This window comes from Pseudarthrobacter sp. Y6 (genome assembly GCF_050156205.1).
Lineage (GTDB): Bacteria > Actinomycetota > Actinomycetes > Actinomycetales > Micrococcaceae > Arthrobacter.
In genome coordinates this window covers 3,798,584-3,912,292 of the sequence record NZ_CP189574.1, presented here as the reverse complement: position 1 = coordinate 3,912,292, position 113,709 = coordinate 3,798,584, and the positions used below count along the sequence as shown (strand labels likewise).

The 113,709-nt window shown below is 64.8% G+C and carries 106 protein-coding genes and 5 pseudogenes (2 of these 111 only partly in view); 55 read left to right on the top strand and 56 right to left on the bottom strand.

The features are described 5' to 3' along the window. Positions 1–237 carry the 3' end of an amino acid permease gene (locus ACQCSW_RS18835; protein ID WP_426988348.1) on the top strand. The gene continues 1,185 nt to the left of window position 1, outside the view, so only the last 237 of its 1,422 coding nucleotides appear in the window; its start codon lies off the left edge, out of view; its stop codon occupies positions 235–237. A 372-nt stretch (positions 238–609) separates the two neighbouring features. Continuing rightward, a complete protein-coding gene (locus ACQCSW_RS18830) occupies positions 610–699 on the top strand; it encodes a hypothetical protein (protein WP_426988346.1) in 90 nt (29 codons plus the stop codon). Between the two features lie 73 nt (positions 700–772). Here ACQCSW_RS18830 and ACQCSW_RS18825 read toward each other — a convergent pair whose 3' ends face one another. The 3 genes from ACQCSW_RS18825 to ACQCSW_RS18815 form a co-directional block, all read right to left on the bottom strand. Continuing rightward, positions 773–2,647: a Na+/H+ antiporter gene (locus ACQCSW_RS18825; protein WP_426988344.1), complete on the bottom strand. Its 1,875-nt coding sequence runs from the start codon at positions 2,645–2,647 to the stop codon at positions 773–775. A gap of 76 nt (positions 2,648–2,723) precedes the next feature. Continuing rightward, positions 2,724–3,425 (bottom strand): SCO1664 family protein, encoded by a 702-nt coding sequence (locus ACQCSW_RS18820; RefSeq protein ID WP_426988342.1) that lies wholly within the window; start codon positions 3,423–3,425, stop codon positions 2,724–2,726. A 13-nt stretch (positions 3,426–3,438) separates the two neighbouring features. Further along, positions 3,439–4,122, bottom strand: coding sequence for a histidine phosphatase family protein (locus ACQCSW_RS18815; protein ID WP_426988340.1), 684 nt, complete (start codon positions 4,120–4,122; stop codon positions 3,439–3,441). 89 nt (positions 4,123–4,211) lie between these two features. On the opposite strand from ACQCSW_RS18815, the gene ACQCSW_RS18810 reads away from it, so the two are divergent. Then, positions 4,212–5,600 carry a sigma 54-interacting transcriptional regulator gene (locus tag ACQCSW_RS18810; protein WP_426988338.1) on the top strand — a complete coding sequence of 463 codons (1,389 nt, stop codon included), beginning with the start codon at positions 4,212–4,214 and terminating at the stop codon, positions 5,598–5,600. A 14-nt stretch (positions 5,601–5,614) separates the two neighbouring features. After that, complete coding sequence (locus ACQCSW_RS18805) at positions 5,615–7,618, top strand: vWA domain-containing protein (RefSeq protein ID WP_426988336.1); 2,004 nt, start codon at positions 5,615–5,617, stop codon at positions 7,616–7,618. Positions 7,619–7,862: 244 nt separating this feature from the next. On the opposite strand, the gene ACQCSW_RS18800 is transcribed toward ACQCSW_RS18805, so the two are convergent. Further along, a complete protein-coding gene (locus ACQCSW_RS18800) occupies positions 7,863–8,186 on the bottom strand; it encodes a hypothetical protein (RefSeq protein WP_426988334.1) in 324 nt (107 codons plus the stop codon). A 113-nt stretch (positions 8,187–8,299) separates the two neighbouring features. Between ACQCSW_RS18800 and ACQCSW_RS18795 the strand changes: the two genes are divergently transcribed. The 5 genes from ACQCSW_RS18795 (at position 8,300) to ACQCSW_RS18775 (ending at position 13,171) form a co-directional block, all read left to right on the top strand. Then, entirely contained in the window at positions 8,300–8,443 is a 144-nt protein-coding gene (locus ACQCSW_RS18795) for a hypothetical protein (protein WP_426988332.1), read from the top strand. A 504-nt stretch (positions 8,444–8,947) separates the two neighbouring features. Continuing rightward, positions 8,948–10,462, top strand: coding sequence for a purine-cytosine permease family protein (locus tag ACQCSW_RS18790; RefSeq protein WP_426988330.1), 1,515 nt, complete (start codon positions 8,948–8,950; stop codon positions 10,460–10,462). After that, on the top strand, positions 10,455–11,066 hold the full coding sequence (locus ACQCSW_RS18785) for a TetR/AcrR family transcriptional regulator (RefSeq protein WP_426988328.1): 612 nt from the start codon (positions 10,455–10,457) through the stop codon (positions 11,064–11,066). Before ACQCSW_RS18790 ends, ACQCSW_RS18785 begins: the two co-directional genes overlap by 8 nt. 99 nt (positions 11,067–11,165) lie before the next feature. Next, the gene (locus ACQCSW_RS18780) at positions 11,166–12,155 is read left to right on the top strand and encodes a nitrilase-related carbon-nitrogen hydrolase (RefSeq protein WP_426988326.1); all 990 of its coding nucleotides are present in this window, start codon (positions 11,166–11,168) and stop codon (positions 12,153–12,155) included. After that, complete coding sequence (locus tag ACQCSW_RS18775) at positions 12,152–13,171, top strand: agmatine deiminase family protein (protein WP_426988324.1); 1,020 nt, start codon at positions 12,152–12,154, stop codon at positions 13,169–13,171. Before ACQCSW_RS18780 ends, ACQCSW_RS18775 begins: the two co-directional genes overlap by 4 nt. Before the next feature lie 1,116 nt (positions 13,172–14,287). Here the strand turns inward: ACQCSW_RS18775 and ACQCSW_RS18770 are convergent. From ACQCSW_RS18770 to eat, 5 genes are all read right to left on the bottom strand, one after another. Continuing rightward, a complete protein-coding gene (locus tag ACQCSW_RS18770) occupies positions 14,288–15,067 on the bottom strand; it encodes a 3-oxoacyl-ACP reductase (RefSeq protein ID WP_058931121.1) in 780 nt (259 codons plus the stop codon). A gap of 27 nt (positions 15,068–15,094) precedes the next feature. Further along, positions 15,095–16,462 carry an aldehyde dehydrogenase family protein gene (locus ACQCSW_RS18765; protein WP_111909164.1) on the bottom strand — a complete coding sequence of 456 codons (1,368 nt, stop codon included), beginning with the start codon at positions 16,460–16,462 and terminating at the stop codon, positions 15,095–15,097. Further along, positions 16,443–17,204 carry a gamma-glutamyl-gamma-aminobutyrate hydrolase family protein gene (locus ACQCSW_RS18760; RefSeq protein ID WP_426988321.1) on the bottom strand — a complete coding sequence of 254 codons (762 nt, stop codon included), beginning with the start codon at positions 17,202–17,204 and terminating at the stop codon, positions 16,443–16,445. Before ACQCSW_RS18760 ends, ACQCSW_RS18765 begins: the two co-directional genes overlap by 20 nt. Continuing rightward, positions 17,185–18,567: a glutamine synthetase family protein gene (locus ACQCSW_RS18755; RefSeq protein WP_111909165.1), complete on the bottom strand. Its 1,383-nt coding sequence runs from the start codon at positions 18,565–18,567 to the stop codon at positions 17,185–17,187. The genes ACQCSW_RS18760 and ACQCSW_RS18755 overlap by 20 nt, the downstream gene beginning before the upstream one ends. A gap of 64 nt (positions 18,568–18,631) precedes the next feature. After that, positions 18,632–20,068, bottom strand: coding sequence for an ethanolamine permease (eat, locus tag ACQCSW_RS18750; protein WP_426988318.1), 1,437 nt, complete (start codon positions 20,066–20,068; stop codon positions 18,632–18,634). Between the two features lie 205 nt (positions 20,069–20,273). On the opposite strand from eat, the gene ACQCSW_RS18745 reads away from it, so the two are divergent. The 10 genes from ACQCSW_RS18745 (at position 20,274) to ACQCSW_RS18700 (ending at position 30,352) form a co-directional block, all read left to right on the top strand. Continuing rightward, positions 20,274–21,035 carry a FadR/GntR family transcriptional regulator gene (locus tag ACQCSW_RS18745; RefSeq protein ID WP_426988316.1) on the top strand — a complete coding sequence of 254 codons (762 nt, stop codon included), beginning with the start codon at positions 20,274–20,276 and terminating at the stop codon, positions 21,033–21,035. 141 nt (positions 21,036–21,176) lie between these two features. Next, positions 21,177–21,467 carry a hypothetical protein gene (locus ACQCSW_RS18740; protein WP_426988314.1) on the top strand — a complete coding sequence of 97 codons (291 nt, stop codon included), beginning with the start codon at positions 21,177–21,179 and terminating at the stop codon, positions 21,465–21,467. A gap of 351 nt (positions 21,468–21,818) precedes the next feature. After that, a complete protein-coding gene (locus ACQCSW_RS18735) occupies positions 21,819–22,973 on the top strand; it encodes an ROK family protein (RefSeq protein WP_426988312.1) in 1,155 nt (384 codons plus the stop codon). A gap of 59 nt (positions 22,974–23,032) precedes the next feature. Next, entirely contained in the window at positions 23,033–24,109 is a 1,077-nt protein-coding gene (locus tag ACQCSW_RS18730; RefSeq protein WP_426988310.1) for an extracellular solute-binding protein, read from the top strand. 84 nt (positions 24,110–24,193) lie between these two features. Beyond that, positions 24,194–25,279, top strand: a complete 1,086-nt coding sequence (locus ACQCSW_RS18725) for an ABC transporter ATP-binding protein (RefSeq protein WP_426988308.1) — start codon at positions 24,194–24,196, stop codon at positions 25,277–25,279. Beyond that, positions 25,276–27,027, top strand: coding sequence for an ABC transporter permease (locus ACQCSW_RS18720; RefSeq protein ID WP_426988306.1), 1,752 nt, complete (start codon positions 25,276–25,278; stop codon positions 27,025–27,027). Before ACQCSW_RS18725 ends, ACQCSW_RS18720 begins: the two co-directional genes overlap by 4 nt. Positions 27,028–27,048: 21 nt before the next feature. Beyond that, on the top strand, positions 27,049–28,563 hold the full coding sequence (locus tag ACQCSW_RS18715; RefSeq protein ID WP_426988304.1) for a lyase family protein: 1,515 nt from the start codon (positions 27,049–27,051) through the stop codon (positions 28,561–28,563). Further along, positions 28,560–29,165 (top strand): carbohydrate kinase family protein, encoded by a 606-nt coding sequence (locus ACQCSW_RS18710; protein ID WP_426988302.1) that lies wholly within the window; start codon positions 28,560–28,562, stop codon positions 29,163–29,165. Before ACQCSW_RS18715 ends, ACQCSW_RS18710 begins: the two co-directional genes overlap by 4 nt. 111 nt (positions 29,166–29,276) lie before the next feature. Then, positions 29,277–30,104: a hypothetical protein gene (locus ACQCSW_RS18705; RefSeq protein ID WP_426988300.1), complete on the top strand. Its 828-nt coding sequence runs from the start codon at positions 29,277–29,279 to the stop codon at positions 30,102–30,104. Next, entirely contained in the window at positions 30,089–30,352 is a 264-nt protein-coding gene (locus ACQCSW_RS18700; RefSeq protein WP_426988298.1) for an amidohydrolase family protein, read from the top strand. The genes ACQCSW_RS18705 and ACQCSW_RS18700 overlap by 16 nt, the downstream gene beginning before the upstream one ends. Before the next feature lie 43 nt (positions 30,353–30,395). Here the strand turns inward: ACQCSW_RS18700 and ACQCSW_RS18695 are convergent, their stop codons facing one another. From ACQCSW_RS18695 to ACQCSW_RS18675, 5 genes and pseudogenes are all read right to left on the bottom strand, one after another. Continuing rightward, the gene (locus ACQCSW_RS18695; protein WP_426988296.1) at positions 30,396–31,631 is read right to left on the bottom strand and encodes an NYN domain-containing protein; all 1,236 of its coding nucleotides are present in this window, start codon (positions 31,629–31,631) and stop codon (positions 30,396–30,398) included. A gap of 151 nt (positions 31,632–31,782) precedes the next feature. Beyond that, positions 31,783–33,201, bottom strand: coding sequence for an MFS transporter (locus ACQCSW_RS18690; RefSeq protein ID WP_426988294.1), 1,419 nt, complete (start codon positions 33,199–33,201; stop codon positions 31,783–31,785). Between the two features lie 323 nt (positions 33,202–33,524). Then, a complete protein-coding gene (locus ACQCSW_RS18685; protein ID WP_426988292.1) occupies positions 33,525–34,631 on the bottom strand; it encodes a type I restriction endonuclease in 1,107 nt (368 codons plus the stop codon). 232 nt (positions 34,632–34,863) lie between these two features. Continuing rightward, positions 34,864–35,364 carry a hypothetical protein gene (locus ACQCSW_RS18680; protein ID WP_426988290.1) on the bottom strand — a complete coding sequence of 167 codons (501 nt, stop codon included), beginning with the start codon at positions 35,362–35,364 and terminating at the stop codon, positions 34,864–34,866. A 715-nt stretch (positions 35,365–36,079) separates the two neighbouring features. Further along, positions 36,080–36,244 (bottom strand): annotated as a pseudogene (locus ACQCSW_RS18675) (zinc-binding dehydrogenase); the annotation flags it as partial. Positions 36,245–36,365: 121 nt separating this feature from the next. Here ACQCSW_RS18675 and ACQCSW_RS18670 point away from each other — a divergent pair. The 3 genes from ACQCSW_RS18670 to ACQCSW_RS18660 all read left to right on the top strand — a co-directional run bounded on the left by ACQCSW_RS18670 (position 36,366) and on the right by ACQCSW_RS18660 (position 37,393). Then, positions 36,366–36,596, top strand: coding sequence for a hypothetical protein (locus ACQCSW_RS18670; protein WP_426988288.1), 231 nt, complete (start codon positions 36,366–36,368; stop codon positions 36,594–36,596). A gap of 80 nt (positions 36,597–36,676) precedes the next feature. Beyond that, on the top strand, positions 36,677–36,982 hold the full coding sequence (locus ACQCSW_RS18665) for an acylphosphatase (RefSeq protein ID WP_426988286.1): 306 nt from the start codon (positions 36,677–36,679) through the stop codon (positions 36,980–36,982). Between the two features lie 75 nt (positions 36,983–37,057). Beyond that, a complete protein-coding gene (locus tag ACQCSW_RS18660; protein WP_426988284.1) occupies positions 37,058–37,393 on the top strand; it encodes a cupin domain-containing protein in 336 nt (111 codons plus the stop codon). Between the two features lie 46 nt (positions 37,394–37,439). On the opposite strand, the gene ACQCSW_RS18655 is transcribed toward ACQCSW_RS18660, so the two are convergent. Further along, positions 37,440–39,071 carry a PucR family transcriptional regulator gene (locus ACQCSW_RS18655; protein ID WP_426988282.1) on the bottom strand — a complete coding sequence of 544 codons (1,632 nt, stop codon included), beginning with the start codon at positions 39,069–39,071 and terminating at the stop codon, positions 37,440–37,442. A 134-nt stretch (positions 39,072–39,205) separates the two neighbouring features. On the opposite strand from ACQCSW_RS18655, the gene ACQCSW_RS18650 reads away from it, so the two are divergent. The 4 genes from ACQCSW_RS18650 (at position 39,206) to ACQCSW_RS18635 (ending at position 43,337) form a co-directional block, all read left to right on the top strand. After that, positions 39,206–40,477 (top strand): alpha-hydroxy acid oxidase, encoded by a 1,272-nt coding sequence (locus ACQCSW_RS18650; RefSeq protein WP_426988280.1) that lies wholly within the window; start codon positions 39,206–39,208, stop codon positions 40,475–40,477. 95 nt (positions 40,478–40,572) lie between these two features. Next, on the top strand, positions 40,573–41,484 hold the full coding sequence (locus ACQCSW_RS18645; protein WP_426988278.1) for an ABC transporter substrate-binding protein: 912 nt from the start codon (positions 40,573–40,575) through the stop codon (positions 41,482–41,484). A gap of 6 nt (positions 41,485–41,490) precedes the next feature. Next, on the top strand, positions 41,491–42,573 hold the full coding sequence (locus ACQCSW_RS18640) for an amino acid ABC transporter permease (protein ID WP_426988276.1): 1,083 nt from the start codon (positions 41,491–41,493) through the stop codon (positions 42,571–42,573). Further along, positions 42,570–43,337, top strand: a complete 768-nt coding sequence (locus ACQCSW_RS18635; protein WP_426988274.1) for an amino acid ABC transporter ATP-binding protein — start codon at positions 42,570–42,572, stop codon at positions 43,335–43,337. The genes ACQCSW_RS18640 and ACQCSW_RS18635 overlap by 4 nt, the downstream gene beginning before the upstream one ends. 179 nt (positions 43,338–43,516) lie before the next feature. Here ACQCSW_RS18635 and ACQCSW_RS18630 read toward each other — a convergent pair whose 3' ends face one another. Both ACQCSW_RS18630 and ACQCSW_RS18625 read right to left on the bottom strand, forming a co-directional pair. Beyond that, entirely contained in the window at positions 43,517–44,089 is a 573-nt protein-coding gene (locus ACQCSW_RS18630) for an MOSC domain-containing protein (protein ID WP_426988272.1), read from the bottom strand. Between the two features lie 109 nt (positions 44,090–44,198). Then, on the bottom strand, positions 44,199–44,423 hold the full coding sequence (locus ACQCSW_RS18625) for a hypothetical protein (RefSeq protein ID WP_354252006.1): 225 nt from the start codon (positions 44,421–44,423) through the stop codon (positions 44,199–44,201). Positions 44,424–44,725: 302 nt separating this feature from the next. Here ACQCSW_RS18625 and ACQCSW_RS18620 point away from each other — a divergent pair, with 302 nt between their 5' ends. Continuing rightward, complete coding sequence (locus ACQCSW_RS18620) at positions 44,726–45,211, top strand: helix-turn-helix domain-containing protein (protein WP_426990735.1); 486 nt, start codon at positions 44,726–44,728, stop codon at positions 45,209–45,211. Here the strand turns inward: ACQCSW_RS18620 and ACQCSW_RS18615 are convergent. Next, positions 45,208–45,462 (bottom strand): hypothetical protein, encoded by a 255-nt coding sequence (locus tag ACQCSW_RS18615; protein ID WP_426988270.1) that lies wholly within the window; start codon positions 45,460–45,462, stop codon positions 45,208–45,210. The genes ACQCSW_RS18620 and ACQCSW_RS18615 overlap by 4 nt on opposite strands. A gap of 88 nt (positions 45,463–45,550) precedes the next feature. Here ACQCSW_RS18615 and ACQCSW_RS18610 point away from each other — a divergent pair, with 88 nt between their 5' ends. Both ACQCSW_RS18610 and ACQCSW_RS18605 read left to right on the top strand, forming a co-directional pair. After that, a complete protein-coding gene (locus ACQCSW_RS18610; protein ID WP_426988268.1) occupies positions 45,551–46,063 on the top strand; it encodes a hypothetical protein in 513 nt (170 codons plus the stop codon). Positions 46,064–46,426: 363 nt separating this feature from the next. Further along, the gene (locus ACQCSW_RS18605; protein ID WP_426988266.1) at positions 46,427–46,693 is read left to right on the top strand and encodes a hypothetical protein; all 267 of its coding nucleotides are present in this window, start codon (positions 46,427–46,429) and stop codon (positions 46,691–46,693) included. An 84-nt stretch (positions 46,694–46,777) separates the two neighbouring features. On the opposite strand, the gene ACQCSW_RS18600 is transcribed toward ACQCSW_RS18605, so the two are convergent. Next, positions 46,778–47,701 carry an AraC family transcriptional regulator gene (locus ACQCSW_RS18600; protein WP_426988264.1) on the bottom strand — a complete coding sequence of 308 codons (924 nt, stop codon included), beginning with the start codon at positions 47,699–47,701 and terminating at the stop codon, positions 46,778–46,780. A 276-nt stretch (positions 47,702–47,977) separates the two neighbouring features. On the opposite strand from ACQCSW_RS18600, the gene ACQCSW_RS18595 reads away from it, so the two are divergent. The 6 genes from ACQCSW_RS18595 (at position 47,978) to ACQCSW_RS18570 (ending at position 54,882) form a co-directional block, all read left to right on the top strand. Continuing rightward, positions 47,978–49,327 (top strand): ABC transporter substrate-binding protein, encoded by a 1,350-nt coding sequence (locus tag ACQCSW_RS18595; protein ID WP_426988262.1) that lies wholly within the window; start codon positions 47,978–47,980, stop codon positions 49,325–49,327. A 62-nt stretch (positions 49,328–49,389) separates the two neighbouring features. Beyond that, positions 49,390–50,358: a carbohydrate ABC transporter permease gene (locus tag ACQCSW_RS18590; RefSeq protein ID WP_426988260.1), complete on the top strand. Its 969-nt coding sequence runs from the start codon at positions 49,390–49,392 to the stop codon at positions 50,356–50,358. Next, on the top strand, positions 50,355–51,272 hold the full coding sequence (locus tag ACQCSW_RS18585; RefSeq protein WP_426988258.1) for a carbohydrate ABC transporter permease: 918 nt from the start codon (positions 50,355–50,357) through the stop codon (positions 51,270–51,272). Before ACQCSW_RS18590 ends, ACQCSW_RS18585 begins: the two co-directional genes overlap by 4 nt. 52 nt (positions 51,273–51,324) lie before the next feature. Continuing rightward, positions 51,325–52,386 carry an NAD(P)-dependent alcohol dehydrogenase gene (locus ACQCSW_RS18580; RefSeq protein ID WP_426988256.1) on the top strand — a complete coding sequence of 354 codons (1,062 nt, stop codon included), beginning with the start codon at positions 51,325–51,327 and terminating at the stop codon, positions 52,384–52,386. A gap of 2 nt (positions 52,387–52,388) precedes the next feature. Beyond that, complete coding sequence (locus ACQCSW_RS18575) at positions 52,389–53,333, top strand: carbohydrate kinase family protein (RefSeq protein ID WP_426988254.1); 945 nt, start codon at positions 52,389–52,391, stop codon at positions 53,331–53,333. Between the two features lie 451 nt (positions 53,334–53,784). Beyond that, positions 53,785–54,882, top strand: coding sequence for a D-TA family PLP-dependent enzyme (locus ACQCSW_RS18570; protein ID WP_426988252.1), 1,098 nt, complete (start codon positions 53,785–53,787; stop codon positions 54,880–54,882). A gap of 21 nt (positions 54,883–54,903) precedes the next feature. Here ACQCSW_RS18570 and bcp read toward each other — a convergent pair whose 3' ends face one another. The 7 genes from bcp to ACQCSW_RS18535 form a co-directional block, all read right to left on the bottom strand. After that, a complete protein-coding gene (gene bcp, locus ACQCSW_RS18565) occupies positions 54,904–55,371 on the bottom strand; it encodes a thioredoxin-dependent thiol peroxidase (RefSeq protein ID WP_426988250.1) in 468 nt (155 codons plus the stop codon). Between the two features lie 67 nt (positions 55,372–55,438). After that, a complete protein-coding gene (locus ACQCSW_RS18560; protein ID WP_426988248.1) occupies positions 55,439–56,125 on the bottom strand; it encodes a winged helix-turn-helix domain-containing protein in 687 nt (228 codons plus the stop codon). An 11-nt stretch (positions 56,126–56,136) separates the two neighbouring features. After that, complete coding sequence (gene allB / locus ACQCSW_RS18555; protein ID WP_426988246.1) at positions 56,137–57,498, bottom strand: allantoinase AllB; 1,362 nt, start codon at positions 57,496–57,498, stop codon at positions 56,137–56,139. Beyond that, a complete protein-coding gene (locus tag ACQCSW_RS18550; RefSeq protein WP_426988244.1) occupies positions 57,491–58,678 on the bottom strand; it encodes a glycerate kinase in 1,188 nt (395 codons plus the stop codon). Before ACQCSW_RS18550 ends, allB begins: the two co-directional genes overlap by 8 nt. A gap of 25 nt (positions 58,679–58,703) precedes the next feature. Then, the gene (gene gcl, locus ACQCSW_RS18545) at positions 58,704–60,482 is read right to left on the bottom strand and encodes a glyoxylate carboligase (protein ID WP_426988242.1); all 1,779 of its coding nucleotides are present in this window, start codon (positions 60,480–60,482) and stop codon (positions 58,704–58,706) included. A gap of 122 nt (positions 60,483–60,604) precedes the next feature. Continuing rightward, a complete protein-coding gene (locus ACQCSW_RS18540) occupies positions 60,605–61,483 on the bottom strand; it encodes a 2-hydroxy-3-oxopropionate reductase (RefSeq protein ID WP_426988240.1) in 879 nt (292 codons plus the stop codon). A 41-nt stretch (positions 61,484–61,524) separates the two neighbouring features. Further along, positions 61,525–62,325 (bottom strand): hydroxypyruvate isomerase family protein, encoded by an 801-nt coding sequence (locus ACQCSW_RS18535; RefSeq protein ID WP_426988238.1) that lies wholly within the window; start codon positions 62,323–62,325, stop codon positions 61,525–61,527. A 672-nt stretch (positions 62,326–62,997) separates the two neighbouring features. Between ACQCSW_RS18535 and ACQCSW_RS18530 the strand changes: the two are divergent. Beyond that, positions 62,998–64,259: pseudogene (locus tag ACQCSW_RS18530) on the top strand (IS701 family transposase). Positions 64,260–64,344: 85 nt separating this feature from the next. On the opposite strand, the gene ACQCSW_RS18525 reads toward ACQCSW_RS18530, so the two are convergent. Then, the gene (locus ACQCSW_RS18525) at positions 64,345–64,881 is read right to left on the bottom strand and encodes a hypothetical protein (RefSeq protein ID WP_426988236.1); all 537 of its coding nucleotides are present in this window, start codon (positions 64,879–64,881) and stop codon (positions 64,345–64,347) included. A 187-nt stretch (positions 64,882–65,068) separates the two neighbouring features. Beyond that, a complete protein-coding gene (locus tag ACQCSW_RS18520; protein ID WP_426988234.1) occupies positions 65,069–65,245 on the bottom strand; it encodes a transposase in 177 nt (58 codons plus the stop codon). A 1,033-nt stretch (positions 65,246–66,278) separates the two neighbouring features. Here ACQCSW_RS18520 and ACQCSW_RS18515 point away from each other — a divergent pair. The 3 genes and pseudogenes from ACQCSW_RS18515 to ACQCSW_RS18505 form a co-directional block, all read left to right on the top strand. Then, positions 66,279–67,655 carry a sensor histidine kinase gene (locus ACQCSW_RS18515; RefSeq protein ID WP_426988232.1) on the top strand — a complete coding sequence of 459 codons (1,377 nt, stop codon included), beginning with the start codon at positions 66,279–66,281 and terminating at the stop codon, positions 67,653–67,655. Further along, positions 67,648–68,331 carry a response regulator gene (locus ACQCSW_RS18510; protein WP_426988230.1) on the top strand — a complete coding sequence of 228 codons (684 nt, stop codon included), beginning with the start codon at positions 67,648–67,650 and terminating at the stop codon, positions 68,329–68,331. Before ACQCSW_RS18515 ends, ACQCSW_RS18510 begins: the two co-directional genes overlap by 8 nt. A 304-nt stretch (positions 68,332–68,635) precedes the next feature. Then, a pseudogene (locus ACQCSW_RS18505) lies at positions 68,636–69,433 on the top strand (IS110 family transposase); the annotation flags it as partial. Between the two features lie 252 nt (positions 69,434–69,685). Here the strand turns inward: ACQCSW_RS18505 and ACQCSW_RS18500 are convergent. The 4 genes from ACQCSW_RS18500 to ACQCSW_RS18485 form a co-directional block, all read right to left on the bottom strand. Next, on the bottom strand, positions 69,686–70,189 hold the full coding sequence (locus tag ACQCSW_RS18500) for a GNAT family N-acetyltransferase (RefSeq protein WP_426988228.1): 504 nt from the start codon (positions 70,187–70,189) through the stop codon (positions 69,686–69,688). A gap of 96 nt (positions 70,190–70,285) precedes the next feature. After that, the gene (locus ACQCSW_RS18495; RefSeq protein WP_426988226.1) at positions 70,286–70,759 is read right to left on the bottom strand and encodes an NUDIX hydrolase; all 474 of its coding nucleotides are present in this window, start codon (positions 70,757–70,759) and stop codon (positions 70,286–70,288) included. Then, complete coding sequence (locus ACQCSW_RS18490) at positions 70,756–71,223, bottom strand: AAA family ATPase (protein WP_426988224.1); 468 nt, start codon at positions 71,221–71,223, stop codon at positions 70,756–70,758. The genes ACQCSW_RS18495 and ACQCSW_RS18490 overlap by 4 nt, the downstream gene beginning before the upstream one ends. A gap of 314 nt (positions 71,224–71,537) precedes the next feature. Beyond that, a complete protein-coding gene (locus ACQCSW_RS18485; RefSeq protein ID WP_426988222.1) occupies positions 71,538–72,161 on the bottom strand; it encodes a DinB family protein in 624 nt (207 codons plus the stop codon). A 201-nt stretch (positions 72,162–72,362) separates the two neighbouring features. On the opposite strand from ACQCSW_RS18485, the gene ACQCSW_RS18480 reads away from it, so the two are divergent. Next, positions 72,363–72,566: a tautomerase family protein gene (locus ACQCSW_RS18480; RefSeq protein WP_426988220.1), complete on the top strand. Its 204-nt coding sequence runs from the start codon at positions 72,363–72,365 to the stop codon at positions 72,564–72,566. A gap of 388 nt (positions 72,567–72,954) precedes the next feature. Here ACQCSW_RS18480 and ACQCSW_RS18475 read toward each other — a convergent pair whose 3' ends face one another. From ACQCSW_RS18475 to ACQCSW_RS18445, 7 genes and pseudogenes are all read right to left on the bottom strand, one after another. Next, positions 72,955–73,878, bottom strand: coding sequence for a transposase (locus ACQCSW_RS18475; protein WP_426988218.1), 924 nt, complete (start codon positions 73,876–73,878; stop codon positions 72,955–72,957). A gap of 77 nt (positions 73,879–73,955) precedes the next feature. After that, positions 73,956–74,273 (bottom strand): annotated as a pseudogene (locus tag ACQCSW_RS18470) (IS110 family transposase); the annotation flags it as partial. A gap of 436 nt (positions 74,274–74,709) precedes the next feature. Continuing rightward, entirely contained in the window at positions 74,710–75,183 is a 474-nt protein-coding gene (locus tag ACQCSW_RS18465; RefSeq protein ID WP_426990734.1) for a GrpB family protein, read from the bottom strand. 223 nt (positions 75,184–75,406) lie between these two features. Beyond that, entirely contained in the window at positions 75,407–75,796 is a 390-nt protein-coding gene (locus ACQCSW_RS18460) for an STAS/SEC14 domain-containing protein (RefSeq protein ID WP_426988216.1), read from the bottom strand. Positions 75,797–75,989: 193 nt separating this feature from the next. Beyond that, positions 75,990–76,172 carry a hypothetical protein gene (locus ACQCSW_RS18455; protein WP_426988214.1) on the bottom strand — a complete coding sequence of 61 codons (183 nt, stop codon included), beginning with the start codon at positions 76,170–76,172 and terminating at the stop codon, positions 75,990–75,992. A 1,086-nt stretch (positions 76,173–77,258) separates the two neighbouring features. Continuing rightward, complete coding sequence (locus tag ACQCSW_RS18450) at positions 77,259–78,338, bottom strand: flavin monoamine oxidase family protein (RefSeq protein ID WP_426988212.1); 1,080 nt, start codon at positions 78,336–78,338, stop codon at positions 77,259–77,261. Beyond that, complete coding sequence (locus tag ACQCSW_RS18445; protein WP_426988210.1) at positions 78,335–79,360, bottom strand: alcohol dehydrogenase catalytic domain-containing protein; 1,026 nt, start codon at positions 79,358–79,360, stop codon at positions 78,335–78,337. Before ACQCSW_RS18445 ends, ACQCSW_RS18450 begins: the two co-directional genes overlap by 4 nt. Positions 79,361–79,492: 132 nt before the next feature. Here ACQCSW_RS18445 and ACQCSW_RS18440 point away from each other — a divergent pair, with 132 nt between their 5' ends. The 3 genes from ACQCSW_RS18440 (at position 79,493) to ACQCSW_RS18430 (ending at position 81,786) form a co-directional block, all read left to right on the top strand. Further along, positions 79,493–80,383 carry a LysR family transcriptional regulator gene (locus ACQCSW_RS18440; RefSeq protein ID WP_426988208.1) on the top strand — a complete coding sequence of 297 codons (891 nt, stop codon included), beginning with the start codon at positions 79,493–79,495 and terminating at the stop codon, positions 80,381–80,383. Positions 80,384–80,500: 117 nt separating this feature from the next. After that, positions 80,501–81,301, top strand: a complete 801-nt coding sequence (locus ACQCSW_RS18435; RefSeq protein ID WP_426988206.1) for an SDR family NAD(P)-dependent oxidoreductase — start codon at positions 80,501–80,503, stop codon at positions 81,299–81,301. Between the two features lie 134 nt (positions 81,302–81,435). Further along, positions 81,436–81,786, top strand: a complete 351-nt coding sequence (locus ACQCSW_RS18430; RefSeq protein ID WP_426988204.1) for a carboxymuconolactone decarboxylase family protein — start codon at positions 81,436–81,438, stop codon at positions 81,784–81,786. Positions 81,787–81,952: 166 nt separating this feature from the next. Here ACQCSW_RS18430 and ACQCSW_RS18425 read toward each other — a convergent pair whose 3' ends face one another. The 4 genes from ACQCSW_RS18425 to ACQCSW_RS18410 form a co-directional block, all read right to left on the bottom strand. Then, positions 81,953–82,567, bottom strand: coding sequence for a recombinase family protein (locus tag ACQCSW_RS18425; RefSeq protein ID WP_426988202.1), 615 nt, complete (start codon positions 82,565–82,567; stop codon positions 81,953–81,955). A gap of 101 nt (positions 82,568–82,668) precedes the next feature. Continuing rightward, the gene (locus ACQCSW_RS18420) at positions 82,669–83,871 is read right to left on the bottom strand and encodes a TniQ family protein (protein ID WP_426988200.1); all 1,203 of its coding nucleotides are present in this window, start codon (positions 83,869–83,871) and stop codon (positions 82,669–82,671) included. Continuing rightward, positions 83,868–84,782: a TniB family NTP-binding protein gene (locus tag ACQCSW_RS18415; protein WP_426988198.1), complete on the bottom strand. Its 915-nt coding sequence runs from the start codon at positions 84,780–84,782 to the stop codon at positions 83,868–83,870. The genes ACQCSW_RS18420 and ACQCSW_RS18415 overlap by 4 nt, the downstream gene beginning before the upstream one ends. Then, a complete protein-coding gene (locus ACQCSW_RS18410; RefSeq protein ID WP_426988196.1) occupies positions 84,779–86,452 on the bottom strand; it encodes a Mu transposase C-terminal domain-containing protein in 1,674 nt (557 codons plus the stop codon). Before ACQCSW_RS18410 ends, ACQCSW_RS18415 begins: the two co-directional genes overlap by 4 nt. 444 nt (positions 86,453–86,896) lie before the next feature. Here ACQCSW_RS18410 and ACQCSW_RS18405 point away from each other — a divergent pair, with 444 nt between their 5' ends. Genes ACQCSW_RS18405 through ACQCSW_RS18395 form a run of 3 tightly spaced genes read left to right on the top strand, consistent with a single transcriptional unit; the run spans position 86,897 to position 89,528 of the window. Then, positions 86,897–87,973 (top strand): tyrosine-type recombinase/integrase, encoded by a 1,077-nt coding sequence (locus ACQCSW_RS18405; protein WP_137324329.1) that lies wholly within the window; start codon positions 86,897–86,899, stop codon positions 87,971–87,973. Beyond that, positions 87,970–88,293, top strand: a complete 324-nt coding sequence (locus tag ACQCSW_RS18400; protein ID WP_426988193.1) for a helix-turn-helix domain-containing protein — start codon at positions 87,970–87,972, stop codon at positions 88,291–88,293. Before ACQCSW_RS18405 ends, ACQCSW_RS18400 begins: the two co-directional genes overlap by 4 nt. Then, positions 88,290–89,528: a hypothetical protein gene (locus ACQCSW_RS18395; protein WP_426988191.1), complete on the top strand. Its 1,239-nt coding sequence runs from the start codon at positions 88,290–88,292 to the stop codon at positions 89,526–89,528. The genes ACQCSW_RS18400 and ACQCSW_RS18395 overlap by 4 nt, the downstream gene beginning before the upstream one ends. 328 nt (positions 89,529–89,856) lie before the next feature. Here the strand turns inward: ACQCSW_RS18395 and ACQCSW_RS18390 are convergent, their stop codons facing one another. Then, positions 89,857–91,338, bottom strand: coding sequence for an IS30 family transposase (locus ACQCSW_RS18390; protein ID WP_426988189.1), 1,482 nt, complete (start codon positions 91,336–91,338; stop codon positions 89,857–89,859). Positions 91,339–91,617: 279 nt separating this feature from the next. On the opposite strand from ACQCSW_RS18390, the pseudogene ACQCSW_RS18385 reads away from it, so the two are divergent. After that, positions 91,618–92,198 (top strand): annotated as a pseudogene (locus ACQCSW_RS18385) (recombinase family protein). 605 nt (positions 92,199–92,803) lie between these two features. On the opposite strand, the gene ACQCSW_RS18380 reads toward ACQCSW_RS18385, so the two are convergent. Together ACQCSW_RS18380 and ACQCSW_RS18375 are read right to left on the bottom strand one after the other, a co-directional pair. After that, positions 92,804–92,980 carry a CsbD family protein gene (locus tag ACQCSW_RS18380; RefSeq protein WP_056340807.1) on the bottom strand — a complete coding sequence of 59 codons (177 nt, stop codon included), beginning with the start codon at positions 92,978–92,980 and terminating at the stop codon, positions 92,804–92,806. A gap of 167 nt (positions 92,981–93,147) precedes the next feature. Continuing rightward, positions 93,148–93,789 carry an NADPH-dependent F420 reductase gene (locus ACQCSW_RS18375; RefSeq protein WP_426988187.1) on the bottom strand — a complete coding sequence of 214 codons (642 nt, stop codon included), beginning with the start codon at positions 93,787–93,789 and terminating at the stop codon, positions 93,148–93,150. A 201-nt stretch (positions 93,790–93,990) separates the two neighbouring features. Here ACQCSW_RS18375 and ACQCSW_RS18370 point away from each other — a divergent pair, with 201 nt between their 5' ends. Then, positions 93,991–94,923: a threonine/serine dehydratase gene (locus tag ACQCSW_RS18370; RefSeq protein WP_426988185.1), complete on the top strand. Its 933-nt coding sequence runs from the start codon at positions 93,991–93,993 to the stop codon at positions 94,921–94,923. A gap of 31 nt (positions 94,924–94,954) precedes the next feature. Here the strand turns inward: ACQCSW_RS18370 and ACQCSW_RS18365 are convergent, their stop codons facing one another. From ACQCSW_RS18365 to ACQCSW_RS18340, 6 genes are all read right to left on the bottom strand, one after another. Continuing rightward, entirely contained in the window at positions 94,955–95,731 is a 777-nt protein-coding gene (locus ACQCSW_RS18365; protein ID WP_426988183.1) for a carbonic anhydrase, read from the bottom strand. Between the two features lie 198 nt (positions 95,732–95,929). Continuing rightward, positions 95,930–96,097, bottom strand: coding sequence for a hypothetical protein (locus ACQCSW_RS18360; RefSeq protein WP_426988181.1), 168 nt, complete (start codon positions 96,095–96,097; stop codon positions 95,930–95,932). A 322-nt stretch (positions 96,098–96,419) separates the two neighbouring features. Then, positions 96,420–97,232 (bottom strand): bifunctional allantoicase/(S)-ureidoglycine aminohydrolase, encoded by an 813-nt coding sequence (locus tag ACQCSW_RS18355; RefSeq protein WP_426990733.1) that lies wholly within the window; start codon positions 97,230–97,232, stop codon positions 96,420–96,422. A 10-nt stretch (positions 97,233–97,242) separates the two neighbouring features. Continuing rightward, positions 97,243–98,535 (bottom strand): DUF6986 family protein, encoded by a 1,293-nt coding sequence (locus ACQCSW_RS18350; RefSeq protein WP_426988179.1) that lies wholly within the window; start codon positions 98,533–98,535, stop codon positions 97,243–97,245. Between the two features lie 3 nt (positions 98,536–98,538). After that, positions 98,539–100,137, bottom strand: a complete 1,599-nt coding sequence (gene aceB / locus ACQCSW_RS18345) for a malate synthase A (protein WP_426988177.1) — start codon at positions 100,135–100,137, stop codon at positions 98,539–98,541. Between the two features lie 16 nt (positions 100,138–100,153). Next, positions 100,154–101,548: an NAD-dependent malic enzyme gene (locus ACQCSW_RS18340; RefSeq protein WP_426988175.1), complete on the bottom strand. Its 1,395-nt coding sequence runs from the start codon at positions 101,546–101,548 to the stop codon at positions 100,154–100,156. 219 nt (positions 101,549–101,767) lie between these two features. Here ACQCSW_RS18340 and ACQCSW_RS18335 point away from each other — a divergent pair, with 219 nt between their 5' ends. Continuing rightward, a complete protein-coding gene (locus ACQCSW_RS18335) occupies positions 101,768–102,523 on the top strand; it encodes an IclR family transcriptional regulator (protein ID WP_426988173.1) in 756 nt (251 codons plus the stop codon). A 148-nt stretch (positions 102,524–102,671) separates the two neighbouring features. Here ACQCSW_RS18335 and ACQCSW_RS18330 read toward each other — a convergent pair whose 3' ends face one another. Continuing rightward, positions 102,672–104,177, bottom strand: coding sequence for a nucleobase:cation symporter-2 family protein (locus tag ACQCSW_RS18330; protein WP_426988171.1), 1,506 nt, complete (start codon positions 104,175–104,177; stop codon positions 102,672–102,674). A 142-nt stretch (positions 104,178–104,319) separates the two neighbouring features. Continuing rightward, complete coding sequence (pucL, locus tag ACQCSW_RS18325; protein WP_426988169.1) at positions 104,320–105,228, bottom strand: factor-independent urate hydroxylase; 909 nt, start codon at positions 105,226–105,228, stop codon at positions 104,320–104,322. Between the two features lie 361 nt (positions 105,229–105,589). Between pucL and ACQCSW_RS18320 the strand changes: the two genes are divergently transcribed. Beyond that, positions 105,590–105,787 (top strand): hypothetical protein, encoded by a 198-nt coding sequence (locus ACQCSW_RS18320; protein WP_426988167.1) that lies wholly within the window; start codon positions 105,590–105,592, stop codon positions 105,785–105,787. 105 nt (positions 105,788–105,892) lie between these two features. On the opposite strand, the gene ligD is transcribed toward ACQCSW_RS18320, so the two are convergent. Both ligD and ACQCSW_RS18310 read right to left on the bottom strand, forming a co-directional pair. Continuing rightward, a complete protein-coding gene (ligD, locus tag ACQCSW_RS18315) occupies positions 105,893–107,137 on the bottom strand; it encodes a non-homologous end-joining DNA ligase (RefSeq protein WP_426988165.1) in 1,245 nt (414 codons plus the stop codon). Positions 107,138–107,267: 130 nt separating this feature from the next. After that, a complete protein-coding gene (locus tag ACQCSW_RS18310) occupies positions 107,268–108,632 on the bottom strand; it encodes an 8-oxoguanine deaminase (protein ID WP_426988163.1) in 1,365 nt (454 codons plus the stop codon). A gap of 364 nt (positions 108,633–108,996) precedes the next feature. Between ACQCSW_RS18310 and ACQCSW_RS18305 the strand changes: the two genes are divergently transcribed. The 5 genes from ACQCSW_RS18305 to ACQCSW_RS18285 form a co-directional block, all read left to right on the top strand. Then, positions 108,997–109,491 carry a nucleoside deaminase gene (locus tag ACQCSW_RS18305; RefSeq protein ID WP_426988161.1) on the top strand — a complete coding sequence of 165 codons (495 nt, stop codon included), beginning with the start codon at positions 108,997–108,999 and terminating at the stop codon, positions 109,489–109,491. Positions 109,492–109,505: 14 nt separating this feature from the next. Continuing rightward, the gene (locus ACQCSW_RS18300) at positions 109,506–111,032 is read left to right on the top strand and encodes an NCS2 family permease (protein ID WP_426988159.1); all 1,527 of its coding nucleotides are present in this window, start codon (positions 109,506–109,508) and stop codon (positions 111,030–111,032) included. Between the two features lie 296 nt (positions 111,033–111,328). Then, a complete protein-coding gene (locus tag ACQCSW_RS18295; protein WP_426988157.1) occupies positions 111,329–112,570 on the top strand; it encodes an XdhC family protein in 1,242 nt (413 codons plus the stop codon). Continuing rightward, positions 112,561–113,511 (top strand): FAD binding domain-containing protein, encoded by a 951-nt coding sequence (locus ACQCSW_RS18290; protein WP_426988155.1) that lies wholly within the window; start codon positions 112,561–112,563, stop codon positions 113,509–113,511. Before ACQCSW_RS18295 ends, ACQCSW_RS18290 begins: the two co-directional genes overlap by 10 nt. 2 nt (positions 113,512–113,513) lie before the next feature. Further along, positions 113,514–113,709, top strand: partial view of a molybdopterin-dependent oxidoreductase gene (locus ACQCSW_RS18285; protein WP_426988153.1) — the 5' portion only. 2,654 nt of this gene lie beyond the right edge of the window; 196 of the gene's 2,850 nt are visible here — the first part of the coding sequence; its start codon is at positions 113,514–113,516; its stop codon lies off the right edge, out of view.

Below are 113,709 nucleotides of genomic sequence, written 5' to 3'. Positions count from 1 at the left end.
ATGTGGTTTTTCCCGTACCTGACGTGGGTGGCGATCATCAGCATCGTCGCGCTGCTGATCGGGATGCTGATCCTGGAATCCACCCGCGAATCGCTGCTGCTCTCACTGGCCCTCGCTGCGGTCGTGGTGGGCATCGGGCTCTGGCGCTACCGCATGCACGGCGCGAAGGCCCTGGTTCCCGCCGACGAGGAAGCCAGCGCAGAGGAAGCAGGCGTCGGCGCCCGCCGGACGTCGTAGAAACCAGCCGGCTGAGCCGTCTCCCCCGGCGCAGGGCACAGCGGGTTGACAGGGGACGGGGGCTTGAGGACATATTCTCGGGGAAGTCGCGCTAAGCCGATCTCCGGTGGTAACGATGGTGGCCTTGTTCCTGAAGGGTGAAGGCGTGAGGTCCTCCAGCTTGGTTGTCTGGGCGAGGCGTGCCTGCCGGGTCTTGGGCCCGAAGAAAGCGAGCACCAGAGCGCCGAACAGCCAAGTGCCCGCGATGAAGAAGAAGACACTCTGATATCCGGACCCGTTATACAGTGCTGCAATGATCAGCGGTTCCGCGGCGTTGGATAGCCGGCCCAGGCCATAGTTTCCCTCCCGCAGCACCTGGCCATCATCGACGCCGTGTGCCGGCACGACCCGGACGGAGCAGCCGAGGCGATGCGGCTGCACCTGGAAAGCGTGGCAGACGCTATCCGGGCCACGAATAGCTGATTCCGGGCGTTGACTGGGGAGTCTTTTTCCTAGCTGACGGCCTGTTCAACGCGGCCCGATGCACCTCCCGCCGTCAGCCCAGCAGGTCGTCCTGGTAGCACCAGCGCCAGTCTTCCCCCGGCTCGATGCTCCGCATGACCGGGTGCCCGGTCGCTTCGAAGTGCTTGGAAGCGTGGGTTTCGGGGGAGGAATCACAGCAGCCCACGGTGCCGCAGGCCAGGCACATCCTGAGGTGAACCGTCGTCGTGCCTTCCCGGAGGCAGCCCGCGCAGTAGGCGCCGCGGGGCACCTCCCGGTACCGGGCCGACTCGAGGTGGCCACATACACCGCCGGGCCTCGCGATCCCTTCCCCGCCGCCCTCGCCGGATGTATCCACCTCGTCCAGCGCCAGGTCCAGCATGGATTCCTCAACATCCAGCCGGTCCAGGACATCAGTGAGGACTTCCTGGGCGTACGCCCCGCCGCGCCGCAGCTCCAGTACCGTGGCCCTTTCTGCTTCCAGCATGGCAAGCCGCAGCCGTGCGTAGCGCTCGCTGGGTGTGGCGGTTTCCGCCGACGGCCGGCCGAGCCGTTCCCAGGCAGCCAACCCGCGCTCTTGGGTGCGCCGTTTCAGCATGGCCACGACCTCCGGCGGATCGTCGTCCGTGCGCAGTTCCTGCAGGCGGGCCACGCCGGCAGCGGTGGCGAGCTGCATCAGCGACGCCTGGTTCAGCGCGTCCTCGCGCTGGTCCGGGCCCTGGACGCGCAGGATCCGGACCAGAGCCGGAAGAGTGAACCCCTGCAGCGTCAGCGTGCCGCCCACCACCACCAGCGCGGCCAGAATCAGCACCGAGCGGTGTTCCAGGTCCGCGGGCAGCACCAGCACCGCGGCCAGGGTGACCACGCCTCGCATTCCGGCCCAGGAGACAATTGCCGCGAACTGCCACGGCGGCGCCGGGTCGTTCCGCTGCACTGCCGGAATTAGGCGGGGCAGGTAGGTGGCCGGGAACACCCACACCGGCCGGAGCACCAGCACCGCCAGCAGGATCACGGCGCAGCCGGCCCAGATCCGGCCGGCGCCAAGGGAATCGTCCTGGACGCCTTCAATGATGGTCCGGACCTGCAGCCCGATCAGCAGGAATACCGCATTTTCCAGCAGGAACTGCACCGTGTTCCAGTTGCTGCGCTGGCTCAGCCGGGCGGCACCGTTGGGCATGGAGGGAGCCTTGGTGCCCATCACCAGCCCGGTAACGACGACGGCGAGGACACCGGAGGCGTGGATCGCTTCCGCCGGAAGGTACGCGACGAAGGGGGCCATAAGCGACGTCGAGGTGTTGATCGCGACGTTCCGGATGCGTTTGCGGAGCAGGGTCAGCACGTAGGCAGCGGCCATGCCGACTACCACCCCGCCCCCGGCCGCGAGCAGGAATCCACCGGCGATCTCCGTTGCGGACACTGACCCCGAGATAGCGGCAATGGCAGCGCGGAGGCAGATCAGTGCCGTTGCGTCGTTGACGAGGGATTCACCCTCAAGGATAGTGACGATCCTGCGCGGCATCCCCACCTTCCGCGCGATGGCGGTGGCTGCCACCGCATCCGGCGGCGCCAGGACTGCGCCGAGCGCGATCGCGGCAGCGAGCGGGATCTCCGGGAACAGCCACCAGACCATGAAGCCCACAGCGATGGTCCCGAAGATGACATAGCCCACCGAGAGCAGCCCGATGGCGCGGCGGTTGGAGCCGAAATCGAAGAGGGAAGTCCGCAGCGCCGCGGCGTAAAGCAGCGGCGGTAACAGGCCCACGAGGACCAGTTCCGGGTTCAGTTCAATGTGCGGAACGAAGGGGAGGAAAGAACCGGCGACGCCGGCCAGCACCAGCAGCAGCGGAACCGAAATGTTGAGCTTCCGGCCCAGGGCACTCCCGGCGCAGACCACCCCGACGAGAACCAGAAGTCCCAGTGCGATCTCCATTGGGCCATTGTCTCAGGCCGCAAGAAAAGGTGTCCGGGAGGCCAGGTATTTTTCGGTGCCGAGGCTCGAGGGGTGCCTAAACCAGCGGCCACGGGTAACGCATGCCCGTGAGGTCAACCGGCAGCGTCCCCTCCTGCAGCATGCGCCGCACCCGCCGCTTCAGGGCGGCAGTTTCGTCGTCGTCGAGCAGCTCGGCCACCTCGGCAGGCACGGCATAGGCGAGGGGTGCGATGTCCGCCAGCAGGGCCGCGGGGATTGCCTCACCGGCGAAGTCCCAGATCACCGTGCGCAGCTTGAAGACCGCGGAAAAGCACAGCCCGTGATCAATGCCCCAGATCCGCCCGTCGCCACCGCGCAGCACGTGCCCGCTCTTGCGGTCGGTGTTGTTGGAGATGTAGTCGAACAGGGCCATCCGGGCCATGTCGGGGTGGGTGGCCGGGTCTTCGGCAGCCAGCGTGAAGTAGTGCTCGCGGAAGTCGCAGTCGATGAACCACTGAAGCGACCCGACCCCCAGCGGCGCGTCGTCGCGGATCACCGTGGACGGCACCATACCCCACCCCAGGAACTCACTGAGCAGGTACGCCGCACGTTCCCGCCGGTACAGCCCGGGTTCAAAGTCGGACAGCGGCCGCTCACCGGCCTCCGGTTTGTAGACCGCATGCGCAGTGTCGTCCCCGTGGCTGAGCTGCACCAGGAACGTCTCGTTGCTGCTGCGCGCAATCTGCCCCACCAGCTCCACGCTGCCCTCGGTGAGCAGGGTCAGCTCCCGGCCGGACACCGTATGTCCCAACTCACTGCGGCCGCAGTTCGCTCAACGGCTCCGAGTGCGAATTCACCATCAGCACCGCGGCCGCCTGCCCATCCACAATCGAAACAGCGGACACTGAGCCCGGGCTGATCATGATGCGCTGGAAAAGATCCAGCGTGGTGCCCAGGGAGTGGGCCACCGCGGCCTTGATGGGATCGGCATGGGAGAAGCAGACGACGACGCCGCCTGCGTGGGCAGCGCACAGCGCCGCCAGCGCACCAACAATCCGTTGCTGCATCTCCGGAAAGCTCTCACCGTTGGGAAAACGGAAGGTGGACGGGCTGTTCTGCACGGTCCGCCACTCCGGCAGGACGGCGAGGTCCGCGATCGCGGATCCGGTCCAGTCACCGAAGTCGCACTCCAGCAGTCCGGCGTCCCGGTGCACCTCAAGCCCGGTCCGTGCCGCCGTCGGCCCCGCCGTCTCGCAGGCGCGCTCCAGCGGCGAGGAATAGAGGGCACTGACCGGAAGCCCCGCGAGCCGTTCCGCCACCCGCTCGGCCTGGGCGCGGCCCCGCTCGGACAGGTGCAGGCCCGGGGCGCGGCCCGGCAGCACCATGCCCGTGGTGGGTGTTTCGCCGTGGCGCACCAGGAGCAGGAGCGTGCTCGCAGGCGCCATCGCGGACTCTGCTGGAGATACCGGCGGTGCCGGCTCGGCTGCTGCAGTCATCAGCACCAGCGTACGGCCCGCAGTCTCTTCACTTGCACGAATATTTGAGATTGCCCAATTCCAGCCCGAAACAGGTCTACCTTGGAGGAGTGAACGAACGCCCTGAAATCTTCACTGTTGGTGAACTGCGTGCCTCCGGCCACGTTCGCAAGGACCTGCGCCGGGAAATCCGCGACAACCTCCTCGCCGCACTGGCGGCGGGCCGCGATCCGTGGCCCGGCTTGTTCGGCTTCAGCCGTACCGTGCTGCCGCAGCTCGAGCGGGCCCTGATCGCCGGGCATGACGTCGTCCTGCTGGGCGAGCGCGGACAGGGCAAGACCCGCATCCTGCGAACCCTGGCCGGGCTGCTGGACGAATGGTCGCCGGTGATCGAGGACTCGGAACTAAACGAACACCCCTACGAACCCATCACAGCGCACTCCCGCGCCCGGGCCCTCACCGAGGGGGACCGGCTGCGCGTGGCCTGGCGCCACCGCTCGGAACGTTATGTGGAAAAACTCGCGACGCCGGACACCTCCGTCGCGGACCTGATCGGCGACGTCGACCCCATGCGGGTAGCCGAGGGCCGCCGCCTGGGCGATCCGGAAACCATCCACTACGGTCTGATCCCGCGCTCCAACCGCGGCATCGTGGCCATCAACGAACTCCCGGACCTCGCCGAGCGCATCCAGGTCTCCATGCTGAACGTCATGGAGGAACGCGACATCCAGATCCGCGGTTACGTGCTGCGGCTGCCGCTGGACGTCCTGGTGGTGGCCTCCGCCAACCCGGAGGACTACACCAACCGCGGCCGGATCATCACACCCCTGAAGGACCGCTTCGGCGCCGAAATCCGCACGCACTACCCCATCGAGCTGGACGACGAAGTGGCCGTCATCCAGCAGGAGGGCCACCTGGTGGCCAGCGTTCCGCCCGTCATCCTGGAAATCCTGGCCCGCTACACCCGGGCCTTGCGCCAGTCGCCGGCCATCAACCAGACCTCCGGCGTGTCCGCACGCTTCGCCATTGCAGGCGCCGAAACCGTGGCCGCAGCTGCCCTGCGGCGGGCCAGCGTGCGCGGCGAGGACGAAGCCGTGGCCCGGATCATCGACCTGGAGGCCGCCGTGGAAGTCCTCACGGGCAAGATCGAATTCGAATCGGGCGAGGAGGGCCGTGAGCAGGACATCCTGGACCACCTCCTGCGCACCGCCACCGCCGAAGCCGTGCGGGAGCACTTCCAGGGCCTGGACATGGGTCCGCTGGTGGCCGCGCTGGACGGGCACTCGACCGTGACCACCGGCGAACTGGTCACCGCGAAGGAATTCCTGGCCAACCTCCCGTCCCTCAACGGATCAGGCCTCTACGACGACATCAGCGAACGCCTGGGTGCGGAAAACGACGGCCAGCGTGCCGCCGCCGTCGAACTGGCGCTCGAAGGGCTTTACCTCGGCCGCCGGATTTCCAAGGAGTCCGACGACGGGGCCACCATCTACGGCTAGGGACAGGAAGTGCCATGAGCCTTCACAACCGGTCCAGGTACGGCCGCTACACCGGCGGACCTGACCCGCTGGCGCCGCCGGTGGACTTGGCGGAGGTGCTGGACGCCGTGGCCGAGGACGTCATGGCCGGCTACTCGCCCCGGCGAGCGCTCCAGGAGTTCCTGCGGCGCGGCGGCCGCAGCCAGGAAGGTCTGGACGACCTCGCCGGCCGGATCCGGCAGCGCCGCAAGGACCTCCTGGGCCGGCATAACCTGGACGGCACCCTCAACGAGGTCAAGAAGCTGCTGGACGCCGCGGTGCTGGAGGAACGCAAACAACTGGCCCGCGACGCCATGATGGACAACACCGACCGCGCGTTCCGCGAGATGCAGCTGCAGAACCTGCCCAAGTCCACAGCCGCCGCCGTCAACGAGCTCGCCTCGTATGACTGGCAGTCCAGCACCGCACGGGAAACCTACGAACGGATCAAGGACCTGCTGGGCCGCGAAGTCCTGGACCAGCGGTTCGCCGGCATGAAACAGGCGCTGGAAAGTGCCACGGAGGAGGACCGGGCGGCCGTCAGCGAAATGCTGCGCGACCTCAACGCTCTCCTGGACAAACACCGGCGCGGCGTGGACACGGAGGAGGACTTCCAGGAGTTCATGGCCCGCCACGGCCAGCACTTTCCGGAAAACCCGCAGTCCGTGGAGGAGCTGGTGGACGCGCTGGCCAAGCGGGCGGCCGCAGCCCAGCGGCTCCTGCAGTCCATGTCCCCGGAACAGCGCGCAGAACTGATGCAGCTCTCCGCACAGGCGTTCGGCTCGCCCGAGCTTATGGCACAGCTGGGCCAGCTGGACGAGACCCTCCAGGCCCTGCGCCCCGGCGAGGACTGGACCGGTTCCGAACGCTTCGAAGGCCAGGAAGGGATGGGACTGGGCGACGGCACCGGCGTACTCCAGGACCTCGCCGAACTGGACGACCTCGCCGAGCAGCTCTCCCAGGACTACGACGGCTCACACCTGGATGACGTTGATCTCGACGCCCTGGCCCGCCAGCTCGGACAGGACGCCGCCGTTACTGCCCGCACCCTTGCGGAGATCGAAAAGGCAATGCACGACGGCGGCTACCTCCGGCGCGGGGACGACGGGGACCTGCGGCTGTCACCGCAGGCCATGCGGCGCCTCGGCAGGTCACTGCTGCGTGACGCCGCCAAGCAGCTGTCCGGCCGGCAGGGCCGCCGGGAGACCCGGCTTGCCGGCGCGGCGGGGGAGCAGACCGGTTCCAGCCGTCCGTGGGAGTTCGGGGATGCCGCGCCGTGGGACGTGACCCGGACCATCACCAACTCGATCCGCCGGACCATTGCCGACGGCGGCGACCCGGGCCGTGGCGTCCGCCTGGCCATGGAAGACATTGAAGTGACGGAGACGGAGGAGCGCACGCAGGCCGCCGTCGCCCTGCTGGTGGACGTGTCCTTCTCGATGGCGGCGGAGGGGCGCTGGGTTCCCATGAAACGCACCGCGCTCGCGCTGCACCACCTGGTCTCCACCAGGTTCCGCGGCGACCGGCTGCAGCTCATCACGTTCGGCCGCTACGCCCAGACCATGGACATCGGCGAGCTCACCGCCTTGCCGGCCTTCCGTGAGCAGGGCACCAATCTGCACCACGGCCTGCTGCTGGCCAGCCGATTCTTCCGCAAGCACCCGACCATGCAGCCGGTCCTCCTGGTGGTGACTGACGGCGAACCCACCGCCCACCTGCTGCCCGACGGGGAGTCGGCATTCTCCTGGCCGCCGCACCCGGAGACCATCCGCAGGACCGTTGAGGAACTGGACCGTGTGGGACGGGCCGGTGCGCAGTCCACGTTCTTCCGCCTCGGCGACGATCCGGGCCTGGAACGCTTCGTCCAGCGGATGGCCCGCCGGATCGACGGCCGGGTGGTGGCGCCGGAAGCGGGGGAACTCGGAGCTGCCGTGGTGGGGGAATACCTCCGCGCTCACTTCCGCGGCCGCCCTTACGGCGACTCCGACTGGGCTGAATAGAACGTTCAACGCCTCGGCCCGCTGATTCAGGCTACCGTTCCCAAGCCCGCCACCGGGGCGCAGCTCGCCGCGTCCATCACCTCCCTCCTCAGTGACGACGGCATTAATGTCAACGGTGCCATCCGGGCGTCCGACGGCGGGAGGTCCCTCCGTCGTCCGCTCAGCCAGGTTCTGGCCCTGAGGACGCCGCCGATGGCGTTTGCCAACGGCAGGAGGACGTTAGGCCTGACCGTAATCGTCTCGCCTAGGTGCTGAGTTTCCAGTGGATTCGGATGGCCTCGGCAATTGGGCCAGCGGTGACGTCGACCCGGAAAGCGACGGGCGCGGTCGCTGTCTCTTCGATGACCGAGTCACTGTACACGCGGCCGCATGAGGGACACAGGGTGTAGAGATCCTCATCCTCAGGCCATTCCGCCAGTTCCGCGGGGACCGGGGTGTTCTCGCCGACATAGACGGGCACGCCTTCTGAGTTGGCCTGAATCAAGCCGTCCTTGCTGACGGTGTTCCCGCACACGCAGGTGATGGTGGTTACATCGTGACCGATCACAGCGGCGGTTTCAGAGTCCATGATGACCTTCCCGGTGCTGGAAGAGACGTTCTGCTATTTAGCCTATGCCTGTTGATCCGTACGGTCGCACTGGAATTAGATTACGTCGCTCAGGCCCGGCGGGAGGACGCTCCATGGGGGAACACAACACATCCGGAGAACCCAAGACACCGAAGCCAGCCCGATTCTCTGCCGCCGTCCTGCCCGTGGTGGGCCCCGTCGCGGTGCTGGTAGGGTGCCTCGTCGCGTGGAGCAACGCGAAGGCCAGCTTCGCTTGAAAGGGGAGCGGACGCCCGGCCGGAACGGAGCGCCTGCGATGCGTCGCTCTTGGACGATGCGATTGCCCATCGCCAGGAAACACGGCAGCACTTGAGCTGGGAGCGCAGTTTCCAGAGTCCGCACAGCCTCGGGACCCAAATTCTTTGCCCTCCTTTTTGCCCAATAGGATGCAAGCTATTCGGTGTTAGGCGTGGTTCCTGGGTAACCCATTTGCGGTCGTGCTGGCCTTCTTGACGCACAGCAGGATTGCGGTCACCGGTAGCGCTGTGCACATGATGCCGCTGACCAGGACAATATTGGATCCGTCTTGGCTGTCGGGACCAGAAGGCCGACGAGTGCCATGAGCGCCGGCTCATCAATACCCGGCCGGACGCCTCGGTGACCGGCTCTAGGCCGCCCCAGATTAGCTCGCCATGGCATGAAGATCGTACTTGACTGAAAATTCAGTCAGGATTATGGTTATTGCAATACATCAACGTGATGTACCTCATGAAAGGCTTGCCATGATCAGCACGCGCTTCCGCAAAGACGCGGATTCCGCCGGTGCCGCATCCGCGCACAAGGACCGCTTCGGCCGCATTGAATCGGCCGGCATTGAGTTCATTCCCGACGAACAACGCACGTCCCGCCCCCGGAACCTGTTCACGGTGTTCTTCGGCGGCAACTTCGCTTTCTCTGTCATCGTTTTTGGCTGGCTTCCCATAACCTTCGGCTTGAACTTCATCGGGGCCGCCACGGCCAGCCTCGCCGGCCTCGTGGTCGGTACGGCCCTGATCGCCCCGATGGCTCTCCTGGGGCCACGGACCGGCACCAACAACACCGTTTCCAGTGCCGCACATTTCGGCACCCGCGGGAGGTTGATCGGTTCCGCCCTGACCCTATTGTTCGCCCTCGCCTACGCCGCCATCGCGGTCTGGACTTCGGGCGACGCGCTGGTTGCCGCCGCCGAGCGGCTGCTGGGCGTACCCGTTGACGGCACCACGCTGGCCATCGGTTACGCCGTAATCTCCGTGGAAATCGTATTGGTGGCGCTTTTTGGCCACGGCACAGTGGTGGCGATGCAGAAATTTGTTGCCCCGGTGGTCGGCATTCTGCTGCTCATCGGCGTCGTTGCTTTCGCCCCCACGTTCAGCCCCACCTCCGTGCACGCCGACTACCTGCTGGGCGACTTCTGGCCCACCTGGATCTTGTCCGCCGTCATTTCCGTCGGGGGACCGCTGTCCTACGCGCCCACGCTGGGCGACTACAGCCGGCGCATCTCCCGGAAGCAGCACTCGGACCGTTCCGTCGTCGGCGCCACCTGCCTCGGGGTGTTCCTGGGCCTGTTTGTCACGGCTCTCTTCGGCGCTTTCACGGCCTCGGCCATTCCGGAGCTCGGCGGCTCCTACGTTGCAGACCTGGTGCGTTCGGCGCCGGCCTGGTATTTGCTGCCGATCCTCATCATCGCGTTGGCGGGCGGGCTCGGCCAGGGCGTGCTCAACCTCTACGCCAGCGGGCTGGACCTCGAAGCCCTCTTCCCGCGGCTGCGCCGCATCCACACCACCCTCATAACGTCGGTGATCGCCGTCGGACTCCTCTACCTGGGTGTCTTCGTGTTCAACGCGGTGGACTCCATCACCGCCATGACGCTGGTACTCAACGGACTCGCCGGCCCGTGGGTGGCCATCAACGTTCTGGGCTTCCTGATCGCCCGCCGCGGCCAATACCACGCCGGTGATCTCCAGCTGTTCCGCGCGAACGGACCCCGCGGCCGGTACTGGTTCAGTAACGGCTGGAATCTGCGGGCCGTCATTCCCTGGGCCATCGGATCGGTCTTTGGTCTGCTGGCAACCGACACTTCCCTGTACACCGGACCGCTCTCGCAGCTCGCCGGGGGAGTCGACCTCAGCTTCATCGGGTCCACGCTCGTCGGGGCGGCAGGCTACCTGCTCGCCCTGCGGGTTTGGCCCGAACCCGCCGCTACGCCGGAGTCCGCACGGGAGGAAGGTGAGCACGTATTACTGTCAAAGCATGAGTGAAAAACTAACCAGGATCCTCAACGCCGCCACCACCTGCATCGCCAGGAGCGGCGTCCGGGGAATGCGTGTCAATGATGTGGCTGCAGAGGCCGGAGTTTCGCCGGGCCTCCTGTACTACCACTTCACCGACCGGGCCGGCCTGCTTGCCGCAACGCTGGAACACATCAACAAGCAGGTCAGCAAGGACGACGCCGTCCTCTCCTCCCTTAATGCCGAAGACCGCTCCCGCCACGTCAGGCATCTGCTCCTTGACGAAATCAAGGACGACGCTGACGTTCGCCGGAATTCGGTGGCCTGGAATGAGCTCCGGGCCTGCTCCATCTTTGAACAGGAACTGGCGGAACCACTTTCCCGGACAACGGCGGAATGGAACCGCGAGATCGCCCAGGCCATCGTGGCCGCCAGCGAAGGCACCAGCGAGGACGAAGCCTCAGTCACGGCTGAGATCCTCACCAGCTTGGTGGAAGGGATCTCCGGCCGCTGGCTCAGCGGTTTCATCACCACAGACCACGCGCGTTACCTGTTGACGACGGCCATCGACTCACTCACCACAGGGCGCCCGACGGCGTCGCAGGAACCTGCCGCACAGGGTCTTGCCAAATGAACTTCATTCCCAACTTTCAATCACTTTTTGATCGACGCGATTTCGACGGAATCCCGCGATCATGCACGGACCCCTAAGGTCCCGTTAGGAAGCACCACCATGGATATCTTCGCCAACACCGAGGCACCCGCCTCCTTCGCCCGGAGCCAGGAAAGCACCCGCCGGCCCCTCCGTGTGGCCTTGGTCCAGCACCGCTGGCGGGAAAACGCAGCCGAGCTGGCGTCGGTGCTGACCGGGGCCATCGGCAAAGCCGCCGACGCCGGAGCCAAGGCCGTGTTCCTGCCGGAACTGACGTTGTCCAAATATCCGGCCAGCGTCCGGGCCGGCAGTAATCCCGCCCGGAATGCCGAGGACCTGCTCAACGGCCCCACCTTCGAGTTCGCTGCCGGCGCGGCCCGGCAGCACAACGTCACCGTCCACGCCTCGCTCTACGAGCGCTCAGACGGAAGCGACGGACTGGGCTTCAACACCGCCATCCTCGTCTCGCCCCAGGGCGAGCTGCTGGCACGCACCCGCAAGACCCACATTCCCGTCAGCGCCGGCTACTACGAGGACACGTACTTCCGTGCCGGACCGGCCGGCGACGCCTACCCCGTGCACCGCCCCGCGGAACTGAACGGGGCCGCCGTCGGACTCCCCACCTGCTGGGACGAATGGTTCCCGGAGGTCGCCCGGCTGTATTCGCTGGCCGGCGCGGAAATCCTGGTCTACCCCACGGCCATCGGCTCAGAGCCGACCTTCCCGGAGTTCGACCACCAGCCGCTGTGGCAGCACGTGATCACAGGCCACGGCATCACGAACGGCACGTTCATGGTGGTCCCCAACCGGACCGGCGACGAAGGCGACATCAACTTCTACGGTTCCTCGTTCATCTCCGATCCCTACGGCCGCGTCCTGGTCCAGGCGCCGCGGGACCGGGAAGCCGTCCTGGTGGCCGACCTCGACCTGGACCAGCGCAAGGACTGGCTGGACCTCTTCCCGTTCCTGACCACGCGCCGCCCCGACACCTACGCTGAGCTCACCCGGGACGTCGATTTCGACCGCCCGTACGGCGCGGTATCCGCCCCGCAGACCGCGGCCCAGCCATGAGCTGGATGATGCCGAGCGAAACGGCCCGCCAGGAAAGGGTCTGGATGGCATTTCCGCCGGAGCGTTCCTCGATAGGGCACACCGCGGAGGAAACCCGTGAGGCACGCACCGCGTGGGCAGCCGTGGCGCATGCTGTGGCGGAATTCGAGCCGGTCACCATGGTCGTGGACCCGCCGGATATGGCTGCCGCGCGGACGTATCTTTCGGCTGGCATTGACCTGGTGGAGGCGCCCCTCGACGATGCGTGGATGCGGGACATTGGGCCCACATTCGTGACCGGCGACGACGGCAGGCTGGGCGGGGTGGACTGGGTCTTCAACGGCTGGGGGCAGCAGGACTGGGCCAGCTGGGGCAAGGATTCTGATGTAGGTGCGGAAGTGGTGAGGCAGGCCGGGGCGGAGCTGCTGGACAGCCCGCTGGTCAATGAAGGCGGCGGGATCCAGGTGGACGGTCTGGGCACCGTGCTGGTCACCGAGACGGTGCAGTTGGATAAGTTCCGGAACCCACACCTGACCAAGGCGGACGTCGAAGCCGAGCTGGCCCGCACCATCGGTGCCACGCATGTGATCTGGCTGCCGCGCGGGCTGACCCGCGATACGCAGGAACTCGGAACCCGCGGACACGTGGACATCGTGGCCGCGATCCCGTCACCCGGTGTGTTGCTGGTCCACTCCCAGCGCAACCCATCGCACCCGGACTTCCAGATCACCGCCGACATCATCGCCATGCTCGCCGGGACCCGGGACGCGCAGGGCCGTGCCTGGGACATCGTGGAGGTACCCGCCCCGGACACCCTGCACGACGAGTTCGGCTGGGTCGACTACAGCTACATCAACCATCTGGTGGTGAACGGCGGCGTCATTGCCTGCAGTTTCGACGACCCCGCGGACGCTGGAGCCCGCCGGATCCTGGAGCAGGCCTATCCGGGCCGCGAAGTAGTGACGGTCGATGCCCGCCCCATCTTCGCCCGGGGCGGCGGCATCCATTGCATCACCCAACAACAGCCGGCTGTCTGACCGCGGCAGCCCTGCAGCCCGCTGCTGTGTAGCCCCCTGCTGTCGGGTCCCGGACTGCCACCCTTCCTGGTTCCGCAGCGGCCGGGCATGCTCCCTGAAGGGGGGAGTATGGGGCGACTCAGGCGCCGTCGCCCGAATCCTCGCTACGGCCGCAATGGAGGGGGACTCGTTGAGGACCTCGGGCACGCGGGGGCCCGCAGGCCGCCGCGCTGCGGGGCAGTTCGCCGGGCCGGGCAAGCCATGGACCCGGGAACCCTCCGCGATCTGCTGCAGAAATCGGTATCCCGGCCCAGTCCGGCAGAACCGCAGCGATCCGACAACTCGTCCTCCAGATGCCGCCGCTGCTGGCCCAGGCACTCGGTTACCAGCACAACAGCACCACCAGGATCGCAGCAGAAGCCGGATCACCCTGGAGCGGATACGCTCCCGGCGACCACAGCCGATAACAACTCCCGCAACACCGAGCCATTCCCAGCCGCGACAAAGTCAGCCACTCCCATCGACAGACTACTTAGAAAATCCGAAGAATACCGACTACGCAATCAACGGTCATTACCAGTCCCGACCCCCTGATCCACAGCCCCGCACCGCCCTGTTGGCCTGAATCAAGCCGTCCTGGCTGACGGTGTTGCCGCACACACAGGTGATGGTGATGACATCGTGACCGACCACATTTGTCGACGGCGACGCTTGTAAATCCTCGTGGTGGTGGCTGCCCAACGGCAAACCTGAAGTGCCGGTGTTTGCAGTCAGGACCACTGTGGCAGGGTCAATACTGGCCGAGCTGGACCTGCTCGGCAAGCTCTTCCCGGCCGCAGACAAAATCCGGGCACGTGAGCTGGCGAAGGACTAGTGGCCGGCCCGTGCGGTGAAGGACGAACTTCGTATGATCAGGCTGCCGGAGGAGGAAGCCGCAACCTTGTGATGCTGCCTAACCGTGGGCGGTCGCCACTGCAGGGAGCGGCACCAAACGCAAGCGGACGACGGCGGGAAGTCCCGCCGTCGTCCGTTCAAGTTACGGCGCTGCAACGGTCTGCTCGACCGCCCTGGAACCGGAACCGGCTAGTCCTCGGTGGTCACGCCGCGGCCGGCAGCTGTCATCCAAAGACCTGACCGTCACTCAGGGGTTACGTAGGCGCCTGAGATGCCGCCGTCAACCAGGAAGGTCGAGGCGGTGATGAAGGAAGAATCATCGCTGGCGAGGAAGGCGACTGCTGCTGCCAGTTCTTCCGGTTCGGCGAACCGGCCCAAGGGAACGTGAACGAGGCGGCGCGCTGCCTTCTCGGGATCCTTGGCGAAAAGTTCCTTCAGCAGGGGCGTGTTGACGGGTCCCGGGCAGAGAGCGTTGACCCGGATTCCCTGTCGGGCGAATTCGACGCCGAGTTCCCGGCTCATGGCCAGCACTCCGCCCTTGGATGCGCTGTAGGAGATCTGAGAAGTGGCAGCACCCATGACCGCAACGAACGACGCAGTGTTGATGATTGAGCCCTTCCCTTGCGCCTGCATGTACGGGAGGGCGTATTTGCAGCAGTAGAAAACGGAGGTCAGGTTCACTTCCTGGACCCTGCGCCACGCATCGATTCCTGTATCGATGATTGAGGCATCGTCTGCCGGCGAGATTCCGGCATTGTTAAAGGTGATGTCAACGCTTCCATAGGTTTCGTGGGTCACGGCGTAGAGGTTCTTCACTTCCTCTTCGCTGGTGACATCGACCTTCACATAGAGGCCGCCGACCTCGTCGGCAGCCCGCTGCCCGGCGGTTGGGTCCAGATCTGCGATGACCACATGGGCCCCTTCTGCGGCGAAGCGGCGAGCTGTGGCGAGCCCGATCCCGCTGGCGCCGCCCGTGATGACAGCGCTGCGTCCCTTGAGGCGGTTGGAAATTACTTCAATCATTTTTTCTTCCTTTTGTGGTGGGGACGTTTATGGGTTGGTGGAGATGAAGACGTTTTTTGTTTCGGTGAACGCGTTCAGGGCGTCCGGGCCGAGTTCCCGTCCGAGTCCTGACTGCTTGAATCCTCCAAAGGGAGTGGAGTAACGCACCGAGGAATGGGAGTTGACGGAAAGGTTTCCCGACTCGAGTCCTCGGGCCATCCTCAGCGCCTGACCGATGTCCCGTGTCCAGATGGATCCGGAGAGTCCGTAGATCGAGTCATTCGCCAGGCGGAGTGCGTCGGCTTCGTCCTTGAAGGGAACGACTGCCACGACGGGGCCGAAGATCTCCTCGTGCATTACCCTGTCCTCGCGGGAGGGCGTAAGAACAGTGGGGGGAAACCAGAACCCCTTGCCGTCCGGCGCGGATCCCTGGAAAGCCACAGATGAGCCGTCCGGGACGAAGCCGGATACTGTGCGGTGCTGGGCTGCGGAAATCAGCGGGCCCATGAACGAAGCCTCGTCGCTGGGGTCGCCGACCCGCAGGGCTTTCACTACGGGTTCCAGGAGCTCGAGGAATTTTTCATAGACGCTGTCCTGGACCAGGATTCTGGAGCGGGAGCAGCAGTCCTGCCCGGCGTTATCAAAAGCGCCTCCGGGTGCTGCTGCTGCAGCGGCGTTAAGGTCCGCATCGGCGAAGATGATGTTGGCGCTCTTGCCGCCCAGCTCCAGGGTCACGGGCTTGACCTGCTCAGCGCAGCCGGCCATGATCCGCTTACCGACGCCGGTTGAACCGGTGAAGACAACCTTCCGCACTGCAGGATGGGTCACGAATCGTTCCCCGACGACTGAGCCCTTGCCCGGGATGATCTGCAGGACTCCTTCGGGCAGGCCTGCATCCCTGGCCAGCCGTCCGAGCCGAATGGCAGTCATGGGAGTCAGTTCCGCCGGTTTCAGAACGACAGTGTTGCCAGCGGCAAGGGCGGGGGCGAAGCCCCAAGCGGCAATGGGCATGGGGAAGTTCCACGGGACGATTACCCCAACGACCCCGAGGGGTTCGTTGAAGGTGACGTTGACCCCTCCAGCTACTGGAATCTGCTGGCCAAGGTGCCGCTCGGGGGCTGCGGAGTAGTACGTCAGGACATCGCGGACATTCCCTGCTTCCCATCGGGCATTACCGATGGTGTGCCCGGCGTTGCGTACCTCCAGCTGGGCAAGATTTTCCAGGTCGGCGTCTACTGCCGCAGCAAACCTGCGTAGCAGGAGAGCCCGGTCTGCAGGGGCAACATGGCGCCAGGTCTCAAAGGCCTGGGCGGCCTTTTCGATTGCCCTGTCAGTGTCCTCAAGTGTTGCAAGGGTTATGGTCTCGATTACCTCTTCCGTTGCCGGATTCAGTACGTCAAACGTGCTGGTGGACATTGCCGGAGCTCTCCGTTCGATTTTTGCGGTAATTGATTGCAGCCTCAATGAACCCATTGAAAAGCCGGAGGTCGTTGGGATTCTGTTCCGGGTGGAATTGGACCCCTAGTGCCCATCCGCCCGTTGTCGTTTCGAGGGCTTCCACCGTGCCGTCGGCAGCCGCGGCCGTGACGGAAAGGCCGTCAGCGATCCGGTCCATGGCCTGATGGTGGTAACAGGGTGCGCTGGCCAATGGCCCCAGCAGAAGCCGGCTGATGCTGCCGGGCGCCGTTGTGAACTCCACGTTGCCGAATACACCCGACGCCGGTTGGTAGTCCGCCTCCGGGTTTACATCGGGGAGGTGCTGAATCAGCGATCCGCCCATGGCGACATTGAGGATCTGGGCTCCCCGGCAGATGGCGAAGAGGGGGACTTCGGCCTCCAAAGCTGCCTTGGTCAGGGCGATGTCGTGCACGTCCCTGGCTGGTTGGGCGCGGGTGAGCCGGTGGGGCTGCGCCCCATACTGTTCCGGGCCCACGTCGCTGCCCCCAGAGATGATCAGTCCGTCGAGCACCTCCACGATCGATGGGTCGGTGCCGACGGGCGGCAACAGGACAGGAGTGCCGCCGGCAGCGACGACGGCCTGAACGTATGTTCCCGGCAGAACTGCTGCGTCTGCTGTCCAGACGCCCCAGGAAGCTTCCTGAAAGTAGGTTGTCAGCCCGATCCGTGGGCGGTGGCTATCAGAGCCGTTCAAAGACACGCTTGCGCTCCCAGTCCGTTACGGCGCTGTCAAAAGCTTTCAGCTCGACATCTGCTGCGAAGACATAGTGGTCCACAACTTCATCGCCGAAGGATTTGCGTGCAATCTCGCTGTTGGTCAGCAGCGCACGGGAGTCCCGCAGGTTGGTGGGTATGCGGTCAGCGTCGGACTGGTAGGCGTTACCGGTCATGATCGGTTCGAGGGGGAGCTCATTCTCGATACCGTGGATGGCGGCGGCGATAAGCGCGGCAGCTGCGAGATAAGGGTTGACGTCCCCGCCTCCAACGCGGTTTTCCACCCGAAGGCCGGGACCGCGGCCGACGATGCGCAGAGCGCAACTGCGGTTGTCCAGCCCCCAGGCGATGGCTGTGGGAGCGAAGCTGCCTTCTACAAAGCGTTTGTAGGAATTGATGTTCGGGGCGACGAAGTACGCCAGCTCCTTCAGCCCGGCGAGTTGGCCTGCGATGAAGTGCTCCATGACAGGGCTGAAGCCGTGCTCGCCATCCCCGGCCAGGACCGGATTGCCGTCCAGATCGGTCAAGCTGAAGTGGATATGGCAGGAACTGCCTTCACGTTCGTTGTACTTCGCCATGAACGTAATGCTCTTGCCCTGTTGCGCGGCGATTTCCTTGGCCCCGTTTTTGTAGAAAACGTGGTTGTCGCACGCAGTAAGCGCTTCAGCGTATCGGAACGTGATTTCCTGCTGGCCCAGGTTGCACTCGCCCTTGGAGGATTCAACGACCAAGCCTGCCTTTTCCATGCCCGTTCGAATGCTCCGGATGACCGGTTCCAGTCTTGCCGTGGCCAGGAGTGAGTAGTCCACGTTGTAGCGGGTTGAAGGGGTGAGTCCCTCGTATTTCTTGTCCCACGCTTCTTCGTAGCTGTCGTCAAACATAATGAATTCGAGCTCGGTGCCGATATGGGCGCGGTATCCCAAGGCCTCCAGGCGTTCGATCTGCGCGCGCAGGATTTGGCGTGGGGACTGGGAAACGGGGCGGCCGTCAAGCCAGAAGATGTCGCACTGGATCATGGCAGTGCCTTCCAGCCACGGCACCCGGCGCAGGGTGGAGACGTCAGGCCGCATCACCATGTCTCCATAGCCGTTCGCCCACGAGGACATGGAGTACCCGTCAATGGTGTTCATCTCCACATCCACGCTCAGGAGGTAGTTGCAGCCCTCGGCCCCGTGCCCCAGCACGTCTTCGAGGAAAGACCTTGCCCCGCAGCGTTTACCCTGCAGGCGTCCCATCGAATCGGTGATGGCAACGACGACGGTGTCGATGTCACCGGACGCGACCAGGTCCCGCAGCTCATCGACGCCGAGTTGGCCTTGCGCGGACGTACCGGTTGTTTGATTCGTCATGTGATTTCCGTACCTTTGATCGTATTTATGAGGGAAAGTGTTTGGACCGTGAGGGGGACGGGTGTCAGCTTTTGAGTTCGGCCTCGGCTGCAGCCAACTGCGCGAATTCCTCTTCGGGAGCGCCTGCAACGATGCGGTGCCGGCTGTAGAACCAGTAGTAGAGGAGCGCTGCGCCAAAGATTGCAGCTGTTATGGATGCGGCGAATACGTCGACCACAAATGTTGCGACGACCGCGACCGCAGCAAGAACCAGCGCGATTGAGGTGGTGACGACCCCTCCGGGTGTCCGGTAACCGCGGGGCAGGTCCGGTTCTTTCCTCCTCAGCACAATGTGCGAGAGGTTCAGGAGGACATAGGAGACTGTGGCACCAAAGACGGCGATGTTGATCAGGAGTGCGCCGTCACCGGTTATTGCCGCCAGCAAAAAGCCGATTGAGCCAGGGACGATCAGTGCCCAATAAGGGGTCCGCCGTTTGCCTGTCAGGGACAGCCATTTGGGAAGGTACCCTGCCCGGGACAGAGCGAAGAGCTGGCGGGAATAGGCATAAATGATGGAGAAGAAGCTGGCCACGAGCCCGGCGAGGCCAGCATAGTTGACGAAGTCCGCCAGGAAAGTGTTGCCACCGTACGCCAGGCGCAGGGCCTCCGGGAGGGGATTATCGGACTCACTCATTGCCGCTGACCCTGCGGCGCCCGGAACGAGTACGAGCATCAGGGCCCCGAAGACGACCAGAATCACTACAGCGACCATGATGCCCCGCGGCATGTCCTTCTTCGGATCCGCCGTCTCCTCAGCGGCCAGGGGAACCCCTTCGACTGCAAGGAAGAACCAGATGCCATAGACCAGTGCACCGACGGCGCCGCTGATTCCCATCGGGAGAAAAGCGCTCGAGGTGGGCGAGCCGTCAGGGACTATGTCAAAGAGGTTCTGGGCGTTGAAATGCGGGATCAGGCCCACGACGACGGCGGCCAGGGCGACGACGGCGACTGCGGTGATGCCGAAGATCATCTTGAGAGCCTCTCCCACTCCGCGGAGATGGATGCCCACAAAAACAGCGTAGGTCACCAGATACACCGGCCAAGAGTTGGTCAGGCCAAAAAGTCCCAGCGCTTCAACGTAGCCGCCAATGAAGATGGCTATCGCAGCTGGCGCAACGGCGTATTCAATGAGCACGGCCATCCCGGTGGCGAATCCGCCCAAGGGGCCCAGTGCGCGACGGGCGAAGCCATATCCGGCGCCTGTCGCAGGAAGTGCCGAGGACAGCTCGGCGAGGCCGAAAGCCATACACGTGTACATGACGCCCATGAGAACAAATGCGAGGAGGAGACCGCCCCAGCCGCCTTGGGCGAGGCCGAGGTTCCACCCAGCGAAGTCGCCGGAGATGACATAAGCAACTCCGAGTCCGGCAAGCAGGATCCACCCCGCGGCTCCGCGCTTCAGCTGCCGGTGCTGGAGATATCGCTTGTCTTCGGTAAGCTGGGCTGATTCAGAGGATGACACTGTGAATCCCTTCGTCCAAGGGTATTGGTATGAAATAAGACCATAAGCTCGTTACAGTGTGGGTCAGATCACGCGTACGGTCAAGAGATTCCTTGATCTCAGGGACCTTTTTCTTGGATCAGCCCCGCTTGCGCCAGTGCAAAGGCTTTACCGCTCCATTGATCCCCAGTCATAGGCCTTTTTTTGGACCGATTAGGATAAAGGCATGGAAGAGGAACTGTTGGGAACTCCCGCCCCGATTCTCCGCCCCGTCCGGCACGGTAACGCTTTCGAGGAAACGATCGAACGCTTGCTCCAGAACATCAAACTCGGTCTGTTCGGCGTAGGGACCAAACTGCCAGCTGAACGGGATCTTGCCGAGATGCTGGGCGTATCGCGCGCCACCCTGCGGGATGCTTTAGCCGAGCTGCAGAAGGCCGGATACGTCGAAGTTCAGCGCGGCCGCTACGGAGGAACGTACGTCTGCAGCCGGCCAGCTGCAGGTTCGGGGTCTTACCCGGAACTCGATCCGGCCGAGGTGAACGACGTCCTTACCTTTCGCAGCGTACTCGAACCGGCGGCCGCGTCCTTGGCGGCCAAGGCTACGTTATCCCCTGCCCAGCGCAGCCACCTGCTGAGGACTTTGGCAGAGGTGGCCACTGCACCGGCCAATCTGTACCGGCCGAAGGACGCAAGGTTTCATGTGGCGATCGCAGAAGTGGCTGGATCGCCAAGCCTTGCCCTCGCGGTGGCGGATGTCCGCTCAAAGGTGAGTGACCTGCTGGACCGTATACCTCTTATCCAGCCCAACCTGGAACATTCCAACCGGCAGCACCAGGAAATAGTGGACGCGATACTCCGGGGCGACGATGAGGCAGCCTATAAAGCGGCGCAAGATCATCTGCAGGGAACAGCATCGCTGCTACATGGATTCCTCGGATCCTCTCAGGCAGATGGTTTCCCGCAATCATCTGCATTAAAGCGTTGAGCTGGCAGGCCTTCCCCCAAATCGAGCGCGCCGGACAGGCGCGGACAGCCAGTGGCTCGCGGCTCGCTCGGAGGCGACCACCTGGTAAGCGGCGCAGCGGGGCGACGTGCCCGTGCTGGTAACCAGCTGTTGCTAGTTGAGGTGTTCTTTGCCGAGGACCGGAAGTTCGTCCGCCGTGCTGGCACGAATAAGGGGAATCGGCCAGCGGGCCGCACGGTTCGGATCAATCGCGTCGTCCGTGATCCCGGCGGTGAAGTCCTCGAAGCCGAAGACCTTGAAAAGCGCTTCGCGCCCGAATTTCGTGTGCTGATCGCCCTGCTTCAGGCGGCCGGACTGCTCAGTAAGCTCTTCCCGGCAGCAGATCTAACCAGTGCAGGTGAGCTGGCGGAAGACTATTGGCCGTCCGGCGCGGTGAGGACGAACTTCGTATGACCAGACTGGCGGAGCAAGAATCCGCAACCTTATGATGCTGCCTGAAATCGCCAGGCGCGGGAGTCGTCGGTCTGCGTAGACTCCAGCAGCCCGCCGCCGACCCAGCGCTTCAGCGCGAGCTTTCTCGGCGTCGTCGAACTCCATGAGGGCCAGCCGGCAGAGCCCATCAACATTTCTCCTCCACGCGGCAGCGAACTCCCTGGTCGTCATCTCCTCTGAGCAGGAACCGTGAAAGCGATTGCACTCGGGGGTGCATCGGATGGCCGATCTTGAGGCCTGCCGCACAGCGGGGGCTGGGTCGTCCGCACTTTTGTCCTTGCGCTCTTACTTTATTCGCCGTATAAAGCAAGTATGTTACCTGGGTCACAGGGCAGGGCCCCGACGGGGAGGGATGCGCTGCGCAGAATCCGGGTCGGTGCCATCTTCAGCACGCTGCTCAAGGCGGGTCCCATGGCGCGAACGGACCTGGCGCACCGGACCGGGTACAGCCCCTCCACGGTCACGGGCATCGTGCAGGACCTCAGCGACGCCGGCTATCTGCGGGTTGTGGGGCAACAGGAATCGACCGGCGGCCGGCGGCGGACCCTGATCGAGCTCAACCGCTCCTCGGTGACCATCGCCGTCGTCGGTCTCCGGGGCACCCGGATCTGGTGCGCCCTGGTGGACCTGGAGGGCAATCGCCTGGATGCCGCTGAACAGGATTTCGATCCCGCGGACCCGGTGGGCAGCACGGCGAGCACTGTGATGTCACTCCACCGCCGGGCGGTAATTCCACCCGTTCACGTGGTGGTTGCACTGCCCGGCGTCGTCGCCTCCGACGGTTCCGTGGCCTTGGCGCCCGCGTTCGGCCCCGTTGCCCACCTCCGCCTCGTGGACGAACTCGAAGCCACAACAGGGCTCCGCGCCACAGTGGAAAATGACGTCAACCTCATCGCCCTGGGGGAGCGGGTGGACGGCGCGGGCAACGGCGTAGAGGACCTGGTCCTGATCCATGTTGCCGAGGGCATCGGGGCGGCGATCATCGCCGGCGGAGAGGTCCTGGACGGGTCAAGCCGTTCCGCAGGCGAAATTGGCTTCCTTCCGCAGGGCCTGGCGGCCAGCCCGCGCGGGGAACGCGGGGAATACGAACGGCGCTGGACCGCCGCCGGCATCCGCGAATCCGGAGCGCTGCTCGGTCTGTCGCTCCCTGAGGCGACAGTGGTTGAATCCCTCTGCAGCGCCAGCGCACCGGCGGCTGTTGGGCTCCTCGAGGATGTCATCCAGGCCTGGGCCTTCGCCGCCATCATCTGCGTTTGCGTAGTCAACCCCGCACGCGTGATCTTCTCCGGCGACGCCGTCCTCCTGACCCGCGATGCGCGGGAAAAGCTCCGCGGCACGGTCCAGAGGTCAGCGCCGTCCCTGACCGAAGTGGTCTTCGCCGAGCTCGGACATGAGGCAATCCTCCATGGCGCCATTGCGAAGGTGGTGAAGAGCCCCGCGACCCTCTTCACCGAGGTCGCCGGATGAACGAACCACGAAGTCTCAAATTCCAAGCATCAGCCAGACAAAAGTACTAGGAGAAACCAATGACGTCACGTCCATTGCGATTCGCGCTGCTGGCCGGCGGTCTCGCACTCACCCTGGGAATGTCTGCCTGCGGACTCGACTCTCCCAAGCCCTCCGCTTCGTCGTCCGGAGCCGAAGGTCCAGGGACCCTGACCATCTACACGGCGCGGGACAAAGCCCTGGCCACGGAAGTAATAGCAGATTTCGAAAAGGCCAACCCGAACTACACCGGCAAAATCCAGCTGCTGACACTGGGCGCGCAGGAGGCCCTGGAACGCGTCAAGGCCGAGAAGTCCAACCCGCAGGGTGACATCTGGTGGGGCGGCACGCAACAGCAGATGCAGCAGGCCGCTGCTGAGCAGGTGCTGGCTCCGGCGCCGAAGGACGTTATCGACGCCGTCCCCGCCGCCCAGCGCGATGCGGACGGACTCTGGGTAGGGGAGATGAAGCTGGCCGAGGTCATCTTCTACAACAAGGACATGCTCACCGCAGACCAGGCTCCCAAGGACTGGGATGACCTCATCAGCCCCGCGATGAAGGACAAGATCGCCATCCGCGACGTCCTGGCATCCGGAACCATGCGCAGCATTTACGCAGCGATGATTGACCGCCAATTCGACGCGACGGGCAGCCCCGACGCAGGCTACGAGTGGCTCAAGAAACTGGATGCCAACACGAAGGTCTACGCCGCCAACCCGACGGACCTTTACCTGCGGATCATACGCCAGGAAGCCGCGGTCACCGCCTGGAACCTGCAGGACGTCATGCTGCAGATCCAGAACCAGAAGGCGCCTTTCACTCCGGTAGTGCCGGCATCCGGGGCGCCGATGCTGATTGACGGTGTGGCAAAGATCAAGAACGGCCCGTCTTCTGCCGGAGCGGATGCCTTCCTTTCCTTCCTCATGAGCGAGGAGGAGCAGAGCAAGCTCTCAGAGACGTACTTCCAGATCCCCACGATCTCACTGCCCAAGGAACCGTCCTGGCTGGCTGACCTGAACCTGAAGGAAATGAACGTCAACTGGGAACGCGTCAACAAGAGTCAGCCCGAGTGGAGCAGCTACTGGGCTGCCAACATCAAGGGCCAAGGCAACAAATAGCGCCGGGCACGGCGGGGCGGCCACCGTCCGCCCCGCCGAACTCCAACCTGGCCACCACACAACTACCACCTCTGTGGAGCAACAATGACTCGCGTCTTCCTCAACGGCATCAGCAAGCAGTATCCGGGGGCCAAGCCGGCGGTATCAAACCTCACGATTACCATCGAAGACGGCGAATTCTTCACCCTGCTGGGTCCTTCCGGCTGTGGCAAGTCAACAACCCTGCGGATGGTGGCAGGATTCATCCAGCCTTCCAGCGGAAGCATCCACTTCGGCGACAAAGACGTCACCAACGCGGCACCGAACAAGCGGGACACCGGCATGGTCTTCCAGAACTACGCTTTATTTCCGCACATGAGCGTCCGGGGAAACGTCGCCTACGGTCTGAATGCGCGCAACGTGCCCAAGCAGGACAAGAACAGGCGGATCGACGAGGCGCTCGCCCAGGTGGGACTCGAAGAGTTCGGCGACCGCCGGATCGACATGCTTTCCGGCGGACAGCAGCAGCGCGTGGCTTTGGCCCGGGCCCTGGTGATCCGCCCGGCGGCCCTGCTGCTGGACGAGCCGCTCTCCAACCTGGACGCGAAGCTGCGCGAGGAAACGCGTACCGAAATCAGGTCCACGCAGAAGGCGGCAGGCACCACCTGCCTCTACGTCACCCATGACCAAGCCGAGGCAATGGCGATGAGCGACCGCGTGGCGGTGCTTAATGAAGGCGAGCTCCATCAGGTCGGGTCACCCCGCGAGGTCTACAACCGCCCCGCGACGGCATTCGTCGCCAGATTCATCGGCCGCTCCAACGTGCTGCCCTGTACCGTGCTCGGCGTCGACGGCGGCTCCGTCAGCATCAGCTTGGCCGACGGCACCGTTCTCAAGACAACCCGGGTGGAGGGATCGATATCGGCCCGGGTCACCGCCGGGGACCAGGCGGCGGTGTCGCTCCGGCCGGAATCCATCGGCCTCACCGTCAGCCCGGGGAAGGAGACTGCTGGCCAACTCGCCGGGAGGATCCTTACCGCGGAGTTCACCGGCGCGGTCAATATCTACGAGATCGACTGGCACGGCGAGCAGATCGTTGTCTCGGCGCCGGACACCGTGGACCGCGCCGAACCCGGGGACCTCGTATCGATGGCACCGCACCAGGACCGCGTGTGGCTGGTGGAGCCGTGACGATTGCTGCCCCGAGGGTCCGGTTACGGTCCTCCCTCACGTCTTCGGACCGGTTCGTCTACTTCCTCGCCGCCCCGGTGGTTCTGGTGCTCCTGGTGTACATTGTGGTGCCGATGCTTGCCACGGCCACCACCAGCGCCGAGGGCGGAGGGAGCGCCTACAAAGGATTCATCAACGGCTCATCCGCCACGGCGCTGGGACTCTCGGTGGGCATCTCGGTGGGATCGGTCCTGACCACCGGAGTACTCGGCACGGCACTCGCCGTCCTGTTGTCGCGCTTTGATTTTCCGGGCCGCAGGGTGCTGCGGCTCTTCGCGCTGCTGCCCATGGCGCTGCCTCCACTGATCGGCGCCGTGTCCTTCTACTTCCTGTACGCCGAAAGCGGCATCGTTCCACGCTTCCTGGCGCGCTACTTCGGCGCCGACGCCGCTGCGGTCTCCGCCAACGGCGTCTGGGGTGTGCTGCTGGTCCACACTATGACCATGTACCCGTATTTCTACCTCGCCGTGTCCTCGGCGCTGGCCGGATCCGATGCCTCCATGGAGGAAGCGGCGCTGAACCTGGGCGCGAGCCGGTTCCGGATGTGGCGGACAGTCCTCCTGCCTATGCTCACCCCGGCGCTGGTCTCCGGAACCCTGCTGACCTTCATGGTCTCCATGGCATCCTTCACCGCGCCCCAGTTCTACAACGTGCAGACGCTGACCATGCAGATCGTCGCCTCACGGACCAGCGGCGCATACGATGTGGCCGCGGCCCAGGCCGTGGTCCTCTCCGTCGTGTCAATCTTCTTCCTGCTGGCCATGCGCTGGTACGAAAACCGGCGCCTCCACCGTGGCGCCTCCAAGGGAACGCCCCAGGTCGTGAAGGTCCTGCATGGGGTGCTGCCGCGCACCGCTGCCGGCGTCGGATCGTTGCTGCTCGTCCTGTTCCTGATGGCGCCGCCGGCCACGATAGCCTTGCTGTCCTTTACCGTGGACGGGTCGTGGACCACGCAGATCCTGCCGCCGGACTACACACTGGACAACTTCGCCCGGATCTTCACGGACCCCGTCACGCTGCGTCCGATCCTGGTCAGTGCCCAGATGTCCTTTGTCGCCATGATTGGCTGCATCCTGGTTGGTGTCCTCGCTGCCTGGGTGGTCACCCGGTGGAAAGGCCCGGGCAGGGGCTTGCTCGATGTGATGGTGATGCTCCCGTGGGCGCTCCCCGGCACCGTCATCGGCGTCAACATCGTCACGGCCTTCGCCACCCCCGGCCCGTTCAATCTCGGCCAGGTACTGATCGGATCCCTTTGGATCCTCCCGGTGGCCTATTTCGTTCGCTTCCTGCCCCTGGTGTTCCGCTCCGCCAACGCGTCGCTGGCGCAGATCGACCCCAGCGTCGAGGAAGCTGCACGGAACCTTGGCGCGGGTCCCTGGCGTGCCCTGCGGACCGTGACGGTGCCCCTGATGGCCCGCGGCATCCTGGCCGGTGCGCTGATGGCGTTTATCCAGGGCTTCGGTGAGTACGTGGCGTCCGTGGTGGTCTACCCCGCCCGCTACGCCCCGTTGTCCGTCGAGATTTACAACCGTATCTACTCCAACGAGTTCGGCACGGCCGCGGCCTACGGCACGCTTCAGATGGCCCTGATCCTCATCGTGCTGGTCATCGCCCAACGGCTGGAGACACCCCGCCGCGACAGGAAGGCGCGGGGGGAGCAGCCCGCCGGCGCGCCCCTCACTCCCGTTATGGCCCCCATACCCACCTGATCCATGGAACCGGAGATACGAATGAACGCCCCAACCGATCCGTCCATGCCGCGCCCCGACCTCAAGGATCAGGAAAACCTCAGCATCTACTGGGACAACCACCTGCGGGACGCCTTCGACGAAGCAGCACCGCACATCTACCCGGGCATGGTCGAAGCAAGCTTGGCGCACGTCCTGATGCTGACCCGGCAGGGCATCCTGCCGCGTGGCCGGGGGGAAGTCCTGCTGAAGGGGCTGCTGGAACTGTGGGCCAGAACCGAATCGGGCGAACAGGCGTACGTTTTCGATGGCAGCGTTGAGGATCCGTACTACTTCCTGGAGCGGCACCTCGCCGCCGAGTGCGGGATCCCAACGTCCGAACTCGACGTCCAGCTGGCCAGGAGCCGGAACGATCTCGACGCCGGGGTGTTCCGGATGGTCCTGCGGCGCCAACTGCTGGACCAGGCCGCCCTCGTGGTCCAGGCTGCCAAGGACGCGGCCGTGCAGGCCGCCGCGAACGCGGACAGCCTGATCATCGGGTTCACGCACCGCCGCCCGGCCCAACCGACGACGATAGGCCACGTCCTCGCCGGGCTTTCCGAAGCGATACTCAGCCAGGCAAAGGAAATGCTCAGCATCTACGACGAGCTGAACGTTTCGCCGCTGGGATCGGCCGCGTTCACCGGCACCGACCTGCCGATCGACCCGCTGATGGTCGGCGAGCTCACCGGATTCGATTCAAGCTTCACCTCCAGCTACGAAGCCGTGGCGGGAGCGGAACACTTCATGCGGCTGGCCGCCGTCCAGGCCCGGATCACCGCGACCGGCGCCCGCTTCGCCCGCGTGCTACTCGAATGGATGACCTTCAAATGGGTCGAAACGCCCACGGCCTACACGCAGGGCTCGTCGATCATGCCGCAGAAGAAGAACCCGGTGGTGCTCGAACACATGGTGTCCATGGCCGGTGTCACCGCGGCGGACATGGCAGCTACCTACGCGAACATCGGCTCCGCCTGGTACGAGGACTCCAACAACGCCACCACGGACGTGCAAAAGCACCTGTGGCGCGCCGGGGAACGCGTGGTCCGTTTTATGCGGATGATGGACGGGCTGCTGCTGGACCTTCGGGTGCTCCAGTTGCCGGACCATGCGGAAATCGTCGCCTCCGGCGCCACCACCACGGCCGTTGCGGAGGCGCTCGCCGCCCGGGGCATCCCCTGGCGGGCCGCCCACGACGTCGTCGGCCGGCTGGTACGCGCCGACGCGCCGGCAGACTGGACAGTTAACGGAGTCGCGAGGGCCTTCGCGGACGCCGGCATAGACGCCACGGAAGAGCTCGTGGCCACGACGCTGAGCGCCGGGCAACAGCCGGAACTGATCCTCGCCCGTACGCAGGACGGAAGTCCTGGCAGCGAGGCAGTGCGGCGCAACGCCACCGAGTCGGAACATCGCGCAGAGGCTTTCGGCGTTGAAGTCCAGCGCAGGAGGAGCCGGATAGACGCTGCCAGGGACCGGCTGATGGCAGCCGCTGCGGAGGCAGGAAGGGGACATTGGTGACCGATGGAATCACCATCATCGGGAACACCAATATCGATGTTGTGGTCGCTGACACCCGGGACCCGCCCGAGCCTGGTACGGAGCACGTGGTGTCCGCTGTCTTCATTCGGCTGGGCCGCTCGGCAGGAAACTTCGCTGTCAGGTGCGCCGGCCTGAACTGCCCCACCACCCTGGTCAGCCGGGTTGGCGACGACACGTCGGTGACGGTCCTGGAATCGGAACTTCGGCTGCCCTCGCTCGAGGCGCGGTTGCTCCGGACCCCCGGTAGACGTAGCGGCATCACCGTTGCCGTGGAACCTCCGGGGCGGGACCGGGCATTCCTTTCCTCCCTGGGTGCCATGACGTCGATGACGCCGGACGACAACACTGACGACATGCCGTCCAATAGATACGTCGCTTTGGCCGGTTACTTCCTGTTGCCGGGGATGCGCGGCCCGGCGGCAGCAGACCTGTTCGGGCGGGCCGCTCTGTCGGGCGCCCAGACAGTGCTGGACACCGGCTGGCCTCCGGAAGGATGGAGCCCGGCCACGCGGCAGGAAGTGGTCAACGCTCTTGCCTGGTGGACATCTTCCTGCCCAACGACGACGGACTGCACAGCCTGATGGACACGGGAACACCGAGCGGGCCGCCCTCCGGCTGTCCGTCACCACGAATACGCTCGTTGCGGTCAAGATGGGCGCCCGCGGAGCTGGCCTTGCCTTGCCTGACGGGCGATGGTCCGCCCGGTCGGCGGCACGCGGCACGCGGCACGCTGGCCGGAGGCCCTGGCCTCCGGCGTCGGCTACGCCACGGATATGGTGGCCACCGCACCGGAACGCCGGGCCGCCGTCGTACTTCCGGCCGCGACAGTGAGCGAAGGGGGAATCCCAGTGCATCAGGACATCATCAACGGCCGCCCCACTGTCCAGGGGCTTTCGATCGTCGACTTCCACCTGCATTTCCGGATGCCCCACGATCCCTTGACCCGCTCCCTGGCGTGCGGACAGTTCGGGGCCGACGGCGGCGCCGACGCCAGAAGCGGCTGCGAGGAATACGACGCCGGTCAGGCCGCCCGTTCGGCCGCCGTCGCCAGGACCTCTGCCCAGTGGCGCCGGAGTTGGGACTTCGCCGACCCCGAATCTTTGTCAGCGGACGCCGGATGGGAAGTGGAGGCCGACCGCTGGATCGCCGAGCTGGCCGAAAACGGGGTCGAACATGCCGCCTTCGTCACCGCCGGAGGGAACGACGCGATGGTGGCCCTGGTTGCCCGCGGCGCCGGAACGTTCCGGGGCATGGCCGCGATGGCGGACCCGTTCACGCCGGGAGCTGCCCAGGAGTTCGAAAACGCAGCGACCCGGGGACTCCGTGGGGCTGAAACTGTTCGCGCCCCTTGCTTCGTCGTGGATGGACGATCCGACGGCGGACCCCGTGTGGGACGTCGCGTCCCGCCGCAAAGTCCCCGTTCTGATCCGCTTCGGCCACTGCGGGTCAGCGGGCGGCATCGCGCAGAATGCGTACAGCAGGTTCCAACCAATGGGTCAGATACATGGCGCATCGGCTGACCCTGGAGGACCTCTTCCGCCGCTTCTACGAAACCATGGGATCCGAACGCATCATCTTCGGCTCGGAGTCGTCGTGGTTTCCGCGCGGTTTCGCGCGGCGGTACCTTGTGGACCAGCTCAGGATCTGCTGGGAAATGGGAATGCCCGCCGCCGAGCTTCAGCAGATCTTCGGCGGAAATGCCGCGCGGCTTCTGAAGCTGGACGGCTGGCGGCCCGCCTCAGCCGGGCCCTGTGGCGCAGGGACCTGAGAGGTGGGTCGGGAAACCCGACCCACCTCTCGCTTCTGCTGTGTCAGGCGTCCAGTAGTCCGCCGCTTGCCCAGCGCCGTACGGCGAGCTTCTCGGCGGCGTCGAACTCCAGCAGCGCCACCCGGCAGAGTTCTTCCACGTTCGCGGTCCATGCTGCCGCCAGGCCTTCCGCGGTCGCCTCGTCGGTGAGCGGGAAATTGACGTAGGCCAGGCCTTGAAGGACAAAGCTCACGGCGTTGCGGGAGACCGGCTGGTCCGCGTTGACGCAGTCGTCCCGCACCATCCGGGACAGTTCGGTGCGGTTGAGCGGATGCTCACGAAGCCTGGCTTCCATGGCCTGGAACATCTGCCGGAACTGGGCTGCTGAAAGTGCTGGCACGTCCGTGACCCTGATGACCTGCTCCTCGATGCCGGGCTGGAGGTCCGCGGGCGCAGGAAGATCCTCGCTCGAGAACCGCTTCGCGTCCCAGACCCAGCCACCTTGTGCCGGGGAGTATTCGACGCCCTGGCCGATCTGGGACACCCAGGTCCCAAACTTTCCCCAGCCGCCCCAGTCTGTCTTCAGGGATGGCTCTGCCGTGAGTGCCCGGTGGGCCACCATCGCTCCGACAACCGGTCCCGGAGCGGTGCGGACGAACTCGAGGACCTCACGGATTGCGGGTGATGCGGCCTTTTTCTTCGCCGTCGTGGCGGCCGGAACGTGCTGCTCTTTCCCGGAGGCCACCGCATGAACCGGCTCCACCGTTGTGCCGTTGAGGATGGCGACGAAGTCGTGGGACTCCACCACATGGTCTGCCATCTCCCGGTAGGCGAAGGCCACGGCGCCGGCTGCGATGACTGTGGTCATCCGGTCAGCGGCCCGGAACCGCTGGATCAGGGACGTGAAATCGGCATCAGCGGAGGCGATGAAGAACTCTTCGATGCCAACGTTGCCGGACAGCGCGTCCATGGCGTCAAGCACCAGATTGATGTCCGTGCTGCTCTTGCCCCGCTGCGTCAGCGACGGGCAGTCGATCACGCGGAATCCCGCGCGGGTCCAGTAGGTCCGGTACTTCGAGTACACCACCGGGTTCAGGTAGCAGTTGCGGATCAGGAACCGGCGGGCGTCCTCTCCGGAACCCCCGGCTGACAGCGCGTCGGCCCAATGCTTAGGGTCTTCGGCAAAGCGCTTCGCCGCGAGAGGATCCAGTGCCTGCAGGCCGGTGAAAACATTGTCGAAATCAACAAACATCGCAGCTCGGATGCCGGGCCTGCGGGACGGGGAGAGCGCCTCATTCATTGGCCCAGTGTGCCAGTAACGATGCGAACTGGCGACGGGTCCGCCTGCGACACGCTGGACGGCGGAGTAGCCGCGTGAGCCTCAATAGTGGCGGGCCGACGGCGGGAGGAGGTGCCGCCGTCGTCCGCTACGCACACGCGCCCTGGGCCGATCAGTCCGCCGTCTCCGACGCCTCTGCAGCCGCCCGCGCATACGACGCCGAGACCCGGCGGTAGACCGGGGTCAGGAAGGCCAGCAGCGCGGCCGCGATCATGATGATCCCAGCCACCAGGAACACTAGGGCGATGCCGCGGGAGGTGCCTTCACCCAGCAGCGGGGCAAGCTGGGCGGCGCCCTCAGCGGACCGCGCGTACGGGATGATCCAGACCTGGGCGATCGGCGCAATGAGGAACGCGGTGATCGGCGCTGCCGCGGACTCGACCGCCATGGCGAATCCGAACACCCGGCCTTGCCGCGCCAGGGGCACCACCTGCTGGATGACCGTCTGCTCGGCGGCCTCCACGAACGGCACCAGGACCAGATACAGCCAGATGCCGGCGATGTACAGCCACGCCCACTCCCGCAGCGTGAACACCGCACCGAGGACCCCCATCAGGATCACCGCGATGAGCATGGTGCGCAACGGGTTGGACCCGAGCCCGAACTTGCCGATCACCGCGCCGCCCACAAGGAACCCCGTGGCGCCGAGCGCAAAGAATGTCCCCCACAGCTCCACGGGGAACATCTCCAGGCCGTAAGGATCCATCAGCGCCATGTACACGCCACCGATGAAGTTGTTGAACGTGGAGAACAGGATCAGCGCGAACAGTCCGGCAATGGCCAACACGGCGGCGAGCGAACCGCGCAGGTCGAATCCGCCGTGCGCGTCCGTGGTTGCGACGCGCACCTCCTCGGGCATGCGCAGCGTGAACAGGTGCGCGAAGGCCAGCGCCGTGAGCACCAGGGCGACGACGATCGTCCAGCCCATGCCCAGCAGTCCGACCGACAGACCGGAGAGCACTGAGGTGACGATGAACATCAGTCCCTGCACCATGCCCACCAGCCCGTTGGCGTTGGCCCGACGATCCGGGTCGATGAGGATGGTAACCGTGGTGGAGAGGGCGATGTTGCGCATGTTCTCCACCACCGCACCGACCAGGATGATCACGGCGAAGATCCAGAACCACGGCTGTGCCAGGTCCAGCAGACTGGTGGCCGGTGTCATCAGGAATATGACCCCGGACAGCACGAACATCACCAGGGTGAAGCCGGCGGCGAAGCGCATCACGGCCAACTTGCGGTAGCGGTCCACGACGGTGCCGAAGCTGATGCTGGAAAGGGCGATCAACAGCATGTATGCGCCGCCGATCACCCCGGTGGCGATCACGTTGCGCGTCTCCAGGTACACCCAGAACGTCAGGGCGAACCACAGGTAGCTGGTGGTGATGTTGGCGAGGCCGGTGTTCACCAGGATTCCGGCGAACGTGCGGGACCGCTGTGCCGAACTGCGTAAGGACGTGTTGATGGCGTCGGGATTGGCCAGGCCCGGAGCCGCAGCGACCCCGGCCGGGGCCGGTTCGTGCTGGGTCATGCGGTCCAGTTTACTGACAACTGACGGTCGTGGACACGGTCACAGAGATGCATTTCGCCCAGCGAAGGGCAGTCGATCACGCGGAAACCGGCGAGCGTCCGGACCCGTCTTGGTGGACCAGACGGGATCCTACCTGGCGCCGCTTGCGGTCATCGGATTGGTTTCGCTGGCCGGTGCGGCGTGTTCGTCCTGGGCAAGGTCGAGCCACTGCAGGTCCCCGCTTCCGCCGCGGCGTAGGCGAGCGGCACCAAACGCAAGCGGTCGACGGCGGGCGGTCCCGCCGTCGTCCGCTTGTCTTGTTTAACGAAGCTTCGCGCTGCCGCTCAGTTGATTGAGGGCGACGCGCTCAGGTAACTCTTGACGCTGGCGCGAAGGGCCTCGGTGTGCTCGTAGATCTCCTCGAGGGAGGAAATGGGTACGCGGGTTTCTTCCTTGTTGTCGTCGAAGATCCCGATGTATTTCTGCGTCCGGTTGAAGTGCAGGCGCGCGATCGGTTTGCGGTTGTTGTCGTCCAGCAGCACCGCGAAGTAGGACTTGGCATCGCGTTGGACTACGCGGGCGGGCTTCACCTCGCTGCAGACGATGGCGCGGACGATCTGGTAGCCCTCGATCTCCTCGAGGGTCGTCTCCAGGGCGTCAGCGTCGGCCAGGTCGGCTTCGGCCACCGGCGCGCTCGTGACACTCGCGGCAGCGTCCTCAGACTGCGGGAAGCCGGGGGCGCCGAGGGCCTTCTTCAGACGCTCGTTCACCTGGTCGTTGAGGAACTGCTTGGACGCTTTGGTCACCAGCGCCGTGAACTGCTCACGCACCTTCTGCGTGTACGGGCCTGGATAGACGCGGCCAGTAAGGAACTTGATCCATTCGTCCTCCGGTTCCTTGAACTGCGCTGCCAGCGTCCGTTTCAACTCGCCGATGTATTTCAGTTCGCCAGCGGCGTTGATGATCGAGTCGAGGTCAAAGACGTCCTTGGACAGCTTCTGCAGTTCAGGGATCAGCGACTCATCGATGTCCGTGAGGTCCAGGACCAGGAAGGGCTTCGCGTCCATCCGGTTCGGCGCATCGAGGTCCGTGAAGAACTGGTACACCTCGCCATTGGTGAGGATCGCGATGCGCGCGTTCGTCACGGCGAAGTAGCGGAAAAGCTGCGACGCGTGCTCGATTTTTACCGGTTCCGTGGACTTCTTGCACTCAATGAGGATCTGGACTTCGCCGTCCTTGACGATCGCGTAGTCGATCTTCTCGCCCTTTTTCAGTCCGACGTCTGCGATGAACTCCGGCACGACCTCCATTGGATTGAAGACGTCGTAGCCAAGAATTGTTGAGATGAAGGGCATCACAAACGCATTCTTTGTTGCCTCTTCGGTCTGGATTACTCCTCGCTGCTGGCGCACCTTGGCTGCCAAAGCCGAGAGCTTTTCTGCAAACTCCATTTTTCCCCCTTGAAAAACTGATGGTGCTGCTTACCGTAGCGCAGGAATGTCCGAACTCAATGACCCCGAGCCAACCGCTTGCCAACAACCTGTTCCTCGCGTTAGCAGGCTTCAGCTCGCCGGGTTGAGGAGGCGGTTTCTACTTTGGTTGGCGTGCGATCGCGGCCAGCACGGTTTTGGGCGATGTTAATCCGGCCATACCAACTGCACGGATTACCGCAGCGATATGCCCTTAGGGCAAGTCCTCGATGCCAGCAGCCTGGTCGACGTCCGCGCCCGCTGAGATCCCACTCAGGACGCCAATGTAATCCAGCGTTTTGGGACTGACATGCCGCACGAGCGCAAGGGCTTCCCGAAGCGCGGCACTCTTGGTCTGGTCACCGAGCGTGCCGCGGAGTTCCAATACCGTTTCAATGCCCTCACGCTCGAACACGCGCGTGATGTCCTCGATCTGGGCCAGACGGCCCGGCGACGGCCAGCTGATGACTTCCGAGAGCTTCCCCGTATCGAGGCGCCGCCGGAATCCACTCGTTGTGGCGGCATCCGGCCATGCAGCAACCAGAGCAACAACGCGCGGCTTGACGGTTTCGTTGTAGTTCTGCCGGCGCTGCAGCGTGGCATCGACAATGATGGCCCCGATGTGGTCCCAACCACGGCTGACTTCGATCGAGGCGTCGATGCCGTGTGAGTCCATTAGCGCCGGAGTGTTGGCAGCATCATTATCGATAGTCATAACTGAATACTTCCACGTGCCGTGCCACAACGGCTGGTCGGCGCCGTAGATAAGCGGCACTAAGCGCAGACGGACGACGGCGGGAGGTCCCGCCCGTCGATCGATACTCCGCTGATCAGCGGCAAACCTCCGACAACCGAGGACCTGCAGCGGATACCGATGGGGCGCCTGGGCACTGCGGAAGGGCAGCAGCACTGATTGAATACATTTCCTCATCTGAGGCCTCCTACACGACGGGTTTTTTCGACCTCTCCGGAGGCCGAGCCGGCTACTGACAGGAAGGCGCTGCAGGTCAGCGGCACCCAACGCAAGGGAACGACGGCGGGGACCTCCCGCCGTCGTTCTTGGCGTCTTCCCGACACTGACGTACGGTGGGACGATTTCAGTATGAGTGAGAAGAGCGCTGACGGCCCGCAGGATCACGGCCCACACCAGCACGCCCACGCCGCTCCGACAACGCAACAAATGCGGACCGTAGGTCAACGCCGCCGAGAGGCGGAGGAAAAATTGGAGCACCACCTCCAGGAAGCCCGCCACAAAGACGATCCGCACCACGATGCGGTGTCCGAGTCCGAAGGGGCGGGTCCAGCGGACAGCGGGCAAAGATGACTTTCGGGCGGTTGAGTGTTTGGGCGTCCGCGTCCCGACGGTGAGGGTGCCGCTGTCCCGCGCCGGTAGAACTTGCGGATGTTATGGGCGGAAAGGACGGTGGGGCTCATGATGTCTGTCGTTGGAACTGGTGGACCCGCAGGACTACATTGCCCCGCTTGCGTCCGGTGTCCACGAAGCGGTGGGCATCGACGACATCGGCGAGGTTGTAGGGCCGGTCGATGACTGCCTGATACTTGCCTTCCTCCGCGATGCCCACGAGGAAAGCGACGTCGTCGGCAGTGTATGTGAGCTTGAAGCTGCCGGCATCGCGGCGTCAGCTGCGTTCCACGAGAAGCTGGGCTTCACCAGTTTCGGGGGCGACATCACCCAGAACTGGCTCCTCGGGAACGGTGAGACCGTTCAACCCGGGCTGGAGCCAGAACGCGGAAGCGCTGGACTCCTTCACCGATGTGCGCAACCTCCAGCGGGAACTCAAGGCCCAGGGCGCGGAGTTCGTTTCCGAGGCGGACGAGGCGGACGAGGCGACCACCGGTCCGGGGAGCTTTGTCGTGGTTGATCCGGACGGCACCCGGTGCTCGTGGATCAGCACGTCTGACCTGCCAGCGGCCTACTCTAACTAGGGCTAGGGCTAGGGCTGGACTAGGCGGGTAAGGGGCGAAAGTCCCAATGTCCCGGTGAGGCGGGGCACTACATTGGAAGAATGGCTGAGTTTCAGGAGGGCGGTTCCGGGGAGCGTGTCCGGCTGACGGCGAGGGTTGCCGGCACGGTGCAGGCCGTCGGCTTCCGGTACTGGACGGTGCGGAAGGCCGAGGAGCTCGGGCTGGCGGGCATTGTCCGGAACAACGACGACGGTTCGGTCAGCATCGTGGCGGAGGGACCGCAGACGGCGGTACTTGAGTTCCGGCGCTGGCTGCGCTCGCCGGAAGCGCCCGGACGCGTGGACAACGTGGAGGAACAGATCTCCCGGGACCCCGGGGAGTTCAACAACTTCGGGGTGGTGTACTGAGGCCGTGTTCGAGCGTGTCCAGTCTTGGGGCAAAGGGCACTCGGCACGGGACCCGATTGTGGGTACGGTGGCCCCATGCAGAAAATATCGATCGACGCCCTGGCCCGTCAGCAAATCACGGCAGCCCTCGCGGCAGCCAGCGGCCGGGCCGCTGACACGGTGTTCGGCGGGCATGAGAAGGTCCTCCGCCAGACCGTCATGGCGTTTAGGGCCGGCACGAAGTTGAGCGAGCACCAGAACCCCGGCGAAGCCACCGTCATAGTGCTCCGGGGCTGCGTCCGGCTGCAGGCCGGCAAGGAATCCTGGCAGGGGAAAGCCGGCGATCTCCTGATCGTGCCCGAGGGGCTGCACAGCCTGGAAGCGGAAGAAGACTCCGCGATCCTGATGACCGTGGCAAAAATCCACGCCTGAGAGAAGCAATGCCTGAGAGAAGCAACGTCTGAACCGCGGGGGACTTCTAGTTGTGCCGTGCCCACAGCTGCAACCATACGAGCAGTCGCGTTTCGGGGTCCTCCAGGTCTATTCCGAAGAGGGGTTCAACGCGGGACAAGCGGTACCGGACCGTGTTGACGTGCACGTCGAGAGCCTTTGCGGCATCAATCGCGTTTCCGCCGCAGCTCAGGTAGGCGTGGAGGGTCTCCTCGAAAGACTTCTTATGCTGTGCGTCGTACTCGGCGATCCTCAGGGCGTGGGCCCCGGGGAGCTGGCCCGACGTCGTCAGCGACGAGACGATCTGGCGCAGCTGCAGGCGTGAGCCGAGGGAGTCGTCGTCGGCGACGATGTCATCGGAATCGGCCGCTATGCGCCCTTCGGCGACGTTACGCACCAGCTCGGACAGGACGAGTTCCGCGTTGACCCGGGACTCCGCTAGGCGGTCGATCGTGGCCACCACCCCCAGTGCGGCCAGGACCGGGCGGGAGAGAAGCCGCCGCGCGTTCTGCACAATTTTCAGGATCGCGCTGCGTTGAAATTGCCGTGAAGATTCGGTGGTCTGCGGCAGGACGATGTAGACGATGTTGTCCGAGAGCCCACAGGCCGCCGAGGGCAGCCGGATGGCGCAGGCGGTCCGGATCGTATCGAAGAGCCGGAGGCGTGACTGCAGCGTTTCGGCTGCGATGGCATCGGACGGCCAGATGCCCAGGGCCGCAACCCGAATGGACGCCGCCGATATCCCCAGCCGGATCGCGGCCAGCTCGGCGCGTTTGGGCTCGAACAGCAGCGGCTGGACCAGATCTATTTGGCGGGTCAGGTTCGAGACGTAAGTGGTGCGCTTGTGCAGGATGTGGAGCGCCGCAACGTTGGCAGCTTCACGCAGGATCCGGTTCGCGTCCTCGTTGTGGTGTTCCGCCAGTTCGAGGAGCCAGAGCGAGCCAAGGACGGAGTCGCCGGCCCGGATGGCGATGGCCGTGCGCCGGAGCAGCGGGTCCTCCGTCGCCACGTTCAACGCATCGCTGGCGGCATGGACGCGGCGGTAGTCCCTGTCCGTTTGAACGGAGTGCGGCACGTGCAGCCGCAGGATGGAACTCCGGCGCGTCTCGTCTATGGGCTGGTCCGGGAGGGTCGAATACGCCAGAACCGTCTGCTCCGGATCGGCGATCGCGATGGCACCGCCGGCTTGGGCTGCCACGGTGTTCGCCAGATCGAACAAATCTCCGGGACGGATGTCCACCAGCGTGCGCCCCGATTGCCGGTGCGGGATGACGGCGGCGTCCATGATCTCCGCGAGCTGGTTCCACGGCACCGAATCAGAGGCCCGGAAAAGAGCCATCCCAGTTTCCCGCACGGCCGCCCGCAATGCTTCGTCCGAGGTGCCGTTGGCTTTGTAGACGACTGCCACGTAGCCGGCGTCGCTGAGCTCCCGGATTTTCACGCCCAGGCGCTTGCCGGACAGCGACAAACCGATGGCCAGGGCGACGGCGCCGGGAAACTTCGCAGGCCGGGCCGTCGAGTCGTAGAGAACCGAGCCCGCAACAATCTGCTGGTCGTCGGCCGGCATTTCGACGAGGCTGACAATTTCCGAACCGGCCGAGCGGGCGACGTCCGCCAGGGTGGGCAGCGCATGCCTCTCCGCGGCCGGGAGAGCCGTCATTGTTCCACCGCAAGGACTTCTTGGTAGTCGCTGCTAATGTCAAGCCCCTCAATTTGTCGCTATGTCCATAGTGGCGCGGAGTTCCACTTTCTACGCTGAACCATAACGCAGCACAGCAAAAGGGAAGGCCCACATTGAAAATCAGCGACGCCAAGCAGCTCATCCAGGTCAAGGCCCCCGTGTTCTCCCGGCAGCGCCGGGTGCTGGCCAACGCTTTCAATGTGGAGGAATACCGGCAGTCGGCACGGAAAGTCTTGCCGGCAGGGATTTTCGACTACCTGGACGGCGGATCTGAAGACGAGGTGACGCTCCGCCGCAATCGAGCCGTCTTCGACTCCTGGGCGCTCATGCCCAGCTGGGGCCCGGTGTCCGGCCCGGACACCAGTACCAGTTTGCTCCGAAAGGACAGCGCCCTGCCGCTCACCTTGACCCCCACCGGGGCCACCCGGCTGTTCCATCCCGAGGGCGAGCTGGCCGTCGCGGCTGCCGCCGACCGGGCCCGCATCCCCTACGGACTGGCCGGGCTGAGCACCGTGCCGATGGAAACGATCGCGGAGCGCCACCCGTCCCTGGACCGCTGGTTCAACTTCGGGCTCACCTCCGACGCCCAGGCGCTGAAGGCCAAACTGGCGCGCTGCGAGGCCGCCGGATTCAGCACCCTGATTGTGGGAGTGGACACACGGGCGCTGGGCTCGAGAGAAAGGGATCTCCACAACGGCTTCACCGCCCCTCCCGCGCTGACGCTTTCAACCATCGCGGACATCGCCCGACGCCCCTCCTGGTGGGTGAATTTCCTGAAGTCGGACGGCATCAGTTTCCCGAACCTGGATCCGCGCGGTCCGGCGGCCACCTCAGTGGTCACGCCCTCCATGTGGCAGCACATCCTGGGCCACTCGGATGCGACCAGCGGATGGAACGAACTCGTTGCCTTGCGGCAGGCCTGGCACGGCAAGATCGTGCTCAAGGGCTGCGTCAACCCGGCCGACGTCGCAAAGGCCGCGGGCATAGGCCTGGACGCCGTCCAGTTGAGCAATCACGGCGGGCGGCAACTGGACCACATGCTGAGCCCAATGGATGTGTTGCAGGAATCCCGGCAGCGGGTGGGCGATTCGATCGAGATCTATGTGGACTCCGGCATCCGCCGTGGGAGCGACATCCTCAAGGCCTTGGCGCTGGGAGCCGACGCCTGTTCGATCGGCCGGGCCTATCTGTACGGGCTGGTGGCGGCCGGCTCGCCGGGTGTCGGGCGCATCATTGACATCTTCGCGGACGAACTCCGGCGTACGATGACGCTGGTGGGCGTTTCCAGTATTCCCGAATTGAAGGCACGGGGCGGGGAAATTCTTCGCGACATCCGTCATTCCCCCGAAGTCCTCGAACCAACAGCCTCAGGTTCCATACATTAATCAGCTCCGATTAATCAGCTCCCAACAATTCGGCACACCGTGCCTTCCCGCAGCGTTGCGGGAGGTCCAACAAACCCTGAACAGCTAAGGAAACCATGCGCACTCGATACCTGCTTCCCGTTCTCACCGTAATCACGGCAATGTCGCTGACGGGCTGCGTCAACAACAGCGAACCAGCAGCCACGGCTGCCACGTCCGGCTCATCCGGAACGGCTGACGCCGTCGCGGTGAAGAAGAACGACTCCCTTGCGGCGTCGCTCCCGGAGAAGATCAAGTCCGCCGGTGTCCTCAACGTCGGCATGGCGAACAACTACCCGCCCAACGAGTTCAAGGACGAGAACGGTGCTCCGGCCGGCTGGGCCGTGGACCTGACGAAGGCGCTGGGTGACGTCCTGGGCCTGAAGGTCAACTTCGACATCGGCACTTTTGACAACATTCTTCCGGCCGTGAAGGCCGGAAAGGACGACATGGGCGTGTCCTCCTTCACCGACACCCTGGAACGCGAAAAGCAGGTGGATTTCGTGAACTATTACTCCGCCGGAATCCAGTGGGCCGCCCCGAAGGGCAAGACCGTGGACCCCGACAACGCGTGCGGACTCAAGGTTGCCGTCCAGGCAACCACTTACCAAGACACGCACGAGGTGCCCGCGAAGTCCAAGGCCTGCACCGATGCCGGCAAGCCCGCCATCAACATTTTCAAATACGACGCGCAGGACCAGGCCACAAACGCCTTGGTGGTCGGACAGGTCGACGCCATGAGCGCCGATTCCCCCGTGACCCTCTACGCGATCTCCAAGACCAAGGACAAGCTGCAGACCGCCGGCGACGCGTTCGAAGTGGCGCCCTACGGGATGCCCGTGGCCAAGGACAGCGCCTTCACCCCGGTCCTGCAGAAGGCGCTTCAGTCGCTGATCGACGACGGCACGTACAACAAGATCCTGGCCAAGTGGGGAGTGGAATCCGGCGGGGTCAAGACGGCGGCGCTCAATGTGGCAGCCAAGGGGTGATCACGAATGAGCGAGCGGGAGTCCGGCAGGATGACTGAGCCGCTGCCCGGCCGGCGGCCCCGGGCCGGCGGCAACGGTGCCGGTAGGGGCACCGTCCCCGACCCCGTCCCGGGCGCCGGAAAGGGTGCCGGCGTCGTCGTCTCGGACCGCGATGGCGAGCCGACGACTATCGTCGCCGTCCCGCTGCGCCACCCGTGGCGGATCCTCGTGGCTGTGGTCCTCGTCCTCACGCTGGCGGTCTTCGTGCTGGACGCTGCCCAACGCCCCGACTACGGCTGGGCCGACGTCGGCAAGTACATCTTCGACAGACGGATCAGCCAGGCCGCGTGGGTCACGTTGTCGCTGACCATCTATGCGATGGTGGGCGCGATAGTTCTGGGCCTGCTGCTGGCGATCATGCGGCTCTCGCCGAACCCTGTGTTGAAGAGTGTGGCGTGGCTGTACATCTGGATCTTCCGGGGAACGCCTGTTTACGTGCAGCTGGTCTTCTGGGGCATCGTGTCCCTGATCTATCCGGTGTTCACGCTGGGCATTCCGTTCATGACGCCCTGGGCCACCATCCCGAACGAGATCTTCACCAACCTGTTCATCACCGCCGTGATCGGGCTGGCCCTGAATGAGGCCGCCTACATGTCCGAGATCGTGCGCGCCGGGCTGTTGTCCGTGGATCAGGGCCAGGAGGAAGCCTCGACAGCCCTGGCCATGTCCTGGGGGCAGACCATGCGCTATGTCGTGGTTCCGCAGGCCATGAAAATCATCATTCCGCCCACCGGCAATGAGGTGATCTCGATGCTCAAGACCACCTCGCTGGTGGCAGCGATTCCGTTGAGCATTGACCTCTACGGGGTGTCCCGGGGTATTTCAGCGGTGACGTTTACTCCGGTGCCGCTGCTGATTGTGGCGTCGCTCTGGTACCTGTTTTTCACTTCCGCCCTGATGGTGGGCCAGCACTTCATCGAGAAGCGATTCTCGCGCGGAACCGGCCGGCTCAAGACGGGCAAGGAACCGGCGTCGCCGGAGCCGGGACCGACGGCGGCGCCGGGCGCACCGGCCGTACCGCTCGGCACAGACTTTGGAGGAAAGGGATGACGGGCATGCCGATGGTGCTTGCAGACCGGGTTTCTAAGAACTTCGGCACCAACAAGGTGCTGCGCGGGATCAGCCTGGAGGTCAAGCCGGGCGAGGTGCTCTGCATCGTGGGTCCCAGCGGTTCAGGCAAATCCACGTTCCTGCGCTGCATCAATCACCTCGAACGGGTGGACGCGGGCAGGCTCTCGGTCGACGGACAGCTGGTTGGCTACCGTCAAAAAGGAGACAAGCTCCACGAACTGAAGCTCGCTGAAGCGGCCCTGCAACGCCAGGAAATCGGCATGGTCTTCCAGCGATTCAACCTGTTTCCGCATCTGACGGCGGTGGAAAACATCATCCTGGCTCCCATGCGGGTGAAACGGCTTTCCAAGGCCAAAGCCACCGCCCGGGCCAGGGAACTGCTGGAGCGTGTGGGCCTGGGGGACAAAGGTGACCACTACCCGGCGCACCTCTCGGGCGGGCAGCAACAGCGGGTGGCCATCGCCCGCGCGCTGGCCATGGACCCCAAGCTGATGCTCTTCGATGAGCCCACAAGCGCCCTGGACCCCGAGCTGGTGGGCGAGGTCCTGGACGTGATGAAGGAGCTGGCACTTACCGGCATGACCATGATTGTGGTGACGCACGAGATGGGTTTCGCCCGCGAGGTGGCGGACACCCTGGTCTTTATGGATGAGGGCGTGGTGGTGGAGGCCGGTCCACCGCGGCAGATCCTCAGCGACCCGCAGCATGCCCGGACCAAGGCGTTCCTTTCCAAGGTCCTGTGACGGCGGGTCCGCTGACGGCAAGGTCCTCGGACGGCAGGTCCGCTGACGGCGCTGGTTCGAGCCCGGCTTCACGGAGTTCTGTTCGGAAGCTGTCGTGGGACAGACTGTTGCCGTGAGCGACTCTCCCCGGAGCGGCCTCGCCGTCGCTGGACTCAGCCTCGGAACGGCGCTGAACCGGGCTAGGGCAGCCGCGACGCCCGCAACAGCGTAGCCTCACCGGCGCGCTCGGGCTCAAGCAGCACGGGGCTGACCAGCATCGCCGGTCCTCGGTGCAGGACGCCGTCGGAGAGTACCCGGCACCGCACGCCGCCCCGCCCGCGCATCGCTTTGTGTGCGCCCGGGGCGAGCATCTCATCCATCCAGACGCAGGGGTGTGCGGGGCGCCCGGCCGTGAGCCGCACGAGGTCTCCCTGGGATTCCAGAGCGAAGTCGTGTCCCAGCAGCGGTGCCAGGTGGGCGCCTCGGAGCACAATGTTGCGCCTGGTCAGGAGCGGGTCAAACGGTGCCGATCCGAGCTCCGCGGCGATGGCCTCGAGGGACTCGATGGCAAACACGGTGACAGCGGCGTCCATGTGCGCGGCCTTGCCGAAGAACCGGTCCCCGACGATGCCCTTGCCCGCCGCGAGCTCCACCCGCCCGGCATCCGTGGTGGGGACATCCGCTGCACCCTCGCGGGCGCGGCCGAAGTAGGCGTGCGCCGGCGAGACCAGCAGATGCAGGACCTCCACGTCGTACCTGTAGCTTTCCGTCATGCCACCAAACTACCGCGTCCCGATGCCGGCTGGTCCGCACCGTGGGGAACGGCCACAAAAGCAAGCGGACGACGGCGGGAGGTTCCGCCGTCGTCCGCTTGCTTTGCTACTACGCCGGTTGTTCCCGCCGTTCGTGTGTCTGCCCGTAGGGGACGTCGCGGCTGACGGCGACGGTGTAGTTGGTGTAGCTGCATTGTGTGACCAGGATGCCGTGGCGGCTTTCCTGCATGGCGTGTTCGCGGGCCATCTCCACGGCGGTGTTGAGGTCGTTTTCGACGGTGTCAGGATCGTGGGCTGTGATTTCCAGGACGAGGTCCGAGTGGCGCTTGATCATGGTGGTCTCTTTCTCGGCGGGATCCCGGGACTCTGAGCGGGCACAGGCTTCCGGGGCCGGGCGCACCCGGGGAGGCGGAAAGCGGTGGTTCCAGAGGGGTTGCCCGGCATTCTCTGATGGGGCGGAGGCCGGCCGTAGTGACCGGCGGGCTGGATCGGCGGAAGCATTTGTTCCTGCGGATCTGTAGTCAGTTTGCATGACTCGGTGGTCCGGCGCAATACGAAGTCTGAAGAATCCGGGAGCCTAGCCCAGGGTTCATATCAATTTAGCCTCCAGGGAACGGGTTGGTTCTGCTGTGCGCAGTGCACTGCGCCAGCTTGAATCCTTCGCAGTCATCGCCGAGGAACTCCATTTTCGGCAGGGCTGCCGGCCGGTTCTACATAGCCCAGTCGTCCGTGAGCCAACAGATGCAGAAGCTGGAGGCCGAACTCGGCGTTGCGCTGTTCTACCGCTCGTCGCGGAAAGTTGCCCTGACACCGGCGGGCTCGCACGCGGTCATGACGGATCGTCCGCATCGGAACGAATTTTCCGGCCGCGCGCCAGGTGCTTCTGCCGCTCCTCAGCGTGATACCGGCATCCTCCTGGGCGCTGGCCCCGGCCAACAGAGCACCTCAAGCCGCATATGCTCAGCGCGGTATATATCAGCCACCTGCACTCGGACCATGCCTATGATCTGTTGCCCATTGAAAAAGCCTCGCCGAGGGCACCGTCCTGGACCAGGCGACCGGGACAGCGCATCAGCCCTCGCGCGGCTCCGAAACCGTACAGGGCCCACCGTCAGCTCTTAGGCCGACATTGCCAGCTCATCCCCGTCATAGACGCGGGACGCACGCCCCGGTTCCCAGCAGAGCCAGACCGCCGCGGTCGCCATCCCAAAGTCGAACTGCCCGCTGTTTTCTTCGTGCATCAGTTGCGTGGTGTCGTTAAGGTGATCCAATCCCAGGACGTGCGCCAGTTCGTGCATGATGATGGCGCGGACGAGTGGGGGACCGTCCGGCCGGGCCAGTGTGCCTGCGAGGTCCGGTGCGTCAAGAGTCACCTGGCCGGTGACGTAAACATAGGGTTCGCCAGGAATCTGGACCGACCGATGGGTAACAGGATGATCACACGGAGCGTACTATCGGGCCATGATGGACGCTGATGAGGCTGAGCGGAGGCGGCGGATAGCAGCGCTCGCACCATACCTGCGGGAGCTCGGATCGCGGACTCTTGAAACCTACGCGAAGGCCGGAATTCTCGACGCCATCCCCGACAATGTCTTGCCGATAGCGGACGCCTTGTTCAAACGAAGAGACGATGGCTTTACTTACCATCCGCACGGTGCTGTGTATTTGAACATAACGCGGGAGGGGGAACTCCAGCTTGCCCTCCCGGGCGGCGCAGTTCCACTACATGAAGGCATAACGAAGTACCTGCAGCTGGCTCGTGAACCGGATCTAGAGGATGCCAGCGCGTTGGACGGAGCGACAGAGTGGTTTCCGCCGCCGCGTTTTGTTCTCGTTGTCGAAACCTCCCGGCTTTACATCGAATCGGTTGCCCCCAGCGGACGCTCCGGTATCTCCACGGGCCTTGTGCTCTTGGACAAGTACGCGAACGAAAGGGCGCAGCTGTTTGTCGAAGGCTTCCGGGCAGCACTCTGAGATTTAGGTTTCAACGTTTTCAGCTACCAGGACAGTTTCTGTTCATGGCCCCGAAACCGTGTGCTCCCGGGCCGTTAGTCCGCGGGATGAAGTCTCTTAATGCACCCCCGCTCAGTGCCGCATGGCCCGATAGCCCGGTTCCCTGAGCGGCCATTGACTGAGCCGAGGAGAACCCTGTGTTCGTGAAAAGTGCTGTCACCGCCTTTGTGGCGGGTCGGCATAACCCCAAAACAGGGTCTGGCCTGATCCCAGGCCCGGTCCTACAATCGGGGGATGGACGCAGCCGGTGCAGGCACCCCCGGTACGCCCTCGGGGGAAGCCATTCACAATGTCCCGAGTGGTGCCGCTAAGGATGTGCATGAAATGACGAATATCCAAGGGCTCATCAGTTCCCTCGCGCCGGACGCACTGGCAGCACTTCAAGAGCGCGGCCCGGACCAGCAGCTGGACCGCGACATGCTCGACGCTATTGACCGGGCCGCCGGCGGCCCCGGTGAAGGCCGGGGCTACTACATAGTCCGGGGGAGCCTCACGCCCTTGGAAAGCCGGCAGTATTTCCTTCGGGACGATGTCGTCGACGCGATCTGGGCACCCTTGAGTCCGGAAGGCATCGCGCGGGCGGGCGCCTGAAAGGCCACAACCAAACACACAACACAAGCGGACGACAGCGGGAGGGTCCGCCGTCCTCCGCTTCGCTTGTGCCGGGTGGCTTGGTCAGCCCTGCATCCGTTGGCGGTAGCTCCGGGGCGTTTCGCCGACGTCGTTCAGGAAATGCCGGTTGAAGTTGGACAGGTTGGAAAACCCGACTTCGTAGCAAATGTCCGAGATGGGTTTGTCGCTGCGCTCGAGCAGACGCCGGGCATGGGCCAGGCGGAGTTTGCGGACCAGATCGCTGAAGTTCTGGCCGGTGGCGCGCTTGAAGTATTTCGAGAAGGTCGGCTCGGACATTCCCACCAGTGCCGCCGCCTCGGACATTCTGACGCTGCCGGCGTGATTGCCGAACACGTACTCCAGGACGATGTCCACCACCGCCGCGGCCTGGCCGTCCAGCTGCGGCCTGAACCATTCGTCGGCGAGGTAACGCCGGTCCTCCAGCGGTGAATGCGCAAGAGTGGCGAACAGTTCCAGTAGGTGGTGCAGCCGTCCTAACCCGGTGGACGTGCCCATCGCTTCGATGGACCCAGCCGCGGCCCGGGCCGTGCTCCCGAGGAACTCGATCCCGCGGGCGGACTGTTCCAGCAGGGGCTCGATCTCGGCCAGCTCCGGAACCAAGGCGGCGGTCTGCTCCACCCATTTTCCGTCGAACTGGATCAGGGCGTCCCGGCCTTCAATGACCTCGCCGGGCTCGAGGTCGCTGACCCAGTCGTGGGGCAGTCCTGATCCCACCAGGGACACGTGCCCTGCCTCGAACGTGCCGATGTGGTCCCCGACTATGAACTTGCCGGTGCCCTTCCTGATCAGGTGGATCTCGTACTCGGGATGGTAGTTCCAGCGTGCTGCGGCGGTGGGATAGTCATGCTCGTGCCACCGGACAGAATGGTTCGGGTCCGCCGGGATGACTTCCCTGCTGGCACGCATGCCCAGCAGCCTTTCGGCAAGCCTGGCCGTTGCGTCGTCGCTCGGGTCCGGAGCTTTCATGGTGGTTCTCCAGGCGTTGGGGGTTTATGAAATATGGACGGCACGTGGGTGCGTTCCCTCAGATTAGCGCCTATCCCGGAGGATGGTTAGGGAAAATTAGTATCAGAAACTGGCAACCACGGCGCTAGTTGTGCCCTGTCCCACACGCCTAATGTTGAGGAACAACAGCGCGGCACGTCGGATTCCCGATCTTTCGCCTCGCTCCAGTCCCGGTACTTCGACGCAGCAGTCGAGGTGCGGCGACTGTGCACACCATGAAGAACAAAGGAGTCCTTAATGCGCCCGAAAATTCGCGCCGCAACTCTCGCCGCAGGTGCCCTGTGTATCGCACTTTCTGCCTCAGCCTGCTCGGGCGCTGGCGGAGGCGCCTCAGCTGGTGACCAGAACAGCATCAACGTCCTGATGGTGAACAATCCCCAGATGGAGGACCTGCAAAAGCTCACTGCAGACAACTTCACCAAGGACACCGGGATCAAGGTCAACTACACGATCCTGCCGGAGAATGATGTCCGCGCAAAGATCAGCCAGGAGTTCTCCAGTCAGGCCGGCCAGTACGACGTCGCGTCGCTGTCCAACTACGAGATTCCGTTCTACTCAGCCAACGGCTGGCTGGCACCCCTGGACAATGTTGCCAAGGATGCGGAGTTCAACCAGGACGACATCCTCCCCGCCTACACGGCTTCCCTCACCGGCAAGGACGGCAAGCTGTACGGCGAACCGTTCTACGGCGAGTCCTCCTTCCTGATGTACCGGAAGGATGTTTTTGAGGCCAAGGGCCTGAAGATCTCGGACAACCCGACGTGGGATGAGGTAGCGGCACTCGCGGCCCAGGCCGACGGCGCCGAGGCCGGCATGAAGGGCATCTGCCTTCGCGGTCAGCCGGGCTGGGGCCAGGTCTTCGCCCCGTTGACCACCGTGGTAAACACCTTCGGCGGCACCTGGTTCGACAAGGACTGGAACGCGAAGGTCGACTCTCCCGAGTTCACCGCGGCGACGGAGTTCTACACCAAGCTCGTTCGCGAACACGGTGAGGCCGGAGCCGCGCAGGCAGGGTTCACCGAATGCCTGAACAACATGAGCCAGAGCAAGGTTGCGATGTGGTACGACGCCACTTCTGCTGCTGGTTCACTGGAGGCTGATTCCTCCCCGGTAAAGGGCAAGATCGGCTACGTCCAGGCCCCGGTGAAGGAAACGAAGTCTTCAGGTTGGCTGTGGACCTGGTCATGGGGTGTGCAGGCTGCTTCCAAGAAGCAGGACGCGGCCGGAAAGTTCATCGCCTGGGCCAGCTCGCAGAAGTATGAAGAGCTGGTGGCCTCCAAGCTCGGCTGGGCCAAGGTTCCGTCCGGCAAGCGCATCTCCACCTATGAGAACGCCGAATTCCAGAAGGCTGCCCCGTTCTTCGAAGCTGAACGCTCCGCCATCGAGAACGCCGACCCCAAGAACCCTGGCGTTCAGGAACGTCCCGTCGTGGGTATCCAGTTCGTGGGCATTCCTGAGTTCGCGGACCTGGGCACCACCGTTTCGCAGGGCGTGAGTTCCGCCATCGCCGGTCAGGGCTCAGTTGCAGATGCACTGGCCAAGGGCCAGGAAGCGGCACAAAAAATCGGCGACAAGTACAAGAAGTAACCACCCACCACCCGGTGCTGCGGCCCGCCCCATCGCGGGCCGCAGCACCGCAGGAGACCATCATGACTACCGCAACAGCGCGCACTTCCCGTTCCGGGCACAGCGCGACCAAACCTTCCAAGAACGCCAAGTCACGGGAACGTGCCATGGCGTGGGCACGGAGAGCACCGCTGCTGCCGGCCCTGATATTCCTTATCGTCGTCACCCAGCTTCCATTTGTGGTGACCCTGATCATCTCGTTCCTGAACTGGAACAGCCTCCGTCCGGATCAGTCGGGCTTCGCGGGGTTCAGCAATTATGTTGAAGTCCTCACGAATGCTGACCTGCGCCAGGCCATCCTGACCACCATCGTCCTGACCGTCTCCGTCGTCCTGGCCAGCCTGGCCATCGGACTGGGGCTGGCGTTGCTCCTGGACAAGAAGTTCATCGGCCGCGGCCTGGCCCGCACCCTGCTGATCGCACCGTTCCTCGTGGTGCCCGTAGCTGCAGCCCTCATCTGGAAGCACGCCCTCCTCAACCCCACTTACGGCCTGATCAACGGCATCCTGACCTGGATCTGGTCCCTCTTCGGCAGCGACACTCCTCCCCAGCCGGACCTCCTGTCGCAGGCACCCCTGATGGCTGTCATTCTGTCCCTGGTGTGGCAGTGGACGCCCTTTATGATGCTGATCCTGCTGGCGGGACTGCAGTCCCGGCCCATGGACACCGTGGAAGCCGCGCAGATGGACGGCGCCACCCCATGGGACATCTTCCGCCACCTGACCCTTCCCCACCTGCGGCAGTACCTTGAGCTCGGCGGACTGCTCGGTGCCATCTACATCGTGCAGAACTTCGACGCCGTCTTCACCCTCACCTCCGGCGGCCTGGGCACGGCCAACCTGCCTTACGCCGTCTACCAGACGTTCTACTTCGCCAACGAATATGGCTTGGCTTCCGCGGCCGGCGTCGTGGTGGTCATCGGCACCATCATCGTGGCCACCTTCGCCCTCCGCACCGTATTCTCGCTCTTCAAGAAGGAGGCAGCACGATGAGCACAATCACTCCTGCGACGCCCAGCAACACGGCACCCGGCCCCACGGTCCTGAACACCGGCTCGCGCCGCCGCGGCAAGTCCCGCCTGGACCCCACCCGCAACAACACCGCCGCCGGCACTGCTGCCTGGGTCCTGGCCCTGCTCTTCGCAGCACCCGTGCTGTGGATGATCCTGACCTCCTTCCACTCCGAGACCGACGCCGCCACCAACCCGCCCTCGATCGCGGCCAACCTGAACCTGGACGCCTACCAGGAGTTCTTCGGCGCCAGCTCCGGTGTCAGTCCGTGGCCCCCGCTGATCAACTCCGCCACGGCCTCCATCTGCTCCACCGTCCTGGTCCTGGTCCTCGCCATCCCGGCCGCCTACGCGCTGTCCATCCGCCCGGTCAAGAAGTGGACCGACGTGATGTTCTTCTTCCTCTCCACGAAGATGATGCCCGTGGTGGCCGCCATCCTGCCACTTTTCCTCTTCGCCAAAACCGCAGGCGCGCTGGACAACATCTGGTTCCTGGTCCTGATGTACACCTCCATGAACCTGCCCATCGCGGTCTGGATGATGCGCTCCTTCCTCGCTGAAGTGCCGGTGGAAATGCTTGAAGCATCCCAGATCGACGGCGCAGGGCTGCTGCTGACCCTCCGGAAAATCATCGCTCCCGTAGCCATGCCCGGCATCGCCGCCACCGCGCTGATCTGCTTCATCTTCAGCTGGAACGAACTTCTCCTGGCCCGGGTCCTCACCGGTGTGATGGCTGGAACCGCCCCCGTCTTCCTCACAGGCTTCGTCTCCAGCCAGGGCCTGTTCCTGGCGAAAGTCTGCGCCGCCGCCGTCGTAATCTCCCTCCCGGTGCTCGCCGCGGGCTTCGCCGCCCAGGACAAACTCGTCCAGGGCCTCTCCCTCGGCGCCGTCAAATAACGTCCTCGAGTAGCCGGCCATCCCCACTTTCCATTTCTAGAGGAGCACTTCAATGACAACACCCACGGCACAGCCCGGCACGCTGGCGCACCACGAACTGCCGGCCACCATGCGCGCCTCCGTCCTCAAGCGCCAAGGCGACATGGCCATGGAAACCCTGCCCCTTCCGCGGCTCGGCGCTGACCAGTTGCTGGTGCAGGTGGCCGCCGTCGGCGTCTGCGGCAGCGACGTCCACTACTACGAGCACGGCCGGATCGGTGACTATGTGGTGGACCACCCGCTCATCCTGGGCCACGAACTCTCCGGCAGGATCGCCGCCGTCGGAAGCGCCGTTGACCCTGGCCGCATTGGCCACCGCGTCGCGGTCGAACCCCAGCGCCCCTGCCGCATCTGCAAGCAGTGCAAGGCAGGCCGCTACAACCTGTGCCCGGACATCGAGTTTTACGCCACCCCGCCGATCGACGGCGCCTTCGCCGAGTACGTCACCATCCAGAGCGACTTCGCCTACGACATCCCGGACAGTGTCAGCGACGAGGCGGCCGCCCTCATCGAACCACTCTCCGTCGGGCTCTGGGCCTGCGAGCGTGCAGAGATCAGGCCCGGCAGCCGGGTCCTGATCGCCGGCGCCGGCCCGATCGGCATCATCGCCGCCCAGGCCGCACGCGCCTTCGGGGCGAGCGAAATCTACATCACGGACATCGCCGAGGACCGGCTCGCCTTCGCGTTGGAGCACGGCGCCACCCACGCGCTGAACGCCAAGACCGACAGTGTGGAAGGGCTCGACGTCGACGCGTTCATTGACGCTTCCGGCGCACCTCAGGCTGTCCGTTCCGGGATCAGAGCCGTGGGGCCGGCAGGCAGAGTCATCCTGGTGGGGCTTGGGGCGGACGACGTCGAGCTTCCAGTCTCGTACATCCAGAACCGGGAAATCTGGCTCTCCGGCGTGTTCCGCTACACCAACACCTGGCCGCTGGCGATCCAACTGATCGCCGACGGAAAGGTGGACCTGGACATCCTCGTCACCGGCAGATTCACCCTCGCCGAGTCCGAAGAAGCCCTGAAAGCGGGCAAGCAGGCCGGCCAGCTCAAAGCCGTCGTCTACCCGGGCCGTTGACCATGATCACAGTCATCGGCGAATCGCTCGTGGACATCATCAGCGACCCCCGCCGGCCGGGGGAGGTCCAGGCCCACCCGGGAGGTAGTCCCCTCAACGTGGCTGTGGGTGTGGCACGGCTAGGTCTGGCGACGCACCTTGTGACGCACTACGCCGATGATCCGCACGGGCACATGATCGAGGGGCACCTGAAGGCCAATGGCGTCACAGTGGTCCGGGGCGGCAGTTCGCCCACGTCAACGGCGGCCGCCACGCTCGGTCCCGACGGGGCGGCCACCTATGCCTTCAACATCAGCTGGGACATCAGTGGGGCGTCGCTTCCGGCTTTGGCAGCGGTCCAAGGTTCCACCCACGTCCACACAGGATCGATCGCGGCCGTGCTGGGGCCGGGTGACCAGGCCACGCATGGACTGCTGGAGGCAGCGCGTGAGTGGGCGACGATCAGTTTCGACCCCAATTGCCGGCCGGCGATGGGCCCCGATGCGGCCGCGGCTCGCACGCAGGCGGAATGCTTCGTGGCCGCGAGCGACATCGTGAAGGCCAGCGATGAGGACCTGGCCTGGCTCTATCCGCACCGGACGCCGGAGGAGAGCCTGGCAGCCTGGCTGGTACTTGGACCCGCGCTCGTAGCCCTGACGCGCGGCGCGTCCGGCCCGGTCATTCTTGCCCGCCAAAGTCGCGTGGAAATGACAGCCGAACCCGTCTCCGTGGCTGACACCGTGGGCGCCGGCGACTCCTTCATGGCCGCGCTCATCTCCGGCCTGGACCAGCTCGCGGCGCTCGGGGCCGGTGGCCGGCAACGGCTCCAAAGCCTGTCCCACGATGAACTGCATGCGCTCGCAGCCTACGCCAACGGCGCCGCGGCGATCACCTGCTCCCGGCCGGGGGCAAACCCACCCCACTCGGCCGAACTCGGTCCGCTGTCTGTTCCGTTGCGGACCAATTAGGGCATTAACGATAGCGGACGACGGCGGGAGGTCCCGCCGTCGTCCGCCCCAGGCCCTGCCGCGGTCAGCGGCGGCCGCTTGAATCTGGCTTCGGCCGAACAGTTACGAGCATGCGACAGTCGGCACCGGGCTCATAGCGTTGGAGCAAGGTCGAGTCTCCGCTAAGTGGGTCCGCAGCGAGTATCTGCTCCCAAATTCCGCGTTCGGCGTCGCCGTTCGTCTTTTGCCAGCCAACGAGGGGTTCGTGAAACTCCGGCTCTTGTTTGCGCTTTGCATCTCCTGCTGTCCCACCGACGGTTGTATACATAGAGTTTGCGAGGGCTCGTTCAACTAGAGTGTTGCCGTCTGGATTTTGGTTCCATGAGGCGCACAGGCGATCCTGCGGAGGCCCCGGTTCCAGGCACAGCCTCGAATCCGGGCAACGCCAGCGACAGAGATCAGGAAACTAAAGATGACCATCCCAGCGGAAATCGACACACCCGAGATCATCATCGACCGGGACGTGCTCCAGCGAAACATCGACCGCATGGCAACTGCCGTCCGAGCCAAGGGCTTGCACCTTCGGCCACATGTCAAGACGCACAAAGTGCCCGAAATTGCTGAAATGCAGCTGGCAGCCGGAGCCGTCGGGCTGACAGTGGCGACCCTCGGAGAGGCCGAAGTTTTTGCAGAGCACGGAGCCAAAGACATTTTCATCGCCTATCCAATCTGGGTCGGTCCCCGACAGGCTGAACGGCTGAAGCGCCTTGCAACAAAAGCCAGGATCGCAGTAGGCGTGGACTCACGGGAAGCAGCCGAAACCATGGCCGCGTCCCTGGGCGATGCTGTCGGTGAGATTGAAGTGCTGCTGGAGATCGACAGCGGGCACCACCGCAGCGGGATAGCACCAGACGCCGCTGTCGACGTCGCCCAGGCCGCAGCGCGGGCAGGGCTGCGCGTAACGGGAATTTTCACGTTTCCAGGGCACGGCTATGCCCCCGGCATGCCGTTAAAGGCTGCGGACGAGGAACGGTTGGCCCTCTTCGAGGCCGCCGATCTGCTCACCGCGGCAGGTTTCCCTATCACCCACCGCAGCGGCGGGTCCACACCCACCGCAACCCTCACCGGCACGTCCGGAGCGACAGAAGTCCGGCCTGGCGTGTACGTCTTCGGAGATGCCCAACAACTAGAACTGGAACGCTGTGCGGCCGAAGACATCGCACTGACCATCGCGGCAACAGTCGTCAGCCGCCATGAAGGCACCGACCTCATACCGCGAAGAGTCATCCTGGACTCCGGCAGCAAAATCCTCGGCGGGGACCGGCCCGGCTGGACCACCGGCTTCGGGCGGCTCCTTGACCACCCGGAAGCCCGAATTAGCGCACTGTCAGAACACCACGCCACCGTCGTATGGCCGGCGGAGGCAACGCTGCCGGCTCTCGGAGACCGACTGCGTGTGGTCCCCAATCATGTCTGCGTGGCCATGAACCTCGTCGACGAAGTCACCGTGATCAGCGGCGGCGAAATCGTGGACCGCTGGCACGTAGCTGCACGCGGACGCAACAAATAAAACCCCAAGCGAAGGCGATTCTTAGACGCCGAGCTCTGCCTTGAGCGCTGTGACGTGGCCCTGGGCCTTGATCTGGTACTGGGTGAGCGTGACTTTGCCTTCGGCGTCGAGCACCACGGTGGAACGGACCAGTCCGTCAACCACTTCCCCGTTCACGAGCTTTTCGCCCCAGGCGCCGTAGGCCAGGGCCACAGCGTGGTCTTCGTCGGAGAGCAATGGGAATGTCAGGGCGAAGTCGCCGGTGAAGGCTGCCAGCTTCTCAGGCGCGTCCGGGGAGATGCCCAGGACCTCGTAACCCGAGGACTGCAGGCTGCCGAGGTTGTCGCGGAAGTCGCAGGCCTCCGTGGTGCAGCCGGGGGTGGCGGCTTCCGGGTAGAAGTACACAATGACGTTGCGTCCGCGGAAATCGGAGAGTGAGACCTTCTGGCCGTCGGCGTTGAGCAGTGCGAAATCGGGGGCCTGGGTTCCGGCGAGGAGTTTCTGGGTCATGTAGCGATCCTTGACTTGTGGGGCAACCGCCGTGGTCGGCGATCAATTCATAGGGGTAACGGGCTGCCTAGATGCAGTATTCCGCGGGTCCGCGGACGGTGCTGCCCGGTCCGGGCACAAACTGGTAGCCACCCCCACGCACCGTGGCGATGGCGTGGCGGGCCGAGCCCAGCTTGCGCCGGACGCGTCCAACATACACGTCGATGGAGCGGAATGCCGCGCCGGGGCAGTCCAGGGACTCCAGAACGCGTTGCAATTCTTCACGTTGTATCGCCCGCGACTGGTTCTCCACGAGGTACCGCACGAGGCTGTATTCCATGCCCGTGAAGCTGACAGGGACACCGTCCAGAAGAACGGTGTCAGCGGCCAGATCCACTGCCACGATGCTGCGCCGCCAGGCCAGGGAGATGGGCGCGACGGCGGCGGTGCCGTTTCCGGCGTCGGACGCTGCCGTTGTGGAAACATCAGCGCCGCCGTCGGAAACGTCGAAAGCGTCTGAACCTTCGACGCCGGACGTTCCAGTTCCGGGGGCGGTCCACAGGTGGACTTCGGCTTCCGGAGCAAGCCGGCGGGCACGTGCCAGGACCGCCTTGGCCGCCTGGGCCCAGACCGCGGGGTCGATGTCCTGGCCTTCGCAGGGCTGCAGCCACACCGCCAGGCCGCGCGGCTGAAGCCCTGGCTGGTGGCCGGGACGGGCCCCCGGAACGGAGCCGGCGCGCGGCCGCGGGTACGGTGCATGGACGTTGACGGCCATCGCGCTGCGCCTCAGACGCCGCCGCGGCGGATCAGCTTGCCGCTGGGCGTGCGGCCGTCGATCTCGTTGCCGCGAAGGAACGTTTTGCGGACGACGCCGGAGAGCGCCTTGCCGTCGTAGGGCGTGATGGGGTTCTTGTGCTTGAGCTTGGTGACATCGACCACGAATGCGTCGTCCGGCGCGAAGATGGAGAAGTCCGCGTCGTAGCCGAGGGCCAGCTGGCCCTTGTTGTGCAGGCGGGCCAATGCGGCGGGCTTCTCAGCCATCCAGGAAACCACCTGCTCCAGGGGGATGCCGCGGTGCCGGGCCTCGGTCCAGATCAGGGAGAGCCCCAGCTGCAACGAGGAGACGCCGCCCCAGGCCACGGCGAAGTCGCCGTTTTCCAGGTCCTTCAGGTCCAGGGTGGAGGGGGAGTGGTCCGAGACGATGCAGTCGATGGTGCCGTCCTGCAGGCCCTTCCAGAGCAGCTCGCGGTTGGACGCCTCGCGTATGGGCGGGCAGCACTTGTAGGCGGTGGCGCCGTCGGGGATTTCCTCGGCCATCAGGGTGAGGTAGTGCGGGCACGTCTCCACGGTGAGGTGGACGCCGTCGCGCTTTGCCGTCGCGATCATGGGCAGCGCGTCCGAGGAGGAGAGGTGCAGGATGTGGGCGCGGGCGCCGGTCCAGCGGGCCCGCTCGATGACCTCGGCGATTGCCTTGTTCTCGGCGCCGCGCGGGCGGGAGGCCAGGAACGTTTCGTAGTGGTCGCCGCCGGGGTGCGGGGCGCGGTCGATGGCGTGGGAGTCCTCGGCGTGGACGATCATGAGGGAGTCGAAGGACTTGAGCTCGGCCATGTCCTCCTCCATCTCGTCCGCTTCGAGGTGCGGGAACTCGTCCACGCCGGAGTGCAGCAGGAAGCACTTGAAGCCGAACACGCCCTCGTCGTGCAGCGGGCGGAGGTCCGCCTTGTTGCCGGGCACGGCGCCGCCCCAGAACCCGACGTCCACAAACGCCTGGTCCTCGGCCACCTCGCGCTTGAGCTTGAGGCCTTCCACCGTGGTGGTGGGCGGGATGGAGTTCAGCGGCATGTCGATGATGGTGGTGACACCGCCGGCGGCGGCTGCACGGGTGGCGGACGCGAAGCCCTCCCACTCGGTGCGGCCGGGCTCGTTGACGTGGACGTGCGTGTCCACGAGGCCGGGGATGAGGGTTTCGTCGTCGGCCAGGTCAATGACCTGCGTGCCGGTAAGGCCGTTGCCGAACGGCTCGATGGCGACGATCACGCCGCCGCGGATGCCTACTTCGCGGGCGGTGATGCCTGCGGTGGTGAGGATGCGCTGGCCGCGGATGACCAGGTCAAACGCGCCGGCCGCCGGGGTGGTTTCTTCAGACATGGACGTTCTCCTTGGTGTCGGTACGCGCTGCACTCGCAGGCAGGTGCACGCCGATGTGCTTACCTAATTGTTCAAGCAGCGGGCCTGCTTCGGCCATACATTTCTCTACATTGGACTCAAAGTCGGTCAGGGCGTGAACCGCCTTGAACCCGGCTTCCGCGAGCTGTTCCGGGCTCAGCGTACTGCGGCCGCAGACGGCAATCACAGGGATTCCGGCGCGCGCCGCGGCGCGGGCCACACCCATGGGCGTCTTGCCGAGCAGGCTCTGCTCGTCCAGGCTGCCTTCGCCCGTGATCACGAGGTCCGCGCCGGCCAGCCGCTGCTCCAGTTCGGTGAATTCGAGTACGACGTCGATGCCTGGCCTGCGTGCCGCGGCCAGCGCGGCGATGGCAATGTAGCCGACGCCGCCGGCTGCTCCTGCGCCGGGTGCGACGGCGGCCTGTTTGGCACGGATGCCGATCTCGCCGGCGAGGACCGAGACGAAGTTCGCCAGGGCGGCGTCGAGGGCAATGACGTCACTCGGCGTCGCACCCTTCTGCGGTCCGAAGATCGCGGCGGCGCCGCGGGGCCCCAGAAGGGGATTGTCGACGTCGGACGCCAGAGTGAAGCGGGCGTCCTCCAGCCGGACGTCCAGGCCGGAGAAGTCAATCCGGTCCAGGCGGGCCAGGGCGGCCCCGCCGCCGGGGAGCTCGTTGCCCTCGGCGTCCAGGAGCACTGCCCCGAGGCCCTGCAGGACGCCGGCGCCGCCGTCGGTGTTGGCGCTGCCGCCTACACCCAGGATGAACTTCCGGCAGCCCAGGTCCAGGGCGGCTCGGATGAGTTCTCCGGTGCCCAGGCTCGTGGCGGTGGTGGCCGATTCGGAGTCCGGGCTGCCGCCTTGGATGACAGAAGGCAGCAGTGCGAGCCCGGAAGCTGCGGCCATTTCGATCACAGCTTCCCGGTCGCGGACCGCGAAGTCGGCCCGGACCGGCTGGCCCGTGGGGCCGGTGACAGTGGCGGTCCGGCGGGTGAAGCCCGAGCCGACGGCGGCGTCAAGGGTGCCCTCGCCGCCGTCGGCCACCGGAATGAGTATGGTCTCAAGGCCCGCCACAGCCGACTGCAGACCCGCGCTCAGGCGGCTGGCGACGTCGGGGGCAGACAGCGAGCCCTTGAACTTGTCCGGGGCGATGACCACACGCATTCCGGTACCTCCTCTCAGTTTCTTACTAGTCCAGCAGGGCGATGATCGAGGTGGGGGCGTCCTCGCCGCGGGCGGCCAGGTCTTCGAACTCGTTCACGCCGTTGATTTCAACGCCCATGGAGATGTTGGTGACCTTTTCCAGGATCACTTCAACCACCACGGGAACCTTGAACTCGCCCATGAGTGCCTTGGCCTTGTCGAACGCGGCCGGCAGATCGGAGGGGTTTTCCACGCGGATGGCCTTGCAGCCCAGCCCCTCGGCCACCTTGACGTGGTCCACGCCGTAGCCGTTGGTTTCGGGGGAGTTGATGTTCTCGAACGCCAGGGACACGTTCTGTTCCATCTCGAAGCCGCGCTGCGACTGGCGGATCAGGCCCAGGTACGAGTTGTTCACCACCACGTGGATGTACGGCAGGTTGAACTGCGCGCCCACGGCCAGCTCTTCGATCATGAACTGGAAGTCGTAGTCACCGGACAGGGCAACCACGGTCTCGTCCGGCTTGCCGCGGACCACGCCCAGGGCGGCCGGGGCGGTCCAGCCCAGGGGGCCGGCCTGGCCGGCGTTGATCCACTTGCGCGGGCCGAAGACGTGCAGCAGCTGTGCGCCCGCGATCTGCGACAGGCCGATGGTGGACACGTAGGTGGTGTCCTTGCCGAACGCCTTATTCATCTCCTCGTAAACACGCTGCGGCTTGATCGGCACGTTCTCGAAGTGCGTCTTGCGCTGCAGGGTGCCCTTCCGCGCGGTGCATTCGGCAACCCAGCCGGAGTAGTCCGGCAGGGACTTAGCTGCCTGGCGCTCGCGTGCCAGCTCAATCAGCCCGTCCAGCGCCGCACCGGCGTCGGACGCTATGCCCAGGTCCGGCGAGAACACGCGGCCGATCTGGGTGGGCTCGATGTCGATATGCACGAACTTGCGGCCGGCCGTGTAGGTGTCCAGACCGCCGGTGTGGCGGTTGGCCCAGCGGTTGCCGATGCCGATGACGAAGTCGGAGGCAAGCATGGTCTCGTTGCCGTAGCGGTGGCTGGTCTGCAGGCCCACCATGCCGGCCATCAGCACGTGGTCGTCCGGGATGGTGCCCCAGCCCATCAGGGTGGGGATGACCGGAACGTTCAGCAGTTCAGCCAGTTCCACCAGCTGCGCGGAAGCGCCGGCGTTGATGATGCCACCACCGGCGACGATCAGCGGGCGCTCGGCTGCGGTCAGCATGTCCAGGGCCTTTTCCAGCTGCTTGCGGCTGGCCTTGGGCTTCTGGACAACGATGGGCTCGTAGGCGTCGATGTCGAATTCGATCTCGGCCATCTGCACGTCGAACGGCAGGTCCAGCAGTACCGGGCCCGGACGGCCGGAGCGCATCAGCTGGAAGGCCTTCTGGAAGGCGCCCGGAACCTGGCCGGGTTCCATGACGGTCATGGCCATCTTGGTGACGGGGGCGGCGATGGTCTGGATGTCCACGGCCTGGAAGTCTTCCTTGTGCAGCTTGGCCACGGGGGCCTGGCCGGTGATGCAGAGCATGGGGATGGAATCCGCCCAGGCCGCATAAAGCCCCGTGATCATGTCGGTGCCGGCAGGGCCCGAGGTGCCGATGCAGATGCCGATGTTGCCATCCTTGGCCCGGGAGTAGCCGTCTGCCATGTGGCTGGCGCCTTCAACGTGGCGGGCCAGCGTGTGGCGGACGCCGCCATTCTTCCGCATTGCCGAGTAGAACGGGTTGATTGCCGCGCCTGGCAGGCCGAACGCCTCGATGGCGCCTTCCTTTACCAGGATCGCGACGGCAGCGTCAACGGTGCGCATCTTAGTCATTGTGTACTCCTTGAAAGTCTGTTTTTGGGTGTGCTGAAGCGAGTTTTTGTCCAGATAATGGCCGCGAAAGTTCCTTTTGGGCGGATTATCTGGACAAAAACTCTTGGGGGAGTGGGGCTCGGTTACTTGCGGCCGCTGAGCTGGAGGACCTGCTTGAAGAGGCCGGAGTGGTCGAGGCCGCCGTCGCCCTGGTTGACGGTTGCGGCGACGAGCTGTGCGACGACGGCGCCGAGGGGGATGGCGACGTTGGCTTCACGGGCTGCCGAGGTGACGATGCCGAGGTCCTTGTGGTGGAGAGCCAGGCGGAAGCCGGGGTCGAAGTTGCGGTCAAGCATCTTCTGGCCCTTCTGGTCGAGGACCTTGGAGCCGGCCAGGCCGCCGCCGAGGACCTTGAGGGCTGCATCGGTGTCCACACCGTAGGCCTCAAGGAAGGCGATTGCTTCCCCGAGGACCTGGATGTTGACGGCCACGATCAGCTGGTTGGCGGCCTTGACGGTCTGGCCGGAGCCGGAGGGGCCCACGTGGACGATGGTCTTGCCGACGGCGTTGAGGACGTCCTGTGCTGCCTCGAAGTCGGCTGCCTCGCCGCCCACCATGATGGAGAGAACGGCGTCGATGGCGCCCTGCTCACCGCCGGAGACCGGGGCGTCGAGCGGGCGGATGCCGGCAGCGGCTGCGTCCTCGGAGAGGCGCTTGGCGACATCCGGGCGGATGCTGCTGGCGTCGATCCACAAGGTGCCCTTCTTCGCGTTGGCGAAGACGCCCTCCGGGCCGCTGACTACGCCCTCGACGTCGGGGGAGTCCGGCACCATGGTGATGACGACGTCGGCATCCTTGACGGCGTCCGCGATGCCCGTGGCACCCCGGCCGCCTTCGGAGACGAGCTTGTCGATCTTGTCCTGGCTGCGGTTGAAGCCGGTGACGGTGTGGCCGGCCTTGACCAGGTTGATGGCCATGGGGAGGCCCATGATTCCGAGTCCGATGACTGCAATGTTGCTCATTGTGGTTCCTTTACTGAAAGTCTGTTGGTGGTGGCCGGTGGTTAGCGGGCGACGCGCTGGCGGATGGCCCAGGCGAACGCGGTTTCCGCCGGTTCCTTGTATTCGAGGCCGATGTAGCCGTCGTAGCCGAGTTCGCGGCTGCGGGCGATCCATTCGCCGAGGGGAAGCTCGCCGGTTCCGGGAGCACCGCGGCCGGGGTTGTCGGCAATCTGGATGTGGCCGAAGTCCTTGGCGTGGTTTTCGATGACGGCTGCGACGTCGTCCCCGTTGACTGCCAGGTGGTAGAAGTCGGCGAGGAGCTTGACGTTCTCTGCACCGGATTCCGCCTTGACGCGGGCGATGACCTTGAGTGCGTCTTCTGCCGTGAGGAGCGGGTACTTGGGTGCACCGCTGACGGGTTCGAGGAGGACGGTGCCGCCGATGCCTGCGACGCCGGCAGCTGCCGCGGCGAGGTTTTCGGCGCCGATGGCGTCCTGCTTCTCGGCCGATTCGCCGTCGACGCGGTTGCCGTAGAGGGCGTTGAAGGCCTTGCAGCCGAGGCGCTCGCCGATCCCTGCGACGACGTCGATGTTGTCCAGGAATTCGGTGGAGCGTGCGGGCCAGGACACCAGGCCGCGATCGCCGCCGGGCATGTTGCCGGCGTTGAAGTTCAGGCCGGTGAGCTGGACGCCGGCGTCCTTGATGGCGTTCTCGAACTCGGTGACCTGGGCGTCCGTGGGGACAGAGGTGTCGAAGGGCCACCAGAACTCGACGGCGTCAAAGCCGGCAGCCTTTGCGGCTGCGGGGCGCTCGAGCAGGGGAAGCTCCGTCAAGAGGATGGAGCAGTTCACTGTGTACGTCATCGTAGGTCCTTCCGAGGAGGGGCTTTGATCTATCTTCCCGTTCGCTTGGCTCTTCATGAGTTTCCGCTTTGTGGAATTTAGATTCTGCTTTATGAAAAGTTTAGGGAAAGTGGGGACGGGAGTCAAGGGGGCGCGTGGGGGACTCGACTGACAATCGCGGAGGCGACTAGGTGGCCGGTATGGCCCTTGCGGTGCTCACTTGGGCTTAAGTGGGTCCCCGTTGAGCTTGCGGGGCGTCCATGAGCCCGATTGACTTGCAGGCCTGCGGCTTCGCCTGCAGGAGCAGGCTGACAAATTCCTGAGTGACCAGCCTTGCTTCTTGGCTTACATTCCTGGCTGAAACGGCCTACAGATAGTCGATCACACGCGGGCGGGACTGAGGCTGGGGGCATCCCCGGCGAAGGGGCTGTGGTCCGAGCACTGGTATCTAGGGGACAGGTTTAGATTTCACTAAACTCCAAGCGCTCGCGCCACTGGGAAATCTCCTCCCTCTTGCGCTTTGCCTCGCGACGGGGAAGCTCGTCCAGTCAACGCTCCAGCCTCGCATCGAGAGCCTTCCACCTGTTGTGGGCCTCCCTGTGGGCTGTCGCTTGGGTGTACACGACTAGTAGTACTTAGTTAGGTCGGCGTGGCGGCTTTTGATCCCTGACCGATCCTGTTAATTTTCGAGGCATGAAACCGGATGAGCTTGCCGAGACCAAAGCGGAACTGGAAGCGTTCGTTCAGGATGTGTTGGCGTCGCTTCCGCGTAAGGATCAGCGGAACAAGGGGAACCTGTATCTGCACGGTCTGATGCTGGACGGGCGGCGGAAATCGATGCAGCCGATGGGCGGCCGGCTCGGGGTCGATTACCAGCAGCTGCAGCAGTTCGTCTCGTCCTCGCAGTGGAAGCTCGAGCCGGTACGCCGGGTCCTGGTGCGCAGGGCCGTCGAGGTGATCGGCCCCGACGCGTGGGTTGTCGACGATACCGGGTTCAAGAAGGACGGCAGCTCCTCTCCCTGTGTTGCGCGGCAGTATTCGGGTACGTTGGGCAAGATCGGCAACTGCCAGATCGCCGTCAGCATCCACGCGGCCACCGACCAGGCGTCCTGCCCGTTGGACTGGCGCCTCTATGTGCCGGAAGCCCGGATGACACGTCCGCAGACACGAACGCCCACGCCGAAATGATCGCCGCCCGCCGGGCCAAGGCGCAGATCCCCGAGGGCCAACGCCATCGTACGAAGTGGGCGATGGCGTTGGAGATGATCGACGAACTCGGCGCCTGGGGCTACCGGCCCCCGATCATGGTCGGGGACGCCGGCTATGGGGAGATCACCGCGTTCCGGTCCGGGCTCAGCGAACGGGCGATCCCCTACATGGTCGCCGTCAAGCACTCGACGACCGCGCACCTCCAAGACACTCCCATCGGCGTGGCCGAGTACGCCGGCAAAGGCCCCCGCTCACACCAGCGCCGCTACCTGGACGCCCCCACATCACTGAAAGACCTCGTCATGGACGCCGGCCGCCGGAAGCTACATCAGGTCACCTGGAGGCACGGCACCAAGTCCACCACCAGCAACAAACACGCCTCGATGACCTCCCGGTTCATCGCACTACGGGTCCGGGCAGCCAACCGCGACATCCCCCGTGCCGAGGACGGTTCCCTCCCCGCCGAGTGGCTGCTCGCCGAATGGCCCAAAGGCGCACCCGCACCCACCGACTACTGGCTCTCCACATTGCCGGAGACGACACCGCTGAAGGAACTCGTCCGGATCGCCAAAATCCGGTGGCGCATCGAGCACGACTACCGCGAACTGAAAACCGGGCTCGGGCTCGACCACTTCGAAGGCCGCACCTGGCTCGGCTGGCACCACCACGCCACGCTCGTCACCGCGGCCCATTTATTCATCACCACACTGCGCCTGACACGCCCAAAAGCGCCTGGGGCGGCCTGAGTCTCTACGGCATCCTCGGCGAGCTCCAACACCTCGTCGCCGTCCGGACCGGATACTGCCCCTACTGCCAGCCACGATCCCCAACCTAACTAAGTACTACTAGGCCTCTGACTGGGAACCAGGCCCATGACGTCAGGGGGCGTCCAGTGACTATCCCGAGCACAAATAGGAACTGGATGACGGCAAGGCACCAAATCATCACCGCAATTGGCATGTATTGAGATGCGGACAACAAGGCGCTCAGTCCTGGACCCAACAACAGGGCTGTGAGTTTGAGCGCGATTCCGATCTTGAACCAGCCCTGATTCGTGGCCTTAAGGCCAAATACGACAATTAGTGCTGACAGGGCCATGACCAACCAGCCCACGTATGCGTTGAAGATGAAGGCGACGATCAGCGCTAGTGCGAATTCGGGTTGGTTCCAGCTGAGTGTTTCACTGCCTACGAGTGTTGACAGCAGTGCAGTTTCCGCATTGAGCAGAGCCGCCGTGACCAGCCACCTCCACGTGGTGTTCCACATTGGCAGGCGTTTTGTCGGAGCAGAGTGGATGTCGGTGCCACCAAGTTGTCCCCAGTGACGCACGGCATGTCTCTTCTGAATGCCGCGTGATTCAAGGTCCACTCCTTGGCGACGGACTTCACCCCGAAGTAGCCGGCGCTTGGCACGGATAGTAGGAGGATTGTCCACAGGGCGGCGGACGCCATCGCGAGCGAAAAGGCGGCTCGACTCCAGTCGGCCTCACTGGCATGAAAGATAACCCAAAAGGCGCTTCGCGGTTCGTGGTGAATATCGGCCCGCTGAGATGAATTCATGCCACCGTCCGGGCGGCACTTCTCAATAGGATACGTGCTTGGTAGTTGATGGGGTTGCGGAAACCGCGGGCGGTGCGTTTGATGTTCTTGATCATGGTGTTCGCGGCCTCGACTTTGGCCGTTGTGACCCTGGTGGCCAGCAGGGTTTGTATCTCAGGCCACCACTTGGTCACGGGGCCATCAGTCGGTCGGTTTCCTTCATCCCCGCGGCTGTGACCTGGCGCTCGAAGAAGGCCCTGCGGTCCTGAACGCTGGCCGGGTTGGCGCTTGAGAGGAGCAGCCGCAGGGCTTCCTAGACGCCCCAGGCGGCGACGAGTTCCTGGGCAAATGACCTGCGCATGTAAGCCGACAGTCAGTTGGGGAACCCCTACCGGTCGACTTTCAGCGCTGAACTGCGGCCACGTGTTTCGTCTCACTATGAGGGGGTGAGATGTATCTGACGGGTGGGACGAGGTCGCCTGACAAAGTGAAGGATCACCCATGAGTTCGATGCTTCAGCTAAAGACCACTTGCACGGGCTTGAATCTGAAAGGTCCGCCGCAGTCGGGTCCGAAGGGGTGCTCCCCGGTTGATTCCGTTTCTATTGGCAAATCACGGGCTATGCGGCCACCAGAAATGGCCACGGCTTCCACATGAATCGACGTGACACTAACGGGTGGGTTCAGGTATGGCGGGGACTGCGGGACCAGCCATTTTCCCTCAGCGTTTCTTACCACCTGCTCAGGAGTACATCCATCCCCAAGACAAGCCGCTACTGACTCCGGCGTGGTGGAAAAGGCCAGCTCCACATCACCCACGTACGCGTAACCGACTGCTGGACATGCCCGGCCTACCCAAGGCATGCGGCCGACCAGGGCGACAACTGCCAACACTGTGACAACCACGCCTACCGCAAGCAGGAGTACGCCCCGAGGCTTCATATTGTGAGACTAACCCGTCATTCAGCTGGAGTCTCGCCGTAAAGGACTCCTACTCGTCGGTTCACAAGTCCGTAAGGGGAACCCTGAGTGGGACACATTGAGAATTTTCTCGGGTGAAGGCGATTATCGGTCCCCGGATCGCTCGGGAGAGCATGCGGTGATTTGGACTCGGCAAGCGTCGCAGCGTGCCTAAAAGCTGGCTCAAAGAATGAATCACCTGGCTTTTAGGTTGAGATTGCAGCGATATGGAGAGAAGGGTGTGATTGCCGTGGATAAGGTGACTGGCATGGAACCAGTTCTGAATTTTGCACGGCGTTGGGGCGCCCCCGTAGCGGCCGTCATCTTCTTCTCCCTGTGGTGTGTGGCCGAGGCAGGCAGAATGGGAGGGTCCTGGTTGTCATGGTCAGGGAACTGGCCGCTGGCCCTGATGACACTGGCCGTTGCAACGGCCTCCTGGAAACCCCTAGTGTCCCTTGGTTTCACGGTTGCACTCCTTGCCGGACAGTTGAGTCACGCCCTGCCGACGATGTATTCGAATCACTGGGCCATCTACCTGGGCTCCTTTGTCGCACTTGGCTTTATTCTGTGGACCGCCCCGCAGCGGCTGCGGTACATCGCGGCGGGCGCGAACGTGGTCGCCGCTGCCATCATGGCGTTCCTGATGCTCTCGTGGAGATACGGCAACGGTGTCGGCTGGTACCCCCCTGCGTATGCCGGCGACCGGTGGATGCTGCAGGACTATGGCTGGCAGCTGTTCGCGCTCCTCCTGCTAATCGCCGGGGCCTGCGCCGCCGTCGGTCTTCTGCTGGCGCTGTATCAGGAACGAGGCAGTCTGTTCCGGGCCCGGGAGCTGGCGCAGAGCAGCCTGAAGGAAACCGAGATCGACCTGATCGTGGAGCAGGAACGGACACGCATCGCCCGGGATCTGCACGACGTCCTCGCCCATTCCCTTGCGGTCATCGCCGCCCAGGCCGACGGAACCCGCTACCTGAGCAAGGACCAGCCCAAGGCCGTTCTCAACGCCCTGGACACCATCGCCCGGTCAGCCCGCAGCGCTCTGGTAGATGCCCAACGCGTGATCGAGGGAGTCCGTGATGACGGCATGGTGACGCCCCAGCCGCGGCTGAGCGACATCCCCGCACTCATCGAAGGCATGCAGCGCGGCAGTTTGAAGATCCACCCCACCGAGTCCGGGACGCCCGTGGAGCTCTCCACCGGACAGGAGATGGCGGTCTTCCGGATCGTCCAGGAGTGCCTGACCAATGCCCTCAAACATGGCGGACGCGGCACGGACGTGCGGCTCCACTTTGACTGGAGCGGGCCCGGCTTGACCCTGCACGTGGCCTCGGCCGTTGCCCCAGCCGGTCAAGAAGACGCTGCGAATCCTGCCGCCCCCCGGGTCGGGAGGGGACTTCCCGGCATGCGCGAACGCGCCCATCTGGCCGGGGGCTGGCTGACGGCCGGACCGGACGGCGAACATTTCCGGGTGACGGTCTTCATCCCCTACGGAACCCGCGATACGAGGGCAGCGGACGATGCAGACGGCGCCGAAGCCGGGGGAACTTTCAGTGAAATTTCGGGTGCGGAAGCCCGGCCGGCACTGGCGGCAACGGGCCTTCTCGTGCCGGCCGGGGTCGCCCAGGAAGCGGCCGGCCGTGGCTGATGCCGGGGCGCGCATCACCGTGGCCCTGGTGGACGACCAGCCCCTGTTCCGTGCAGGTATCCGCATGCTCATCGAGAGCCAGGAGGACATGGAAATCTCGGGAGAGGCCGGGGACGGGGAACAGGCGGTAGCCCTGGCCATCGGACGGCGTCCGGACGTCATGCTGATGGACCTGCGCATGCCGGTCATGGACGGAGTAGAAGCCACCCAGAAGATCGTGCAGCACGCCGACGCGGCCGGAACCGACAAGCCAAAGATCATTGCACTGACCACGTTCAACCGGGATGAGGCAGTGGTGCAGGCGGTGCAGGCCGGGGCCAGCGGATATCTGCTCAAAAGCGCGGAACCGGAATTCCTGCTGGCAGCCATCCGCACCGTCCACTCCGGCTACTCCGTCATCGCGCCAGGATCCATCCACTCGCTCTTCGAACACGCCGCCCGCAACGTTCCCGCCACCGGTCCGGACTTGTCCGTCCTCAACGTCCTGTCCGTGCGGGAGCGGGACGTCTTTCTGCTCGCGGCCAAAGGCCTCAGCAACGGCGAAATGGCAGAGAGTCTGTTCGTCTCCGAAGCCACCATCAAAACTCACCTGCGCAGCGTGTTGGACAAACTGGAACTCCGCACCCGGCTCCAACTGGTCGCATACGCCCACGAACGCCGTCTACTGGGCACCTGAACAGGCAACAGACAAACGCTTGGCAACTGCACCGGGCGCTGCCCCGTTACCTTCTTAGTAGCCCCTCAATGAGCAAGAATCGGGGTTGTTGGCCTGTCGGTCCCGGCATGATTGTTGCCCCCAGTCGTTAATGATCCGGGGGGTGTTGTCACCGGGGTCCGATAGGCGCCAGGGGATCGCTAATGGGGACAGGACCAGCGCAGTGATTTTTAGCGTAGGTCAGCCGTAACGTGGATGCCGGACCTTGCCGCCGCAGGACAGACCAGCACTGTTTCGCAGGAACTCAAATTCTGGGAGGTTTGCGTTGATCAAAGACCATGAACTCGTCGACATCTTCATTGGTGTCGACGTCGGCAAAAGCAATCACCACGCGGTCGCCATCGACCGCAACGGCAAGAAACTCCTCGACCGGGCACTGCCCCAGGACGAGGCGAAACTCCGCTCTATCATCGCCTCGCTGGCCGGGCACGGGAGGCTGTTGCTCGTCGTGGACCAGCCCTCGACCATTGGTGCCTTGCCGGTCGCCGTGGCCCAGTCCGAGGGCATCATGGTCGGCTACCTGCCCGGGCTGGCCATGCGCCGCATCGCGGACCTGCACCCCGGGGAGGCCAAGACAGATGCCCGCGACGCGGCGATCATTGCCGAGGCCGCCCGGTCCCTGCCGCACACGCTGCGCTCCATCGCCATTGCCGACAAGCAGGCCGCCGAGCTGTCGATGTTGTGCGGTTTTGATGACGACCTGGCCAAGCAGGCCACCGCCACTTCCAACCGGATCCGCGGCCAGCTCACACAGGTCCACCCGGCCCTGGAACGGGTCATTGGCAAGCACCTGGACCATCCCGCCATGGCCGGGTTGCTAATCAAGTACCCGACCCCGGACAAGCTCCGCAAGGCCGGCCAGATCCGGGTCGCGACGCTCCTGTCGCGCTATGCGCCGCGGGCCGGGAAGGGCTGGGCTGCCGAGGTGTTCGCCGCCTTGGGTGAGCAGACCGTCGTCGTCGCCGGCACCAACGCCGCAGGCACCGTCCTGCCGCAGCTCGCTGCCATGCTCAAGCAGCTGCGCACCGCCCGGGATGAGATGCTCACCCAAGTTGAATCACGGCCGACAATTACGTCCCAGTCGGTCGTGTCTCCATTTGGCTCTTCGTAGGTATCACGGTTGATCGTCACGAAGCCCTTGTAGGTGGTCGTCGTTCGGACCTTTCTCCACTTATCGGCAGCAGACACAGTGCTCCTTCTCTGGGTGGCTGGCGGTCCTCAGCCAACGGTTAAGCTAACCAGTCTAGACACACGCGCGGGGCAGCCCTCGAGGGCGCCCGTTAAACCATCCTTCACCGAGCGGACTCGGCCGTGGCTAGAGCTGAATGCTGAGGACTGTTCGGACGGGGATGTTCCCGCCTCGATTATCAGCGACGCGATGCATTCCGATTTTCTCAGCTACCCGCTCAGAAGCTCGGTTATCCGGATGGATGATAGCTATCAGTTCGGTGACTTCAATATGTTCTCGGGCGTAGTCGCGACAAGCAGTAGCTGCTTCTGTCGCGAACCCCTGGCCCTGTAGGTCGGAGCGCACGTGGTACCCGACCTCAAGCTTCTGCGCGGCGTTCACTTGCTGCCAGGTCAGCCCGCAGTCGCCTATGAACTCTCCGTCATGCGTCTCGACAATCCACAGGCCGTACCCGTGCTCCGCGTAGTTCTCCTGGTTCCAATGAATCCAGCTTGCTGCTTCCTCCTGAGACTTGGATACAGGGTAGAAGCGCATCACCTCGGGGTCTCCGAGCAACGCGGTCATGTTGTCGAGGTCCGCATCAGTCATCTCACGGAACTGCAATCGATCAGTCGGTTGTGGCGTTAGCATCCAATGACTCTATTTCCAGTGCGTGACTAAGGCCCGCAAGCCGATCCTTTACCGGGCGGGGTCTGACTGCCAGCGCTTGTACATGTGGTGGCGGGATCACTCAGAGGCACCCGCAGGGAATCCGAACGAGATAATGCCTGGCATTCCTGACCTAAGGGACTCAAGAACGTGGAGCTCGTGTGGAACCACTGGTGTCGGCAAGTCATCGAGGTGGAACCATCTGAGATCGGAAGCCTTATCTTGCTCCATGAGGTGTGGCTCAGACTGCCAGGCTGTGCACTGGAAAAAGAAGTCCACTCTCCCCATATGCGTTTCGTTCTGTCCCTGCTTCCGGTGCATGACGACCAACGGCAAGAGCTCACTCGCGTTGATTGAAACGCCAAGCTCTTCCTGGACTTCACGGGAGGCTGCCTCATGGGCAGACTCATTGGCTTCAACGTGGCCGGCGGCCGCCGTGGCCCAATATCCATCAAGGTATCCAGTTCCTTGGCGCAGCTGCAGAAGTACAAAGTCTTCGCGCCTGAAGATGACATAACTGATTGGGGTTAGCTGCTGTCGACTATCCTTCACCGGGCATCAGGTGCGATCGGATGCCCGGTGATGAGACCTTCAACCTCATCCGCAAGTTCTGGGACCGGTCGACGACCATCCAGCTTGAGCGTTGCGCCGTTTCGGAGCAGTGGTTCGACGTCGAGAACGTACTGGCGGATCGCGGACTGGTCATCCTCTGAATTGCCATAGGGATTGTCCGTACGAGCCGATACGCGATCAATCAGGACTTCCACCGGTGCGCTCAGGAGAATAACAGCAGCGAAACGGTCGTAGAAACGTCTTTGATTCTCGACGGTGCCCGAGACAACCAGGGACGAATCGGACGCAAGAAGTGCCGACATGCGTGGTTCATCCCATGTGTCGTCAGGGAGTACCCAGTCGTCGTAGTCCGTGTCGATTGTTCGGTAGCCTCGCCGGGACAACTCGTGCAGCACAGTTGTTTTTCCTGCCCCTGACATGCCGGTGATTAAAACTCTAGCCATGGCAGCCAGCCTATTCGGTTCGCGGGAGCGCCCGTAAGACGGTCCTCCACCGGCCGCTACAGCGCCACCTGGTGCGCTCTTCCAAAAACCCGCCGTTCCGGCCTTTACGGATTCCCGTATGTGGATTTGATCGCTATGTGGCGGCGTTCTGTGATCGCTATATGGCGCATAAGTGTCCGTAAGCCGATCCCTCAGCGGGACAGTCGGTTCTGACGCCACCCGCTATTGGACAAGAACAGATCCTGATCGAGCCGCCATCAGAGTGTGAAAACTGTTCCAGTGTCCGAGTTTCACGCGGTTGGCGGGTAACGCCGCTATCGGTGCTGGTGAGGGTCGGTTGCGCGCGGTTGGGTCTGGCCCCCGTAACCGCGCGCAACCGACTCTAGGTTATCGCAGTACTCGTGCCACCACGCCGGGTCCACGGCTGCCATATTGTCGTTGCCGTCCCGGTGTCCGACGCTGCCGTCGGCCAACTCACGCACGATGTCTGCATGACCGGCATGCCGATGCGTTTCGGCAGTCACGTGGACCAATATGCGGGCGAGGCTGACCGGGTTGCTCGCCTCACGCCACCACGGCACGTAGCCGGAAGCATCAAGCGGCAGCAGGGAAATTGTTGCGTCGGCATGTGCCCACACCCGTTGATATAGGCCGACGATCGCGTCGCGGGACTCCTCAGACCGCGCCCACATGTCCTCATTCGGCTCGGCATTGGGCGAAAGCCACTTTAATTCCTCAGCGAAGGGTCGGTTGAAGACTACGCCGAAGTACTCGGCTTCGACCCCGGCTAGGTGCTTGACCAGCCCGAGAAGATTCGTGCCGGTCGGTGTCAAGGGGCGGCGTAGATCGTACTCAGACAGGCCCGCAAGCTTCCACACAATCGCATCACGGCCATCCTGCAAATACCGGCACAACTCCGCCTTGGCAACATCACTCATGTGTGTCAGCTTGTAGCGGTTGCCGGCCGATGGCAAGCCAACATGAACCCGGTGTCAGGAAGGGAACGCTGAACGGGACGGCTTCGCGGGCGGGTCCAGCGCAGCCCGGATGGCCAGCTTAAGGCGAATTGCGGACTTCGCGACGCATCCGGCCCGTCCGGAGTCCACCCGCTCCTCTGCGGATAGTGCCACAATCTCTGCATGCCACTCATTCAGGTTCTCAATGCATCCCCCTCCTCCACTGAAAAGAAGCGTGAGCTGCTGGCTGCGCTAACGGCTACTTACGCCGAGGTCATGGAAATCCGTCCCGACACGATCCGGGTGATTTTGCACGAGCTCCCCCGCGAGAACTGGTCTGTCGCCGGCATCACACTGGCGGATTCAGGACAGAACGAATCCGTCTGACCGGAAGGCCGCCCAATACCCCCTGGCAATGCGTTTCCGCTAAATCGCTTGGGACCGCCGGAGCGACCCGCTCGAGGATCCTTCACCGGAAACTACTCGCGCCTGCCTCGGGCACGAGCTTTAATTGCTGAGATCACTTCGCTCTTGGCCTCGGCGTAGGCATTCATGTCGTCCCAGTCTTGAGTGAGCAGAGATTCCCTAACGCTTGTCAACCCTTTTTTGGCTCTGGACGGCAGGCATGCCGGGTGCACCCTCGCCTGTGTTTTGCCGGTGAAGGCTGGGTGCTGCCCCGTCCGGGGACAGACCGTCGCAGGGTGCCGCCGGTGGCTGGTGGTGGGGCAGAACGGCATGGGTCCGGTCGCCGAACGGAGCGGAGGGCCAGTGGTACTTACCGTGTTAGGCGTGCCCGTTTCGCTTCGAGGGTGTGGGACCGCGACTGGGTGCGCTGTTGGGGCGTGACGGTGTAGTGGGAGGCGATGAGCTCTTTCGCTGCCCGTTTGGTGACTGGCTGCCCTTGGAGGTCGCGCAGCTCGTACATCTGCCCGGTGGTGAGGGTTTTCCAGGTTCTTTCGGCCAGTTTCCTGGCGACCGCGATGGTGGCCTGGGTGTGGCAGTGGCCGTGTTCGGTCATGAGCCGGTGATAGAACGCGGCCAGCTGCGGGTCCATGGTCCGGGCGACGCTGCCGGCCTGGTAGAACGCCAGCCGCAGCGGTGCCGGCCCTTCCTTGCTGATGGCCCGGTGGGACTGGTGCATCGTCCCGGATGACCAGTTCGAAGGGGTAATACCAACATAGTTGGCAGCCTTCTTAGCGCTGTCGAACCCGGATCCGTCGCCGAAGTAGGCGCGGATGCAGGGACCGATGGCCGGGCCCACTCCGGGTAAGGACAGCACCAGCGGGTCATCGCCGTAGAGGTGCTCCCACCACTGCCGCGCGTGGGAGGTGAAGCGCTCGACCCTGGCCCGTGACTCCTGCAGATCTGTCAGGTGTTCGGTGACGTCCACGGCCAGCGCGTCCAGATCCAGATGCCCCTCCCAGAAATCTGCCCATCCCCGCGCCGCGGCCTTGATCGCGGCAGCACGGGCGGGCGTATCTCCAACGTCACGGGTATGCTCGGCGACCACGGCAGTAAGCGTTGCTGAGCGCGCCGATGCCAGTGATCGGAGGTGCGGCCAGCGGCCCAGAACCGCCAATGCTGTTGACTCGGATCCGGCGAACGCAGTCCACACATCGGGGAAGGCCCACCGTGCCAGCGACAGCAGCCGCCGCCAGTGCCGGTTCCCGTCAATGACGGCGCCGGCCCGGCGGACCACGGCCCGTCGCAGTGCCAGCTGCCCCGGGGATGCCGGACCAGCGGTGGCGGGTCGAAGATCTCCCCGGCGTGGGTGAGTACTTCGGAGTCGATGACGTCGGACTTGTTTTTGCCCATGATGGCCGCGCGCAGCCGTGAGGAGTGCCGGGCGCCGATCATTTCCATCTGCCCGCCGGCCCGTTCGACCGCGAGGGTCAGCGCCAGCCAGATCATGGATGTCGGTTCCACGACCGCTGTCAGCGGCGCCGGTACTGCGGCCAGCCGCTGTGAGAGTCTCTCCAGCCCGGCAAGGGTTGGGTCGACAGTGAAGCGGCTCAGATGTTCTGTTCCGTCGTCGAAAAACTCCCGCACCGCGATGTGATGCCGTGCTGTGATGGCCGCATCGATACCTGCCACTGCCCGCACGATCCCCGCGGGTTTATCCTGATCTGCATGATGGTTCTCCCTTTCGCATCGAATACGTGCGATGGAACAACCCGTCGTTGCCGGTCCACCAGCCGAGTCACCAGGCCGGGTAGTCCACCTCTTGGGAGAACCGTCATGCGTTGCTTCCAGCGCCGGGCGGCGACCTCCCTCACATGCCCGCAACTGCTGAGGAAGCGTCGGATACGGTTCCCGCGCTTGTAAGTCATCCGGTGCCTGCCCGGACGGAAACCGGTGCTGCGCACCGTTTCCTTCCGGCCACCAATTCCCTCAATCGGGTCTGCTTGGAAGACAGGCCGGGGGCGACGATCTCTTTCACGGGCCATGACGCCCAGCCGAAAACCGGAACCACCCCGGCCCCTCCCAAGGCCACCGTAAACCGACAGCCACCCACCTCAACAGGGGGTACTTAAGAGATACAAGCCCCATTGGTGCCTTCGTAGAGAGTGCGGTCATCTGCATTGGTGCGTAAGTGGTCGCGGAGCAGAAGGTAGTCATCAACGGCAGGATCGCGTCGCTCGAGAATGTGCACATGCAGGTCGCGTGCTGGCGTGCGCACCATGCGGTGCCCCGGCTCGCGAACCCTGAGCTCGTAACCTGCCGCCACCAGTACATCGAGATAGTCCTCCTCCGCGGTGATGTCGTGAACTGTGACAACGATGTCGATGATTGGTTTCGCTGCCAGCCCAGGAACTGAAGTCGACCCAATGTGTTCAATTTCAACCTCTGTTGCCGATAGCGCATCGCGAATCCGGCGCTGGTGATCGAGGTACATGCTGGGCCACCGAGCGTCGTAGTGCTTCAGGCCGAGCTGGCGGTTCTCGATATCCCCGACAAGCTCAACGTCTCCAACGTCCGGCCGGCGCGGCTTGAGGTTCTTCATCACGTAAATATCCTCCCATTTCCAAACAGAAGACTGTTGTGCAATGAGCAAGCAGCGCGGGCGAAGCTTTGGGGACTGCCCGTAAGCCGGTCCCTCCAACGGCGCGAGCGCCACTCAAAATTTTCGGATCACGATTGTCAGTTTCCGGAGTCGACTGCACAGAATGTCCAAAGCCGTCTGCACAGCCCGCCCGTTGGGGGATCCTCCACCGGGCGCTCCCGGATCAGGAGCGGGACGTGGGCTCGGGAAGAAGTAGCCAGTTGATGGCTTCAGTCCGGGAATTGAAGAAGCGTGTTGGGCATGGAAGGTTTTGCAAGCCCATGGACCAGTTGGCGAGTATCCGGTCAACAGGGCTGCTGCCGAGCAGACCGATGCGCGAAGCGGCACATCGGATGCCGAAAACGGAGCGTGCTTGCCGGCTGAGAGAGGCGGTGGCCGTCATGTCGACCAACAATGGGTACTCGGCTCCGTCCGCGATGATATTTACGGTCGCCATTGCCGCGTGCGCGTCTGTAGCTTCGATTTTTACTTTCGAGTCCCAGAGCAGGTGGATGATCCCATCGTCCCGAAAGGCTACGGTCCCTTTTCCGCCTTCAACTTCGGTCCGTTCCACTGAATCCCCCAACTGTGATGCCCGAGCGTCCGCTGTTAAAGGCGCTGCCCTGCCCCCGTACCGCCATGAGCATGCTACGGCACTTCCTGACGAATCTACATGCCGCTTACCTGCGTTTGTGATGGTCAGAGCGCTTTTAGTGCCGCCAGGCTGTGGGGAGGGCTGCAGGCTGGTGAGTGGGAGTGGTGTGCGGTTAATAGTCTATTGTGATCTCGAAATCACCTGGCGCGAGGCCGGTGAGCGCCGCGGCGGCGGCGCGTACCGCGTCAGGTATATTGTCCATCCTGCTGGCGCGGGCAGTCAGTTCGGGCATCTCAACTGCCTTGAGCAGGAAGTGCCCGTCCGAGGCGTTTGAGATGTAGACGTTCAGTTGCAAGCGTCCCCGCTCCCTCCCTGGCTACTCCCTAAGGCTATCGCGCACCCATGGAGGGCGAGTGCCATGTATTCAGGAACTGAGAATGCGGAACTGCATTGGTCGTCGCAACAAATAATTCGGGAGAGCCTCGAATCGAGGAGTAGAGATGTCCGGATCTGATCGCTATGTGGCGGCGCTCTGTGATCGCTTCGTCTCGCGCCCGCGTCCGCAAGCCGATCCCCCAACGGGCGGGCTGTGCAGACGGCTTTGGACATTCTGTCATTTTCAGAAGGCGATTGCACGGAATGTCAGGAGTCCTCTGCACTCATAGCCCGCCGCTGGCGATCTCATGAACTGCCATGGTCGGCAAAGACTGTCCCACCTTCAGGTGCTGGCCCTTCCCAGACCTAACGCTCCCATGACAGTGAGGCGAGAGCGGGAGTGTTGGGACAGGCGGCCTGTGGCCGTTTCATTTCTGGCGGACAAATAGGGAAAGCCCCTTGGGAGGGGCTTTCGGCGGGTTGGACAGGTGATCTCTGGTGTTGGTCAGCGGTGATGCGCTCCTCCTCCCCGGGCGCTGTGCGCGCCCCTGCCGGTTTCCGTAGTTAGAGACTCTAATAAATGCCCCGGTGATCGTCCAGCGACATGACCAAGAATTTCCGACGGCCAACATGGCCCTCGTCCGCTCGGAGCAAAGTTCTGCCGGCCGTCGAGGCACCCAGCCGCGACTGCCGGTCGCTCAGGCGTCTGAGCCGACGCCACGTACGGCGGTGCGCAACAACTCGGGGGTGTCGTTTTCCGAAGGCGACTGCACTGGATATCCAAAGTCGTCTGCGTTGCCATTTCACGCACCACAAGGGGCACCATCCACGGGACGGTGATCACAGGTAAAAATAGCCCCGCACCGCAGGGATAGCCCTCCGCGACACTCGCGCGCCAAGAACCTTGAAATGAATTGCGGCGATAAAAGGACGAGGTTCTCCATTCGCCGCTGGACGCCTGATCGCATCGGCACATCGAGTCATTTTCCAGGCATGGCATCCGGGCATGTTCGCGCCCCTGCTGGTCCGGGTCTACTGTAGCCACGCAGCGGCCCGCTGCGTGTTCTTAGTCTGTGGTCGTACTGGCCAGGATCCTACGTGCTGCCTGCATCCCGGCGCGGATGGCTCCTTCGAGGTGGCCGGCATACTGCGTGTCGGTTTCGGTCGAGGCCCAGTGGATGTGCCCTTCGACGGGGTGTTGGAGTGCCGGGGCTCCGTAGCTGCCGGTGGAGGCGTTCGCTGCGGGAATCTGCGGGGTGGTGAAGGTCTCTCGGCTCCAGTCGATGATGTGGACTTCACATGGCGTGGTCGCGGCGGAACCGAACATCTTGCCCAGTTGCTCACGGAACGCCCTTTCGATTGCGGGGGTGTCGGCACCTGTGAACTGCTCGGCGGGCGCGAAGGCGAACAGCGCGGCTAATGATGTCCCGGGACCACCGTGGTCGTGGAACTCGCGGAAGGGTCCGTGGTAGCTGATGGCCGATCCGGACAGTCCTTCGGCGCGCCAGAAGGCGTCATCATAGACCGCGACCGCTTTCACAGTGCCGCCCATCCACACGGCCATGGCTTCCGCGCTCTGCTGGACCGCGGTGGGCAAGGGCGGCGTGAAGCTGATCTGGTCGACGGCCAGGGGTGGCGGAACGGCGATGACGACATGGTCGGCAGCCAGGCTTCCGCTGCCTGCCTCCACGCGAACGCCGTCTCCGGTGAGCGCGATAGCGGTCACGGGGTCCGAGAGCCGGAGGGTTCCGTAGGGAAGCCGGTCGGCCAGTCGCCGGGGGAGTTCCTGCGCGCCGGGGACGAAGCGGGCGGAGGGAGCATCGATGGGGTTCCCGTCGAGCCTTTGCATCTGCCGGCCGTCGGGGTCGAAGAGCGCATCGCCTTCTCGGTGCTGCGCGAAGCTGTCGATGCCCAGCTCGTCGGCAAGGGACTGCACGAGCGGTTCATTGGCCCAGAACCAGGTGGCTCCGAGCTCGATCGTGCCGCCGGGGGTGTGAATGCTGTGGGCGCGACCGCCGATCCTGTCGCGGGCCTCGAAAACCATGACGGTCTTGCCCGCCCGGGTGAGGGCGTCGGCAGCGACGAGGCCCGCGATGCCGGCTCCGGCGATGATCACGTTGCAGTGCGGGAGGTTCTCGTGCTTCATCGGTTCTCGGTGGCGTCGAGGACGATGCGGAATCGGGGCTTGCCTGCCGCAATGCGCTCAACGGCTTCCCTTGCCTGTTCCAGGGGCATCCGTTCGATCATGGGCCGGATGCCGTTGGCGGCGGCGAATCGCATGGTTTCCTCGGTGTCCAGCGCACTGCCGGTGAGGTGTCCGGTGATGATCTGGGAGTTCATGACGAGTTGGGCCGCGGGGACCTCGATCGATCCGCCGTCGACACCGATGAGGGTGAGGCGTCCCTGTACCCGCAGGCCGGTGGTCAGTTCGGCGACGGGTTTGGTGGTGGAGACGGTGCTGATGATCAAGTCGGCGCCGCCCCTGGCCTTGAGCGCCGCGCCGGGTGCGGTGGAGGTGCTGTCGATGTAGGACCGGGCCCCGAGGTCTCGGGCAAGGATTTCCCGCTCGGGACCGCGGGCGATGGCAATGACGTGGTGGCCCATTTTCGCGGCGAACTGCACGGCCAGATGCCCGAGCCCGCCGAGCCCGAACACCGCCACCGTACTGCCTGCAGGCAAGTGCGCGTGGCGGATGGCATTGAATGTTGTCACACCGGCGCATCCCATAGGAGCGGCGTCAAACAGGTCCAGTCCATCGGGGATGCGGACGAGGGCGTCCACCGGAACCGTAACGGATTCGGCCCATCCCCCGGGGTAGGACAACCCCGGGACCTTGCGCTCCGCGCAGTGGACCACGTCCCCGCGCCGGCAAAAGTCGCAATGTCCGCAACTGCCCCCAAACCAGCCGACCACAACCCGGTCGCCGACAGCCCACCCCTCGATGCCCTCACCGAGTTCGGCGATGTGGCCGGCGACCTCGTGCCCCGGAGTGACGGGCAGGTGCGCGCCGCCGTGCGCTTTCGACGTGGAAATGTCGGCGTTGCACACACCGCTCGCAGACACGCTCACACGCACCCACCCGCGATCGGGTGCTGGTACCTCGTGGCGCACGGGAACCAGCGGCGCGTCAGGGGTGTTGACGCGCATCGCAACAAAAGTCGTGGGCATAAAGGTGGCTCCGCTCTCCGCCAGTTTCTATACAGGCGGCCTATGGAAAATCGGGATTTTCACGTTCGAGTCTAGGAGGCGCATGGGGGCCCTGGTAGACACCGGACGTGAATGAAGCTATAAGATAACGCTATGACTGAACGATTAAGCCTCGAAGGATTGCGCTACGCGCAATCGGTCGCCGAAACCCATTCGTTCAGCGCCGCAGCAAGGGCGTACGGGGTGACCCAGCCGGCCCTGTCCAACGGCATCGCCAAGCTGGAGGAACGGCTTGGGGAACCGATGTTCAAGCGTTCGCCACGCGGGGTTACCCCAACACCCTTTGGCACCCACATCCTGCCCCTCGTGAAGCAGGCCCTTGCGGCACTGGACGGCGTCGCGGCCGAGGCGAAGCGCTGGAACGCCCCGGGGGACGAGACTATCCGCATGGGCGTCTCGCCCCTGATCAACCCCAAACTCGTCGCCAGCGCCTACAGCGCGGTGTGCTGCCTGTCCGCGCTGCCCACCCCCCGTAAGCTGGTGCTGCGCGAGGCCAACATGGACGAGCTGCGCGAAGGGCTCGCTCAGGGGGAACTGGACCTGATCCTCATCCCCTCTGTGGCCCCGATGCACCGCTACGAACACCGGATCATCGATTCCGAGCCGATGGTGCTCGTCGAGTCGACGCCCACAAACGGGGACCCAATCGAGGTGAAAGCGATCGGCGACACCCAACTCATCCTCGTGCCCGACACGTGCGGACTCACCACCTTCACCCACGGGTTGTTCCAATCGCACCACCTGCCCCTGCGTGCCTACCCGGGTGAGCCCTCCAGCTACCGCGTGCTGGAAGAATGGGCGAACCTGGGACTCGGATCGGCAATCGTCCCGCGCTCCAAGCTCGTCAGCCCCGATGCGAAGCACCGCCCGATCTTCGATGGAGGCCAAGAGCTGGAGATCTTCTACGAGGCCGTCTGGGACCCCGATTCCCTGCTGGCGCATGACCTCGCCATCCTGGCCGACCGGCTCGAAAACAGCCCCTAGACATTCACGTTGGTTATATCCTCATTCGTCGTCCGACCCTACCGCTGACCCCGGCCAGGGCCATAACGTTGGGTTGTGGCAGCATCCGCTGACCATCCCCGAATGAGGAGAACGACCATGAATGCACTGAACACGAATCCATTGAACGAGGACTTCGCCGGACAAAAGCTCATCGTCGTGGGCGGCACCAGCGGAATGGGCCTGGCCATCGCGGACCGGGTCGCCGCCTCCGTCGCCGAGGTGGTCATCGTGGGCCGCAACGAGCAGAAGCTCGCTGCCGCCAAGGAATCCCTGGCTCATCACGACCTCGCAGTGCACGCGATCGCCGCCGACCTGAACGACACCACCGCCGTAGAGGCGCTCCGCCAGCAGCTCGTCCGTGAGCACGCCGACGCGACACTGCTGGTGAACGCCGCAGGCGTGTTCGTGCCCAAGCCGTTCCTGGAGCACACCGCCGCGGACTACGACAGCTACCACGAACTGAACCGAGCCACCTACTTCATCACCCAAACCGTCGCGGCCAACATGGTCGCCGCCGGAGCGGGCGGCGCGATCGTGAACATTGGTTCGATGTGGGCACACCAGGCCATCGCCGCCACCCCCTCGAGCGCATACTCCATGGCGAAGGCGGGCCTGCATTCCCTCACCCAACACCTCGGCCTGGAGCTGGCATCCCACAAGATCCGGGTAAACGCGATCGCCCCGGCCGTCGTGCGCACCCCCATCTACGAGGGATTCATCCCCAAGGAAGAAGTCCACGAGGCCGTCTCCGGCTTCGACTCCTTCCACCCCATCGGCCGCGTCGGCACCCCCGAGGACATCGCCGAAATCACCGCTTTCCTCCTATCTACCCGCGCAGCGTGGGTCACCGGAGCGGTATGGGACGCCGACGGCGGCGTCATGGCCGGACGCAACTAGCCCGGCCCGCCCGTCGGGACCGGTCCCGACCGCCCACCCTCCCGAGAGGGTGAAGCCGGCACCCCGCCAGAGTCACCTTGTCTCCCCGAGCCCGCCGGACATCAGGACGACCGAACCGCCGATCAAGGAAAAATATGTCTTACCACGAACATACCGATCACCAATTCGCCCGCAATATCCGCCGCGGAGCCCCGGAATCATTCAAGACCTTCATGGCCTGGGACAAGGAGGTCATGCGGGGCGCCAACAATACGATCCCACCGAAGTACGCCGAACTGATGGCCGTAGCCGTGGCCCTGACAACCCAGTGCGCGTACTGCATCGAGGCACACGTCAAGGCCGCCCACGAGGCCGGGGCGACGGAAGCAGAAATCGCCGAGACTACGATGATCTCCGCCGCGCTGCGCGCCGGGGGCAGCTACGCTCACGGCTTCATGGCCATGAAGTTCTTCCAGCAGGCCGAACAGGTCGCCGTCGGCACATAAACTACCACCCGCGCTCACGCTGCCCGGGGCTTCGGCGCAGCCACAGCAAGAAACGGGGCGAGGCCAGCTGGAAACACCGGCAGGCCTCGCCTTCCGTGGCATCCCGGACATACCTGTTATTTTCCGAAGTCATCTGCACGGGTTTCAGAAGTCAGCTTCGCGGCCACTATTTGGTGTTCAGGAGCTTCTGCCCGTCGGTGCGCAGTTCACCTGTGGGTGAGACGTGACGGTAAAGCGTTTGGCGAGTGATGCCAAGTTCGGCGCACAGGGCGCCGACCTTCGTTTCTTTTTGTCCCATCGCGGCCATGGCCAACCTGACCTTTGCCGGAGTCATCTTGTATGGCCGGCCGCCGGTGCGTCCGCGGGCGCGGGCCGAGGCCAAGCCGGCGATGGTGCGTTCGGAAATCAGGGCGCGTTCGAACTCGGCCAGGGCGGCGAAGATCCCGAACACCAGCTTGCCCGAGGCCGTGGTCGTGTCGATGGCTGCGCCCTCCCCGGTGAGAACCTTGAGCCCGATGCCGCGCTCGGTGAGGTTGTGGACGGTGTTCACCAGATGGCGCAAGTCTCGACCCAACCGGTCCAGCTTCCACACCAACAAGGTGTCCCCGTCGCGCATGCCCTTCAGGCAAGCAGCAAGTTGCGGGCGATCGTCCTTCTTACCCGACGCGTGGTCCTCATAGAGGTTCAACGGATCGACCCCGGCTGCCAGGAGCGCATCGCGCTGCAGGTCTGTGCTTTGCGATCCGTCCGCCTTCGATACCCGCATGTAGCCGATCAACACGGCTGGACCCCCTTGTCATCTATACGTTCGTTTAAGTGACAGCGTGATTCCAAATGTGGCTGGAATCAGAATATGTCACTTAACGCGTTATTTATTCTATGTCAGGCAAAGGGGCGCTGATCATCAATGTGGGACAGAAAGTCGAGGGGTATCTGAAGCTCGGCGAAGGTTTCCCGGACACCGCGCACGGATTCTTCACTTCGGCACCCGTATCGCGCGAAGTCGAAGAGCTGCTTCGCGACGACCGGGTCTGCTTTGGCTGCCGCAATGGCGGCGTCCAGTGAATCCACTGTCTGCTTCCAGAGCTCATCCAGAGTCGGCCTCTTCTGCGCGTCGGCGGTGGCTGTCGGTCGGCCAGGCCGGGTTCCGTCGCTGATCGGGGGGTTTGGTTCGGGGCGCAGGAGGTGCGCGGCGGTTCCCAGGGCTGTCAGTGAGCCGGCTTCGATCAGTTCCATCGCGGCGGCTGCTGCTTCGAGCAGCTGCTGCTGGACGGTCCAGTTTAGGGTCTCGAACGGTTGCCACGAAAAGAGGCCGGCCCGGAACGGGTGCCCGCAGTGTTCCCAGACACGACGCACGTCGTCCAGTTGCCGGCCATATCGTCCCTGGGCTGTGGTGAGTTCGTGCAGGAGGGTACGCAGCAGCCGGAACCAGATGCCGGCGTGAACCGGATAGCGGGGCAGGTCAACGGAACCGGTCGTTATCGCCTGCCAGGTGCGCCGGTCCATGAGGGACAACGACTCCGGAAGCGCCCGCTGGTCGTGGGCGGGGGTGGTCCAGAGAATGTAGTCCGCCGGACGCCCTTCGTAGGTTTCGAGCCGGCGCCCGTGTACCGGGCAGCTGGCCATGACCGGCAGTTGCCAGAAGAGCAGTACCGTCGGGATTGATTCCAGGCAGTCCGGGCATCCCCGCCGCGCACCGGTGCCCGGGAGCCAAGGCAGCCACGTCCGCGGGGCGTAGATATTGCGCCGATTGGGCGGCAGGAGCACCGAGAGCTGGTGCACATAGGTTTCGTAGGCGCCGGGGGCAGGGACGAGGCTGTCGAAGAGCCAAGGCACCCATCCGGCCATGGTCATGGCGTCTACGCGGTGTTGGTCAAGACCGGTGCGCCTGGCGAGCTCTTCGAGCAGGTGCGTCGGCGGGTCCAGATCCAGCTCGGGGTCGCTGAGTTCCCGGTGGCCGAGTCCGTGTTCGAGCAGCTCGTACGAGTGCAGGCCGTAACTGGTGGCGATCCGCCGCAGCCAGGAGGACAGCGATTCCGTTTCTGCAGGTGCCGGGTGCAGGGGCCAGCGTTCCGGGGGTCTCATCTGAGTTCGCGTTCGAACTTCCGGCGCCGGACGCTGGGACCGTCGTAGCCGGCGAGGGTCAGCGTCCGGTGGTTGATGGATTCCTCGCCGCTGTCCACCGCCGCAACTGCCGCTTCCGTCAGGAGCGATGCGAGCTCCCCGATGGTTCCCTCACTGCGGGTCAGGAGGTAGCGGGCCATGTCCTCGGCCGCCAGATTCGAGTGCATGCGCAACGGGAAGGAGGAGGAGAAGCTGGCCAGTAGGGACGAGAGGTCTGCATTGGTCTCCCACAAGGGCAACGTCATGGGCTCAAACCGGTTTTCGAGCTGGTCATCGGAACGGATGGCCAGATAGGCCTCGCGGGTGCCGACCCCCACCAGCGGGATACGCAGCTCGTTTCCCAGGAAACGCAGCAGGTTAAGGAATTCGCGCCGGACATCGGCCCGGCCGGCCAGCACATTATGCAGTTCGTCAATCACCAGGACCCGCACGCCGACGCGGCGCAGCACGGCGAGGGTGAGCTGTTCCAGGTCAGCTACGCGCCGGCGCGGTCCCGTGGGCGCACCGAGCGCGGCCAGCACGGCCGTGTAGAACCGCGGGATGGACGGTTCGGAGGGCATCTGGACGCACAGCACGGGGATGTGTTCCTGGTCCGCGGCGGAGTGTGGGGGGTGCTGGCGTCGGAACCGTTCGATGATCATGGACTTGCCGTTGTTGGTCGGTCCGATCAGCAGGAGGTTGGGCATGCGTTGTTTGCCGGGCCAGTCATAGAGTGTTTCGAGCCGGGTGAGGGTCTGGACGGCCCGTGGGTAGCCGATCCAGCGGTCCGCCCGGATGTGCCGGATCCTTTCCTCCGCCGGCAGGCGGGCCATGGCCTGGGCCCAGGGCTGGAGGTGGGAGAGATCCGGCGGAGGGTAGTCATCGATGCTCACCACTGCTCGACCTCGTCAAAAGGACGGGCTGCTGCGGTGTCATTCGTGGGCGGAAGCATCTCATCCGGGGGCGCCGCCGGGGTCTTCGCGGTCCCGGAGGCAGGGAGGTGGCGCCGCCGCTGCAGATCCCGGCGTGATCTGCGGGTTGCCCGTTGCGCCGTGGTGGTGATCTCACGCATCTGATCGATCATGCGGAACAGTGCTTCCTCGTTGACCTGGTCGTGTCCCTGCTGACGCAGCCGCGCCAGCGCCTGCCGGTGTTCCCACAACGTCACCGCCGGATGGGAAATCGTGCGGTACGGCACTTCCACATAGGCCGTTCCCTCCGGTTCCAGCACCCAGACCCTGCTGATGTCCCGCGGGTCCCGTCGGATGATGAATTTGTCCTCCCGGTCCCGCCGTGCGATCCAGGGTTTGAGGACGTTCGCGAAGTAGTGGACGTGGTCGATGACGAAACCGGTGCGGGTGATTCGGCGCCGGATGACCGGCAGGAAATCGACGAGAAACGCCGCGGGGTGCGCAACGACAGGCTGCGCTCCGAACTCCCTCACCCCTTCATGCCAGCGCCCGGCAGGTGTCTGGTTCAGGGATCCGTGGATGCTGCCGTGGTAGCCGGCCACTGCCAATGTCAGCCAGCGTTCCAGCTCCGTCAAGGTCAGGGCGGACCTTTTGTCGGCATCGTAACCGCCCCGCTGGCCGGGGTTGGAGAAGGTCGTCCCGGGCAGTTCATGGACCCGCTGCATCGCCGTCCCGATGATGCGCTCCACGATGCCGCCGTAGTGCGGACGCCCTTGTGGCCGGTAGCTGAGTTGGATGCCGTGCTGTTCGCAACCGCGGCGCAACGCTTCGCTCTTAAATTCCGAAGCGTTGTCCAGGAACAATGCCTTGGGTTTGCCGCTCATCGGCCAGGCCGCGTCCACGCCGAGTGTTTCCAGCCAGGGCCGCTTGTCGCAGGCCATATTCGCGATGCACAGGCCCACCGACACCGACGACGGCGCCTCCAGGGTCACGACCATTCCCAGCAGGCACCGGCTGTAAACATCGATGGCAACCGTCAGGAAGGGCCTGCCGATGGGCTGCCGGTCCCGGTCATCGACGACGATCAGATCAATCACGGTGTGGTCAATCTGCACCTGGTCCAACGGCGCCACGATGGCCGGCACGTTCCCGCCGGCCGACTGCAACGGCCGGACGGCGTCCCTACCCTCGCGGCTGCGCCTGACCTCCACCGGATGCAGCCGGGCGATCCTGCGAGTGACAGTATTCAGCGCCGGCACAGGAAGCTCACGGGTCCGGCACGCCTGAACGACCTCGCGATAGAACGCCGCCCGCGAAAGCTTTTGCCGCGTCAGGTAGTGCTTACGGACCAGCTCGTCAATCACGGCCTCGACGCGGTCAGGCAACCGGCCTTTGCCCTGGCCTCCGCTGGAGTGTCCGGGGGCAACATCCGTCACCACACCGCTGCCCTCACGGTAGCGTTTGATGAGCAGATAAACATGCCGCCTGGAGATACCCAGCTCCCTGGACGCTTCGTCGACCGCCTGTTTACCGATGATGCTCAACCCTGCCAACGGCGCGATGACTTCAGCCCGCCGGCGTGCCAGTTCCCAGACCGCATCCGGCATGGTCAGCAAACCGTGCCCACTGATCGGTGTTGATTCCGGTTCCATGCCAGTCCCTACTCGTGCAGCGGACTTAATTACGGGCGACGCCGCGACCTCACGTACCGGGCCACGTCCAACGATCCTCTCCGTACCGGCAGGAAATCAAGGATTATCGGGTACGGACCGGCGGATTGTGCTGAGGTCTCCTGAATTTCCGTGATGACCACTGTTGACAAAAACACTCGGTGAGCAGGACTTCGGACATTCGTGCACTCGCCTTCGGAAAATGACAACGATCGCCGTGTTTCCGCGGCGGGCCGTGGGCAATAGTCGACGAGTTCGTTGGATCCGGCTGCCGTCTATACATGGCCCGATAGCCCCGGATTCGGGCTATTAATGCCGGCAGGACTCACCTGAGGCTCCTCCTGAAAGATTGTCACCAAGCGTGTCAGAATTTCGTCTAGAAGGTGATTGCTTCATTCAGGATGAACTCGAAGTAGGAGGCAAGTCGTGACTCTGGCACTTGTGCGTGATCTTCGTGAACATCAGCGGTTGATGACTGAAGAAGAAATCGCAGACTTCGAGACCGACCTGCTCGCCGAGTTCGTGCTGGCTCGTGCCTCGGCGGGATTGGTCGACAGCACCATCCGCAACGACACCAACCATCTCGAGCTGATCAGGGCTTGGTTCGGCCGGCCTCTTTGGGAGATGCAGCCTGCCGATGCCGATGCCTATTTCGGCAAGGTACTGCGTGATGCCAGGCCAGCAACTCGGACCGGTCGGGCGGGCGCGCTGTCAGTGTTCTTCGAGTTCCTCGAGCTCCGCCACAAAGTCGAGCTGCACGGCCTTACTGGACGTGTCATCGAATGCCCGTTGGATGAGATGAACCGCCCGCGTGCCTCAACGGACCCGCAGTTGCGGGTGCCGCCCACCGAACCCGAGATCGACCGGTTGTTCGCCGGGTGGCGGGAGGAATTGGTCTCCTGCCGGAAGTTCGGTCCGGCTGCCCGCAACTATGCGGTGGCTCGGCTGGCTGCCGATGTGGGGCTGCGGATCAACGAGGCCCGCATGCTCGACCTCGATGACGTGCGGTGGGAATTGGGCCGGTTCGGCAAGCTGAACGTCCGCCACGGCAAGGGCTCGCGTCGCAAGGGGCCCAAACCTCGGCTGGTACCGCTGATCAACGGCGCCGACCGCAGTCTGCGTTGGTTCATCGAGGACGTGTGGGGCCACTTCGACGCCGACGATGCTCGCCCTGGTGCCCCACTGTTTCCGTCCGAGCGCAAGAATGGCGATGGGTCGTGCGCTCGTGCGACCGCGGACGTGTTCCGGCGCTCACTGGCCGAAGCCACGGACGCGCACCTGCCTGCCTGGTCCGGCAAGCTCACCCCGCATGTGCTGCGGCATTACTGCGCATCCCAGCTCTACCGTTCCGGGATGACGCTGTTCGCGATTCAGGAGCTGCTGGGCCATACGTGGACCGGAACGACGGCCCGGTACGTCCATGTCCACCGTTCTCACGTTGAAGAGGCCTGGCTGCGCGGCCACGAGCGCGCCACCGACCGTTGGAAGGGATTGACCTCATGAAGTGGAATCTCCGGCTGGCCGCGGCAAATCGCGGAATCTGGAAGGCCAGCGAGCTCAAGCGGATGCTCGCCGAGCGCGGCCTCGTGATCAGCGCCGGGAAGATGTCAGGGCTGTGGTCCGGCCAGCCAAACACGGTCCGTCTCGACGAGCTCGATGTGATCTGCGCGGTGCTCGGCTGCGGCGTCGAGGATCTGCTCCTGCCCGACGCCGACTCGGTGCCCGCGCCGACGCCGGCGAGCACCGAGCGCACCCTCGCTGTCGGCCAGGGCCACGCAGTCAAACCGCGCGCCCGCACCGGGCGGTCGCTGCCCCCGCGGTGATCTGCGTCCGCTGCGGCTCCGTCTTCACCGACGGCCGCCGAGACCGGCTCTACTGCAGACCTAACTGCCGGAAACGAGCCTCGGAGATCCGGTGCCAGACCGGAACCCCGCCGCCCCCGAGATGGCGTCACCCGGCGCTCGGCTCCGAGAAGCCGGCCCTGCGCCTCGCGGCTGCCCGCGCCGAACAGGTCGGCCAGGCCCACGGCTGGTCACCTGCGACCTTCCTTTACGTGCTGGACGGCCTGACACTGCTGCTCAACGACCGGGCTCCGGGCGACACTGTCCCGCTCACCGAGGTCAGGAACCGCGCGTCCGAGCGAGGCCGCGGTGTCCGAATCGCCGAAGTGCTCGCTGCCGCAGGGTTGCTCGATGATGACACCGAGCCGGCGATCCGTTCCTGGATCCACCGCCGCACCAATGAACTGCCGGCCGCGTTCGCCTCCGATGTCCGTGCCTGGCTGCTCGTGCTCCTCGACGGCGACACCCGCAGCCGGCCACGATCGCCGCGAACGGTCTACAGCTACTTCGGCTCCGTCAGACCGCTGCTGGAGCAGTGGTCAGCCAGCCGCGGACACTTGCGCGAGATTACCTCCACGGACATCGCGACCGCAATCGAGCAATTGCGCGGATGGCCGCGCAGCAACACGATCACCGCGCTGCGCTCACTGTTCCGCTTCGCCGCCCGACGGCGGGTCGTCTTCACCAATCCCACAGCCCGCCTGACCAATCCCGGCGGTGAGCGCAGCCTGCTGCCGATGACCGACGCCGAGATCCGTGCGATCGAAACCCGCGTCACCACCCCCGCGCAGCGGCTCGTCGTCGCCCTGGCGGCCGTCCACGCCGCCGACGCCACGACCATCCGCGGTCTCATCCTCGACGACGTCGACCTCCCCAACCGGCGCATCACCCTCCGCGGCGTCGCCCAGCCTCTCGGGCCACTGGCCCATCGGGCCTTGAAAGTCTGGACCGAACACCGCCGCAGCACCTGGCCGAACACACCCAACCCGCATCTGCTCATCTCCCGCGGCACCGCCCACGGCGTCGGCTCCGTCAGCCAGACGTACATCACAGACCAGCTGCTGCCAGACGGTGTAGGAATCGACCGCATCCGCAATGATCGGATCCTTCACGAAGCGCTCAGCACCGGGCCCGACCCCCTGCACCTCGCCCTGATCTTCAACATAGGCCACACCACCGCGAGCAGATACACCGCTTTCGCCCAAGCCATCACCTAAGCCCAGCTCGAACACGGCGGTTAAGCCCGGAAGGTCAATCACCCTCAACGGCCCCATGCGCAATGGCGAAATCTGAACCGCGCCGGTTCTCGCATTTCATCCCGAAAAAAGCCGTGGGTTCCACGGAATGGGACTTCAGTCTGGCTGAACTCACGGCGGACATTCCCGTAAGGCCCGCCCGAGAAAATGCCCGGTGATGGGGGGGCGGATTCTAAGGATCGACGCAACGTTCGAGTGAGTCCGGCAGTTCAGCCGGCTGCTTTTGAGTGTATCCGGAGGTGGCAGGCATGGTGCTTTTTTCGGCCTGGAACAGTGCCTTGGGCGTGAGTTAACCGAGGGTCTTGCGGGGTCTGGTGTTTAGCTCGTTGCAGACGCTCTTGACATATTCATGGGTGTGTTTTGACAGGTCGGTGCCCTTGCGGAAGTACTGGCGTGCCAGCCCGTTGAAGTTCTCGTTGGCTCCCCGCTGCCAGGGGCTGGAGCGTTCTGCGAAGTAGATTTGGATGCCTGTCGCTGCGGCGAGCTCTTGGTGTCGGGCCATCTCTACGCCTTGGTCCCAGGTGAGAGTCTGCTTTAGGTGCGGTGGGAGGGAAGCGAAGGCGGCGGTGATGGCAGCGTTGGTCCGGGCCGCTGTGTGGTCGATCGGCAGATTGATGATGATTCCGTATTGGGTCTTGCGTTCCCGCAGCGTCACCATGGCCGAGGTCGAGCCGGGCCCGACGATGAGATCGCCTTCCCAATGGCCAGCTTCCGTCTTGGTCTCAATGGCTGGTGGGCGCTGGCTGATCATGGTCATGTTCCGGACCACTGCGCCGTGACCGGAACCGGTCCGCCAGCGGTGTCTGCGGATTTTCCGTCCGGTGCGCAGCCGGGGACAGTATTTCTTATCTAAACCGCCGTCATCGTTGAAGAGCAATGCCCGGTAGATGGTCTCAGGACTCAATTGAAGGCGCGGTTCGAAGGGGAATTGCAGTGCGAGCCAGCCGCAGATCTGCTCGGGCGACCAGTGGCGATTGAGCTTGCGCTGCACGATCGCGCGAAGTCGCCGGTTCCGTCTAAGCTTCCGATCCCGTGGCCGGCGCCGCTGCTGGCTGGCGCTGTGATCGGCAGCGTGCGGAGAGTACCGGCCGTGGCCGTCGCGGTGACGGTCCAATTCCCTTTTGATCGTTGAAGGGCAGCGTCCGAGTTCACGCCCGATGCGCCGCAGTGAGCAGTCCAGCCGGAGCAGGTCAGCGATCTGAATCCGTTCCAGCAGGGACAGGTACCGTCCGGACCCTTGAACGGGAACCCTTATATGGCTCTGCTCAGCCCGTTGGTTCCTAAGGTTCGTGCCGGCGCGTCTGCTCATACCCAACATCCTGCAGGCCTCAGCGTTGCTGGATCCGGCATTCACCAGGTCCCAGTAACGTGTCCCCGCCAGATCACGACGAGCCTTCGCTGGGGAGACCGTCTGGGCCGCCCGTGCGGCGAACAGCCGGGTGTCCTGGATTCCGGCACGATGAGCCTGGTCGAGACGCTCCTTCGCGACGGCCAGTTCCGTCTTCCATCTTTTCTCCCATGCGGCGGCCGTGCCCGGCAGCAGCCGCAGCTCCTTCCGGACCCTCGCCGGCCCATTCGATTCCCGCAATAAAGTGAAGCGCTTGTAGAGCCAGCGGTATCCGGTCGCCCGGCTTACTCCCGCACCCTGCGTTGCTTTCGCGAGGCCGGCGCCTTCCCGGTATGAGGCCCAGAACGCTGCCTCCACCTCCGCCCCGACCTGGAAGTGATGGCGTCCGTCGTCCTGCTGGAATTTGCGCTCCCACTCGATCACTCGAGAAGAGGAGAATCCAAGCCTTGCCTGGGCGGCCCCGCTGTCAAGACCCGAGACGCGCAATTGCAGGAACGTTTCGCACAGCCATCGGTAACCTGTTTCCTTCCCGACACCCGCGCTGCGCGGGCTGACGGTTTGAGACCCTTTCCCTCACGAATCAGAGCAAGAAACCGTGCGCCCTCAGGCGAATCCAAATGTCGATACATAGCCACAAGCCCCTAATACAGGCGTTGCTTCGACCGACAGAATCCGGGGGGGACAAACGGTACATTCAACGCCATGACCGGACTCCTCATCGGATACGCCCGCGTATCCACTAACGACCAACACCTCACCGCACAGAAGAATGCCTTGGTCGCTCTTGGGGGACGCCGGGGAAGACGTTCACAGATCAGGGCCTGACCGGTGCCAACCGGGCACGGCCCGGACTCAGACAAGCTCTGGCCGCCTGCCGGGCCGGGGATACCCTGGTCGTGACCAAACTCGACCGACTGGCCCGATCGCTGCGCGATGCAAAGGACATTGTCGACGAACTCACCCGTCGCGAAGTCAAGCTGAGCATCGGAGGCTCCGTCCACGACCCCACCGATCCCGTAGGCTGGCTCCTCTTTAACGTCCTGGCCATGGTCGCGGAATTCGAAGCCGACCTGATCCGCGCACGGACCCGGGAGGGCGTGGCGGTCGCCAAGGCGAAGGGCCGCCTCCGTGGGAAGCAGCCCAAGCTCTCGAAAAAACAGGAAGAACACCTGGTCTCCGTTCACCGGGCAGCGACGCACACGACGGTGGAACTTGCCGAACTCTTCGCGGTAGCGCGTTCAACCGTCTACCGTGCCATCAAACGCGCAGGCGACGCCGCATGACCGCTTAGCGTGAATTTTCGTACCAACCTCGGACCCCCATACCGGCGCTCCTTTGCACCCAACCAGATGGCCGCCAGTGACGACACCTGATGCCGGCACCCACGTTACGAAGAGACCTGGACGCATTGGTCCGGCCGTGTCCCTATCAGCGGTCAGCAAGTGTCTCCGAACCCGGCGACACCCCCCGGATCATCAATGACAGGGCGAGAAAGTCATACCGGGTCCAGCGACCATGTCCCCGGCCTTCAGGGACCCAATAAATGTAACGGGGGGCTTGACTCCGGATTCAGTCTGATTTGTTGTGATCCGGTAGTTCAATCCTGCGCCTGCGCCTGCGCCTGCGCCTGCGCCTGCGCCTGCGCCTGCGCCTGCGCCTGCGCCTGCGCCTGCGCCTGCGCCTGCGCCTGCGCTTGGCGCGGACGCTAGCACCATGGCTACCCTTTTTGACAGGTTTTTCGAGTCAGCCAATGCGTTGTCGGGCGTCATAACAAACGGAAATCTGGTCACTCCAGCAACGCCCCGAGCTCGGCCTCGGGGTAGTCGCTGGCGGGCCACAGAAAAAACGGGCGGCTCCTGGCAGAGCCCGCCCGTTCGATTAACCGAATTTAGTGCCGTTTGAAGGCGTGCCGGATCTTTTCGCCGGCTTGCTTGAGGTCGGCCCGAACTGCGCGGGCCTTTCCTTCGGCCCTCATGCGGTCGTTGCCGCTGACCTCGCCGGCGGCCTTCTTTCCCTTGCCGTGCAGCCTCTCCGCGGCATTGTGGATCCTGTCACCCAAACCCATTGCGGTCCTCCTTGTGGCGCGGCCCGTGCAGCTGATTGCTGCAACTGCCGCCACTTAAATTGTAGAAACAAATGGCCCCCACGGCATCACGGATTTTGACGTAGTTCGGGTGCCGGCCCACAGCCGCAATTGGAATAATTGCCGCAGGCCGGCACTGCCCACAACCGTCAGATGGTCCGCGGCGCCTTGGCCAGGTTCTCGCTGAGTTCGGCAACGTTCTGCCGCACTACATATGCCGGACGGTCCCGCTCCGCGCGCCAGCTCTCGGAGAGCGGGCCGATGTTCACCGTGTCGAAGCCGAACTCGTCATACAGCTTCGTCACGAGCTCGCTGGCCTCGGGGTAATCGCTCGCGGTGGCCAGGGCACGGCGGTTCGGCGTGCCGGCGGGGGTGCCGTCCGTGGTGATCTCGCTGTACCGGATGTGGTTGAATCCCTTCGCCACCTTGGACGTGGGCAGGTGTTCCTGCACCAGCCCGGAGAAGGTGGCTTCGCCGGCGTCGAGGGCCGGGTTGTGGCCGTCGCGCTCCCAGTAGTAGTTGCCGGTATCGATCACGACCTTCCCCCCGAGCGGCTCCACGGGGACGCTGCTGAGGCTCCTGAACGGGACGGTCACGACGGCGAAATCGCCGGCCGCTGCCGCTTCGGCCGGCGTCGCGGCCCGGGCACGGGGTCCCAGTTCCGCCAGGAGTGCGGCCAGCGTTTCCGGGCCGCGGGAATTGCTGATCACTACGTCGTAGCCGAGTTCGACCGCTTTGCGGGCGACCTGGCTGCCGATGTGTCCTGCTCCGATGATTCCGATGGTTGTCATATCCGGGGCAACACCGGCGCTCGTGGGGATATTTCGTGCTTTACGCCCTGCGACGGGCGGCCAAGGCGTTCGGCCGAGCCGCTGGGACGGAAGACGACGGCGGCACCGAAGTGCCGCCGTCGTACGGTGTGTAAAGGCCCGCCCACGCGGGCGATAGCCTGAACGTTAAACCCAGCCCCACCCTGGAACGAGGATTTCCCCATGATCACACGCACCGACGTCGACGAAGCCGCCGCCCGGATTGCCGGGAGGATCCGCGTCACGCCCGTGCTGGCGGCAGACCGCGGCACGTTCCGCGGCGAGGTGTGGCTCAAGTGCGAGTTCATGCAGCACACCGGCACCTTCAAGGCCCGGGGCGCGTTCAATCGGGTCCTGGCCTGCCGGGAGCGCGGCGAACTGAAGGACGATGTGGGCATCGTGGTGGCCTCCGGCGGCAACGCCGGCCTCGCCAACGCCTACGCCGCCACGGAAGTCGGCGTCCCCGCCACCGTGTTCGTGCCCGAGACGGCCCCGGCCGTGAAGGTCAAGAAGCTCTGGGCCATCGGCGCCAACGTGGTTCAGCGCGGTGCCGAATACTCCGAGGCGTACGACGCCGCGATGGCCTTCGCCGCCGAAACGGGCGCGGTCTACTGCCATGCGTACGACCAGCCGGAGATCGCCGCCGGCGCCGGCACCATCGGGACCGAGCTGCTGGAGCAGCTGGGTGACGTAAACACCGTGGTGGTGGCCGTGGGCGGCGGCGGGCTCATGGCGGGTGTCGCAGCCGCCGTGGAGGGCCGGGCCAAGGTGGTGGGCGTCGAGTCCGAATCCACGCCCACCCTCCACGCCGCGCTCGCGGCCGGAACCCCCGTGGACGTGGCCGTCTCCGGCATCGCCGCGGACTCCCTGGGGGCCCGGCAGATCGGCCGGATCGGCTTCGAAGTGGCCGTCCGTACCGGCGTCCGCGCTGTGCTGGTCTCCGACGAGGACATCGTGGCCGCCCGCTCCCTGCTGTGGGAGCAGTACCGCATCATCGTGGAACACGGCGCGGCGACGGCATTCGCCGCCCTGCACTCCGGCGCCTACGTCCCGGCGGACGGGGAACGCGTGGCCGTGATTCTCTGCGGCGCCAACACGGACCCGGCCACAGTCTGACCACGGAAGCGGCGCGTGGCCTGCGGCGACTTTACTGATCGCCCACGACGACGTCCCTGCCGTTGAGCGGCTGGACCGGCCGGCTGTTGCCCGCGTGCGCCGCGCGCAGTGTGGCGAGCTGTAGTGCTCCCAGCTCGATGGGGGTTTCGAGGAGCAGCCAGCGCACACCTTCCGAGCAGGGCGGCGTGGTCAGGCTCCCGTCATACGTGAAATGATCCAGCGATGCCGGGAAGAGCGCCGGGAAGTCCACGACGCCGGCCGCCACCTTCTGCCCACCGGCTGCGGCAGGCACACCGTCCGTGAACGGGGCCCACGGCGCATTGGTAGCCCCCACAGTGGCGAGGATTCCGACGACGGCCAGCCCGCCGTCGTCGGCCTGGTGGACGAAATGGAACTCGGCTTCGTGCAGGACGCCGTCCAGCGTGTGCTCGGACGGGGCGTGGAAGTGCATCTGCTTGAAGGCGTACGGCTTCCCGCCAACCGTGATGCCCTGGGCCGTGAGGGCGCGCAGTTCGGTGGTGTGGCCGTTGTCCGTCATCTCGCATTCCGAGGCGGCATAGGCTAGGGCGAGCGGCGCCGGCGACAGGCCCGAACCGCCGCCGACGTCGATCGGAGACTGGGCGGTGCCCGAGGGGCAGGAGCCGAAATCGGAGCTCAAGGTGCCCCAGTGTTCGGGACCCTCGGCGCCGTCGTAGGACCAGGCGTGGGGCGCTGCTGAGGCGGCCGGCGAGGGTGCCGCGGCCCCGGCGGCGGACCTGCTGCAGCCGGTGATTAGTGCCAGCAGCCCCAGGCCGGATCCAATTATCAAAGACTTCCTGGTCATTATTGTGGCGCTGCGCATTTCCATCCTTCGGGTCGTGTCGGGTCCGCACCGGAGAGCCCGGGCCGGACCTACGACGACTACCACGGGTGCCGGTGGCAGGTCTTGTCACGCAGGCTCACCGCAGGATGTGACGCACGATCCCCTGGCCCACCAGTGATCTCGTATTGGTTGAGCGGCAGGAAGTCAGGGCACCTTGGCCGCGCCGGAAGCCTCCGTGTCTTCTGTTGCCCGCGGAGTTTCCGCGGTGGCCAGCACTCCGGCGCCGAAGCTGCCGAGCAGTGTCAGGGAATCGGCCGACGGCGAGTCCGGCCATTGGGAGTTTATCTTCCGCCGGGTGGGAATTGGGGTCACCGGGGGAGTGGCCGGGTCAGGGGCGCCGGCGCCACAGTGAACATGGCCGCAGCGGAAATAGCCCGCTCTGCGGCACACCCACGACGGCGGGCAGCGGTAGGCTGGCGCGCATGGAATCGCATGGGGGACTGAGTCGCGGCGGCGGGACTGCTTCTCTTGGCCTTTGCGGCCGGGTACCGGATCGGCTGGCAGCACCGGGATGCCAGACCTTAACGCCAAATCGCCGGAACAGTGTCCGGGTCGCCGCAAATTTGCAGCGACCCGGACATGGTTCCAGCGATTTCGGCGGCCAGCCGGTAAGAGCCAGCCGGTAAGCAGCAGCCTAGGTCAGGCGGATCTGGCGGTTCATGTCCTTGTAGAGCAGGTAGCGGAACTCGCCCGGGCCACCCGCGTAGCAGGCCTGCGGGCAGAAGGCGCGCAGCCACATGAAGTCGCCGGCCTCCACCTCAACCCAGTCGTTGTTGAGCAGGTACATGGCCTTGCCCTCCAGGACGTACAGGCCGTGCTCCATGACGTGGGTTTCCGGGAACGGGATGACCCCGCCCGGCTGGAACGTCACAATGTTCACCTGCATGTCGTGGGCCAGGTCGCTGGAATCCGTGAAGCGAGTGGTCTTCCAGGCCCCGTCGGTATCCGGCATCGCGGTGGGTTCCACCTCGGCATCACTGGTGACGAAGGACTTTGCCTCGTAACCCTCAAGCCGCTCGTAGGCCTTGCGGATCCATTGGAAGGAGACAATGTCATCCGAGACGTTCTCCAGGCCCCAGGTGGCACCGGCAGCCAGGTAGGCGTAGCCGCCTTCCTCCAGCTGGTGCAGTTCGCCGTCTAGGGTCAGGTTGACCTTGCCCTTGGTGACGAAGACGACGCCCTCGACGCCTGCCTCGAACTCGGCCCTGGGGGCACCGCCGCCGGGGCCGATCTCCACGATCAGCTGCGAGAACGTGGTGGCAAACCCGGAGATCGGGCGGGCCAGGATCCAGGAGCGGGTGTTGGAGAAACCCGGCAGGGTGCTGGTCACGATGTCGGTCATGACGCCCTTGGGAATGACCGTGTAGGCCTCCGTGACGATGGCCCGCTCTGTGGTGAGGTGGGTCTGCGGCGGCAGCCCGCCCTGGGGGTAGTAATACTTGCCCATCATTGGATCCTTACTTTGAAGTGGAGTGTGCCAGCCGTGGGTGCGCCAGTGCGGTCAGCTGGGAAAGTTCGACGCCGGCAAGCGCCTGGACCTCTTCGGTCCCCACGGCGCCGCACTGGACGCCGCGCAGGACGAAGGCGGCCAGGGCCCGGGCGGTGGCGGGCTCATCCATGACCCCGCCTTCCGTGCCATCTGCATCGCCTCGTTCCACGTAGGTGCGCAGGCGTGCCGCGGCGGCCGGGAGGCCCTCGCGGTAGAACGCGTAAGTTGCGGCGAAACGGCTGGGCAGCTGGGCGGCGTGCAGGTCCCAGCCCTGGTAGTAGCCACGCTCCAGCGAGCGGCGGACGAGGCGTCCGTGCAGCTTCCAGGCATCTTCGACGGCGTCGCCCACCGGGATGATGTTCGTGGAACCGTCGGAGAGCCGGATACCCGTGCCGGCGACGGCCAGCTGCATGACCTCCTTGGCAAAGTCCGCCACCGGGTGCTCCATGGACTGGTACTCGGCCGAGATCTGCAGCGACGCGGAGTAGTCGTACGTGCCGTAGTGCAGGGCGCTGATGCGTCCCGGAACCACGTGCGGCAGCTGCGCCACAGGGGAAGTGCCTTCCGGTCCGAGGATCAGCTGCGGCGTTTCCACCTGCACCTCGAACCGGAGCCGGCCGGCCGGAAGCCCGTGGGCTTCCTCCAGCCGGGACACGGCGAAGTCCATCGCCTGGACCTGGGCCACGGTGGTGACCTTGGGCAGGGTCAGGATGAGCCCGGCAGGAAGTTCGCCGGCCTGCGCGAGCGTGGAGACGAACAGGTCGAGTGTCTTCAGGCCGCGGGCCCGGGTGGGCGCCTCGAAGCACTTGAACCGGATGCCGATGAACGGCGGCGCGGTGCCGGCGGCAACTGCCGCGGCTACCGCGTTGGCCGCCGCGACCGCTGCCACGTCCTCCGCTTCATCGCCGCGGTCGCCGAAGCCATCCTCGAAATCGAGGCGCAGGTCCTCGATCGGTTCCGTACGCAGCTTGGCAGCAACCCGTGCGGCGACGGCGGCAGCCAGCTCCCGCTCCTGGCCCAGCAGCGCGCCGAGCTTCTCGAGCCCGCCGTGCGCCTCCGCCGTCGTGAGCGCCTGGGCGCCCCACTCAGCAGCGAACGACGGCGTGAAACGGTCCGCCGGCACGTACACGGTGTGCACGGGCTGGCGGGTGCCGTCGTCGCCCGGGTAATTGCGTTCCAGCAGCTGGTCAGTGGCGGCCAGCTGTGTGTCGATGGCGGCGAGGTCCGCCGCAGAGAGCGACGGCGTGGGGGTGACCGCCATGCCTCAGCCCACCAGTTCGTAGGCCGGGGTGGTGAGGAAATCCGTGTAGTTCTCGGACAGGCAGATCTCACCGATCAGCTTGCTGGCCGGCTCGTAGTACCGGCGGAACGCCTCGTCTCCGACTTCCGTCCGGAGCCGTTCCGTTTCCTCGCCCAGGATTCGCTCCACCAGTTCGCGGGTGACCGTGTTTCCGGTGTCCGCGAGGACGGATTTGTTGCGGATCTGCTGCCATACCTGTGAGCGGGAGATCTCGGCGGTGGCGGCGTCCTCCATGAGGTTGTGGATGGCCACCGCGCCGTTGCCGGAGAGCCATACGGCGGTATAGGCGACGGCGACATACAGGTTCAGGCGCAGCCCGCCTTCGGTGACCTGGCCGTCAGCCGAGGCGATGTCCAGCAGCTGGTCCGCCGTGACCGAAACTTCGGGGCGCTGCTTGTCCAGCTGGTTGCGGCGCTCGCCGAGCACGGCGTCGAACACCTCGCGGCAGGTGGGGACCAGGTCCGGGTGGGCCACCCATGAACCGTCGAACCCGTCGTTGGCCTCACGGGTTTTGTCCGCGCGGACCTTGGCGAAGGCGGCCTCGGTGACCTCGGGGTGGCGCCGGTTGGGGATGACAGCAGCCATGCCGCCCATGGCGAAGGCGCCTCGGCGGTGGCACGTCTTGACGAGGAGCTCCGTGTAGGCGCGCATGAACGGAGCCGTCATGGCCACCGAGGCGCGGTCCGGGAGCACAAATTCCTCGCCGGCGTCGCGGAAGTACTTGATGATGCTGAAGAGGTAGTCCCAGCGGCCGGCGTTCAGGCCGGACGCGTGGTCGCGCAGTTCGTAGAGGATCTCGTCCATTTCGAACGCGGCCGGGATGGTCTCGATCAGCACGGTGGCGCGGATGGTGCCCTGTCCAAGGCCCAGGAAGTCCTGCGCAAAGACGAACACATCGTTCCAGAGGCGCGCCTCAAGGTGAGACTCCATCTTGGGCAGGTAGTAGTACGGGCCCTGACCGTTGAGCACCAGCTGCTTGGCCACGTGGAAGAAGTGCAGGCCGAAGTCAACCAGCGCACCTACGGCGGGTTCGCCGTCGATCAGTAGGTGCTTTTCCGGCAGGTGCCAGCCGCGCGGACGGGCCACCACAACGGCGAGCGGAGCGTCCGTGCGGAGCTTGTATTCCTTGCCTTCGGGCGAGGTGTAACTCAGGCTGCCCGTGGCGGCGTCCCGCAGGTTCAGGATGGCGTCGATGACGTTGGCCCACGTGGGGGTGCTGGCGTCCTCAAGGTCCGCGAGCCAGACCTTGGCGCCGGAGTTCAGGGCGTTGATGGCCATCTTGGCCGGGGTGGCCGGGCCGGTCATCTCGACGCGGCGGTCCTGCAGCGCGGCGGGCGCCTCGGCGACCTTCCAGTCGCCGTCGCGGATTTGCTGGGTCTCGGGGAGGAAGTCCAGGCGGCTGGTGCGGGCGACGCCGTCGCGCTTGGCCTGGCGGGCCTCGAGCAGCTCATTGCGCGTGCCGGCGAAGCGCTGGTGCAGCCCCTCCAGGAATGCCAGGGCTTTGGGGGAGAGGATCTCTTCGGCGCGGTCCACCGGCAGGTGGTCAGTGACAGTGATAGCCATGTTCGTAAGTCCTTTTCTAGAGAGCACGTGCGGCGTGGGCTGCGCCTGCCACTGCGGCAGCCACATCGGCGGCGACATGAGGATCGAAGACGCTGGGGATAATGTAGCTCGCGTTGAGCTCTTCGTCAGCTACCCGGTTGGCAATCGCGTCTGCGGCGGCCACCAGCATCTCGGGCGTGATGTCCGAAGCCCCGGCGTCCAGCAGCCCCCGGAAGAAGCCCGGGAAGGCCAGCACGTTGTTGATCTGGTTGGGGAAATCGCTGCGGCCTGTGGCCACCACGGCAGCGTGCCTGGACGCGATGACAGGGTCGATCTCGGGCGTCGGGTTGGCCATGGCAAAGACGATCGCGTTCTCGGCCATGGCGGCGACCTGCTCTTCGCCGATCACGTGCGGGGCGCTGACACCGATGAAGACGTCGGCACCGGCCATGGCTTCGTGCAGGGTTCCAGAGAAGCCTTCCTCATTGGTGTTCGTGGCAATCCAGGAGCGGTGCTCGTCGTCGTACTGCTCGCCCGAGTGGATGGCTCCGGAGCGGCCGGCGGCAACGATGTGCTGCGCACCCTGGGCCTTAAGGAGCTGGATGATGGCCGAGCCTGCGGCGCCGACGCCGGAGACAACAATGCGGACCTCGGAGAGCTTCTTGTCCACCACGCGCAGCGCGTTGTGGAGGGCGGCCAGGGTCACGATGGCGGTGCCGTGCTGGTCGTCGTGGAAGACGGGGATGTCGAGCTCATCGCGTAGGCGCTTTTCAATTTCAAAGCAGCGCGGCGCTGCGATGTCCTCAAGGTTGATGCCGCCGTAGACGGGAGCCATGGCCTTGGCAATCATGATGATTTCCTCGGTGTCCTGGGTGTCCAGGCAGACCGGCCAGGCGTCAACATTGGCGAACTGCTTGAACAGGGCGGCCTTGCCTTCCATGACGGGCAGGGCCGCGGCCGGGCCAATGTTGCCCAGGCCCAGCACAGCGGAGCCGTCAGTGAGGACGGCGATCGTGTTGCGTTTGACGGTCAGGTTGCGGGCCGCTGACGGGTCCTCGGCGATGGCGAGGCAGACGCGGGCGACGCCGGGCGTGTAGGCACGGGAGAGGTCGTCACGGTTGCGCAGGGCTACCTTGGGGACCACCTCGAGCTTGCCGCCGAGGTGCATGAGGAAGGTCCGGTCGGAGACGTGCTGGACCGTGACGCCGTCGAGCGCGTTCAGGGCGTCCTTGACGCGGGCGGCGTGGTCGTCGTCGGTGGTGTTGCAGGTGACGTCCACAACCAGGGTGTCGTGGTGGGATTCCGTGACGTCAAGCGCCGTGATCGCTGCGCCGGCTGCGCCTACTGCTGCGGCGAGTTCACTCGTGGCGGTGAAGCTCGACGGCGCGGCGACGCGCAGGGTGATCGAATTTCCGGGGCTCGGGTTCGCCATTGAATTTCCTCCTCGTTGGGTCCGTTCCCGGACCACTCGTGCAACCTAATGTTTTCGTATTATGGATATTATTATCTGCAAAGTGGAAATGCAACCCCCTGACGGTCATGTTTGGCCCATCGCCTGGGACCTGGTTGTGCTGTATGTTGAGTGTTCTAAGCAACTCTTTTCACGATGTGGATAAGAGATGTCAGAATCTGAGCCATAGGAGACAACGGAATGGCTGAAAAAGCCTCCGGAGGCGTGCAGTCCGTCGAGCGCGTCTTCGAACTGCTGGAACTCATCACAGACGCGGGCGGTGACGTGACGCTCAGCGAGCTCTCCTCCTCCACGGACTTGCCCCTGCCCACCATCCACCGCCTGCTGCGCACTTTGGTCTCGCTTGGCTACATCCGCCAGCTTCCCAACCGCCGTTACGCGCTGGGCCCCCGGCTGATCCGGCTTGGCGAAGGCGCCAGCAAGCAGCTTGGAGCCGTGGCCCGCCCGCAGCTGAAGAACCTCGTGGACCGCCTCGGCGAAACCTCCAACATGGCCGTGCTGGATTCGGACATGGTCATCTATGTGGCCCAGGTGCCGTCCATGCACTCCATGCGCATGTTCACCGAGGTGGGCCGCCGCGCCCACACCCACGACACCGGCGTTGGCAAGGCGATCCTGGCCCAGCTCGACGACGAGGTGGTGCGCGGCATCGTGGCCCGCACCGGCATGCCCACCCCAACGGCCAAGAGCATCGGCGACATTGATGCCCTCCTGGCCGATCTCAAGCTGATCCGGGAGCGCGGCTACTCCATCGACGAGGAAGAGCAGGAGCTCGGCGTGCGCTGCTTCGCGATGGCCGTGCCCAACGCGCCCACCCCTGCCGCTATCTCCGTCTCCGGACCGATCACCCGGGTGGACCAGGGCTTCGCCGACCGTGCCGTGCCGCTGCTGCGCCAGGCTGCGATGGCGATCTCGGCGGAGCTCAACCAAAACTGACGCGTCCCGCCGTCGTCCTTTCCTAACCTCAACAGCGACCAACCACAACAGCGCGAACTGGCAGGTAATGCCCTCAAATTCCACATTTGAGGGCATTTGCTGCCAGTTCGCGCTTTGGGTGGTGGTGGAGGTGCGGAGGTGGGTTTTCCTAGTGGTCAGACTTCGACGACGACTCCACCGGGACTTCCTTGCCCTCGGCGTCGATCAGCTTGCCGCCCTCGAAGCGGTCGCCGTCCGCGAGGCACTTCAAGTCAGTTGCTGTGACCACGCGCCCGGTGCCTGCCACAAACACCGACTGGTTCTCCGAGTTGCCGGCCTTGAGGTGGTTGAAGAGCAGGTTCAGCAGGATGGCCATAATGGCGGCCGAGCTGATGCCGGAGTGGAAGATGGTGCCGAACCAGGACGGGAACTGGTCATAGAAGGACGGCGCGGCAATCGGGATCATGCCGAAGCCGATGGACGCCGCCACGATGATCAGGTTCATGTTGTTTTTGTACTCCACCTTGGACAGCGTCCGGATGCCGCTGGCGGCCACCGTTCCAAAGAGTACGACGCCGGCACCGCCCAGGACAGGGGTGGGCACCGCCGCTACCACCCGGCCGAGGACCGGCAGCAGCCCCAGCACCACCAGGATGACGCCGCCGGCGCTGACCACAAAGCGGCTCTTTATGCCGGTGATGGCAACCAGGCCCACGTTCTGGGCGAAGGCGCTCTGGGTGAAGGAGCCGAAGATCGGCGAGATCGCACTGGAGAGCATGTCTGCGCGCAGGCCGTCGCCGATGCGCTTCGAATCCACTTTGGTGCCCACAATCTCGCCCACGGCAATGATGTCCGCCGAGGTCTCGGTCAGGGTCACCAGGATGACGATCAGCATGGAGATGATGGCCGCAATGTGGAAGGTGGGCGGTCCGAAGGCGAACGGGGTGGGGAAGGCAACGATCTCGCCCTGGCCCACCCTGGAGAAGTCAGCCATGCCCGTGATGAAGGCAATGACCGTGCCGATGATCATGGCCAGCAGGATGGACAGCCGCGAGATGGTGGCGCTGCCGACCTTGCTGAGCAGCAGCACAATGCCCATGGTGGCCGCGGCCAGGCCGATGTTCGCCACGCTGCCGTAGTTCGGCGCTTTGTTGTTGCCGCCCATGGCCCAGTTGGCGGCCACCGGCATCAGCGTCAGGCCGATGGTGGTGATGACGGTGCCGGTGACCACCGGCGGGAAGAATCGGATGATCTTGGAGAACAATGGGGTGATGGCCAGGCCGATGAGCGAGGCGGCGATGACCGAACCGAAGACGGACTGGATGCCCCCGCCGCCGTGGACGATGGCCACCATGGTGGAGACTCCGGCGAACGAAACGCCCTGGACCAGCGGCAACTGCGAGCCGAAGAAGGGGATGCCCACGGTTTGCAGGATGGTGGCCAGGCCGCCGACAAACAGGCAGGCCGCGATGAGCAGGCCGATGTCCGTTGAGGACATGCCGGCTGCGGCTCCGATGATGAGCGGTGGGGCGATGATGCCGCCGTACATGGTCAGGACGTGCTGGAAGCCGTAGGCGAAGCTGCTGCCAATGGAGAGGCGCTGGTCTTCGGGGCGGTCAGAGGGCTGGCGGCCGGTCTTGGCGGCCGGGCTGGGGGACTTTTTCTTGAGGTTCACGGCAGACTTTCTGGTTCATGGCAGACGTCTTTGTCTGGCTAACGTGGTCTGGCTAAAAGTGTGGGGACTTGCCCGGTGGATTTCTCCCGGTGGTCGAGCCTGTCGAGACCCGGGGATCCCGACAGGCTCCATCACCGATTGGTCAGCAGAACCCGGCGATGCCGGACCAAGCGATGTCCGCCGGGGTGGCGTCGTCGCGCTGGACCGTGGCCTCGATCAAGCCGTACGGCCGGTCGGCTGCGAAGAAGACCTCGTTGGGGTTGTCGAGCCCGAACGGCGAGAGGTCCACCAGGAAGTGGTGCTTGTTGGGCATGGAGAACTTGATCTCGTCGATCTCGCTGTGGGCTTCCAGGACCTTGGTGCCCATGTCGAACAGCGTCTGCTGCAGGGCGCGGGAATACTTCTCCGTGAACCCCTCGAGCAGGAGGCCCTTGACGTCCTCGTAGCTCTTGTTGAAGTCCAGGGTGCTCAAGTCCGTCCCGGCCTTGAAGCGCCAGCGGGCGGAAACGTCGGTGGCCAGAATGCGGTCTGTGGTTTCCGGGAGAGTGGTGTATTTGTCCTTGGGGTAGCCCACAAAGCCGGACTGGGTGGTCTTCAGGACGGTCAGGTCCTTGAGCCCGGAGATCAGGTGCGTTGCGGCGCCGTCGCGGACCAGGACGGCGGTGCGGACTTCCTGGCCGTTGCGCACGAAGGAGTGGTCGTGTTCGCTGCCGTGGGCCTGGATCCGGTCCCAGCTGTAGGACTCGGCTTCCCAGCGGCCGCCCGTAACCCAGTCGAAGCCCGAGGTGAAGTGCTCCCCGAGGCGAAGCAGGAAGGCTTCGGGCGAGCCGACGCCTTCCCGGGCGAAGGCGTAGATGGTGTTCTTCTGGGTGTCCGTTGCCACTACGTGGGCGTTGTCGCCCTCGCGGTGGGCGGCCTCGAAGTCGCCGCGCAATTGCGAGGTGACGTTCAGGTCCTCTATCTCGTGGCGGTCTGTGTCGCGGGTGATTTTGACGACCCGGACTTCGGCCTTTCCGTACTGGTTGTGGCCGAGGATGATGTTGCTGCTCATGGTCAGATTCCCAACTTCAGGTATGTGGAAACAACGTTCCACATAGAAATTAAGCGCGCATTTCCCGCGCGTTTCTAGTACCGTCGGCCCACAAAAAATGAGCCGACATCAAGTGATGCCAGCTCATTACGACCCTGCCTGCTGCTCCCAGGTTACGTGACTTGCGCCACGAGTTGAGTATCAGAATAGCCCAGCCGTGCCGTGGTGTACATCACAATCTGAAAAATCGCTTTGTGACTGAGGGCCTCCTGGGCCGTTGACGTACAGAGACCCGGCAGTTTAGGCTATTTCATATAGCAAAAGTTTTTTTCCACTTTGCGGAATCAATGCAGCACCATCAACCCCCTCGGAGGAGGATCAGATGTACCAGCAGGACACAACGCCGGTCGCACCGGAAAACACGGCGGCACCCGCTGTTCAGGAGTTCTACCTCCCCCTCGGAGGCGGAACGGATCCGGACTTCTATCTGCCCGCAGACCGGGAGCATGTTCCGGGGCGCTTCTCGCGCTGGGTCCACGGCCTGCCGGGCTTCGGCAGCCAGCGTTCCCAACGGGGCTGACGACACGCATCTTCGCTGAGGACACGCAAACGGCCTGGCGACACCCGAAATTCGGGTGTCGCCAGGCCGTTTGCGTGTCGCGGCGCCTTTTGCGCGTCGCTGGCGCTACGGCCCAGGGCGCCCCGGCCACTGCTTGCCGGCCCATGGGTCGTAGTCGGCGATGAGCTCCTCCTGCGGCGGGCGCTCCGCTTCGGGGACGTGCTGCAGGTTCACCCGCACCCTGTACCAGAGCGAGCTTGATCCGCGCATTCCGTCGACGAGCACATCGGCCGGATGCAGGGCCGGGACGAGGTCCGTATGCCGGGTCTTCCACTCGTCGAGCGCCGCGAGCGCCTCGGGCTTGGACTTGGTCCGGGCCACCTCGATGAGCGGCATCACCGACTGCCGGCGGCCGGAGCCGTCGCCGCCGCGCGGCGGCTTCTCGGCGGGGCCGAGCCCGGCAGCCAAGGCGAGGAGCCCGTCGAGTGTGCCGACCGCGTCGTCGATGCCGGCGTGAGGGTCTCCCGCGTCGGCGAAACGCTCGAGCACCGTAGGCACCGTGAATTGTTCCGGCCGGGTGGAGCGGACCTCGTCCCATGTGAGCGGCGTCGAGACCCGGGCATCGGGCAGGGGCCGGATTGAGTACGCGGATGCCACGGTGCGGTCCTTGGCGTTCTGGTTGAAGTCGACGAACACACTCTCGCCGCGTTCCTCCTTCCACCACCGTGCGGTGGCGAGACCCGGAGCGCGGTTCTCGACCTCGCGGGCGAGGGTCTCGGCGGCAATCCGCACGTCGCGGTACGACCACTGCGGCGAGATGCGCACCAGGATGTGGAGTCCGCGCGACCCGCTCGTCTTCGGCCACCCCACAAGTCCGACGTCGTCGAGCACCTCCCGCGCGACATGCGCGACATCGACGATCTGGGACCAGCCGACTCCCGGCATCGGATCGAGGTCGACCCGGAGCTCGTCGGGGTGCTCGAGGTCCTCGGCGCGCACGGGATGCGGGTTGAGGTCGAGGCAGCCAAGATTCACCACCCACGCCAAGCCCGCGGCATCCCGGATGACGGCCTCCTCAGCCGACGTCCCCGACGCGTAGTGCAGCGTGGTTGTGTCGATGAAGTCGGGGTGGTTTTCGGGCACGCGCTTCTGAAAGAACGGCTCAGCGTCGATGCCCTTCGGGAAGCGCTTGAGCACCATTGGCCGGCCGCCGGCGCCGCGCAGCGCACCATCCGCGACGGCGAGGTAGTAGCGCACCAGGTCGAGCTTCGTCAGCCCGGGCTCGGGGAACACCACCTTGTCCGGACTCGAGATGCGCACCTCGCTGCCGGCAATGTTGAGGATCTCGGCCGGGGTCTTCGACGGGCTCATTCCGCCACGCTAGCAACGATCGGATGTGGCAGCCAGACCTGGTACATGGCCCCGTTTCGACGGTTCCCTGCAGGTACGACGTCGCTGAACGTCGTGTGCGCAGGGAACCATCGAAACGGTCAGCAAAGAGTTACCCCGCCACAAGCTTCCGCGCCGCGGCGGAGTGCTCTGCAATGAGCCCCGCGACGTCCAGCCCCGGAATCTGCCCGTCCACCACACGCCACTCGCCGCCCACCATCACCCGGTCCGCGCGGTCGGCACCGCACAGCAACAACGCTGCAATGGGGTCGTGGCTGCCGGAGAAGCGCAGGTCGTCGAGGCGGAAGAGTGCAACGTCGGCCTGCATCCCCGGCGCCAGTTGACCAATATCCGGGCGCCCCAGGACGGCCGCCGAGCCCCGCGTGGCCCAGCCAAGGGCGCGCTCCACGGGAACATCCGCCCCGTAGCGCAGCCGCTGGAGGTACAGCGCCTGCCGGGCTTCCAGGATCATGTTGGAGGCATCGTTCGACGCCGAGCCGTCCACGCCCAGCCCCACCGGCACCCCGGCAGCCTCGAGTTCCAGCACCCTCGCGGTGCCTGACGCGAGCCGCATGTTCGACGTCGGGCAGTGCGCGACGGCGGTGCCCGCGGCTCCCAGCCGGCCGATCTCGTCGTCGTTGAAGTGGATGCCGTGGCCCAGCCAGGTGCGGTTGCCCAGCCAGCCGACGCTCTCCAGATAGTCCACGGTGCGCAAGCCAAACATCGAGTGGCAGAAGTCTTCCTCGTCGATGGTCTCGGCCAGGTGCGTGTGGAGCCGGACATCCAGCCGTTCGGCCATGGCTGCGCTCTCGGCCATGATCTCCTTGGTCACCGAGAACGGCGAACACGGGGCCAGGGCAATCTGAATGACGGCGCCGTCGCCGCGCTCGTGGTACTGGGAGATGAGGCGTTCGCTGTCCGCCAGAATGATCTCCGGCCGCTGCACGGTGGACTGCGGCGGCAGGCCGCCGTCGTCCGTTCCCAAAGTCATGGAGCCGCGCGTGAGGGTGGCTCGCATGCCGAGTTCGCGCACGACGCCGACCTCCACGTCGATCGCGTCCTCGAGTCCCGCGGGGAAGAGGTAGTGGTGGTCGGCTGCCGTGGTGCAGCCGGAGAGCAGCAGCTCGGCCAGGGCCACTTTCACCGCGAGTTCCAGGCTGTCCGGAGTCAGGCGCGCCCAGACTGGGTAGAGGTTCTGCAGCCATGGGAACAGCGGGGCGTTGGACACCGGACCCCAGGCGCGCGTGAGGGTCTGGTAGAAGTGGTGGTGCGTGTTGATCAGGCCGGGCAGCAGCACGTGGCTGCCGGCGTCGAAGGTCGTATCGCAGGGTACGGACGGCTGCCCGCCGGCCGGAACCAGCTCGGCGATGATGCCGCCGCTGACCACTATGCCGCCACCGGCGTCGAGCCCGTTGGCGGTGAAAACGGCGAGCGGGTTCTTGATCCAGAGCCTGGACGGGGCGGAGATGTGGGCCATGAGGGTTCCTCTTCTGGTCGGCAACGAATGCGTTCCAGCTCAGTTAGGCCCTGTCTGCTGATCCAGGATGCCGGCCTGCTCATTGGCGGCCGGTGGCAATCAGCGTAGAGGGCGGGGCTCAGGCGCGTCAATGTGACCCGTCCGAAAAAATAATTTCACATCACGAAATTAAGTTTCCAGAAACTATGGCGCCGCTCACATGTCCGGTGCTAGTCTCAATCTTGCCAAAGGCGGGCACCCGGACTCCGGGAAGCTATCTACCAGGCGAACCTTCAAAAGCACATGCTGAAGCCTGGTAGCCGTTGCACTGGCACGTCCCCGTCACGGGGTTACTGGGCTTCCTCAGCACTAAGGAAGTCGCAAAATGAGTACAACCGTCACGGCCGAACATTTTCTGGCCACATCCATTGACCTGGCAACATCCAATGTCCTCAACAGCGGCGGCCCCTTCGGCGCCGTCATTGTCACCGCGGATGGCCACGCCTTCGAAGGCGTCAACCGGGTCACCGCCACGAACGACCCCACGGCCCACGCCGAGGTCACCGCCATCCGCAATGCCTGCCGCGAACTCGGCACCTTCGATCTCAGCGGAGCCACCCTCTACACCAGCTGCGAGCCCTGCCCCATGTGCCTGGCCTCGGCCCTCTGGGCGCGGATCGGCAACGTGGTCTTCGCCGCAGACCGGCACGACGCGGCCTCCGTGGGCTTCGACGACGCCGTCTTCTACGAGTACTTCGAGAACGAGGACCGGGATGCACTCATGCCGGTCTCCAAGCTGGAACTGGGCGATCCCCAGGCTCCCGCCATCCTGGAACCGTTCAACACCTGGAACACGCTCGATTCCAGGATTGACTACTAGGGCCGGTGGCTGACATGACAATCCTGGACCCCGCAGAAATGCGAAAGGCAACTGAAAAGCAGGCTGCGCCCGCAGGCGCAGGGCAGACAGCGGCACCCCGCCCCCCGGCGTCGAAATCCTTCCTGGATGGTTTCTTCCAGATCACCAAGCGTGGCTCCACGCTGGCCCGCGAATTCCGCGGCGGCATTGTCACGTTCTTCACGATGGCCTACATCGTGATCCTCAACCCGCTGATCCTGGGCGGCTTCTCGGCCGAGAACGCCCCCACCGACGTCGCTGGCGGCTGGCTCCCGGCAGCCCAGGTAGGTGCCGTCACCGGACTCACCGCCGGCGTCATGACCATCGTGTTCGGCCTCGTCGCGAACCTGCCGTTCGGGCTCGCAGCCGGCCTGGGCATCAACTCGTTCCTGGCCGTGGCCGTCATCCAGGACGTCACCTGGCCCGAAGCCATGGGCCTGGTGGTCATCAACGGCATCCTGATTGTCCTCTTCGGCGCCACGGGTGCCCGGACAGCGATCTTCAAGGCAGTCCCCAAGGAACTCAAGGCAGCCATCACCGTTGGCATCGGCCTGTTCATCGCCTTCATCGGCTTTGTGGATTCTGGTTTCGTCCGCCCCACCAAAGGCGGCCCGCCGGTCCAGCTCGGCAATGACGGCTCCATCACCTCCATCCCCACACTCGTTTTCATCGTCGGGCTGCTGGTCATGGGAATCCTCGTGGCTCGCAAGATCCAGGGCGGCCTCCTGATCGGAATCGTCGCCAGCACAGCCCTCGCCGCCGTCGTCGAGGCCGTCCTGCACATCGGACCCGGCAGCGCCGACAACCCCGGCGGCTGGCACCTCAACACACCGGTGTTGTCCGGCCAGCTGGTGTCCGCCCCGGACTTCAGCCTCGTGGGACAGTTCGATCTCTTCGGCTCCTTCTCGAGGATCGGCGGCCTTGCAGCCATCATGCTGATCTTTACCCTGGTGTTCACCAACTTCTTTGACGCCATGGGCACCATGACCGGGCTCGCCAAGAGCGCTGGCGTGGCGCACAAGGACGGCACGTTCCCCAAGCTGAAGTCCGCCTTCATCGTCGAAGGCCTCGGCGCAGTGGCCGGTGGCGCGACGTCCGGCTCGTCTAACACCGTGTACATCGATTCCGCGGCCGGCATTGGCGAAGGCGCCCGCACCGGCCTGGCCTCCGTGGTGACTGGCGTGCTGTTCCTGGGCTCGATGTTCTTTACGCCGCTGACCTCGGTGGTACCGCTCGAGGTTGCAGCCTCCGCCCTGGTGGTGGTGGGCGCCATGATGATGGCACAGATCCGTGAGATCAAGTTCAGTAAGTTCTCGATCGCGCTGCCGGCCTTCCTGACCATCGTCACCATGCCGCTGACCTACTCGATCGCCAACGGCATCGGCGTCGGATTCATCTCCTTCGCCGTCATCAGCGCTGCGTCCGGCAGGGCCAGGAAGGTCCATCCGCTCATGTGGGTGGTCACCGCGGGCTTCATCATCTACTTCGCCCGGGGACCCATCAACGCACTGATGGGCGTGTAGGCCCTGGCGTTACCGCCCATTCGGGCGCCTCAGACGGCGGTCCATCCGCACCCACCGCATTGAGTAGGCGTCCACCGCCGTGGTTCGTAGCACCGGAACCCACGACGGCGGGCGGCGGTGGAGTGCGGTGCTCCGTCATGGACCGGGGCGGGATTGGAGCCCCCGTCCCGGTCCTCTCAAACCAACTACCCAGATTTTCCCGCTACACCAGCAAGGAATGAGATTATGAGGCAAGACCGCGCTCTGTTCCGGACAGGCTTCCCGTCCGGAACCCCAGTGGTAAAGGACGTGTTGCAATGCTGGACCTAATACCTTCACTGGGAAGCTGGCGGCCTGCAATCTCCGGCCAGCGCTGCGCCGTCGCCACCATCGTGGCTGCCGGCGGCTCCGTGCCCCGGCCGCTCGGCACCTCCATGGTGGTCTCCGAACACGGGGACGTCCTCGGCAGCCTCTCCGGCGGATGCGTGGAGGGCGCCGTTGTGGATGCCGCCCTTGAGGCAATGCGCGACGGCGGCAGCCGTCTTGAGTCCTTCGGCTACAGCGCCGCGGACGCGTTCGCCGTCGGGCTGACGTGCGGTGGGGAGCTGGAAGTCCACATCCAGCCGACCGGAACCGCCGGCCTGGACCTGGCTGCCTTGCGCAGCTTCGCGCACGCAGACGCTCCATCCTCCCTCGCCATCATCCGCCGGCTGGACGCCGGGGGAGGAGCCGTGGTGGTGGCCGATCCCGCTCGCTTCACCGCAGCGGGATCGGCCGCGCTGGCAGCCTTGCTGGGCGGCGACGCCTCCGTGATCCGGGCGGCCGCCGCCCAGCTCGAACCCCTGCTGCGCGGCGGCCGGGCCGGCATCGTGCGGCTGGCCCCAGCCGAGGGCTGCGGGACCTCCGTACCCGAGCCCGAACCCATCACGCTGTTTGTGGAAAGCAGGCTGCCGGCGGCCCGGATGCTGATCTTTGGCGCCAACGACTTCGGCGCCGCACTCGTGCCGGCCGGGAAACTGCTGGGCTATGACGTCACCTTGTGCGACGCCCGGCTGGCCTTTTCCAGCCAGGGCCGCTTCCTCGCCGCCGACCAGGTGGTCACGGACTGGCCGCACCGCTACCTTGCCTCAGAAGCGGCCGCGGGACGGGTGGACGGCCGGAGCGTGGTGTGCGTGCTGACCCACGACCCCAAGTTCGACATCCCGCTGCTGGAAACCGCGCTTGGCCTGGGCCTCGCCTATGTGGGCGCCATGGGGTCGCGGCGCAGCCACCGCCAGCGCATCGATGCGCTGCTCGCGGACGGCACGCCGGCCGAGGCGCTGGAACGGCTCCATTCGCCCATCGGCCTGGATCTGGGCGCGGTCACCCCGGCCGAAGTGGCTGTTTCCATCACCGCCGAGATCCTTGCGTCCCGCACGCCGGCATCGATGGCGCCGCTCACGGCATCCTCGCTTAAGGACGGCAGCGGCCCCATCCACCACACAGAACCCCGCGCTGCGCTCGAACCACGCTCGACGCCCCGCACGCACGAATCCCGCCAGGAGAACCCATGGACATGAACACCATCGAGGCCGTCGTCCCCACCGCGGACCCCGCCGAATGGCGCGACGGCGATGCCTGGCTGGCGGGCGGCACGGTCCTGTTCTCCTACGGGAGTACTGTTCTGAAGCGGCTGCTGGATTTGGGCGAAGCCGGCTGGCGGGCCGTGACCGTGGACGACGCCGGGATTGAACTGGCCGCCACGTGCACCGTCGCGGAGCTCTACGCCCTGCCGGCTTCCGAGGCAGTTGCCGGCAGGAAGTGGCCGGGACTGGACTTGTTCCGTCCGTGCTGCGACTCCTTCGTGGCATCCTTCAAGATCTGGAACATGTCCACCGTGGGCGGCAACCTGTGCACTTCGCTCCCGGCCGGGCCCATGATCTCGCTCTGCGCGGGGCTGGACGCCACCGCCACCATCCTCGGCCCCGGCGGCAGCAGCCGCACGGTCCCGGTGGCCACGTTCATCACCGGGGACGGGCAAAACAGCCTGGCACCCGGGGAGCTCCTGCGCAGCATCCACCTGCCGGCGTCGGCCTTGTCCGCGAAAGTGGCGTTCCGGCGGCTCTCGCTCAGCAACCTCGGCCGTTCCGGGGTGCTGCTGATCGGACGGCGCGACGCCGACGGCGGCCTGGTCATCACCGTCACCGCCGCCACCAAGCGCCCCGTGCAGCTGCGGTTCGCCGCTGCCGTGATGCCGGGCCCCGCGGCCCTTGCGGCCGCCGTCGGGAAGGCCATCCCGGCAGAGCTCTACCACGACGACATCCACGGGCTGCCCGAATGGCGCCGGGACATGACCCTCCGGCTCGCGGAGGAGATCCGTGCGGAACTGCTTGAAGAACGGCTCACCGTGTCGGGCGATTTCTGGACCGGACCGTCCGGCCCGCCGCACGCCACGTCGCCGCAGCCGAGCGCGCAACCCGGACCCGCATCAACCCCGAAACGGCAGCAGAAGGAGGCCTGAGCATGGCAATCGAAATCAACGGCACCGCCACCCCGGCCACACCCCGCCCCGGCCAGTGCCTGCGCACTTTCCTGCGCGAACAGGGCAACTTCGGGGTCAAGAAAGGCTGCGACGGCGGCGACTGCGGTGCCTGCACCGTCCACGTGGACGGCACCCCCGTGCACAGTTGCATCTACCCCGCCGTCCGTGCGGAGGGCA

Coding starts and splice junctions, on each gene's coding strand:
- ACQCSW_RS18825 (WP_426988344.1), bottom strand. CDS start 2,647: ATGGAGATCGCACTGGGACTTCTGGTTCTCGTCGGGGTGGTCTGCGCC.
- ACQCSW_RS18815 (WP_426988340.1), bottom strand. CDS start 4,122: ATGACTGCAGCAGCCGAGCCGGCACCGCCGGTATCTCCAGCAGAGTCC.
- ACQCSW_RS18805 (WP_426988336.1), top strand. CDS start 5,615: ATGAGCCTTCACAACCGGTCCAGGTACGGCCGCTACACCGGCGGACCT.
- ACQCSW_RS18800 (WP_426988334.1), bottom strand. CDS start 8,186: ATGGACTCTGAAACCGCCGCTGTGATCGGTCACGATGTAACCACCATC.
- ACQCSW_RS18795 (WP_426988332.1), top strand. CDS start 8,300: ATGGGGGAACACAACACATCCGGAGAACCCAAGACACCGAAGCCAGCC.
- ACQCSW_RS18790 (WP_426988330.1), top strand. CDS start 8,948: ATGATCAGCACGCGCTTCCGCAAAGACGCGGATTCCGCCGGTGCCGCA.
- ACQCSW_RS18785 (WP_426988328.1), top strand. CDS start 10,455: ATGAGTGAAAAACTAACCAGGATCCTCAACGCCGCCACCACCTGCATC.
- ACQCSW_RS18780 (WP_426988326.1), top strand. CDS start 11,166: ATGGATATCTTCGCCAACACCGAGGCACCCGCCTCCTTCGCCCGGAGC.
- ACQCSW_RS18775 (WP_426988324.1), top strand. CDS start 12,152: ATGAGCTGGATGATGCCGAGCGAAACGGCCCGCCAGGAAAGGGTCTGG.
- ACQCSW_RS18770 (WP_058931121.1), bottom strand. CDS start 15,067: ATGATTGAAGTAATTTCCAACCGCCTCAAGGGACGCAGCGCTGTCATC.
- ACQCSW_RS18765 (WP_111909164.1), bottom strand. CDS start 16,462: ATGTCCACCAGCACGTTTGACGTACTGAATCCGGCAACGGAAGAGGTA.
- ACQCSW_RS18755 (WP_111909165.1), bottom strand. CDS start 18,567: ATGACGAATCAAACAACCGGTACGTCCGCGCAAGGCCAACTCGGCGTC.
- ACQCSW_RS18745 (WP_426988316.1), top strand. CDS start 20,274: ATGGAAGAGGAACTGTTGGGAACTCCCGCCCCGATTCTCCGCCCCGTC.
- ACQCSW_RS18735 (WP_426988312.1), top strand. CDS start 21,819: ATGTTACCTGGGTCACAGGGCAGGGCCCCGACGGGGAGGGATGCGCTG.
- ACQCSW_RS18730 (WP_426988310.1), top strand. CDS start 23,033: ATGACGTCACGTCCATTGCGATTCGCGCTGCTGGCCGGCGGTCTCGCA.
- ACQCSW_RS18725 (WP_426988308.1), top strand. CDS start 24,194: ATGACTCGCGTCTTCCTCAACGGCATCAGCAAGCAGTATCCGGGGGCC.
- ACQCSW_RS18715 (WP_426988304.1), top strand. CDS start 27,049: ATGAACGCCCCAACCGATCCGTCCATGCCGCGCCCCGACCTCAAGGAT.
- ACQCSW_RS18705 (WP_426988300.1), top strand. CDS start 29,277: ATGGTCCGCCCGGTCGGCGGCACGCGGCACGCGGCACGCTGGCCGGAG.
- ACQCSW_RS18700 (WP_426988298.1), top strand. CDS start 30,089: ATGGCGCATCGGCTGACCCTGGAGGACCTCTTCCGCCGCTTCTACGAA.
- ACQCSW_RS18695 (WP_426988296.1), bottom strand. CDS start 31,631: ATGAATGAGGCGCTCTCCCCGTCCCGCAGGCCCGGCATCCGAGCTGCG.
- ACQCSW_RS18690 (WP_426988294.1), bottom strand. CDS start 33,201: ATGACCCAGCACGAACCGGCCCCGGCCGGGGTCGCTGCGGCTCCGGGC.
- ACQCSW_RS18685 (WP_426988292.1), bottom strand. CDS start 34,631: ATGGAGTTTGCAGAAAAGCTCTCGGCTTTGGCAGCCAAGGTGCGCCAG.
- ACQCSW_RS18680 (WP_426988290.1), bottom strand. CDS start 35,364: ATGACTATCGATAATGATGCTGCCAACACTCCGGCGCTAATGGACTCA.
- ACQCSW_RS18665 (WP_426988286.1), top strand. CDS start 36,677: ATGGCTGAGTTTCAGGAGGGCGGTTCCGGGGAGCGTGTCCGGCTGACG.
- ACQCSW_RS18660 (WP_426988284.1), top strand. CDS start 37,058: ATGCAGAAAATATCGATCGACGCCCTGGCCCGTCAGCAAATCACGGCA.
- ACQCSW_RS18655 (WP_426988282.1), bottom strand. CDS start 39,071: ATGACGGCTCTCCCGGCCGCGGAGAGGCATGCGCTGCCCACCCTGGCG.
- ACQCSW_RS18645 (WP_426988278.1), top strand. CDS start 40,573: ATGCGCACTCGATACCTGCTTCCCGTTCTCACCGTAATCACGGCAATG.
- ACQCSW_RS18640 (WP_426988276.1), top strand. CDS start 41,491: ATGAGCGAGCGGGAGTCCGGCAGGATGACTGAGCCGCTGCCCGGCCGG.
- ACQCSW_RS18635 (WP_426988274.1), top strand. CDS start 42,570: ATGACGGGCATGCCGATGGTGCTTGCAGACCGGGTTTCTAAGAACTTC.
- ACQCSW_RS18630 (WP_426988272.1), bottom strand. CDS start 44,089: ATGACGGAAAGCTACAGGTACGACGTGGAGGTCCTGCATCTGCTGGTC.
- ACQCSW_RS18625 (WP_354252006.1), bottom strand. CDS start 44,423: ATGATCAAGCGCCACTCGGACCTCGTCCTGGAAATCACAGCCCACGAT.
- ACQCSW_RS18610 (WP_426988268.1), top strand. CDS start 45,551: ATGATGGACGCTGATGAGGCTGAGCGGAGGCGGCGGATAGCAGCGCTC.
- ACQCSW_RS18605 (WP_426988266.1), top strand. CDS start 46,427: ATGACGAATATCCAAGGGCTCATCAGTTCCCTCGCGCCGGACGCACTG.
- ACQCSW_RS18600 (WP_426988264.1), bottom strand. CDS start 47,701: ATGAAAGCTCCGGACCCGAGCGACGACGCAACGGCCAGGCTTGCCGAA.
- ACQCSW_RS18595 (WP_426988262.1), top strand. CDS start 47,978: ATGCGCCCGAAAATTCGCGCCGCAACTCTCGCCGCAGGTGCCCTGTGT.
- ACQCSW_RS18590 (WP_426988260.1), top strand. CDS start 49,390: ATGACTACCGCAACAGCGCGCACTTCCCGTTCCGGGCACAGCGCGACC.
- ACQCSW_RS18585 (WP_426988258.1), top strand. CDS start 50,355: ATGAGCACAATCACTCCTGCGACGCCCAGCAACACGGCACCCGGCCCC.
- ACQCSW_RS18580 (WP_426988256.1), top strand. CDS start 51,325: ATGACAACACCCACGGCACAGCCCGGCACGCTGGCGCACCACGAACTG.
- ACQCSW_RS18575 (WP_426988254.1), top strand. CDS start 52,389: ATGATCACAGTCATCGGCGAATCGCTCGTGGACATCATCAGCGACCCC.
- ACQCSW_RS18570 (WP_426988252.1), top strand. CDS start 53,785: ATGACCATCCCAGCGGAAATCGACACACCCGAGATCATCATCGACCGG.
- bcp (WP_426988250.1), bottom strand. CDS start 55,371: ATGACCCAGAAACTCCTCGCCGGAACCCAGGCCCCCGATTTCGCACTG.
- ACQCSW_RS18560 (WP_426988248.1), bottom strand. CDS start 56,125: ATGGCCGTCAACGTCCATGCACCGTACCCGCGGCCGCGCGCCGGCTCC.
- allB (WP_426988246.1), bottom strand. CDS start 57,498: ATGTCTGAAGAAACCACCCCGGCGGCCGGCGCGTTTGACCTGGTCATC.
- ACQCSW_RS18550 (WP_426988244.1), bottom strand. CDS start 58,678: ATGCGTGTGGTCATCGCCCCGGACAAGTTCAAGGGCTCGCTGTCTGCC.
- gcl (WP_426988242.1), bottom strand. CDS start 60,482: ATGACTAAGATGCGCACCGTTGACGCTGCCGTCGCGATCCTGGTAAAG.
- ACQCSW_RS18540 (WP_426988240.1), bottom strand. CDS start 61,483: ATGAGCAACATTGCAGTCATCGGACTCGGAATCATGGGCCTCCCCATG.
- ACQCSW_RS18535 (WP_426988238.1), bottom strand. CDS start 62,325: ATGACGTACACAGTGAACTGCTCCATCCTCTTGACGGAGCTTCCCCTG.
- ACQCSW_RS18515 (WP_426988232.1), top strand. CDS start 66,279: ATGGAACCAGTTCTGAATTTTGCACGGCGTTGGGGCGCCCCCGTAGCG.
- ACQCSW_RS18500 (WP_426988228.1), bottom strand. CDS start 70,189: ATGCTAACGCCACAACCGACTGATCGATTGCAGTTCCGTGAGATGACT.
- ACQCSW_RS18490 (WP_426988224.1), bottom strand. CDS start 71,223: ATGGCTAGAGTTTTAATCACCGGCATGTCAGGGGCAGGAAAAACAACT.
- ACQCSW_RS18485 (WP_426988222.1), bottom strand. CDS start 72,161: ATGAGTGATGTTGCCAAGGCGGAGTTGTGCCGGTATTTGCAGGATGGC.
- ACQCSW_RS18480 (WP_426988220.1), top strand. CDS start 72,363: ATGCCACTCATTCAGGTTCTCAATGCATCCCCCTCCTCCACTGAAAAG.
- ACQCSW_RS18465 (WP_426990734.1), bottom strand. CDS start 75,183: ATGAAGAACCTCAAGCCGCGCCGGCCGGACGTTGGAGACGTTGAGCTT.
- ACQCSW_RS18450 (WP_426988212.1), bottom strand. CDS start 78,338: ATGAAGCACGAGAACCTCCCGCACTGCAACGTGATCATCGCCGGAGCC.
- ACQCSW_RS18445 (WP_426988210.1), bottom strand. CDS start 79,360: ATGCCCACGACTTTTGTTGCGATGCGCGTCAACACCCCTGACGCGCCG.
- ACQCSW_RS18440 (WP_426988208.1), top strand. CDS start 79,493: ATGACTGAACGATTAAGCCTCGAAGGATTGCGCTACGCGCAATCGGTC.
- ACQCSW_RS18435 (WP_426988206.1), top strand. CDS start 80,501: ATGAATGCACTGAACACGAATCCATTGAACGAGGACTTCGCCGGACAA.
- ACQCSW_RS18430 (WP_426988204.1), top strand. CDS start 81,436: ATGTCTTACCACGAACATACCGATCACCAATTCGCCCGCAATATCCGC.
- ACQCSW_RS18420 (WP_426988200.1), bottom strand. CDS start 83,871: ATGAGACCCCCGGAACGCTGGCCCCTGCACCCGGCACCTGCAGAAACG.
- ACQCSW_RS18410 (WP_426988196.1), bottom strand. CDS start 86,452: ATGGAACCGGAATCAACACCGATCAGTGGGCACGGTTTGCTGACCATG.
- ACQCSW_RS18400 (WP_426988193.1), top strand. CDS start 87,970: ATGAAGTGGAATCTCCGGCTGGCCGCGGCAAATCGCGGAATCTGGAAG.
- ACQCSW_RS18380 (WP_056340807.1), bottom strand. CDS start 92,980: ATGGGTTTGGGTGACAGGATCCACAATGCCGCGGAGAGGCTGCACGGC.
- ACQCSW_RS18375 (WP_426988187.1), bottom strand. CDS start 93,789: ATGACAACCATCGGAATCATCGGAGCAGGACACATCGGCAGCCAGGTC.
- ACQCSW_RS18370 (WP_426988185.1), top strand. CDS start 93,991: ATGATCACACGCACCGACGTCGACGAAGCCGCCGCCCGGATTGCCGGG.
- ACQCSW_RS18355 (WP_426990733.1), bottom strand. CDS start 97,232: ATGGGCAAGTATTACTACCCCCAGGGCGGGCTGCCGCCGCAGACCCAC.
- ACQCSW_RS18350 (WP_426988179.1), bottom strand. CDS start 98,535: ATGGCGGTCACCCCCACGCCGTCGCTCTCTGCGGCGGACCTCGCCGCC.
- aceB (WP_426988177.1), bottom strand. CDS start 100,137: ATGGCTATCACTGTCACTGACCACCTGCCGGTGGACCGCGCCGAAGAG.
- ACQCSW_RS18340 (WP_426988175.1), bottom strand. CDS start 101,548: ATGGCGAACCCGAGCCCCGGAAATTCGATCACCCTGCGCGTCGCCGCG.
- ACQCSW_RS18335 (WP_426988173.1), top strand. CDS start 101,768: ATGGCTGAAAAAGCCTCCGGAGGCGTGCAGTCCGTCGAGCGCGTCTTC.
- pucL (WP_426988169.1), bottom strand. CDS start 105,228: ATGAGCAGCAACATCATCCTCGGCCACAACCAGTACGGAAAGGCCGAA.
- ACQCSW_RS18320 (WP_426988167.1), top strand. CDS start 105,590: ATGTACCAGCAGGACACAACGCCGGTCGCACCGGAAAACACGGCGGCA.
- ligD (WP_426988165.1), bottom strand. CDS start 107,137: ATGAGCCCGTCGAAGACCCCGGCCGAGATCCTCAACATTGCCGGCAGC.
- ACQCSW_RS18310 (WP_426988163.1), bottom strand. CDS start 108,632: ATGGCCCACATCTCCGCCCCGTCCAGGCTCTGGATCAAGAACCCGCTC.
- ACQCSW_RS18305 (WP_426988161.1), top strand. CDS start 108,997: ATGAGTACAACCGTCACGGCCGAACATTTTCTGGCCACATCCATTGAC.
- ACQCSW_RS18300 (WP_426988159.1), top strand. CDS start 109,506: ATGACAATCCTGGACCCCGCAGAAATGCGAAAGGCAACTGAAAAGCAG.
- ACQCSW_RS18295 (WP_426988157.1), top strand. CDS start 111,329: ATGCTGGACCTAATACCTTCACTGGGAAGCTGGCGGCCTGCAATCTCC.
- ACQCSW_RS18290 (WP_426988155.1), top strand. CDS start 112,561: ATGGACATGAACACCATCGAGGCCGTCGTCCCCACCGCGGACCCCGCC.